Raw genomic sequence first — 115,343 nt, 5'->3', positions numbered from 1 at the left:
CTTTCACTTTATCTGATAATACGTCCGTCATATCGGTTTGAATAAATCCAGGTGCAATCGCGTTACACGTAATCCCACGCGGTGCTACTTCTCTGGCAACGGATTTTGTAAACCCAACCACTCCTGCTTTACTTGCCGCATAATTTGCTTGACCGACATTGCCAATTAAGCCTGACACGCTCGATAAATTAATGATGGCCCCTTCACGTTGTTTCAACATTTTTTTCAAGACTTGTTGCGTCATGTTAAAGGTTCCCACTAAATTAATTTTCAAGACTTGATCAAATTCTTCTGGTTTCATTCGTAGCATCAATTTATCATTCGTAATCCCTGCATTATTGATTAAAATCGTAATAGGTCCGAGCTTTTCTTGGGTTTCTTGAATCATTCTGCCCGCTTCTTCAAAGTCAGAAATATCACCTGATACCCCAATACACTTCACGCCAAATGCTTCAATTTCCGCAATGAGTTCCGCTGAAATCGCACTACGACCATTTAAAACAATATTCGCGCCTGCTTGCGCAAAAGCTTTTGCGATTGCTAAACCAATTCCACGCGTACTTCCTGTGATGAAAGTTACTTTTCCTTTTAAATCCATCATAGCCTCCTAAGCCAAAACCTTTAACGTATCAGCCAGTGTTTGACTGTCTTCTAAACGAGTAACCGTCATGGTTTTATCAATTTTTTTCATAAAGCCGCTCAACACTTTTCCAGGTCCAATTTCTACGACTTGTTCCACCCCTAAATCTTTTAAGGTGGCAATACTTTCATAAAAACGAACCGGTGACATGACTTGCTTTTCTAACAATTCTTTTACTTGATCCTCTTGCATGACTTGCGCCGTTGTATTGCTAATAACCGGTATCGTCATTGGTTGAAAGGAAACAGTGTCCAACTCGCGCTTTAATTTTTCTGCAGCGGGTTTTAAAAGAGCCGTGTGAAAGGGACCACTGACATTCAATGGAATCATCCGTTTCGCTCCTGCTTCGGTCAAATAAGCCATCGCTTGCTCAACTGCCGCCACTTCACCGCCAATCACGATTTGTTGTGGCGTATTATAATTTGCTGGTGACACAATTCCGATAGCACTGGCTTTTTGACAAGCTTCTTCGATAACCTCAATCGGCGTATTCATAACGGCAACCATCTTTCCCGTTCCTTGTGGCGCAGCAGTCGCCATAAAAGCGCCACGTTTGGCTACGAGTGTTACTGCCGTTTTAAAATCAAGGGCACCGCTGGCTACTAGTGCAGAATATTCTCCTAAGCTGAGACCCGCGACAACATCGGCTTGATACCCTTTTTCTTGTAACAAACGCCAAAAAGCAATACTAACCGTTAAAATCACCGGTTGCGTATATTCTGTTTGATTTAAACGTTCATTTTCAGTAAAACAGAGTTCGGCAACATCATACCCTAAAGCGTGACTTGCTTCTTCAAAAGTCGCACGGACAATTGGTTCTTGTTCATAAAGCTCTTGCCCCATCCCAACGTACTGTGCGCCTTGACCACTAAATAAAAAAGCTCTTTTCATTTCAATCTCCTTTAGGATTTCTGAAGACTTCGTTGATTTTTAAATATGTATTCGAATGGATTCAACGTTTCTTCATTGATTATGGCTAAAAGGAAAGGCCAGGCTTTTGGCCCAGCCTTTACGATTATGCTTGTTGTTTTTCTACGTATTTAACTAAATCTTCAACAGTTGTAATACCGTCTTCTGTTTCGATTTTCACATCGAATTCATCTTCAATTTCGTTGATGATTTGGAATAAATCTAAGCTATCTGCTTCTAAATCCTCTTGGATGTTTGTTGTTAATTTTACTTCTTCCACTTCTTTACCTAATTCTTCTGCAATAATTCCTTGAATTTTTTCGAATACCATTTAAAATTCCTCCAATATTATATGTTTTTATTTTTTTAAATTTATATGTCTACAAGTTTAGAGTGTCAGTAACACGGATGCCCATGTTAAGCCGCCACCAAAACCTGAAAGAACCACTGTTTGATTGTCTCCCAATACGATTGTTCCTGCTGCGACTGCTTCATCTAATAAAATCGGAATCGTAGCTGCAGAAGTATTGCCGTATTTTTCAACGTTTTGTAAAAATTTTGAGCGATCGATTTGCAACTTGCGCGCAATCTTATCTAAGATCCGTGAATTTGCTTGATGCAAAAGAAAGTAATCAATCTGCTCTTTTTCACCTTCGATTAATGCTGCGAGGCTTTGAACCACATCTCTTGTCGCAAAGTCAAAAATATCACGACCGATCATGGATAAGCAGGCATTTTGCGGAGGTTGAGCGTGACCGTACGGATTGTTATGAGAATTCACATAGCCTGATGTCAATGACATCGCGCGTGACCCATCTGCGTGAATGCTTTCTTTTAGCAAGTGTTGTTGCTCAACAGGCTCGAGTAACACGCCTCCTGCCCCATCACCGAATAAAACGGCAGTTGAACGATCTTGCCAATCTAAGACTTTGGAAATCACTTCGCCGCCAATCACAAGTCCTTTACCGGAACCGGTCCGAATCAATTTTTCACCCATCGATAACGCGTAAACAAATCCCGCACAAGCAGCACTAAGATCAAATGCCAAGGCGTTTGTTGCCCCGATTGCACCTTGAACAAGACAAGCAACTGACGGTGAATGATAATCCGGTGACATCGTAGCAACGATAATAAACGAAATTTCTTCTGGTTTCGTTTGACTCTTCGCTAGTAAACGATTGGCAACTTCAATACATAAATCTGACGTATTTTCCGTTGTGACAATATGGCGTTCTTTGATGCCTGTTCGCGAATAAATCCATTCATCGCTTGTATCCATAATTTGTGCTAATTGATCGTTTGTGACGATTTGTTCAGGCACATAACTCGCTGTTGCTGTAATTTTACCAAATTTCATCATTCGTATACTCTCACTTATATTCTTGTAAGAAATGATGAAGATTCCCTAATGCTTTTAACAAAGCAGCAGCTTCATCTTTCTCCATATCTACCAAGATTGCTTCAATCATTTGACGATGAAAGCTTTGATGGACACGATACAATAATTTTCCTTTTTTCGTCAATGATAATTTGACAACTCGTCGATCGTCTTCACTACGAATGCGTTCAACATAGTCTTTTTTCACCAAACGGTTAACAGCAGTGGTTAAAGTGCCGACAGTTATTGAAAGTTCTTTCGCAACTTCAGAAGTGGTTTTCTTACGATACATCCCAATCGCTTCGAGTGTATGCATTTCAGTAATCGTTAAATCATTAAAACGGGATTTCCTTAGTTCTGATTCTTCAATAACCAAAATATCATTAAAAACCTCTACTAATAAATCGTTGATCCTTTCAAAATCAGGTCGCATGTTTACCATCACCATCCAATTAGTTTGATAGTCAAATCGTTTGACAATCAAACTATAATTTAAAATCATGTTAATTGCAAGTATATTTTTAAAATTGTCTCTTTTTTTTAGAATTTATTTCGTTTTTTTTACTTTTTTATTTTGAAAATCAAACCATTCAACAACCTCATTTGCCCATCATTTGATGTCTTTCATTAACCAAAATATTCGCTCAAAGTATATCACAACATTAGGTACAGCGCTTATCGATTCGACGATGAGTCAAGCTCGTAGTTAAGAGACAACAGGCTGCCTGATGAACCCTTAAACCGCTGTCTCTTACTCTACTAGTCTCTTGGTTTCTTTTGAAAAAAGCTCAACGAAAGATTCGTCGAGGTCTCAACCACTTTTAGTAGTTCAAAGCCTTGCTTTAAATAAAAGCGAACGGCTGGTTGATTTTGACTTCCTGTCATCACCACCACTTTGCGGTGGACATGGCGCTCTACCTCTTGAAGAAGCGCTCGAGCAATCTGTTGACCAAAAAATGCAGGGTGAACAAATAAACGATGAATATCAATAACCTCATCTTTTATGCAATACCCTAAGACACCAACTAGGACACCCTCTTTTTCATATCCAATAAACACTTCGTCGCACGTTTGAAACGCCTCAAAGGTCTCTTGTAAAGGCGGAATGTCACGCGTACCTAAATAAGTTGCTTCCACGCTATAAGCGAGCTGTTGGAGCTCGTAAACAGCTTTCGCTTGAGCGATATTGTTTAAATCAATTTGGCGAATCAAATCCAGCCCCTCCTCTATTAAAAAAAACTGAAAAGAAATGAATGAATCATTTCCTTTCAGTTTTTCTTATTGAATTAAATCGTAAATTTCAATCGCTACCATGTCGATGTTATCGAACTGGTAAGGTTGTTTTGTTTGGCTATCCGTTAATTCGAATGTTTCAGTTGAATGATCATAACTTACGATACATTGTTCTACGCCTTCTTTTTCAAAACGTCGAATTTGTACCTCATTATCTTGTGCTTCAATCATCGCTTCTAAGCGTTTGATGATTGCTACTAGCTGAGAATGTTTCATCACTAGACCTCCTTTTCTCACTTCTGTTACATTGTAACAAAAGAGGAGCTTTCTTGTATAGATTTTTAACCAATTTTTCGCACTTTTTTAGCTATTCTTCATTTTCAGCGATAAAAAAAAGGCGTTTTTTAACGGAAATTCTCTTTTTATGACGATTTATAAAATGCGAAGGTAGCTTTTCTGTAAATAATCGATAACATTTTTTTACATCTGTTTTTTTTGATTCAAAAAACACTTAATTGAAAAGCGTTTACTTCAATTAAGTGTTTGACTATTTTATTTCCACCAAAGTTTAATTAGCGCTTGGGTACCGTCATTTTCGTAGCCTTCATTTGCGAGTTTTTCGTATAATTCTTTCGCAAGTGCCGTACCGGGTAACGCAATCTGTTGTTTTTCAGCTTCATCCAAAGCTATTTTTAAATCTTTGATAAAATGTTTAACGAAAAAACCTGGACTAAAATCGTTTTGTAAAATTCTTGGAGAATAGTTACTCATCGACCAGTTCGCTGCGGCGCCACCAGAGAGTGTTTCCAGAACTTTTTCTAGCTCTAAGCCGGTCGCTTTCGCATATACGAGCATTTCTGTCATACCAGTCATTGTTCCAGCAATCATAATCTGATTGGCCATTTTTGTGTGCTGCCCTTTACCAGCTGAGCCATGAAGCATACAGACTTTCGCAAAGTGTTTAAAAAGCGGGAGTACTTGTTGATACGTCGCTTCTTCTCCACCAACCATGACCGTTAACGTTCCATTCCTCGCTCCTAAGTCACCACCAGAAACCGGCGCATCTAGGCTATTCGCATTATTAGTACGAGCAGTCGCATAAATTGCCTCAGCCAGTGTTGGTGTACTTGTCGTCAGATCAACGAACGTTTTACCTGCGATGTCTGCTGCAAATAATCCAGTATGCTCGTCAAAGTACGTCATTTCGACGTCAGACGGATAGCCGACCATCGTAAAAACGACTTCACTCGCCGCCGCAACCTCTTTTGGGGTATCCACCCAATCCGCTCCACGCGCCATTAAATCGGTTGCTTTACTCTTCGTCCGCGTATAAAGCGTGACATGATGACCCGCATCTAGCAAGTGTCCCACGATTGAATGCCCCATCACACCAATACCGATAAATCCAATCTTCAAAGTAATTCCTCCTCCGCATACGTCTTCTTACTTCGTTTTGGCGATAATTTAAACGTCCGCAATTTAGTTTTTATTTTACTTTCATTGATTTTTTTGTTTTCTGCCGCAGTGACATAATAAACCATCATTTCTTGATAAAATTTCAACATCGAATGACCAAAACATTCTGCTGAAATTTCGTACATTTTTTGCTCTAAAACCGCTTCATCTACCGGAATCGCACTTTCGATATAGTGCAGTAAACAAGGAACGAAATCCTCTTCTTGCTGATACGTTACACCTAGTGAAGGGTCGCTAATCAAATGATCCAAATAGGCATTCCCCGCAACGACCATCTGCAAACGCGAAGCCATGGCCTCCGTATACGTTAATCCTTGTGTTTCCGAAGTAGAGGCACTCACAAAGTAATCAGCGGTGTGATAATAATCAGCCACTTTATTACTTGCGATTTCGCCGACAAATACCACATAAGTAGTGAGATTTTTTTCTTTCACGATTGTTTCGAGCATCTCACGGTAAGGTCCATCGCCGACAATCATTAATCGCACTTCCGGTCGAGCAGCAATAATTTCAGGTAAAGCCTCCAAAATCAGATGAATTTTCTTTTCATAAGATAAGCGACTCAAAGAAAGTAAGACGATATTTTCTTCGGTTAACGCCCATTTTTCGCGCAATTCTTGTCTGATTTGTGGCGCCAAATCGGTCTGTTGGAAATTTTCAAATTTGATCCCAGTAGGTATGATGCGCATCGGTGCGATCGCGCCATACCCCCTTAAAGTATCGACCACTCGTTGACTCGGACAGACAACACCCGTGCTATGATCCACAAATTGACGAGAAAGGTATTTGACATGCCCGGGACGCACGACCTTTCCTTTTGCGATGTAATGGATATAATCTTCGTACATCGTGTGATACGTGTGAATCACGGGGATTTCTAGCCGTTTACCGACCCATTTCCCTAATAAACCCGCCCCGAATTCTGTATGCGTATGAATTAAATCCAGTTCTAATTCTTTTGCGGTTAAATACGCAAACCACATACCTCGAACGACAATCCTTCGTTCTTTAAACGAAATAAAAGGCACACTTGGCATCCGGATAATATTGACTTCTTCTTTTGACGCCTTAGGATCGGTCGTCGTAAAGATATACACTTCATGTCCATAATGTTCTAACTGCTCTTTCAACGTTTGAATTGAGGTTGCTACGCCGCTTACTTGAGGTAAGTAGGTATCTGTAAAAAAACCAATTTTCATTTTTTTCCTCCAAACTCCCTTGTTAGTTTCCAAGAACTTTTTCATAAACTGATTTTAGTTGTTGACCAATTGCTTGAATACTCTTCCCCTGAGCTGTTTGCCAGCCGTTTTCACGCAAATCAATGGCTTTTTTTTCAATAATCTGCTCAATTTGATTGCAAAAATCTTCATTCGTCCGTCCCATATAGGCATTCTCACCTGGCACTAACCATCCATCATAAACGGGAATTTCGCGGACTAAGACGTGTTGTCGACTCGCTAAGGCTTCTAACACCACAATCCCTTCCGTTTCTTCATAAGAAGGAAAAAAGAATAAATCCGCGTTTGTATACGCCCCTTCAATAATATCACCTTTAATATATCCAGGAAAAATGACATTATCCGGGTGATCTCCTTGGATAATCGCACGAATCTTCTTAGGAATAGTATAAAGCGGCGTATGACCGAACCAGATGAACGTATATTCTGGGAACCGGCGCGCCACTTCAACAAAATCAACGAGCCCTTTTCGTTCAAAGTACAGCCCTACTGAAATAATCACTTTTTTATCGAGCGGTAATTGAAAATAATCCCGGAATTGTTTTTCTTTTTCGACGTTTCGGTTAAATCTCGTTAAATCAATCCCGTTTGAGATTGCCTCGATTGGCTGCTCAATCCCATAACCTTCGATGACTTTTTTAGAATACAACGTTGGTGTGATGATAAAATCCGCGGAAGAATAGAGTCGAACTAAATGTTTTTTATAAATTGCTGAAACTTGATTGGACCCGATAAAAGAGTTCCGAAAATCTTCTTCCGTCGAATGCGCGTGATAGATGACTTGTTTATCGGCTCTTTTAGCTCTACGAACCATCCGCTGACTGTTTAAGCCATATGTATTAATATGAAGAATATCATAATCCAACTCATTTTCATCGGTGCTATATGGCACGCCAGCACTCTCTAACGCTTTTTTTTGATGATCAAAAGCGCGACCGATTCCTGATTTAGATAATAACTGTTGACCTTCGAAATAAATAAGGACTTTCATGGAAGACTCCTTCCTTTCTTTTTTTACCCCTTCAGTATAGCATAGCTAATTCAAATGAAAACCATCCCCGAGTCTGATTTTAACTACTTTGACGATAAAAATGTAGCGTAAAGCAAATAACAAAAATCGATACTATTTCATTTTTTAAACATATTTACATCTGCAGTGTTATTTTATCACATAAAAAAATAAGTTAGAACCTTAACCTCTTCAGATTAAGATTCTAACTTATCATCTAGTAGGATTATCCTACGTATTCTTGCATTAATTCAAGAACTTCTTCCATTGTGTCACATTCTGTTAACGCGCGATCTGCTAATTCTTTCATTTTACTTGTGTCTAATGTTTTCATTGTTTTTTACTATAATATCCTATTTCATAATGTTAATATATCAGCTTTTTTACAGAAAAAAAGCTTAGGTCTTTCAACTAAATTAAATAGAATTAACATCAAATGGCATTTAGTATGGCGTAAAATACTTATATTATAATAGAAAATAAAACGTGTGGGGCATTTTTATCTTAAGTAATTTAAAACAAAAAAAGAATCCTGGGGTTACAGGATTCTTTTTTTGGGCTCTTTAACAGTAATTGTTAAAAACAAATAATTGTGTACACCAACATTAATTAAGCTCAAATTAACACCTAGTTGCTCAAGGCTACTAGAGTGCAAAGAGTATTACCTCTTTTTTACTCATACTATGGATATCACTTAAATTTGTAGTAGTCAATTAGTAACTCCAAATTTCTGTATAATTCTTTAACATGTCTAGTATAATCTCCTACCGATCCGCCTATAGATGCCTTCATTTAGTAACTCCTTGATAACAATATGACATCTTTAGTATATCATCTTTAAGCTTTCTTTCTATAATATCAGTCTAAAGACCAGTTTATAATCATTTCATCTTATTTTGAAAAGGAATAACTTATTCCAAATGATATACAAATTCGAGTGATTCTTTTCCATAAATGAGTGTTAGCTTTATTTATTAGTATATGTATTTTTTGAAAAATTACACATAAAAAGGATGACGTTCAGGCATGAATTTACGACGTTTAGGACAAAAGTAGTTCTATCATACTTTTTTATGGTATAATTTTTTATCAATTTAGGGAGGTTTTTTATTTTGAAGAAATTATTAATTTTAAGTGTATCTTTACTAACATTAGGCAGCACAATTCTCCCAGGAACATTAGAGGCTGTAGCTTATAATGAAATCTAATTTTTTAAAAGAACTAATGAAGTTAATTTTAATACTAGCTGCGGGTTTATTAATTTCTTTTACATTGTCGAAGATTACAGGAATGCAATTTCGATGGTGGATAACTGTGGGAATTTTCACAGGCGGCTATATTGGGAGCCAATTAGTTAAGAAAAGAAAAATAAGATAATAAAAATGGAGTAGTCGACAATTTGATTACTCCATTTTTCTCTACTTAATCCAACCAAATGGTTTTCCTAAGTCAATATACCCTTTCTTGCCACCATCACATAGAGTGCTAGCATTCACAGGAATTCGTGGTGGCGAAGCTCTTGCACTCGATTGCGAAACAGATATCGATTTCAACCAACAAAAACTTAGTATTTCCAAGACTGTCACCCGTACAAAAGATGGATTTGAAATTGGTCCACCAAAGACGAAAAGTTCCTATCGCACAATTCGTTTAGATAATAAGACATGTCAAATATTTAAAAAATCGCAATTGCATCAGAAAGAATTCTTTTTCCAATCAAATATTAAAAATAAAAACATCGTCTTCGCTAGTTTTGAAGGCGAACATGCCACACGCCAATCATTTTGTATATGCACTCTAAAAGGCCCTCCGAAGCAGTGGCATTGCGACACACGGTTGGAGACATTCGCATGCTTCTATGTTGTATCAAGCTGGCTTAGATATGAAAGAAGCTCAGGAAATCCTTGGGCAGGCTTCTATCGAAATCACCAATAATATCTACACGCATGTTAGTCAAAAACAAAAAATTGCCACAGCGGATAAGCTAGCAAATTTCGCTAGTTTCTAAAAAAAAGAATCAAATGGCATTTAATTTGGTATTTAGTTGCTTTTTTAGAACAGAAAAAGGCTCTACCTCCCGCTGAAAAATAGAGAGGTAGAGCCTTTTTAATTTTTGAGAATAAAAGCTTAAAAAGCCTTATTTAGTAACGTATTCTTGCATTAATTCAAGTACTTCTTCCATTGTGTCACATTCTGTTAACGCGCGATCTGCTAATTCTTTCATTTTACTTGTGTCTAATGTTTTCATTAAGCTACGCGTTTTAAGAATTGAAGTGGCACTCATTGAGAACTCATCAAGACCGATTCCCATTAACAATGGTACTGCTGTTTGATCGCCTGCCATTTCGCCACACATTCCAGCCCATTTACCCTCAGCATGCGCTGCATCAACAACGTTTTTAACTAAACGTAAAATTGATGGGTTATATGGTTGGTATAGGTAAGAAACTTGTTCGTTCATTCGGTCAGCGGCCATCGTATATTGAATCAAGTCGTTGGTTCCAATACTGAAGAAGTCAACTTCTTTTGCAAAACGATCGGCTAAAATAGCAGCTGCAGGAATTTCAATCATGATCCCAACTTGAATGGTTTCTGATACTGCAACGCCTTCAGCGATTAATTTTGCTTTTTCTTCGTCATACATTTTCTTAGCTGCACGGAATTCTTTTAATGTTGCCACCATTGGGAACATAATACGTAAGTTTCCATGAACAGATGCACGTAGTAATGCACGTAATTGCGTACGGAACATTCCTTCTCCTAATGTTGAAAGACTGATACGTAAAGCACGATAACCTAAGAATGGATTCATTTCATGTGGAAGTTTCAAGTATGGTAACTCTTTATCCCCACCAATATCCATTGTACGAACGACAACTGGTTTCCCAGCCATACCTTCTAGGACTTCTTTATAAGCTTCAAATTGAGCGTCTTCTGTTGGGAAATCGGATGAATCCATGTATAAGAATTCAGTACGATATAAACCAACGCCTTCGCCACCATTATTATGAACACCCGTTAAATCTTTTGGTGTTCCAATGTTTGCAGCTAACTCAAAGTGTTTGCCATCAGCAGTCACTGTTTCAGCATGTTTTAATTTTTCCCACTCTGCTTTTTGGGCAGCGTAAGCTTCACCAGCTTGAATGAAGTTTGCTTTTTGTTCTTCTGTTGGATGAACAATCACATCACCTTCAATTCCGTTAACAGCTAAGATATCGCCTGCTTTCACTTTAGCAGTGATTTCACCAGTTCCAACAATTGCTGGAATTTCCAATGAACGAGCCATAATCGCAGAATGTGAAGTACGTCCACCAATATCCGTTACAAAAGCTTTAACGAAGTTACGGTCTAATTGTGCAGTATCACTCGGAGTTAAATCGTGAGCAACCACAATTACTTCTTCGTTAATCATTGCTGGGTTAGGTAACGTTACTTGCAATAAGTGAGCTAAAACGCGTTTTGCGACGTCGCGGATATCCGCTGCTCTTTCTTGCATGTAGGCGTTATCTTCCATTGATTCGAACATACCGATATACATATCAGTCACTTCTTTTAATGCATGTTCTGCATTAACTTGGTTGTCTGAAATGCTTTGTTTAATTTGACCGACCATTTCTGGATCGCTTAAGACCATTAAGTGCGCATCAAATACTTGTGCCTCTTCTTCGCCTAAGTTTTCAGCTGCTTTGTTACGAATTAATTGTAATTCATCAGATGATTTGCTTAACGCATCATCCAAACGAGCAGTTTCAGCAGAAACGTCTTCGATTGTTACTTTTGTAAAGGATAAGTCAGGTTGGACTAATAGATATGCTTTTGCAACAGCTACTCCATCACTCGCAGCAATTCCTTTTAGCATTTCAACCATTAATTAGACAATCCTTCCTTTTGCATTGTTTCTGCAATAGCAACGATTGCTTCTGCTTCGTCAGTTCCTTCAGCAGTGATTGTTACGTCAGATCCTTGACCAACGCCTAAAGACATTACGCCCATGATTGATTTAAGGTTTACTGATTTACCTTTGTACTCTAAGTTAATATCAGAGTTAAATTTGCTCGCTGTTTGTACTAATAATGTTGCAGGACGTGCGTGAATTCCAGTCTCTGCGATTACATTGAAATCTTTCTTTTCCATATGTATCAATCTCCTTCATGTTTTGAATTGTTTTTTGAGAGTTGCTTTTAGTCCTTCTGTTATAGTCGACGACTAAAAATACCCTTTCAATTGTTAAGGTTACCATTTTTTTAGAAGTTAGACAACTACTTTTGAAACAATTACTAAGAAATAACGACTTTATTTGGTCAACTTGACAAAGCGATAGATAATTTGGCCATTCAATCCAGCTTCACCCACGATTTCTACCCGATTTTCTGTTTGCATCCAGGCTTCACGAAAGGTCATAAAATCTTCCCGTTTGACAATAATTTCCTCAAGTTCTCCTGTTTTTAGTAAGTTGATTGCTTCTATATAATGATTGATTTCCATCATACACCCATTCCCTCTCTTATTTCTACTTTCGCGCCTATCTATTTTACCATGACACTTACAAAAATGTGTGAATAAACAAAATACTTGCAGATATTTTGAAACATTGTATAATAAAAACACGAAGGTCAACAAAGGTCAGAGTTACCATTTGTCTTTTGTTCCTTGTTTAAAAATTCAACGATAACAGAAAGGTCGTGGACAATCATGCGCTGTCAAAATTGTGATCAAAACGAAGCTACCATTCATTTGTACGCTAACGTTGGTGGACATAGAAAACAAATTGACTATTGTCAAAATTGTTACCAAAAAATGAAAAATCAAATGTCCAACACAGTCAATAACGGACCAAAAGATCCTTTTGGTTTTAATAACTTAGATGAACTATTCAAACAACTTTCACAACAAATGCAACAAGCGAATAACCAAGAACCACAATCACCGCCTAGCCAGTCTGGTGGTGGAAATAACTTCTTTAATGGAGGCAATCGTCCAAATCATCCGCAACAAGGAGGATTGTTAGCCGAGTTTGGTACCAACATCACCCAACAAGCACGAGACGGTAAGATTGATCCTGTGATCGGTCGCGATGATGAAGTCATTCGCTTAATCGAAATATTGAATCGTCGAACAAAAAATAATCCGGTGCTGATTGGCGAACCAGGCGTTGGTAAAACAGCAGTAGTCGAAGGATTTGCCCAACAAATTGTGGATGGTGCTGTTCCACAAAAATTAAGAAATAAAGAAGTCATTCGTTTAGACGTCGCTTCCCTTGTTCAAGGAACAGGAATTCGCGGACAATTTGAGGAACGGATGCAAAAATTAATCGAGGAAGTCAAAGCACAAGATAATATTATCTTATTTATTGACGAGGTTCATGAAATTGTGGGTGCTGGAAATGCGGGAGATGGTAACTTAGATGCCGGTAATATTCTAAAACCAGCACTAGCAAGAGGCGAACTTCAAATGGTCGGGGCAACGACGTTAAATGAGTATCGCATTATCGAAAAAGATCCTGCACTTGAGCGTCGGATGCAGCCTGTAAGAGTTGACGAGCCAACAGTAGAAGAAACGATTGCCATCTTAAAAGGACTGCAATCACGTTATGAAGATTACCATCACGTAAAATATACGGATGAAGCCATTGAAGCTGCTGCTACGCTCTCCCATCGCTACATTCAAGATCGTTTTTTACCCGACAAAGCCATTGATTTACTGGATGAATCCGGCTCTAAGAAAAATTTAACGATTCAAACAGTCGATCCACATGTCATCGAAAAACGCTTAGCAGATGCACAAGAGCAAAAAATAAAAGCTTCTCAGGAAGAAGATTTTGAAAAAGCAGCCTATTACCGTGATCAAATTGTGAAGCTCGAAAAAATGAAAGAACACCAAATGACCGATGAAGAAACACCGGTCATCACGGAAAAAACGATGGAAGAAATCGTTGAAGCTCGGACTGGAATCCCAGTGGGTGAACTAAAAGAAAAAGAGCAAACGCAATTAAAAAATCTTGCTGCCGATCTAAAAAAACAAGTCATTGGCCAAGACGAAGCCATTGATAAAGTTGCTAAAGCTATTCGTCGTAATCGTGTGGGCCTTGGCAATCAAAATCGACCAATTGGTTCTTTCCTCTTTGTGGGACCTACAGGTGTCGGTAAAACAGAGTTAGCGAAGCAATTAGCCAATGAAATGTTCGGTTCACCAGATGCCATGATTCGCTTTGATATGTCTGAGTACATGGAAAAACATAGTACATCAAAATTAATCGGTTCGCCCCCAGGTTATGTGGGTTATGAAGAAGCAGGTCAGTTAACAGAACAAGTCCGTCGCAATCCTTATAGCTTGATTTTATTAGATGAAGTCGAAAAAGCGCATCCAGATGTATTACACATGTTCCTGCAAATTCTAGAAGACGGACGACTAACCGATGCGAAAGGTCGCACAGTCAGCTTCAAGGATTCGTTAATTATCATGACAAGTAACGCAGGTACCCGCAATGTCGAAGCGAGCGTCGGTTTTGCTGCGACACGCGAAGGAATCACTCGTTCGATCATGAATCAATTACACCATTATTTTGCGCCAGAATTTTTAAATCGCTTTGATGGGATTATTGAATTCAAAGCACTTAAAAAAGAAGAGCTCCTTTCAATTGTTTCGTTAATGATTCGCGATGTCAATGATCAAATCAACCATCAGAAACTTTCAATTGACGTCTCACATGAAGTATTAGAAAAACTCGTAGAATTAGGATATGATCCTGCAATGGGTGCTCGGCCACTTCGTCGAACGATTCAAGAACAAATTGAAGACGGCATTGCCGAATATTTCTTAGATCATCCTGAAACGCATGAACTAAAAGCCACTTTAAATGATGAAGCAGAAATTGTCATTTTACCAGTGACGGTCGAAGAAAACTCAATTGAAGTCACACCTTAATTCACGCGCCATCGCAACCATTATTCTTTCAATAGGAAGGAATAATGGTTGTTTTTTGTTTCATTCCCACCATTTCAAAAGTTTTTTGACTTTTCAGTGTTTTTTCCTTTCTTTATTGGGCAAAAATAATTATACTTAACTAAACAAAGGAAAATGAGGTGATTCAAATGCGACTTATCAATGTAACCAATAGTTATTCACGTCTGGTTCTTCAGCAATTAGAAAATACGGATGCCGAATTAGTAAAAGTGTATACCTCAGGAAGTATCACGATTATTTATACAGCAGCCCCTTTACACAATGAAATTGTGATGGTGAGTAAAAAACGTGCGATTAAACCAGAAGAAATTAATGAAGTAAAGGCGTATTTTTTAGATAAACTGTCTGAAAGTGAATATATCGAAGAAAACATTTCGATAATTGAAAGTCCGAGTTTAGTTGAAATTTCCATTCCTAAACATCCAAAAGAAAGAAAAAACCGAGCATACGGCTAATTTGACGTTGTTGGTAAGAAATTGACGTTAGGCCCTCATGCATTCGTGAGTGTTTAACGTCAGTTTTTTTAACCAAAAATCCATCTTAGGGCGGATTTTTGGTTAGCGTATTCCTGTTATACTTAACGTACCCAAAATAAGTAAAAAAGGAATTGTGAAAATAATGAAGAAAAAAACATGGATCACGCTCGGATTAATGAGTCTATCAGCAGCTGTTTTAGTCGGCTGTACGACAACGACAGATAATACAACCAATCAAAGCTCTACCACGATAACGAGCACAACAACGAGCGAAGGAAACACCAGTCTCGATTCGACAGAAAATGCGATGACGACGATGTCTTGGCAAGACGCTGTTGCTGTTTTTCAAGAAAAATTTCCAGAGACTTCGATTACAAGTATTTCATTCGATACGTCTTTTGGAAAATGGTATTATGACATCGAAGGGATTAACGACACAACCGAATTCGAGTTACGTATCGACCCGGCAACGGGGGAGACGAGTCGTGAAGAACAACAAACACTCGACAAAGATGAGCAAAACGCCGCTTACCGCGAAAGTGAAGCCTTAGATTTAGAGGGTGTCATTTCGATTGAGGAAGCTTCACAAATTGCTTTAGATGCTGTCGGTTCAGGTGAAGTAACTGATTTGGATTTAGAAAGAGAATTATCAGTCACTTACTGGAAAGTCACCATAGAAGATGGCCGTAAAGAGTTTGAAGTTTCCATTGATGCACGGACAAAAGAAGTATTAACGACTGAACGAGACGACTAACAAAAGAAACCCTCAGGAAAAATAAAATTCCTAAGGGTTTCTTTTTCTATTCTACGATCAAAATAGCTAATAGCTAATTCATCGTCTTTTTACTTCGACGAAAATACTTTTTGGAGAAATGAACTAAACATTTTTTTGTTCAATTAATACGCCATCTTCCATTTTATAAACGCGATCACTCCATTTTAACATTCGAGGATCATGCGTGACCATGACTGTTGCCTTTTCTTTCTCGTGAGCTTCTTTCGCAAGTAACTCCACCACATTATACGCATGTTCCGTATCAAGACTTGCTGTTGGTTCATCTGCTAACATGAGGCTTGGTTGGTTGAAAAGCGCACGCCCGATAGCCACCCGTTGACGCTCACCGCCCGATAAATCACTTGGAAAACTTTTCTTTAAATGATCAATCCCTAAAGAAGTTAACAAAGTATCGATATCTTTTTTCGATACGGCTTCTTTTTTAACTTGACCGACTAAATAAAATTGGTCTTCAATCGTTAAAAACGGAATTAAATTTGAACTTTGTAAAATAAAACCAATTTCTTGAAAGCGTAGTTTAGCTCTTTCTTTTTCGGATACATTGGTAAAATCAATTCCATTAATGTGGATTGTCCCACTACTTGGTGATTGTAATCCGCCAGCTAGCGTTAAAAAGGTACTTTTTCCTGAACCAGAAGGACCAATAATACTAATAAATTCCCCTGGCGAAGCAGTAAAGTTCAATTGATTGAGCGCTGTGACTTGCTTGCTTCCTGTCCCAAAGGTCTTGGTGATATTTGTCATATTTAAACTATACGTCATGCTTTCTATCCTCCTATTGCTTGAATGGGGTCAACTTTTGTGACTGTCAAGGTCGAAAATAGACCTCCGATAATCGCGACAAAAACGAGTACGGTCCCATAGATTGCCCAAAGACCTAAATCAACGGCAAATGGCATCCCGCTTGGCAAGACAAAACTTAATCCATAACTGACAAGTCCTGCTAATGTCGCGCCAATAATTCCCACAAAAAATGATTGGGCAATAATTGACTTCGCGATAAACCATGTGCTAATCCCTTGAACTTTCATTACGCCAAAAAGAGCTGTCTTTTGAAGCGTAATGACATACATAAAAATCCCAATGACTGCCGCAGCAATCACAAATAAGAAATAAATCATCGCGTTTAACGTCAAGTTTTGTTCGGCATAGCCTGGTAATTGTGCAATAAACGCTTCCGTACTTAATGATTGAAAAGCCATATTTTCAATAACAGGATCCGTTTCTTCCGTTAAAATAGCGTTTATTGGATAATTCGTTTGAGCAGCTAAAAAATCAGCTCCGAACTTCGTTTCCACTACTGCTTCAATCGAGCCATACATCACAGGTGTGACAACATAAGACGTTTTGGGGAATATTCCTGTCACGATGACTTCGACCCCTTGGCTACCAATGGTAATCGTATCGCCAATCGCCAGACCCGCATCTGCGAGTGCTTGCGAAATAATCACTTCATTTTTTTCGTTAAATGATTTTCCTTCTGTTAGTTCTGGTAAGAAAAATGCCTCCGGTTGGGTGCCGAAAAAGGAAAGATTCTCTTTCTCCCCTCCAATTTCAACCGAACCACTGTACAAAGCCAAAGGTGCTTTTTCAGAAGTTTTCACTTCAGAAAGATCATCAATGGTCAATTGCGATGCCGCTAAAACACCGTTACTCTCCTCTGAAAGAACAATCCGTCCGGCATCCCAACGATCAATTACCTCACTGAATTCAGTGGCTAACCCATTGGCTAAACCGGATAGTAAAAACACGACAAAACTAATTAAAAACATAATACCAATAATTAACGAGTAACGTAATTTGGCATATTTCATTTCCTTGATTGCTAAAAACAAATCAATCTCCTCCTACTATTATTACAAAGTGACATTTTGTCACTTTGTTACAATTAAAAAAGAAACGAATAGATATCGCGGTGAGCCCTGAGACTCCCTCTTTCGCTTCTTATTAAATGTCTAAAAAATGTTTGATGACGCATGATAGGAGGCCGTTAATTTCTGCAGGAGACTCTGTTAACGAGCAACAACTCCGTGGACTAACCACTTCACTTTATAATGGTAATCTTCGAGTAATGCTTCACTCGTCCAATCATTCACGATAAAATCACTTAACGAACCCATGACTAATTCCATCATAAAATACAAAAAACTACTCGCTTCATTTGTCGATATAATCTGAAACTGATTGTATCGTAAGATGGTCAACCATTGTGTCATCATCGAATTCGTTTCGTCCATTTCAATTCGTTTCATTGTCCGACCGTACTCAGAAGATGTCAATAATTTCAATGCTTTCCAATAAGTATCCGACGTATCGAGCGCACTACACCAGAGAAGATAACGTTCAATCCCTTTAAAAAAATCTGATTGAAATTCTTGGATATACGCCAAAATGTCTTGATGAATAATCAACGAATGCTTCTTGATAATGTAACGATAAGCATCTTCTAAATCATCAAAATACTTATAAAAAGCACCCCGAGACATTCCCATTTGATCAACAATTTGCGAAACTTTCACTTGGCTAATTGACTGTGCATAAAATGTTTGAAGCAAAATATCATCAATTACCGCTTGTTTACTCTTAGGTAAATTAAGAAATGTTTCTTTCGGCATCCAATCTCCTCCTATCAACCAATGAAGCACTTGATTATAGTAGCACACGAGTGACATTTTGTCACTTTATTTCGATTAACACTTATTAAAAATGGTGACATCGATAGATAAAATAAATGATTTTTTAGAATTTAGACAGGAAGAATGCTGTAACTATTTTTCGGCAAACATCAAAAGACTATTCATAGATTAAGCCCCTTTCTAACTGAGTCAAGGAAAAATATCGCATTATTTTTGAATAAGCGTTCTCCTTCAAATTAAGTTTGTTAAAAAGAATAACGAATCGTGTCATCATCTACATAAAATCACTAAAATTATTTTATTTTCATTCTACTGCCAACCATCATCTGGACGTGTTGGTTCATTCACTTTTAAGTCGTCCTCATTCAAATTCACAATATTTTTTGCGACGAAACAATTACCTAATCTAAAATCACGACTTTTCAAACGTGTTTCCTGTATAATTAGAATGAAAATAAAAACTAAGGAGGTTATTTATGGAAGCTTTTATTTCAAATCAACATTCATTTGTTTTGTTTCTCTTGTTTATCATTTTCCTAGTGATTTTATCGAAGTCAACCGATATCCTCATTGACCGTGCCGTTGATATTTCTCACGAATTCGGCATCTCTCAAATCATCATTGGTGCGACCATCGTTTCAATTGGAACGTCTCTTCCAGAATTATCGACCTCTATTGTCGCTGTTCTTAAAGGAACTTCTGATTTTGCTCTTGGAAATGCGTTGGGATCTGTGATTACCAATACGGCTCTCGTATTAGGGGTAGGCGCATTAGCGGGTTCAATCCCCGTCCCACGTTCGATTGCTAGCCGCTTATTTTTCTTAATCGCATCCTTATTCATTTTAATATTCGCCAGTATTGAGACCTTTAATCTCCAGTTCTTGAGTTCATACGGACAACTCCAACCAATGATTGGAATTTTCTTTCTTGTGACCGTTCCATTTTTTCTATTATCTTCTTTTATTCAAAAAGGCAAGCGGACCAAATCGAAAGCTCCACAGGAAAAACAGCCAATAAACAAAGAAGTTCTTATGATCCAAATCACCGTTATTTTGCTTAGTGCGATTGCTGTTGCACTAAGCGCTACGTCTTTGGTCACAACCGTTTCTGAAATAGCCTTGCGTTTGGGAATTTCTGAAGCTATTATCGCAGGAACCATTGTCGCACTCGGCACAAGTTTACCAGAATTATCAACTACGTATACTGCCGCCAAAAAAGGACACGGTAGTTTGGCGATGGGCAATGTCCTTGGGGCAAATGTCCTGAATATTCTATTAGTATTAGGTGTGTCCATTGCGATGAGCCCAAATGGAATTTCGGTCCCTCCAATTTTTTACCAAATTCATTTTCCAGTCGCGCTAGCGCTAATTGGTTTACTTACCTACTTTATTTTTAATACAAAAAAACATGAAATTAGTAAAAACGAAGGAAAAGTACTGATCAGTATTTATTTACTATACATGGGGATCAGTTTCATTCTTTAATAATGCTATATTTTGATACAAAAAACGGCGCTAAGAAATGCCATTTGCGTTGAAAAAAACAACAAACAATTAAGCTGAGCCCTTATTGTTTGTTGTTTTTCATTTTGTATCATTATTCTTAATTTAAGTTTGTCAATTGAACCCCTCTAGGAATCTCATAAATGGTCGGTTCTTTTCTTGATAACACCTCTTCTGTAAGCGTTATCGAAATTAATCGATTTGAATCGTGATTCATTAAGTAATAGACCTTCTCTGTTGTATTCAAAATAGAACGATATTGGGTATAATCATCGCCTTCATCATCTAAAATTGTCCCTTTCGGAACCGACACGTTTCCTAAAATATGCAAGATACTCATAACGCCTTCTTCGGTCGTTTTTGCTTGACTCGTAAACTGCAATAAATAAGCCGCTCTCACAAAACGTTCAGGACTCGTGTAACCTCCTGGTAAGCCGAATGTTCCAGATCCTTGTCCAAATGGTATCGCTGCATATTTCCCAATTGATTTTTGCTTAAAGTTGCTCGGCTGTAATCCAATATAATTATTCAAATTTTTAATGTGCCACTCAATTTCTGGGCTATTCGTCATGACATGAATTGGGTTTTCTTTAATTTTTAATGCTTGTCCATCTGGTTCGATAACAATCGATTCACCCGTTTCGTCTGTTATCATATAATGAAGAGGGATGACATTTCCTAGTAAAGGATTCTCTTTTGCAACAATCACTAGTTCCGAAATCCGTTCTTTTAACTCTGCTAAATTAGAAATTTCACCTAAAACCCAAGAGAGTAACTCATGAGGAGCTAAATTGATTTTCCCCTCAACTGGCTGAGATTCATATTTCGCTTCATTTGGAAAGTACAATTCGACCATCGCTAAACCACACTCATTAACACCATCGGGAAACATAAATTTCTCCATCCGCCGTCCCGTGCCAACATAGCCATACTTTGTTGGAGTATCACCGCCAAATTCAAGTTCCCAGTGATAGTTCCGTGGAATTATTATTGGTTGTCCTTCTATCTCATATCCAAAATCCATTGTTCGTGCTAAAAAATTAATCCCATTTTCTGTTTGATACCGAATGCTTGTACACATTTTATCAACCCCTCAATTAGTTTGTTAGTAACACGATTATTAATCTCTCATTGTTTATTCATACTATTTTAATCTTAACAAACTCAATGATTGAAAGCAAACTTATCTCACAAATTATACTCTCGATTAACCTATTCTTGTTCAGCAATCTTCCCTGTACCATTTCTTTTATTTCTAAAGCTATTTAATTTCTGATAGATTGAAATTTTTGACTTTTACCAAACGTTATTGATAAATTGATTCGAAATTTCTTGTGGCTACATAATTTTTGATGCGGCTGAATAAAGTTATTCACTTCTATTAATAAATAATTAAACGCCACTCTCGAAAAATAACAGGATATAGATAATTCGACAGTGATCTGTTATTACTTAAATTCGATTAATATTAGCGTTCAAAAAAACAACAAACAATTAAGCTGAGCCCTTATTGTTTGTTGTTTTTCATTTTGTATCATTATTCTTAATTTAAATTTGTCAGTTGAATTCCTTTTGGAAGGTGATAGATCGTTGGCTCTTGGCTAGTTAATGCGTCTTCTGTGAGTGCAATATTGTTTCTTCATACTAGTTAAATCATAACAAAATCAATTATTGAAATCAATTTTCTTTCTCGAGCCTTTTTGTAACTTCTCATCTCTTGTCCAGCGCATCAACCATTCTCTTTGCTGTGTTTCTGGATCGATTTGGCATCGGACACGTCGAAAGCCTTGCCTTTCATAAAATAGTAATGCTGCTTGATTGTTTTCATAAACGGTTAAAGTAAGGATTTTTTTCTCATCTTTCACGCGCTGAATCAACGCTTCACCAATTCCTTGTTTTTGAAATTGCTCTTTGACAAATAATCCTGCAATCGCTTCTTCTACTAACCCTAAAAAGCCGACCGCTTTCCCATCCGTTTCTTTCACGAAGATTCGTGCTTGGGCCAGACCTTCTCGCACACCCACTTGATTGTCCAACCAATAGTTCTTTGAAATAAAGGAATGCGCTTGTAAATTACCTTCTAACCAGATGGACATCAAGGAATCAAGCGTTTTTTCATCAATTTCGTTCAATTCAAAAATCATTTGTTCACCTCTTACATTCAATGTATTTACCTAGAAATGTTGATTTGTCGCTATGATACAAATTGTAGCATGCAAATTCTAGCCATTCCAGTAATCGCTTCTTTCTTTTTTGCTTCTTTTTAAGCATAATGAAATGGAGGTGAGAAAATGACTATTGGAAAACGAATCAAAGAAGAACGATTAGCAAAGAAATGGACTCAAGAGCAGTTAGCCGTCAAACTTAACGTTTCTCGTTCGACGGTTTCTAGTTGGGAAGTTGAACGAAATTATCCGGACTTAGAAACCATTATTGCGATTAGCGACTTATTTGGCCAATCACTCGATCAACTATTAAGAGAGGATCCTGAAATGATTACGAAGAAAGATCGAAAAGTAAAAAATGAAAAAATTTATTTTAGATTATTAGGACTTATTGGAATCTGTTTCCTCATTTTTATTGGAAACTACGTTATCAAAATCGCAGAAAACAGCCACTATCAGGAAAATCTGAAAGACGCCGGTTGGACAAAAATACAAGATGCTTATATTTTGGAAGAGGACGATCGCTATTACTGGGCAACACTCCCACCTGTAGGGTCCTTTCAACCAAATGATTCCATCGCACTTTTGGCCGCAACCAACCCGGAAGATTATTCAGAATGCACGTTACAGTTAGAATTTGATCAATCGCTCGGTCTATCCTTTACAACAACAGACGAAATGGATCTCCCGCATTCTTTTTTTGTGACGATCGATGAAAAAGGACAGCTAACAGGTGACTATTCGATATGGTCAAGTGAAGAACTTACGCTCATCAATGATTATCTAACTGACAATCAACACGCGGTCCAAGAATTAATCGACGATATTTTTACAAAAAAACAACAAATACAAGCATCATAAAAAAACGTGACTTACACAAGTCACGTTTTTTTAATCATCGCTAATCTGGACGCCTAAGAATTGAATAAAAACACTTGCTTGTAACGGACTAATGATCGCACCTTTTAATTGTTCGATGGAAACGCGCAAAGAATCAAAATAACTTTTCGAAAAATCGACATCTTTTAATCGCGTATCTAAAAAATCAGCGTCATTCATGTCACAACGAACAAACTTCAATCCTTTTTTAATTTTGACACTTTGAAAAGACGATTCGATTAAATTCGTATCTGTAAAGGTGCACGTTTCAATCGTTGAATCATTGATATTTACATAATTTGCTTTAGAATCAATCACTTGCGTATTTTTCCAATGATTATGATAAAAATTCGTCCCTGTCAGCTGGCAAGTATTAAAGGTGCAGCGATAAAACACGCTGTGGTCAAAGGTCACATTTGCGAAATGAATATTCACAAAATGGCAATCCAACCACTCACTATCTTCAAAGACTTGTTGTTGAAATTCACATCGTTCAAAGGTCACATCTGAAAATCGCAAAGAATCTTCATCTGCGCCAGCCATTAAGTGGCAATTCTTATAGTAGCCACCCGTTTCGACTTCATCCATTGTCAATGTCTTGTGTTCAATCATCCTGACTTTCTTCCCTTCTATCAACGTATTTTGTGTGGGGTAATGCATGATTTGAGAAGACAACTTCTAGCAAAGAACACCCTCAAAAAGAGCTTTCCTCTATCCTTTATTCAAAAACCCTTCCTAAGAATGACGATTCTCAGGAAGGGTTTAGCAAGGAATCACGATTGAACCAGTTTGTTTAAGCCTCGTTCAATCGTTTCCTTCAATGCTCTTACATCAAACTCTTCAATTCAACTTCTGGATATTTATCCGCAAACCAACGCATCGCAAATTGATTTTCGAATAAGAATAGTGGTTGGTCGAAGCGATCACGTGCCAAGATGTTGCGACTTGAGCTCATTTTTTCGTCCAAATCTTTTGGATCAATCCAGCGAGCAATCTTGCTTCCCATCGGTGTCATGACGACTTCTGAATTGTATTCATTTAACATCCGGTGTTGGAATACTTCAAATTGTAATTGTCCAACAGCACCCAGGATATATTCTTCCGTTAAGTAGGTTTTATATAACTGAATAGCCCCTTCTTGCACGAGTTGATAAATCCCTTTGTGGAAAGATTTTTGCTTCATGACGTTTTTCGCCGAAACTTTCATAAACAATTCTGGCGTAAACGACGGTAAATCTTCAAAAGAAACGTTTAATTTTCCTTCAAAAATGGTATCGCCAATTTGGTAATTCCCGGTATCGTAAACCCCAATAATATCACCTGCGACAGCTTCTTGGATATTTTCACGGGCATCGGCCATAAATTGCGTGACGTTACTTAATTTCATTTTTTTCTTCGTACGCTCTAATGTGACATCCATTCCACGTTCAAATGTTCCAGAACAAACTCGGACAAACGCGATACGATCACGATGGGCCGGATTCATATTGGCTTGAATTTTAAAGACAAAACCAGAAAAGTTCTCTTCGTAAGGACTTAACGTTTCACCATTTTCCAACTCATGAGCGTAAGGCGCATGGGCAAATTGTAAAAAGGTTTCTAAAAAGGTTTGAACACCAAAGTTTGTCAAGGCTGAGCCAAAAAAGACAGGTGTTTGTTCGCCACGATCGACTTTTGCCGGATCAAATTCATCGCCAGCTTCCGTCAAGAGTTCGACTTCATCTAACACTTGGCGATAAATACTATTTTTCGTTAAGGGATGATCACTTGGGATTTCACCGTTTTCATCTAACGGTAAATACGCTTCGCCACCATAATTTTCAGGACGATAAAATTCAATGCGCTTATTGTAAATATCATATAAGCCTTCCAGTCCTTTACCCATTCCAAGCGGCCAGTTCATTGGATAAGATTCAATATCTAAGAGCTCTTCTAACTCTTCTAATAGTTCAAGCGGATCGCGGCCATCACGATCGAGTTTGTTAATAAACGTAAAAATCGGAATGCCACGACGTTTGACAACTTGGAATAATTTCTTTGTTTGAGCCTCAATCCCTTTGGCACTATCAATCACCATGACGGCACTATCGACAGCCATTAACGTACGATACGTATCTTCCGAGAAATCCTCATGTCCCGGAGTATCCAAAATGTTAACACGTTTCCCCTCGTAATCAAATTGCATCACCGAACTGGTAACAGAAATTCCACGTTGTTTTTCAATTTCCATCCAGTCAGAAGTCGCAAAGTTCCCTGTTTTTTTCCCTTTAACCGTTCCTGCTTGGCGAATGGCGCCACCAAAGTATAATAATTTTTCAGTAATTGTTGTTTTTCCCGCATCCGGGTGAGAAATAATCGCAAATGTTCGGCGACTATCAACCTGTTGTTTTAAATTTGGGTTTTTCATATAGTATTAATAATCCTTTCTATCCTTCACAAGCGTTCATTCTTGAACGCTTCCTTCGCTACACATTTCAACTCAATTAGTTTACCATGAATTTGACTTCTGAAAAAGAGCACGTCTTAAAAAAAAAGCTTATGAAGGGCTTCATAAGCTTTTGGTTTATCTTCTAGGCTCATCGTCATCAAAATCTTTTCGGAAGAATCGTCTTTCTTCTTCCGGTTCTACTTCAGTGTTTTCTGGATTTCGAACCTCCACGTGAATTCTTAGGACACGTGAACCTTCCACTTCTTCGGTCGTTAAAATAAAATTATCGACTTCAAAAGGAATCTTTTTGTTCTCATCAGGAATGACGCCGAGTGCCGTAATTAAATAACCAGCCATGGTATCAACATCTGACATATGTAAATTCGCATTAAAGACAGTATTGAATTCATCAATCAACATTCTACCTTGAATAATGTATTCATTCTCGTTAATGACTTCATACAAGGTTTCCACTTCATCCGATTCATCGTCGATTTCACCGACAATTTCTTCTAACAAATCTTCTAACGTAACGAGACCGACGACACCGCCGTATTCGTCTAGTAAAACAGCCATTTGATTTTGTGTTTTCTTTAATTCGTAAAGCAAATCGTCAATAAAGACGGTTTCTGGAACAAATAAAGGCTCTTGCATCAAAGGTAATAATTGCAAATTATCAAAGCCCACTTCATAAGCGGCTTTTAATAACGTTTTTGTATGTAAAATACCAATAATTTTATCTTTATCCTCGTTATATACCGGAATTCGTGAATAACTTTCGGATAGAATACGTTGTAAGTTCTCTTTGACATCGCTGTGGATATCAATCATAAAGGCATCCGTTCTTGGGACCATGACTTCCCGTGCGACTTTCGTGTCTAAAGAGAAAATTCCTTGTAACATCTCGAGTTCGTCTTCTTCAAACACGCCTTCGTTGGCTAACATGTAGCGCATTTCATCGCGGGTCATTTTAGAATCTTCGTCATCGAAGGTCATTGGGGTAATTCTAGACAACAAATTCGTCGAAGCCGACAATAACCAGACGAAAGGTTTCGTAATCACTTCAAGCACACGAATCACACCAGAAGTAAACATCGCCACTTCTTCGGATTTATTCATGGCAATTCGTTTGGGATAAAGCTCACCAAAAACAATTGACACATAGGTTAAGATAGCTAAAACGATAAACGTCGCCATACTTCTTGCAGCGGTACTCGTTCCAATATAAGGTGCCAAGCGTGCCGCTAAGCTATCAGCTAAGGATGCTCCGGATAGGATGTTCACTAACGTAATTCCAACTTGAATGGTTGATAAAAAATTAGTTGGGTTCTCTAAGATTTTTAAGATTTTTTTGGCTTTTTTGTCACCATCTTCTGCCTTTTGTTCGATTCGATTTTTGTTAATCGAAACAACCGCAATTTCTGATGCAGCTAAAAAGGCGTTGATTAGTGTTAAAACCACTAGTAATATAATTTGCGCGAGTAGCGACTGACTATCGGGGTCAGGATTCATAGTTTGTTTCTCTCCTTGTTCTTCTCATTATTAATAAAAAAGTGTGGAAATATCCACGAGAGAATCGTATCATAAAGCGCGTTTCTTTGCAATCAAAAAACGTGAACGTTTGCTATATGAAAAGGATAACGACATTCATTTATTTACGCTTAATAATTTAACAGGTATAATTGAGGGTAGAGGTGAAATAAATGGAAATTAAGACGACAACCGATTTGACCAACCAAGTGTATCTTGACGCACTCAGCATTCGCTATACGGTCTTTGTTGATGAGCAACAGGTCCCAAAAGCGTTAGAAGTTGACGAAGATGAGGCTGCAGCGATTCACTTTATTCTTTATGAAGAGGATCAACCCTTGGCTACTTTGCGATTATTACCGCTCAGTCCTTCTCAAGTCAAGCTTCAGCGGATGGCCGTTCAACAAGATGCGCGTCAAAAGAGTTTAGGGAAACAGTTGATATTATTTGCAGAAAATTATGCTAACGAACAGGGATATCAGACGATTACTTTAGGTGCCCAACAAACTGCGATTCCTTTCTACGAGAAAATCGGCTACCAACCACAAGGTGAGCCGTTTATGGATGCTGGTATTCCCCACATCACGATGCACAAAACGATTTAACGCAGATTTTCTTCATGGATAAAAATCAAAAAGACTGGACGATTTGGTCCAGTCTTTTTTCCTATTTTTGTGACAATTGCTTGTAGCGCTCGTACCATATATCGATGTATCCTTGGGAAAATGGGCCTTTTCCATTATTGATCCAATCGACTAAAATTTTGACATTTTCTTTTAAGATATAATCAATGTCATCGGGATAACCCATGATTTTGCTATGCAATTCATACTCATCCACATCTAACAAACGCTTCTCTCCATCAGGGAAAACCTTAATATCCAAATCGTAGTCAATGTACTTTAGTGCTTCTTCATCCAGTAAATAGGGTGAACCGAGATTACAATAATAAGAAACGCCTTTTTCTCGAATCATTGCGATGACATTAAACCAATATTTTTTGTGGAAATACACAATCGCGGGTTCACGTGTAACCCAGCGTCTGCCATCTGACTCCGTTACTAATGTATGATCATTAACGCCAATCATCGAATATTCACTGGTTTTTAAGACCATGGTATCACGCCACGTGCGATGCAATTTGCCATCATGTTTGTAGCTTTGAATGCTGACAAACTCTCCTTCTTTTGGAACGCGCATAGCAACCCTTCCCTCAGCGAACAAACGCAATTGTTTGGGTGTTAATCACACCGACCTCGTAAACATTATAGCAATAAAAAACGCTCTTGCCTAGAAATCTTTCGGAACTTTCTCATTTTCAGACCATTGTTGGACTAATTTTTGTTGAATCTTAGGAAAGACAAGGCTCGAAAAGGCCTCTTTTGCTAACCAACGACTGTTTTCAACTTGTAATAGTCGTTGTGTTCTGCCATAAAAAAGTAAAAGATGCCAACGTAACAGAAAATGACTGAGTTGCCTCGCACATCACACTTTTTTTTTAAGCACATCAAACCTATTATCAAATGCTACACACTTATTTTTTAACCGGACAATTCGATGAGGAACAAATGAATCAAACAATCGCTGTTTTCAATCAAATCGGATACGATACACACGCGGACCTCTTACAAACACTTGTGTATAAGACGATACCTTGCCAAAACACGTCGACTTATTTAATTGAAATCATTTCGCATAAGATAAACCAACGAGCCTTCATTCGGGAGACTCGTTGGTTTTTAGTATTTATTCTATTTCTTATTCTTTTGGAAACTTCAAAATTTTCGTAAATCCTGCTGCTTCATCTGCGGATATTTTATGAGCAACTTCAATTAAGATATCCGACGAGCTTAAAAGATTTGCATGAATGACTTTTGACAGTTCCGGATCTAACGCACTCGTTGGCTCATCCGCTAATAAAACAGGACGTTTACGAATCAGCGCACGTGCTATTTCAATTCTTTGAAGCTGCCCACCTGATAAATTCTCACCATTTTCACCAACGATATAATCGCTTGTTTTTTCTTCGACTAATTCTGTCAGACAAGCATTCATAAGTGCCTCATTGAATTCAGCGTCAGAAAAGGACTTACCTAAAGTGACATTGTAGTGAATCGTATCATTGAATATTAAGGGTTTTTGCTTAATCAGCGAAAAACTTGATAAATAATCAAATGTCTTTTCGTTTAAAACTTTTTCATCATTGATTACATACTCACCATCGTCAAGCTGATATTTCCCCCACAAAGTATTAAGCAACGTTGTTTTCCCAAAACCCGATGGCCCACTGATTAAAAGCTTATCGCCATTTCGAATCGTCATATCTAAATTTTCAATTAAATTTTTCTCGCCGACACGAATCAAAGCATTCTGCAAGGAAATCGTATCGATTTTTTGTTTCCTCATTTGTGTAGGGATATCGACAGTATTTGCTTCTGCTTCGGTTAAGCGCGTACTTATTTGCTTCACCGTTTTAAGCTCCGTCAAACATTCAATGATTTCTACCAACGGATTCGAAATCGAACCATTTAATTGGAAAATCACAAAAAACAACGTCAATGAAAGATGTCCTGTTAATACTCGATAGCCTCCTACCGAAATGGGTAAAATCACACCCAAAAAAATAAATGCTAAGATAGAAAGCTCATTTGTAATTTTTAGGTGATTGCTCAACTGATTCGATGATTTTTCCATGTGGTAAAGTGATTTGCTAAAACGATTTTTAGCCTCCTCGATTGCTTGATAGATGATCAGTGTATCTTTACCTAACAAAAGATTCTTTAAATTTGTCGTGTATTTTTCATTCGCATTTGATAAAGCTTTTGACGCTACTTCAATTTTTTTATTTTGCATTTGTCCAATCGCAACGGGTGCTAAAGCTCCCAGAAAGAAAACAATTGTTGTGAGCCAATCCAAACTAACCGCATAACTAAACGACAAGAGAATCAGACAAATATTTTCAATAATTGTCAATTCTCCTTTGATGCCATTTTCTTCTAGCAATTTCAAATCGTTTGTTAAATACGATAAATGACCGTCTATTTCTTGCCCCACATTTTTACCACTTAGAAAAAATTGCATATAATTCATTTTTATTTTACTATTAATTGTTAATATAATACCATTTGCAAATATACTACTGATAATACCTATTAAGGTCAGGACTACATAACTGGCACCCAATCCAATTGCACTCGTTACGAAAACTTGCCACTTACCGTCTGACACACCACCAATTAATCGTCCAAAAAACTCTGCAGTAAAAACAACTGCTGCCGCTTTCAAAATAAATAAAAACACAAGCAAAATGAGTTTCTTGTAACTCACGTACTTAGTTAAATGGCTCTTCCTTTTTAATGTTCTCATAATCTATCCTCCATAAAAAAATGTTAGTATTAATCAAATTTAAAACGCAACCTATAGAATTCCCTGCTCTAAAATCTAGTTACCAAAGTATTAAACATCTGCTCCGATACGTTATTATTTTCTAGCCAGAATATTACCAACGGATGAGTTAGTTTGTATCCGTACTGATCAGCTAATAAAAAACTAGATAATAATTTCATATCTCTATATCGGATAGATTTTAATTTCCCGTCATAATAGATATTTTTCGTGTTATTATCTACCAACCTCAAAGAAATTGATCTTTTTAAACGAATTATAAATAACCTCCTTGATAATCATACATTCACATTTTTTCAAATTACTAGCATGTCACCTATGAACACCATTCAACAGCTAAAACAACTAAAACATTCTCTAACATTTATTCACCAACTTTTATTTTTATACACATATTGTATACCCTTCGTTATATTTTCATTACAAACGTTTCAAAACTGAAACGTTTTATTTTGGAAAATAAATTCATGTGTATAATAATCATTAAAATAGAGGTAGCTACAGTTTTTATATGGTACTATCTTCTTATCAAATACTGTAATGAAACATATTGGCAAAGGACATCACGCATCGTTTAGGGAGACAAAATTATGATTGGAATAAAGATTAAAAAAATACGAGTCAGCAAAAATATCAGTCCAATAAACGTGTACTCTGGCATCATGTCACGTAGCAACTATTGGAAATTAGAAGAGGGCTTAATTTCTCCATCGTTTGAAACAGTGATTCAACTCTTGCAGCGCATCAATTTAGACGTAGAGGAATTTCTCATGCTTTTACAGCACGACACCTTGCTCTTTTATAACCAAACAAAGGATCAAAGAAATTTCTTTTTTAAGAAGAAAGACGCTGAGGGACTACTAAATCTAGCACAACAACTTCAGCAACAGTATAAACAAACCAAAGCTCTCCAACTCAGACACCTTGCACTAACTTGTAATCTCTATCATTCTCGATTGACCGAAAAACCTCCAAACCCCCAAATTATGACCGAATTAAAACAATACCTTTTTGGATGCAATGATTGGTCACTTTATGAATTGCGCCTATTTAACAGTATTTTCTTTATTTTTGATTACGAAACATCAAAAGTACTTCTCAAGCGGGCCTTAAAAACGATACAACATAATCAGCAGCGCATCGATGAAAAAATAAGTTTTCTAGTTAATTTTCTTTCTCTTGCCGTTCAAAATAACGACCTTAAACAAATAAAAATAATCGATGAGACGCTTCAAAATGATGTTGAGCTCCCCCATAAAAGTACCTATAATCGTATCCTCCTCGCATGGGCAAAGCAAATTATTCAAGCATACATGACTCGCAATCGACAATATATTCATAAAGCCTTCGAAATTATTGCGATTTTTGATACCCTTGATATGGATGGCCCTTACAATATGTACAACGCATGGACCAACGATTATCAATCATTCATTTTCGGATCTGACTAGATACAAATGATTTTGATTATGCCAAAAATGACGAACCTACAATTTTGCAAGTTCGTCATTTTTTAGAAAAAAACTATATGATTGCTTCGCAATCTAAGCCCTGACAGAAGAGAGAGAGTATCCTATAATTAATATAGGGACCGTTAATCCGATTCTTTAATGGGTTTTGCCGAATCTGTACAAAAAACTGGATGAACATTTTATCTTTTGCGATAAGCCGAATACATCTTTAAATGTGAAAATAAAATTACAATAGTTTATAGAATGTTCTGTTTCCTAAATTATTTGATGGAGGTTTTCATCATGGAAGTTATGATTGAGACATGTTGTGGAATCGACGTTCATCAAAAAACAATTATATGTTGTGGATTAAATGGCCCGTTAGACATCTATAAACCCAAAAAATCATATAAGATATTTGGTACTTGAACTAGTGAACTACGGAAAGCACTTGAATGGTTAGAGAAAAATACGTTCAAGACCGGTCTATGCAAGAAATTTCGAACAGACTTTGAAATCAACACCATAAAAATAATTTAAAAATTTCTAAAAACGAAAAATAGTACTCACTTTTCTATAAAGACAAAGACTCTCTAACCCCTTAATATTAAAGGATTTAGAGAGTCTTTGTCTTTATTAAGTGTCAAACTCGAGAAAAACGCTCTTGCCTAGAAATCTTTCGGAACTTTATCATTTTCAGACCATTGTTGGACTAATTTTTGTTGAATCTTAGGAAAGACAAGGCTCGAAAAGGCCTCTTTTGCTAACCAACGACTGTTTTCAACTTGTAATGGTCGTTGTGTTCTGCCATAAAAAAGTAAAAGATGCCAACGTAAATGACTAAAGACATGTTTGACTTCCCCTAAATGACGTTTTTGCCAAGTCACGGGATACGTGTCAAAAATAGCTAACATCGTATCTTCGGCCACTAAATCCAACGTGCCTTGAATGGTTTCTTTAGCATACTGCGTTTTATAGGCGAGATACGTTTCCTTGGAGACTTCTTCTAACGGGAAATGCCACATTTTTGCGAGCAAACCTTTTTCCGGTCGTTGCATCAATAGAAATTCTTTTTGGTCATTTTCGATAACAGCCGCGACGTAATAAACATCTTTCGGCGGTTCTTTTTTTGTTTTAACCGGATAGGCGAGCTGCGTGCCTGTTTGATAGGCCTGACAAAAGTCTTTTAAAGGACAGTTTAAACAATCTGGACTCGTTGGCGTACAAATGCTCGAGCCTAAATCCATAAAGGCTTGATTCATATCCCCCGGCGCTTCTTCCGAGATCACCTTACGAAAGGCTTGTTCAAAAATAGTACGACTACTTGGTTTGGCGATATCAGCATCAATTCCAAAAAGCCGGCTTCCCACACGCATTAAATTGCCATCAATTGCCGGTTCAGGTAGTTGAAAAGCAATACTGCCAATCGCTGCGGCTGTGTATGGACCAATGCCTTTTAACGTACGGATGGCTTCCATCGTTTCGGGAAACTGCCCGTCGTAATCATTCATTACTTGTTGTGCGGCAACTTTCAAATTTCGCGCGCGTGAATAATACCCTAGTCCTTCCCAGACTTTTAAAAGACTTTGTTCGTCCGCTTCCGCCAACGCCTCAATCGTGGGATATTGCTCAATAAAGCGGTAATAATACCCAATCACTGTATCAACGCGTGTTTGTTGGAGCATAATTTCTGAAATCCAAATGTAATAAGGATTATTCGTCCCACGCCATGGTAGTGTTCGCTTATGTTGGTAGTACCAGTTCAAAAACGTTTCTTTAAATGCCGTAACTTCTAACGTTTCCCACTGTTTTAAGTATTCATTCTTCATCCTTAACTTCCTCATCAATAAACTGTTGGATTTGATCCATCGCAAATCCTTTTTGATATAACTGATTTTTTATTTTTTGAACACGTGGTCGATAGGCTAATCGTTGATGGCGACGTAATGCTTTGTGACCTTCTTTGACCAGATTATCCCACTCAGATTCTTCGTCTTTTTCTTGGGGGAGTTCACCCAAAACAAATTGAATCACTTCAGCACCGAAACCTTTTTGCATCAACGTCGAGCGAACTTTATTGAGGTTCTCACGATGACTTCGGCTATGGTTTTTGTTCCAGATTTTCTCAGCAGCTTTGAGCGCGACGTCATTTTGCGTCTCTTCTGAATACAAGTCTAATGCTTGTAAAATAAAGTCTTCAGGGATCCCCTTTTGCTTTAGCTGTTGGGTTAAATGAAAGGGTCCCTTATCACTCATCCGAATTTGCGTGCGAACATAGCTTTGAGCAAAGACCAAATCATCAATCAAGCGGAGTTCTTTTAGACGCTCAATCACGCGCTGTGCATCTTGCGCCGAAATTTCTTTCTTCTTTAAATATTGCAACATTTCAAGTTCGCTGCGCAACTGATAACTGACATAGTTATAGGCCATTTGTAACCCCATATCAAATCCCGCACTGCTTTTTAATTCCTCAAAAAGTTCTGGTGTAATCTCGGTTCCTTTTAATAAACGGTAGCGAACAAGTAAATCTTCTGAGACCTTCACTTTTTCACCCGTTTCAAACGTTACCGTATAAAAATTATTTTTTCCGACTTTAATTTGTTTAATAATCATCTTATTCACTCCTTAAATAGCCATCTTCTAGTCTAACATACTTTTACAAAAGTACTTAAAACTATGCTAAAATAAAGAAAAAAAGAAAACAGATTGAGGCAAAAAAATGAACAACCCCGTACAACTCAAAATCGATCAAACATTACAAATTAAAATTAAACGCTTAGGTATTAACGGTGAAGGCATTGGGTATCACAAACGACTCATTATCTTTGTCCCACGTGTCTTACCTGGTGAAGAAGTACAAGTGCGTGTCACCAAGGCTTCTCCACGTTATGCCGAAGCTGAACTAATCAAAATCATCAAACAAAGTCCCGATCGCATCACGCCACCGTGCGAGGTTTACGATCGTTGTGGTGGTTGCCAGCTTCAACATTTAGCCTATCCGAAACAACTTGATTTCAAAAAAGATTTGTTGAAACAAGCACTAGAAAAATTTAAACCCTTGGATTATAAAAATTACGCCTTGAAAGAAACGATTGGCATGGAAGATCCTTGGCATTACCGGAACAAAGCACAGTTCCAGTTTCAATTTAATCCAACAAGCCAAAAAGCGGAAGCTGGGCTTTACGAAATGAATTCTCATCGCCTCGTAGCGATTGATAACTGTCTTGTGCAAGAAGAAATCACACAAAGCGTCATGAATGCGGTGGTCGAACTAGTTAATGCTTATGAGATTCCCATTTATAATGAACAGCAAAATAGTGGGATTTTACGAACAGTGATGGTGCGCGTCGGAATTGAAACAAAACAAGTGCAAGTCGTTTTCATTACGTCAACGCCAAAATTCCCACGAAAAAATGCGATTATTCGTGAACTCAATGAGCGTTTCCCACAAGTTGTTTCAATCATGCAAAACGTCCAAAACAAAAAAACGTCTCTTGTGATGGGCGATGAGACGATTCATCTTTGGGGTAAAACAGCTATTGAGGAAACGATGAATGACTTAACCTTTGAATTATCCGCAAGAGCCTTCTTCCAACTGAATCCAAAACAAACAAAAGTCTTATATGACGAAGCACGCAAAGCGCTGGATTTAAGTCAGAACGAAACCGTTGTGGATGCTTATTGTGGTGTAGGAACCATTGGACTGAGTCTTGCACATCTTGCAAAAGAAGTGCGTGGTATGGATATCATCCCGCAAGCCATTGACGATGCACGGGCGAACGCCTTGCGTAAAGGATTTACCAATACCCATTATGAAGTTGGAACAGCCGAGGAATTACTACCGACTTGGTTAAAGCAAGGCTTTAAACCCGATGCGATTGTCGTCGATCCGCCAAGAACGGGCTTAGGCGAGCCTTTGTTAAAGGCACTCACTCAGTTCCCAGCAAAAAAACTAGTCTATGTTTCTTGTAACGTTTCGACTTTAGCCCGTGATTTGCAAGTGTTAGCCAAAACGTATCAGATCGATTACTTACAGTCGGTAGATATGTTCCCACAAACGGCTCGCTGTGAAGTCGTTGTGAAATTAACGAAAAAATAATTCAATTAGCCGAGCCCCCAAATGATCGAAATCATTTGGGGGCTCTTTAACAGTATCGGGCACGTTATGCGACTGCATGGAATGAAAAACGAATGCCATTTAAAAAACATTTCGGATGATAGACAATGATTCATGGCTTCTCCTAAAGAAGTATGATCCCCTGCAATCACCATAGAAGCGCGAGTAAGATAAAAAATCAATCTTACTCGCGCTTGTATGATGATTGTGATGTGCTCAAAAATAAGGCTTAAATAAGAAGAGACAGCTGCTTTTAATCATTTATGGAACATAATCGAGTGCATCCATTAATTGTTCATGCGTAAAACCATACATATACGCATCATTATAATCATTTGCTTGATAAATAACTGCAGCGTCATAAACATTCACGACATCACCAGCTTCATCATAGACGCCATTGGCTTGCTGTTTTTCGTTCTTCTCTTTTTCAAACATAACCACCAACTCCATTTCTTGTCTATTTGTTACTTTCATTATACCAGAAAAACGCGTACATTTGAAAGCGTTTCACTTGCCGACCTCTCGCATTATCCTTATCAGCGATTTTTTTTGAAAAAATGAACATAAATATTGTGACCAGTCCTATGTCCATGTATAATTTAAATGAATGGCATGATGTTGATGGTCGGACTCGTTATGTTTTGCCTGTTTGCCACAGAAGTAGTCCGTTACATTTTTTTATTTGTGTTATCACTTTAAGATTGGGGGTCACTTATGCAACAACAAGAAAAGCATACTATTAGTAGCGAAAGAGAGCTCTCGGAGCATTCTAAATATGGTTTATTAATCGGATTTGCCTTATTTATGGGTGGTATCGGCTTTTTATTTAACACTCCGCAAGAAATATGGGAAGGAAATGTAACCATCTTAACCTCCCCGGCAAACTTACTAACCGATTATATGGCTCTGACAAGTGTCGGTGCGACGTTAGTGAACGTATCGCTAATGACACTGCAGTCACTTTGGATTGTCCGAATGGCGGATGCTAAAATCAATGGTCCGGTCATCGCCGGTATTTTAACGATTGCAGGCTTTGCTTTTTTCGGTAAGAACTTATTTAATTCCATTCCTATTAGCATTGGCGCTTTTGCATATGCAAAAGTCACACACGCTCCGATTCACAAGTCTTTACTAGCCGCACTTTTTGGAACAGCCTTAGCCCCTTTAGTGAGCGAGTTATCTTTTAACTTAGGCATCGCTCAACCATACGGCATCCTACTAGGGATCGCTGCCGGCTTTATCTCTGGCTTTTCAATTCCTCCTTTAGCCAATCACTTCGTCACCTTCACAAGAGGATTCAGCCTCTATAATGTCGGTTTCACATGCGGTATCATCGGGACTGTCTTTATTTCCTTAATCCGTAACTTTGGGTACGGTATCGAAAACGTCAATATTCTGGCTAGTGGTTATAACCGACCATTTATCATCATCTTGAGTATATTATTTAGTGTGATGCTATTACTTGGACTCTGGTTAAACCGTTGGACATTCCATGGTTTGAATCGCATTTTACGTCATTCAGGTCAATTGTCAACCGATTATTTAGAACTTGGTGGCTTAGGGGCAACCTTGATTAATATGGGTTTCCTCGGTTTTATGGCACTCGGATATATTCTTTTGATGGGTGGCGAAATCAACGGTCCTGTCCTTGGGGGCATTTTTACGGTTATCGGTTTTGGCGCATTTGGTAAAAATATCAAAAACGTTCTGCCGATTTTAATTGGTGTCACGCTGATGGGCCGAATCAATTATCACGATAGTCAGTCAACGTTAGTCTTAATTTCAGCGTTATTTGGTACGACCTTAGCACCACTGGCGGGTCGTTACGGAACGGCTGCGGGTATCTTAGCTGGTGCGATGCACTTAACGCTCGTGATGAATATCGGTTATTTACACGGAGGCGTCAATCTTTATAATAATGGGTTTTCTGGAGGTCTTGTCGCGGCCATTTTAGTGCCAATTCTAGAAGCCCTTCATCTGCACCGGACAAATCAACGTGCGTTACGTGGCGCTGTCAACCCAGCAGATGAGGTTGAAATCGATTCAGGAAAATAGCTGAATCAACTTTAACCTCTAAAGAAGGAGACGTTATGAGAGTAAGCGTAGTGATTCTTGATAAGAGTCGAAAGTATCTGATTTTAATTAAACGAGTCAAAGAAAATAGACAGCCGGAAAATGACCATTTTTCCCGAATTTGATTTCGATTTAGTCAATCAAGTGATTAACCCAATCGCGACACGAAAGCTTTCATAATGATAAATTACTTTGTTCGTCAACGATTGAAGCAACCAAAAAAGCCGCCAGAAGATGCGTTCTTCTGACGGCTTTTTAGTGTACCTGATACTTTGGTTGTCTAGGCGACGGTGCGTTTAAAACATGTCAAACAATGACAGCTGATTTTCATCAGGCAGGTCTTTTAAGACGCCGTTTTCGGTCATGTAATCGATCAGTGTTTTCGAAACTTTTCCGCGATTGGCTAAATCTTCTTTTGATAAAAACGGTCCGTCTTTGCGGGCTTTAACGATTTGGTGCGCCACATTGGCCCCAAGACTCGGAACAGCACGAAAAGGCGCAATCAATTTGTTGCCTTCAATAATAAAGTTTTCGGCATCTGATTTGTACAAATCGATCATGCCAAATTCATAGCCACGCTCCAACATTTCATTCGCTAATTCAAGCACCGTTAATAAGTTTTTCTCTTTCGTAGAGGCATCCATTCCTTTTTGATTAATCTCATTGATGGCCTCTTTCACGGCATCTTTACCTTTTGACATCGCGACTAAATCAAAATCAGAAGCACGCACTGAAAAGTAAGCACAGTAATATAAAATTGGGAAATAGACTTTGAAATAAGCCACTCGTAACGCCATGAGGACATACGCTGCCGCATGGGCTTTCGGGAACATGTATTTGATTTTCAAACAAGAATCGATGTACCATTCCGGCACATTGTGTTTGCGCATTTCCGCTTGCCACTCTTCCGGTATCCCTTTTCCTTTACGAACACCTTCCATAATATTAAAGGCAATTCCATCGTCCAGACCGGCATGCATTAAGTAAACCATAATATCATCCCGACAACCAATCACATTGGCTAAATCGGCTGTTCCGTTACGAATCAATTCTTCCGCATTTCCAAGCCACACATCCGTTCCATGTGACAGACCCGAAATTTGTAACAATTCCGCAAACGTTGACGGATGGGTTTGATCAAGCATCCCACGAACGAAACGTGTCCCAAACTCGGGAATTCCAAGCGTACCGGTTTTGGAGAAGATCTGTTCAGGCGTCACTCCTAAAACGTCCGTCCCTTCAAAAATACGCATCACTTCAGGATCATCGGTCGGAATCGTAATGGGATCAATTCCGGATAAGTCTTGTAACATGCGGATGACGGTCGGGTCATCATGTCCTAAAATATCAAGTTTTAAAATATTATCATGAATCGAATGGAAATCAAAATGGGTCGTCTTCCATTCTGACTGTAGGTCATCCGCTGGGTATTGGATTGGCGTAAAGTCATAGACATCCATATAGTCCGGAATAACGATAATTCCACCTGGATGCTGTCCAGTCGTTCGCCGTACGCCTGTCGAACCTTTGGCGAGTCGATCGATTTCAGCCGAACGTAGATGTAAATTATTATCACGCTCGTACCCTTTCACATAGCCATAAGCCGTCTTATCAGCGACCGTACCAATGGTTCCAGCCCGAAACACATAGTCTTCTCCAAACAGTTCCTTCGTGTAGTTATGAGCCTGAGGTTGATACTCACCCGAAAAGTTTAAATCGATATCGGGTACTTTATCCCCATGGAACCCTAAAAAGGTTTCAAACGGAATATCATGACCGTCTTTCGTTAGGCGTGTGCCACACTCCGGACACGCTTTTTCGGGCATATCAAAGCCAGAACCATACGAGCCATCTTCATAAAACTCGGAATACTGGCATTTTGGACAATGGTAATGCGGCGCTAGTGGATTCACCTCCGTAATTCCCGTCATCGTTGCCACGAAACTGGAACCAACCGAACCCCGTGAGCCGACCAAATATCCATCCGCATTGCTTTTATGGACGAGTTTTTGCGAGATTAAATAAATCACCGAGAATCCATTACCGATAATCGAATTCAATTCTTTTTCCAAACGTTTTTCAACGATATCTGGCAACGGATCGCCGTAAAGTTCTTTCGCTCGATTATAACTTAAATCCGTAATCTCTTGTTCAGAACCAGGAATTTTTGGCGTATATAAGTCATCTTTCACTGGAACAACGTTGTCACAGCGATCCGCAATTAAATTGGGATTGGTCACGACAATTTCTTCTGCTAAGTCGCTTCCTAAAAATTGAAAGGCTGTTAACATTTCATCAGTCGTTCGAAAATGGACTTTTGGTAAGGAATGACGATTTAACGCATTGGCATGCCCCATCGAATTGACGAGTATTTTACGATAAATCGCATCTTCTTCATTTAAGTAATGCACATTTCCAGTCGCAACTACGGGTTTATCTAGCTCTTTTCCAATGCGGACAAGATTTGCGATAATCTCTTCCAAATCTTTTTCACTATCGACCAATTCTTGTTCAATTAGTGGCGCATAGACTTCTTTAGGCATGACTTCGATATAGTCATAGAAATAGGCTTTTTCTTTGGCTGCTTCATACCCTTTTTGCATCATCGCAACGAAGACTTCGCCTTTATCACACGCTGTTCCAATTAAAAGACCTTCTCTAAGTTTCGTCAATTCCGTCCGAGGGATACGCGGCACTTTTCCGTGAAAATACGTAATATTGGATAATGAGATCAGTTTGAATAAGTTTTTAAGCCCCGTTTGTGTTTGAGCTAAAATCGTCGCATGAAACGGTCGCGCTGCTTTGATTGATTCTGCGCTCCCAACATGACGATTCAAATCCTCGTGTAAATACATTTGATGCGACTCCATCGCTTCTTTGACAAAAATCCAGGCTAAATGCCCGGTCGCTTCCGCATCATAAATCGCACGGTGATGTTGGGTTAACCCGACACCAAAACGTTTGGTTAAGACACCGAGTCCAAAACGTTTAAAATCAGGATATAAAAAACGTGCCAATTCTAACGTATCAATGACTGGATTCTCCGCTTCTGGTAATCCGTGACGCTTATAGGCCATATTTAAAAAGGCCATATCAAAAGAGGCATTATGCGCCACTAAAATACAATCTTTTGAGAACTCACGAAAAGCGCGCAAGACTTCTGCTTCACTTTTTGATCCTCGAACCATTTCGTCGGTAATCCCCGTTAGTTCAATCGTTGTTTTCGATAACGCATGTCCTGGATCCAGAAACTCTTCAAAGGTTTGTTCCACATTTCCTTTATTCATTTTGACAGCGGCTAGTTCAATGATTTTGTTGTAAACGGCGGATAATCCTGTCGTCTCCACGTCAAAAACGACATAATTGGCATCGGTCAACGTGACTGGTTGAGGATTGTAAGCAACCTCTACCCCATCATCGACAATATTCGCTTCCACGCCATAGAGAATTTTGACGCCAGCTTTTTTACCTGCTTGATGGGCGTCCGGGAATGCCTGTGCTCCTCCATGATCGGTAATCGCAATCGCTTTATGCCCCCATTTACCCGCTTGTGCCACCAAATCACCAATATGATTCGTCGCATCCATTGTACTCATATTCGAATGCAAATGCAGCTCGACTCTTTTTTGACCTTCTGGCGCATAATCTTTACGACTTTCATGTGTAACTTCCATTAAATCTTGGGCGTTCATGACCAAATCACGCATAAACGTGTCTTCTTGAACACTGCCTCGAACTTTTAGCCAAGAACCTTTCTTAATCGCTTCAAAGACTTGTTCATCCTTTTCGCCATTCGAAAACTTCTTCACGATAAAGGAGGACGTATAGTCGGTCATCTTAATAATTAAGATTTTACGTTTCGAACGTAACTCACGGACCTCTACGTCAAAGACATACCCTTGAATCGTGACCCGTCGTTCTTCTTCTAAAATATTGGCCATTGGCATCACCAATTCATCGGCCGGAATAGTGCGTCCTAACATAATCGGGCCACTTAATGCAGGTGTTTCTTTTTTCCGTTTTTCATTCGACGCAATGGCTTGTGCGGCTTGTTCCATGTATTGTGCTTCTTGTTGTTGTTGACGCTCCGCTAATTCTTTTAAATCGACCTCAACTTGGGCTTCATTGACTTGCGGCACAATACGAAACTTTTGAAAGCCGAAATCTTGGTAGTTTTCTTCAATTGATGGCAAGTATTGCTGTTGTAAAATACTACTAACCGCTTCATTTGTCACCGATAACAAAACTTTTTTATTGTTTAACACAGGTAACTGCGTTTTTAATACTTGTTGAACGAGTGGCGTATCACAGGATTCATTGGCTAATGCGAATAACCAATATTCTTGTAATAACGCTTCTGACCATTCATCTTCTCGCGTTTGAATTTTCATCGAGACTTCCGCGATTTCCTTAAACGCCATCATCAAATGTTGCTGAAAGGTTTGATATAAGGCGGCTGGTAAAATTCGATCAAATTCTAAGGTAAAGTCCCATTTTTTTGATTTTTTATGGACCAACACTTGAACAATTTCGCCAGTCTGAATCAACGGATGATTCTTAACATCCTCAGTGACGTTCATTTGATCTAGCAAGATTTTAAACTTCTCTTTATTTTTCGACAAGATGTTTTCACCCTTTTCTTTTCGCTTAAAACAGTATACAATCTTTTGCATGAAAAAGTCTAGGAAGCCTTATTAAGAGGTTTCCCAGACTGCTCCTTTATTCCGCTGAATAAAATAAAATATTTAAGGTATCGACCAATTCTTCTTTCCGAACTTCGATTACCGCTTCTGTCGCTCGGATTTTGACTTCGAGAATCCCTTCAACGGCTTTCTTTCCAATCGTAATTTCAATCGGACAACCAATAAAGGCTGCTTCATTTTGTTTTTCTTCTAAAGGTAAGTTTCGATCATCGATTAAAATTTGAAACTCCTCTGCCATCATCGCATTGACGGCTTCCACCAACTCCTGTTGATAAGAATCTGTTAAATCTGTTGGAATCAGGTGCAAGTCAAATGGTGCGACCTCTTCTGGCCAAATAATCCCTGATTCTGTGCGATGTTGCTGCGCAATCATCAAAAATAAGCGGCTTAAATCGAGTTGATAGTGCCCAATATGAAAAGGAATCGTCGCTTTTTCCTCTTCCGGAAGAGTTTGATTCTTTTTATACAATTGACCGATTTTTACCCCTTTTTTGAAAGTCAGAACTCCTTGACCATCTGGTGAGGGATCCCCTTCTTTAACAAAACAAAAGTCAGCAAATGCAACATTGGGAAAATCTCTTAGCGGATTGATATTCTCGTAGTATTCTTGTTCAGAATGTGGCGCAATCATTTTCGTATTCGTCAAAAATTCGACTTCTAAATCACCTAAATACGTCACTTCTTGCGGCAAATTCCAAACATCGAGCATTTCACGCGCTTGTCCAAAGTATTTTTCAATTTCTTTTGGTTTCACTTGAACAACCTTTTGTTTAAAGAAATTGGTTACTTTTGCCAAATTCAACTGATCTTCTTGCCGTAAAAATAAGACAATCGGTTGCTTTCCTGCGCGTAAAAAATAAGATTTGAGCCATTGTCCCTGTGCTTCTTCTATATTTTCAGCGAACGTTTTTTTGACTAATGGTAAATAGGAAGCATGCGATTTTTTACCTGAGCATAAACGAGTTGCCACTTCTATCTTTGCACGATAGTCACTTTCAGAAGAAGCACAATATTGTTCATCCCCCTCAAGACTATCGGCGATGATTTCTTTTGTATCTTGTTGATTCGTTTCTTTATTTAGCGCAATCACACTTTGAAATTGGAGATCACAACGCGCTAAAATTCGTCCAAATAATTGTTCGTAGCGATGATAATTTTCGCTTAAACTCACGCTCGTTTCGTGAAATGAGAATGCGTCTAAGTAGGTTGACTCAAAATTCGTCAAAAAATGCCCCGCCTTTTTTTGATTGGCAATCAGAGCGGTCTGAATCTGATACAGTTGCATGGATGTATTATTTTGTAAATTTTCAGGTTCCTTCAATAAAAGAGTACTTAAATATTCCTCCGCATGAAGCGAAGATTGAACCGGTAACTGAAATTCAACGGCGGATAGTTTTTCCAATTCTTCGGTGACGATGTTCTTAATATTTTCAATGACGCGCATCGCTAATGGTAAAAACACATATTGGTTATCTTGAAAAGAACCGAGAAAACCAGATTTGACTAGAAATCGCTGACTTGCCTCAGTAATTTCCTCCCCTAACATCCGTTGTAAATCAGGTATTAACAGATTTGACTGTTTCATTTTTTTCTCCTTTACCAACTACCCTCTACTTTTAAAAGAAAAAGCGTTGGATATCATTCCAAGTAACAAACACCATCAATAACATTAAAAATCCAAAACCAATGATGGAAATTAACCCTTCTTTTTCTTGACTTAACGGTTTCCCCCGAACACCTTCAATCAAGTTTAACAATAATTTACCACCGTCGAGCCCTGGGATTGGAATTAAATTAAAGATCCCTAAGTTCATTGAAATCATCGCCATCAATGAAATTACTGTCATCACACCACGGCTCGCCGCTTGAGAAGATAACTCGAAAATCAAGACTGGACCTCCAAGTTGATTCACGTCAAAATTAAAAATAATATTACGTAAAGCGACTAGGATTTGAGTGAAGCTCGAAATACTTTGATTAAATGCCCCTACTACTTTATCGACAAAACCTGTTTTCATCGGCGCTTCGATACCAACTTGTCCGTAGGTCTGACCGTCTTCTTCAATGATAATAGGCTGCACTTGAAATTCTTTTGCTTGCCCTTCTCGCTCAACAACCATCGTTAGTTCTTCTGTCGCATGACTTTGAATATAGGCGCGCACGTCAGTCCACGTTGCGACTGATTCTTCGTTAATCGATACAATCTTATCGCCGCCTTGCATGCCTGCCACAGCAGCCGGTGCATCTGGCACAACGCCACTAATCACAGTGGAATTCATATCCACGACACCACCTTGGGCAAACACAATCACTAAAAATAAGACAAAAGCTAAGATGAAATTGTTCATTGGACCCGCAAAATTGGTTAACGCCCGCTGCCATAATTTCGCTGACTGGAATTGCACATTTCTTGGCGCAATTCGAATTTCCGTGCCGTCTTCTTCAATGATAAAGGCCTTAGGATCGACGGAATACGTGATTGTTTCACTTTCATCCCCATTAATAAAGCCAGTAATCGTTAAATCATCGACTAAATCATGTCTTGCCACTTCCATTGGTATGGCATTCGCTAGTTGTACTTTTTTACTTGTATTAATTTTTGTCACGACGCCATTTTCATCTAACAACAATGAGATCGGTGTCCCTGGTTTCATTTCCTCTTCTTCTTCATAACCAGCCATTCGAACATAGCCACCAATTGGTAACGCGCGAATCGTGTAGGCTGTCCCATCTTTGCCTTGATGACTAAAGATTTTTGGCCCCATTCCAATCGCAAACTCGCGGACTAAAATCCCAGCTCTTTTTGCAAAATAAAAATGTCCTAACTCATGGATAACTACGACCACAGAGAAGACAATGATGAACGTTAAAATCGTCTTCATTTATTTTCCTCGCTTTCTATTCCATTCTTATTATCTGTCTCAAAAAATATAGAAGTATCCTTATTATTTTATCACATCTGACTAATTACACAATTGTTCTAGCAGTTTGTAACGAGAACGTAACGTTTAGGGCCAAAAAAATAAATATAATTCGTTATTTTTACTATTTGACATCCTTCAGTATACCGTTCATGATTGCAAATACCTCAAAAACGTCTCTTCGTTGCACCAAAAAAAGAACCCTAAACGCATAACGTCTCTGATTCTCTTTATTTTGAATATGAATGATTAAAAAATACCAAAAAGATGCATCATTGGAAAAACAAATAACATGCTGTCAAAGCGATCTAAAATACCGCCATGTCCTGGTAAGATAATGCCGGAATCTTTCACGCCGTAATGACGTTTAAAGGCTGACTCGACTAAATCGCCGAATTGACCAATAATTGAAAAAATCACAGTCATTAAAATTAACGTTAGTGAAGGATAACCAAAATACGTGATGGCAGGAAAGGCAATTAAGTAGATAATCGCAATGACTACTGCACTTAAGATTCCTCCTAAGGCACCTTCAACAGTTTTATTCGGGGAAATTTCTGGCCATAATTTTCGTTTGCCATATTCTCGTCCAACCATGTAAGCGCCAATATCTGTCGCCCAAACGATCAGAAGACCAAAGAACAATACAACCAGGCTTTCCGCACGGGCACTCGCAAAGCTGCCAAATCCCATCCCGACGTATAAACTTGTAATGACAGGAAACGCCGCTTCGTCAATCGTATACATATTCTTCGATAATACCGATATTCCTAAGAGGATTAATACAACAAAATAATACAAAGCAAATTTATCGGTTTTCTCTGGTAAAAAAGTAAACCAAGGATCTCTTGGGAGCGCCAAAATTATCGCGCCAATGATTGCCAGCACCCCTTCAAAGCTAATGACTGTCAATCCTTTCATCCGGAAAAGTTCGTAGACCCCTACCCCAGCTAACGCTGCCGAAAGTAATCCTACTGAAATACCAAAGAAATCAAAGTAGATAATCGGGATAAAAAAAGCTAAAGCAACTACGGCTGTTATCACACGTTGTCTCATTTATTTGCCTCCTTTTTGTTTGATGCCGCCAAAGCGACGATCACGATTTTGAAAACTGGCAATGGCTGATTCGAGCGCTTGTTCATCGAAATCTGGCCACAATGCCTTCGTAAACACTAATTCACTATAAGCAATTTGCCATAGTAAAAAGTTACTGATACGTTCTTCACCACTCGTGCGAATCATTAATGAAGGATCGCGTAATTCTTCGGATAGAAAACCTGTCATTAAATGTTTTTCAAACATTTTCTCATCCAGTGATTCAATGGGAAGATTCTTTTCAGCTAGTTCTTCATACAAGGATTTCATCGCCGTCACCATCTCGGCACGGCTCCCATAATTAAGGGCAAAGTTCAAAATCAATCCCGTATTTTCTTTTGTCTCTTCCATCGCACGGCGTACCGCTTCTTGCGTATGCTCCGGCAAAAACTCTTGATAGCCCATCACATTGACTTGAACATTTTCTTTTTTCAACTCTGGAACAAACGTATCGAAAAAATCAACCGGTAGTTGCATTAAAAAATCGACTTCTTCGGTTGGTCGTTTCCAATTTTCAGTTGAAAACGCATATAACGTCAAAACTTTGACCCCGATTTTTGAGGCATGCATCGTTATTTTCTTAACGACCTCCATCCCTTCTTTGTGTCCTGCAACGCGAGGTAAGCGTCTATTTTGCGCCCAGCGTCCATTGCCATCCATAATGATTGCGATGTGTTTGGGAATGGGTAATTCGGTCGAGAATGTATACTCATTTTCTTCCGGAACATATTTCTTTTTCTGCGGTAAAAAACGCAACATACTACGCCCTCCTTTTTATTATTTCAGAAAGTCATCTAGGTTATTATAGCAATAATTCACTTCATTGCCTACGAAAAATGCAAAGTTCCTATGGATTTTACTTTTTCGCTTACCTTTTAGAAGGCGATTTTGCACAATTTTAATGAATCATGTGACAAAAAAAGAGTTGATAACAAGCACAAATGCCGTTCATCAACTCTTTTATTCATCTTTTTGCTTAGATATCTAATAGCTCTTTTTCTTTTTCAGCAGCAATCGCATCTAATTTTTTCACAAATTCATCTGTCAACGCTTGTACATCTTTTTCGTATACTTTTAATTCGTCTTCAGAAATTTCACTTGCTTTTTCTTGTTTTTTGAAAGCATCAATGGCATCACGACGGGCACTACGAACACCGACTTTTGCATTTTCAGCAATTTTTTTCACTTCTTTAGCTAATTCTTTCCGACGTTCTTCTGTTAATTGCGGAAGCACTAAACGGATAACGGAACCATCATTTGATGGATTGATTCCTAAGTCTGACGCAAGAATTGCTTTTTCAATTTCACCTAAAATTGTTTTGTCAAATGGTGTAATCATTAACACACGCGCTTCTGGAATAGTGATAGAAGCCATTTGATTTAATGGTGTTGGTGCACCATAGTAAACAACAGAGATACGATCTAATAAACTAGCATTCGCACGACCTGCACGAATTTGACCAAGTTCGCGTTGTAAACCGTCTGCTGATTTTTGCATTTTTGCTTTTGTTTCAGTTAAAATTGCATTTGCCATGATTATTTCCCCCTTACGGTTGTTCCAATATTTTCTCCCATAATTGCTCGTTGAATGTTTCCTGGTTCGTTTAAGTTGAAGACAACTAACGGAATGTCGTTATCCATACTTAATGAACTTGCCGTTGAATCCATGACTTGTAAGCCTTTAGCAATCACATCTAAATGAGTTAACTCATCAAATTTCACTGCTTTTGCATCGAGTTTTGGATCAGCAGAGTAAACGCCATCGACATTATTTTTAGCCATTAGGATGACATCAGCATTAATTTCAGCAGCTCTTAAGGCTGCCGTTGTATCTGTTGAGAAGTACGGATTCCCTGTTCCACCTGCGAAGATAACAACGCGACCTTTTTCAAGATGGCGTTCAGCACGGCGACGAATATAAGGTTCAGCAATTTGACGCATTTCGATTGATGTTTGAACACGCGTTGGAACGCCTGCATTTTCTAAGGTATCTTGAAGTGCTAAAGCATTCATCACGGTTGCTAACATGCCCATATAATCGGCTTGTGCACGTTCCATCCCCATTTGAGCACCGATTTGTCCACGCCAAATGTTACCACCACCGACAACAATCGCCAACTCTACACCTAAATCATGAACTGCTTTTAATTCTTTGACAAATTCTTGAATGGTTGGCGGGTTGATGCCAAATCCTTCGTTTCCAGCTAAAGCTTCACCGCTTAATTTTAAAATAACGCGTTGGTATTTTGGTTTTGACATAATAATTCCTCCGTAAATTCTCTAGTCCTATTGTAGCACAATCGCCCGTAGATATCAGTTATTTTGTAAATTTCCCTAAAAAAAGGGAGCGCATAAATATGCGTTCCCAATCTATTCAAATTCAAAAACTATTTTTTGATTTGGCTCATTACTTCTTCCGCAAAGTTTTCTTCACGTTTTTCGATACCTTCGCCAACTTCAAAACGGACAAATGATTTAACCGTTGCGCCTTTAGCTGCAACATATTTTGCCACTGTTGTATCTGGATCTTTAACGAATGGTTGGTCAACTAATGAAATTTCAGCTTTAAATTTGCTTAAGCGGCCGATAACCATTTTTTCAACGATATTTGCTGGTTTGCCTTCGTTTAATGCTTGTTCTGTTAAGATATTTTTTTCGTGCTCTAATTCAGCAGCAGGAATTTGAGATTCGTCAACATAACGAGGGTTGATCGCTGCCACGTGCATTGCAACGTCTTTTGCGACTGCTTCGTCGTTTGTTCCTTCTAAAACAGCTAATACTGCAATACGTCCGCCCATATGTAAGTAGCCACCAAATGCATCTGCATCTGTTTTTTCGATTACTTCAAAGCGACGGAAGTTAATTCTTTCGCCGATAACTTGGTTTGCTTCGATTAATGTTTCAGCAACTGTTCCTTTTGATGCTGGTAAAGCCATCGCTGCATCCATATCAGCAGGTTTGTGCTCTGCCACGATTGTTGCTAATTCTTGAACTAAATCTTGGAACATTTCGTTTTTCGCAACGAAGTCTGTTTCTGAGTTTACTTCAACGATTGCTGCAGTGTTACCGTTAGTTGCCACAGCTGCTAATCCTTCAGCTGCAATACGGTCGCTCTTGCTACCAGCTTTTGCCATGCCTTTTTCACGTAAAAAGTCGATTGCTTTTTCCATGTCGCCTTCTACGGCTACTAATGCTTTTTTCGCGTCCATCATACCAACGCCTGTTTTATCACGTAATTCTTTTACTAATTTAGCTGCAATTTGAGTCATGTTCTCATTTCCTCCTGAATGGTTAGTATTATATTATTAGCGCTTGTTTAAAAAAAGCTGTTTCAAAGGTTTTTAAAGGCTGGACGCCTAGCCTCTGAAACAGCTCGCTTCGTTACGAATTACTCAGCTGAAGCGTTGTTTCCTTCAACTACATCAACAATTTCTTCAATTGAAGTTGCAGTTTCAACAGTTGCTTCAGTTGCAAAATCTTCTGCAACCACTTCGTCTTGACCTTGGTTTGCTTCGATAAATGCATCAGCCATTTTTGCAGTGATTAATTTAACTGCACGAATTGCATCGTCATTTGAAGGGATAACTACGTCGATCTCATCTGGATCACAGTTAGTATCAACCATCGCTACGATTGGGATATTAAGTTTGCGCGCTTCTTGAATTGCAATACGCTCTTTACGGGGGTCAACCACGTACATTACGTCTGGAATTCTAGGCATATCAGCGATTCCACCTAAGAATTTTTCTAAGCGGTCACGTTCTTTGTTTAAGCCAGCAACTTCTTTTTTAGGAAGTAATTCGAAAGTTCCGTCTTCTTCCATTTTGTTGATTGATTTTAAGCGTGAAATACGTTTTTGGATTGTTTCCCAGTTAGTCAACGTTCCGCCTAACCAACGGTGGTTAACGAAGTATTGACCTGAACGGATTGCTTCTTCTTTGATTGCTTCTTGAGCTTGTTTTTTAGTACCTACGAAAAGCGCGATTCCGCCTTCGTCTGCAACGTTTTTCATGTATTCGTAAGCTGCATCAACTAATTTAACTGTTTTTTGTAAATCGATGATGTAGATTCCGTTTCTTTCTGTGAAGATATATTTCTTCATTTTTGGGTTCCAGCGACGAGTTTGGTGACCAAAGTGTACACCAGCTTCTAGTAACTGTTTCATTGAGATTACTGCCATTGTTTGTTGCCTCCATTTGGTTTTTGTATTTCCTCTTAGCTGTTTCAACTCTCAATAGAACTGAAAAATTCAGCACCACTATTGAAATCACAGATAATGTGGATTCAGTCAAGGCTCTTGATGAGCACTCAACCTTTAATAGTATAACTACTTTCATTGAAAATTACAAGTGATTTACTTATTTTTTTAATGCGTATTCCATTTTCGGGATTTTTCAGCTGTCGTTTCCCTTGATGTTCGTTAATAAATCACTTGTAGTAACACCAAAATCACAAAAAGATAGCCCACGATCGAATAAACTAAACTACTTGTCACAAATGTTTCATCTGCCCCATAACCTTTTGCCAAAATCGGCATCGAGTTTTGTACAGGCATCGCGGATTGTAAAATAAAGACGTTGAGCATAAGTGTTGGCACGGGGATTACTTTGGATAATAAAATAATCACGAGTGGACTAACGAGGTAACGACCAACCAGAACGCCTATCGTATCTTTGTCTAACGTTAAATTTTTAAGGCCGGTTTGATAAATAATAATGCCGATCACAAATAACGATAAGGGCGTTGTGAGCTGACTTAGATAATGCGCAAAGTCGCGCAGTGGCGCCGCTAAAGGGATTTCTAACAACATCCAACATAAGCCAATAAAAAAACCAAGTAACGCCGGAGAGAGTAACTTTCGAACGATAAAACGAAACGAAAATGACGGGGGCGTGTGATGTGCAGTTAAATTATCGCGCTGAATCAAGTAGATTCCGATTGTAAAAAAGAACGTCGTATTACAAATATAATAAAGGAGTGCATAGGGAATCGCTTTTTCCCCAAAGACGGCAATATTCACGGGCAATCCCATAAAAATCGTATTGGAAGCTGTAAACATCACCTTAAAAGCCCCTTGTCGCCCGATTGGGACTCTGATGAGTTTCGCATAACCAATACTGATCAAATAGGTAATCACAATTGATAATGCCGGTAATAAAATCCCGCGAAATAATTCTAAAAATTCGGCTTTCGTAAACCGTTCTGTCATATTCAAAAACATGTTCAATGGTAAGGCAATATTCAAAACCAATTTGGAAAAAACGTCGGCAATATGGTTGTCAAACCATTTTCGCCACGTGAGCACATAACCCACGAGCATCACCGCAAAAATCACTAAAATATTTAAGTATGCTTCTAACAAACCCTGCCTCCTCTTCCTTTTTGTTCTATTCTATCATGCTTTTACGGGTGTTACCACGACTTGGGTCATCAAAAATACGCCTTTATTCCTTCAACGAATTATTTCTAGGAATTATGAATCATTTTTGATATGATAGAGGCGAATCTAACCGAAGGAGGAACCCACTTGAAAAAAAGTGAACGCCACGCCATTATTGAACATTTAATTCGTACCCATGTGATTCATACGCAAGAAGAGTTACTCGCACTTTTAAAAGAAAATGGCGTAACTGCGACCCAAGCCACGATTTCGCGCGATATTCGTGATCTTAAAATCGTCAAATCCATTGACGCGTCAGGTCGAGCTTCTTTTCAACAACTTCAATCAGAATCACCTGACGTCCAATCCGAAACGCAACATCTCAGTCAATTAACCCAAGATGTGGTGACTAAGATCGACCGGGTACAATTCATGACCATTTTACATACGATTCCCAATAACGCGCCGATCTTAGCTGCGGCCATCGACGAAGTGACGATGAAAGAAAAAGTCTGTACCTTAGCAGGATTTGATACTGTCGCTGTTATCTCGCCGGATGAAGCATCCGCAATTATTCTCGAAACATTTTTTAAACAGAATCTTAACTAAAAATGCGCCACCACAAAGACCGCTCAAAGATTCTTGACATACTAAAACAGCTCGTCTCTTTCAATTTGATCGAGGCGAGCTGTTTTGGTGATTAGTAAGAGAAGTCCGCTAGTACATTTTGATGTTTGAGTATGCGACTACTACGTATATGTCGATAATCGGTGGCATAACACAACGCCTCACGATACGTCCGAAACTGTTTTTGTTTCGTCCCATCTGCAATTGTCATCGCAATCACTAAATAAATCATCCGCTCCCCACATTCCCTTCTGACAACCTTACGTTTAACATCGATTCATAGGCTGTTACTCTCCTTATCGTCCGAATGCAGTCGGATTCAAGAGACGAAGCAAAAAAAACGCCCCACTTCTTGCATCTTGTGCAAGAAATGGAACGAATGCGAATTACTTGGGTGCTTACATTTTTTCTGGTGCGTGTAAACCAAGAAGACGTAAATCTTCTTTTAATAAGACCGTCACCGCATAAACTAACGCTAGACGTGCTTCTTTTTCTTGGTCATCGACTAAGATTTTGGTATTTGCATAGTATTTATTAAAGACTTGTGCCAATTTAATCGCATGTTTGGCAATGACAGAGGGTTCGTATTTTTCAGCCGCTTGTAAAATAACTTCTGGATAACGTTGAATGTGTTTCAAGACTTCCCAGCTACCTTCATCGTTTAAGCGATAGTCTTTCGCTTCATCCAATTGGAAGTCCGCTTTCGTTAAAATACTCATCGCCCGTGCATGTGCGTATTGAACGTATGGTCCGGTTTCGCCTTCAAAACGAACGACTTCTTCTAAGGTAAAGTCAAAGCTATTCAAACGATCATTTTTCAAGTCGTGGAAAATAACGGCACCAACACCAACTTGTCTTGCGACTTCTTCTTTGTTTTCTAAATCAGGATTTTTTTCACTGATTTGTTTATTCGCTAACGCAATCGCTTCATTCAAGACTTCTTCTAATAAGACAATTTTTCCTTGACGCGTAGACAATTTCTTGCCGTCTTTTGTGATTAAGCCAAATGGGATGTGGTGCATGTCGTTTGACCAGTCAAAGCCCATCTCAAGTAAAACGGCTTTTAGTTGTTTAAAGTGATAGCTTTGCTCATTTCCTACTACATAAAGTGATTTGGCAAATTGATACGTGCGCTTACGGTATAACGCCGCTGCCATATCACGCGTAATGTATAACGTTGCCCCATCGGATTTACGGATTAATGCTGGATTTAAATCATAACTTGTTAAATCAACAATTTCCGCTCCTTGACTCATCGATAATAAGTGTTTTTCTTCTAATAGTTCCACCACTTCATCCATTTTGTCGTTATAAAAAGCTTCGCCATTCAATGAATCAAACGAGACTTCTAACATATCGTAGATTTTATTAAACTCTTTCATAGACTCGTCACGGAACCATTTCCATAAACGCATCGCTTCGGCTTCGCCTTCTTCAAGTTGTTTGAACCAAGCACGTGCTTCGTCATTTAACGCGTCATTTTCTTCCGCTTCTTCATGGAAACGCACGTATAATTTCAATAATTCGGCAATCGGTTCTTGTTGGAGCGCTTCTTCACTACCCCATTTTTTGTACGCCACAATCAGTTTTCCAAATTGGGTACCCCAGTCGCCTAAGTGGTTGATGCGAATCGGTTGGTAGCCAATTTTTTCTAAAATAAAACCAATCGAGTTCCCAATCACAGTCGAACGTAAATGCCCCATTGAAATCGGTTTGGCAATGTTGGGTGAAGACATATCAATTGGTACAGCGCCTTGATTGCCAATTGAAGCATCGCCATAATGATTTTTTTCTTTAATCACTTGTCCTAAAACGGCTTGTGTCACGGCGCCTTTATCCATAAAGAAGTTTAAGTACGGACCGACCACTTCAATTTTCTCAAAATTCGCACCGTCGATTTTTTCCGCTAAGTCTTGGGCAATTTGTTGTGGTGCTTTGCGATACGCTTTTGCTAAACCAAATGCCGGAAAAGCGACGTCCCCATGGTCAACTGATTTTGGTGTTTCTAAAAATCGTAAAATTTGTTCAAGTGTTAGATCCTCTTTTACAACGTCATAGATTGCTTTTGCAACAATGTTTTGATTATTCATTTATCTTCCTCCTATAAAATAATAATAAAAAAATCCCTAGTGTTAAAAAACACTAGAGACGAGATTTCCCGCGGTACCACTCTGTTTGTTCGACAATCGAACCGACTTTATCTGATAACGGTAGATACCGTTTGCTAAGCAAATATTCTCAAGTGCGCTTCGCTTTTTCTTCTTTATTCGGCTTCCACCTTCCCGAACTCGCTTGAAAATCGTAAAAAGTTACTCTTCTTGATTAGACAATCATTCATTTAATTTTTTAATCAGATGAATTATAACAAATTTCTCCTGATTTAGCTAGTGAATATCCACTAAGCCTGTACTTTATTTGGAAAGACTAAACTCGGATTGGCATTTAAATCCATTTGAGCGAAGTGTTTTTTCCTTAATTCCACGTGAGCTGCCGCACCAATCATCGCGGCATTGTCTCCACATAACGCAAATGGCGGAAAAATTAATTGAACGTCGGGCAAAGATTTTGCCACCGCTTCGTGTAATCCACTGCGCAGTCCTTGATTAGCTGCGACGCCTCCTGCCACAATCAATTGTTTCACCGGATAATTTTTGCACGCGCGAATGGTTTTAGCGACTAATACATCCACCACACTCGCTTGAAAACTCGCGGCTAAATTTTCTAACACGAGTTCTTCCTCTCGTTGTTGCGCGTTATGCACTAAATTAATGAACGAACTCTTCAAACCACTAAAACTAAAATCGAAATTGTCTTCATGGATCATCGCACGAGGAAACGCATACGTGTCTTCTCCTTGATGCGCCAATTGGTCGATTTCTTTCCCACTTGGATAACGCAACCCGAGCACACGTCCGACTTTATCGTACGCTTCACCCGCCGCATCATCACGTGTTTCACCGATAATTTCAAAAGAGCCGTCTTCTGCCATGTAGACAAGTTCCGTGTGACCGCCACTGACTAACAGTGCCATTAACGGGAAGGTCAACGGTTCGACAAAACGCGCGGCATAAATATGACCCGCCATATGATTCACAGGAATTAACGGCAATTGGTGCGCCCAAGCAAAGGCTTTAGCCGCGGCCACGCCAATGAGTAACGCCCCCACGAGTCCTGGTCCTTGTGTCACCGCAACAGCTGTTAATTCAGCGGGCACAACTTGAGCTGTTTTCAACGCTTCTTCAATACATAACGTCATTTCTTCCACGTGATGACGACTCGCCACTTCCGGTACTACACCGCCAAAACGCTGGTGACTCTTAATTTGCGAGGCTACAATGTTACTTAAAATAATCGATCCTTCTTCAATGACCGCCACACTTGTTTCGTCACAACTACTTTCAATTGCTAAAATTAATTCTCTCATTTAGTTTTTATTTCCCTCAATTCTTTCCGCATGATTAGCGCATCTTCAACCGGATGATGATAGTAGTCTTTCCGGCGATGAATCGTTACAAATCCATTTTTTTCATATAATCGCTTGGCTGCTTGATTCGACTGGCGCACTTCTAAAAAAACCGCTTCAACTTCTGTGCGTTGTCCTTCTTCAAGTAGCCCTATCAGTAACTGCTGGCCGATTCCTTGCCCTTTTCTATCAGGTGCGACAACGATGTGCATGATCTCGATTTCATCAAAGAGTTGATGAAATCCCACAAAACCAGCTAGGCGATCGTCCTCTAATGTGAAAATCAAATACTGACTCCATTCATTTTGCAAATCGGCTAAAAATTGCCCGACCTGCCAAGGTGAACCATTGGGGTAACTTTGCTCGGCAAGCTCATACAACGCTTGGGCCAATTCTTCCAAACGATAATCTGTTTTTCTTTTTAACATAAATATTTCACCATATCAATCGCATCTTCATTGTTTTCATTATAATAATTTGGCAAGACCCGGCGCGAAACATAGCCTAAACGCCGATACAACCGTTGCGCATCGCTATTACTTTTACGCACTTCTAGCGACATTGTTTGACAGCGATGGCTTTTTGCGAATATTTCCGCCTCTTGTAATAAAAAGGCGCCAAGTCCCCAACCTTGAAATTTCGGGATAATGGCAATATTCGTAATGTGTCCATCTTCTAAAAAAAGTCGAACTCCCATAAAGCCAATCACTTTTTCCTCGTGAACGACTCCTAAATACAGGTGCGTATAACGCGAATAAAGTTCGGATAAGAACCCACTACGCGTCCATGGCGTTTGACCATCATACGTCAAACGTTGCACTGCTAGTAACTCTTTAATATCCCCTAATTCAAGTTCGCGAATCAAGAACCGTTCTTGCTTAATTTCCAGCCATTGCGGGGTATATTGTAAAGGGGCGTTTGGTAAAAAGAGTGAGCGAAACCAATTACATTTTTTCCACATACCTTTCGTCTCCTACTTCGTTGGTTTCCAACCACTTCTCCTCTGCTTCCACGAGTTTCAAATAAGCAGGTGAAAAACCATGACTATTTTCGACTTTCTTTTCGGTGGCACCTAATAAAGCTAAGACAATCCCATTTGGATAATTCCATTCAACAACCGAGTTAATCGCTGTTTCGCCAAAGGCATTGGCAATTTCGGTTTGAAAAACTTTGGTATCTTCTCCGACAAAATAGACAGCTTGACCGTTTAATTTTTCGAATAAGTCGACTAGCGAGAGATGTTGATCTGGTAACACGTTGATTAACTCTCCAGCTTGCCACTGATACGCTCCAGCATAAACGTTTTGGCGACGCGCATTAAAGATTGGGACAATCCACTCTTTGCGTCCGCGGCAATTCGCTGCGAGCACTTTTAAACTCGAGACGCCGACAAGCTCGCATGCTAAAGTGGCGGCTAACGTTTTGGCAGTCGTCACGCCAATGCGCAATCCGGTATAAGATCCTGGACCTTGCGCGACCACAATCCGGTCAAAATCACTTGGTTGCAGTCCGACTTGTTCGACGAGCGAGACGACTGCAGGCATCAAGGTGACGCTATGATTTTTATTAATCGTGGTTTGTAGTTGTCCGAGTACTTGTTGGTCTTCTGTCACTCCAATAGCTAATGTTTGATTGGAGGTGTCCATTGCTAATATTTTCATGTATTTATTCCCTACCTTCACAGATTCCAATCTATTTTACCACAAAACAAAAAAGAGCAACAGTTTGGATGTATTGGCTTTTTTGAATCAATTCAAACCTACCTGAGCATTTCCCTGAATCAGACGACTATCAAGCATCCATCCTTGAAATAGTCCAACCAAAAAATAGGTTGCATCACTTTTATTCGGATAGATTATTGTTTGTGATGATAGGCTCATCGCTGAACTATTTCCTTTTATCATTTCTTTTATTTTTTGATAAAATAAACTTCAAAAAGAGAATCGAAACTAGCGGACCGGAGAAAAATGCCTTGTGTCAGCTGCGTCAAAAGACGAAATGTGAATGACTCTAGGTTTGTGCTTTAGCACTTACCTAGAGTTTGAAGCTTTCGAGCTGAGAGATTTTAGCTCGAAGCGGTCTCGTAGCTCTCACACAAGGCGATTTTTCGTAGGGTAGTGCGATATTCCCTCAACACTATTTGCCAAAGAGCAAAAAAACAGGAGCTACCACTTCGCAACACCCAACTTTGCGTGGGCATCGCCAAATAGAAGACTCCTCAATTATTTTATGAATCACGGGTCGATTCACGTAGGATTAATTCTGTTCCGACGGTAATTTTGCGAGGAACAGGGGCTTTTTCTTGAATCAACTCTAAAATCGTTGACACCGCCAGTTCACCCATCCATTCAGTATAGACTTTCACCGTCGTGAGCGCAGGTGTGACATATTTGGCCACACTGACATCATTAAAGCCAATCACGGAAATATCTTCCGGAATCCGTAAGCCGTGACCTTGAATCGCACGCATCGCCCCGATTGCCAAGGCATCACTTGAAGCAAAGAACGCAGTCGGATAATCCGTATGGCTTTCCAAATACGTCTTCATCGCGGTATAACCACCCTCAATCGTAAAAGCGCCTTGCAGATGATCTGCTTCGTTGTATAACTTCAAGCGCGTCAGGTATTCCCGAAAAACTAAAAAGCGTGGATCATCAATTTCATGGCGACTCCCCTTCGTGTACTCCATCCCCGAAAGAATCCCAATCCGTTCGTGCTTTTCCTTAATGAACTGATCGATAATCAATTGAACCCCTTGCGAAAAATCAACGACTAAGGAATTAATCCCAAGTGCTAAGCCGTCAAAGTCGACAAAAAGCAATTCTTCATTTAACTTTTTAAGCTGTTTCATTTGTGCTTGATCGAATTTCCCAACGGCAATCGTCCCTTGGGTTTCCGTATCAGAGAGTTCGCTCAGTTGTTCTTTGATTAAACGGATATTTAATTCTTCCGCGCGTTTTTCGATCCCCAAGCGAATCGCTAAATAATACAAATCCGCCAACTCTTCTTCACTGTCATACCACTGGACGAGTCGCAACACCGCTGACTCTCGGCGTTTATTTTTATGTTTCGTATAATTTAACGCTTCAGCAATCTCAAACACTTTTTGTTCCGTTTCTTTACTCACAGAGAGATCAGGATCATAATTTAAGACACGAGAAACGGTTGCGGGCGACACCCCCGCTTTTTGTGCAATATCTTTAATTGTTGCCATGGTCTCTCCTTTCTTTGTTTTCTATAACTGCGTCACAAATGCATTAAAGGCTGCTTGCCCTTTTTCGTCGCGTTTAAAGACACCCGCATGCTCTAAGACTTGTTTGAAAATCAAACCAACTTCTTGTTGGACAATCGCTTGGACATTTTCAGCCGTTACGTGATGCGCAGCTTTCATGTTCTCCGCCCACGGCAAGTGATAGTCAGCAATTTCGTTTGCTTCATTGATTAAATATTTTTCGACTTCAACTAATTCTTTTTCAAGTCGTGGCGGTAAAACAGCCAAGCCCATGACTTCGATTAAGCCGATGTTTTCTTTTTTAATATGTTGCACTTCTTGATGCGGATGGAAAATCCCATCTGGATGTTCTGCTGAAACATTATTGTCCCGTAACACCAAATCGATTTCAAATAACTCGCCGCGACGTCGTGCAATCGGTGTAACCGTGTGATGCGGCGTCCCGTCTGGGCTAAAAGCAACAATTTCTAGTTCTGGAACCGAGTACGTTTGCCAGCTTGCTAAAATCCGTTCAGAGGCATCGACAATCGCTTTTTTATCGGCACTTTGCAAGCGGATAACCGACATTGGCCATTTGACAATCCCGGCTGAAACTTGAGGGAAATCAGCCATGTCAAAGGTCGTTTCAATCGGTGCTTTTGCCATCGCAAATTCATACCGTCCACCTTGATAGTGATCGTGGGATAAAATCGATCCACCGACTATCGGTAAATCCGCATTTGACCCTGCAAAATAATGCGGTAAGACATCGACAATTTTAACCAAGCGTTCAAAACTGCTCCGTTCAATTTTCATTGGACGGTGTTCTTCTGATAAGAAAATACAATGCTCATTGTAATACGCATAAGGAGAATACTGGAAGCCCCATGACTCACCATCTAAATTCATGCGAATAATGCGATGATTCGTACGCGCTGGATAATTCGAACGCCCGAGGTACCCTTCATTTTCCATACATAGCATACATTTTGGATAGTCAACCGCCACGACTTGTTTTTGAGCCGCAATTTCTTTTGGATCTTTTTCGGGTTTGGACAAATTAATCGTAATGTCTAACGCGCCATACTCCGTGTCAATTGGAAAGACAATATTTTTGGCGATACCCCGTGTTTTGATGTAGTCATTGCGCTGACATAATTCAAAAAAGTAATCCGTTGCAGTCGCAGGACTCGTCTCATAGTGTTGTGCAAAAAAAGCATTCACAACTGAAGGCGGTGGCGTTAAGAAATCCATTAATTGCCCTTCTAAAATCTCGGTTTCCGCTAAAGTTTCCCCAATCACTTGATTGGCTTTTGCTTTGGCTACGAGCTGATCCATCAACGTAATCGGTTTTTCAGTAACCGGGCGCACTTCAGTTTCCGTCAGGGCGACTTCCCCGATTAATCCTAAGATGCGATTTTGTAAATAAAGACGATCCATTTCCATCCAGCCACCAGACTGAATCGCGCAAGTGGTAAAATCAACAATCATTTGACTGACATTCATTGCATACTCTCCTAGTCTTGATAACCATTTGGATGGCTCACATGCCAATTCCACGCAGTTTCAATAATTTTTTTGACGTCTGTATATTCTGGTTCCCAACCTAAGACTGTCTTCGCTTTTTCACTTGAGGCAACTAAAGAAGCCGGATCTCCCGCACGTCTTGGTGCTACTTTTGCCGCGATTTCTTTGCCAGTCACTTCACGGGCAGCATCTAACATTTCTTTCACCGAATAGCCATTGTTACTTCCAAGGTTAAAGACATTACTGTCATTCCCCGCTTTTAAGTATTCCAATGCTAGAATATGCGCTGCAATTAAATCTTCGACATGGACATAATCACGAATACACGTCCCATCTGGCGTCGCGTAGTCGTCACCAAAAATCGCTAACGATTCTCGTTGCCCTAATGCAACTTGTAAAATAATCGGCACTAAATGACTTTCTGGCGTATGATCTTCACCGATTGAAGCATCGCGTTTTGCTCCTGCAACGTTAAAGTAACGCAGAGCCACATACTTCATTCCGTACGCGCCATCACACCACTTCATCATTTTTTCCATTGCTAACTTGCTCTCGCCATACGGATTTTTAGGATTCGTTGGCGTTTGTTCCGTAATCGGACTTTCTTTTGGCTCGCCGTATGTGGCAGCTGTAGAAGAAAAGACGATATGTTTCACGTCATGTTCTTGCATCACTTCTAGTAAAATTTGCATACCATACACATTATTATTAAAGTACATTAACGGTTTTTCAACGGATTCTCCCACTAAAGAACTCGCCGCAAAATGCATCACACCGTCAATGTCCTCTTTATCAAAAACCGTTGTTAAAAATTCTTTATCCCGCACATCACCTTTATAAAAAACAGCTTTCGGATGAATCGCTTGCTCATGACCGGTTAATAAATTATCAACCACGACCACCTCGTACCCTTTATTCACTAATTGATCGACTGCATGAGAACCGATATAACCGGCTCCTCCTAAGACTAAAATTGACATCTTATTCATCCTTCCTATCTCTTATAATTTTTTTGCGCCATCGCCAATACTTGCTTGATAGATTGCCGTTTCGTAACCAATTTTTTCAACATACTCTTTTGAAACAGTTGCGACGAAATCATCCCAAGCACTCGCTTTTACGAGCGCAATCGCACAGCCACCAAAACCAGCACCTGTCATGCGCGCACCTAAAACACTCGGATGTGCTTGTGCCGCTGCGACTAACGTATCTAATTCAATCCCTGTTACCTCATAATCTTCTTTTAGTGACAAGTGAGACGCATTCAGTAATTGGCCAAACGCTGCTAAATCGCCCGCTTGTAACGCTTTTTTCGCTTTTAAAGTTCGTTGATTTTCTGTTACTGCATGTTTGGCACGTTTAATCAGTGTTTCATCTTCAATCAAGGCCGTATTCGCAAAGAATGTTTCTTCGTCTAGCGCACCAAGCGCATCAATCGCCAATTCACTTTGTAAACGACGTAACGCTTCTTCACACTCACTCCGACGCTCGTTATATTTCGAATCCGCTAATTCACGACGTTTATTCGTGTTCATAATCGCCACGACATATTCGCCAAACTCAGCCGGAACCACTTCATATTCTAACGTATTCGTATCTAATAATAAAGCATGGTCTTTTTTACCCATTCCAATCGCAAATTGGTCCATGATACCGGAATTCACACCAATAAACTCATTTTCCACTTGTTTGCCAATTTTCACTAGATCTAACATCTCAATCTTTAAGTCAAATAAATCTTTTAAAATGACGCCTGTTAGTAATTCGATAGAAGCAGAGGAAGAAAGACCCGCACCATTTGGAATCGTGCCGTAATACACCACTTCAAAACCTGAATCAATCACATAACCTGCTTCTTGTAAGAAATGCGTCACGCCTTTTGGATAGTTCGTCCAGTCATGTGCCTTGTCATAAGTTAAATCATCTAGCGAAAACGTGATGATTCCTTTTTCTGGGAAGTTTTCAGAGTAGAGACGAATTTCACGGTCGTCACGTTTTTTGGCTAAACCATAAGTGCCTAACGTAATACTCGCCGGGAAAACATACCCTCCATTATAGTCCGTGTGTTCCCCAATTAAATTAATCCGACCTGGCGCAAAATATTCTCCTGTTGCTGCTTCACTAAATTTTTCTTTAAAAACGGCTTGCAAATCTTTTTCCATTCCCACTACCTCTTTTCTATTTTTATTAGTAAAACTATTATAAAACATTTAGTAAATAAATTCAAATATTTTTATTTTTAATTTTTTAATCATTTTTACTTTGCAAATACGCGACAATAGTTCATAATAAAAAGAGAAAGAAACGAGGTGATAGAACAATGAAAAAATTCGTTACTGGTTTTGTAGTTGGTTCTTTAGTCACAACTGCAGCAACGGTTTGCCTAGTCGCAACCCTTAAAAAAACGGTCATCGATCCAATCGAAGAAAAAGAAGCAAAAATCGATGAAAGCCGCCGCAAAGCACATCGCAAAAGCTTTGCCCGTTAATTCGTTAACGTTAAAAGAAGCCCTGACCTCGCGTCACGGCTTTTTTTGTGTTTTCATTGCGCGAAAAAAAAGAAAAAGCTCTCAGGAAAAATTTCCCAAGAGCTGTTGAGTAATTATTTACACTACTTTTTTCTTTTTCGTTTTACCAGACCATTCTTGATAGCCTTTTTTCAAAATGAAAATATCTTGATAGCCATTTTTACGTAATTTATTTGCTGCACGAACACTTAACGTTGTCGTATTGTCATACAAATAAATCGGCACATCTTTACGAATCCCAGCCATTGATTGCACGAAGGTTGTATAAGGAATATTACGCGCTCCTAAAATGTGACCCGCGTCAAATTCATTTTTTTCACGAACGTCAATGACTTGTGCCTTGCGCATGCCTTCTTTAAATTCTTCTTCGGTAATAATCGTTGCTGAGCGTTTACCCATGAAGTAATAAAACAACCAGTTCACTCCAAAGAACAATAAGATTGCTACTAAAATTACGTTTAACCAAATTAAAAATCCTGACATATTAAATCGACCTTTCTAGTCTTGAAATTGTAATGCAAGAGACCCCGCCCCAATAACACCAGCATCATTGCCTAATTCGGCTAATTTGATAACGGTACTTTCGTTTACTTGCGGGAACGTAAATTGACGGAAGTATTTTTCTACGCGACTACGTAAAAATTCACCCGCTGCACTCACGCCACCACCTAAAACAATACTTGAAGGATTCAAGGTATTCCCTAAGTTTCCACAAGCTAGTCCTAAATAAAAACAAACTTTGTCGACAACCATTAACGCAAAGACATCGCCTTTTGCTGCCAACTCAAACACATCTTTACTCGTAACCGCTTGACCGTCATCAAGATTTGCTTTCAGCTGCGATTCGCCTGCAAATTCTTCTGCTAAGTGACGGGCGACACGCACAACCCCTGTTGCACTAGAAACCGTTTCTAAACAGCCTACTTTGCCACACGTACAAGCAAACCCTTCAGGATCAACCGTAATGTGACCAATTTCACCTGCACAGCCAGCAACACCGTGTAACAACATGTTTTCCATAATAATGCCGCCACCGACACCCGTGCCTAACGTAATAAAGATTACATCTGGATTGTTTTCACCGGCACCTTTCCAACGCTCACCAAGAGCCGCCACGTTGGCATCATTATCTAATGCAAAACGAATGCCGGTTCCTTCTTCGATTTGTTGACGAATCGGTTGTAGCGTTTTCCAGTTCAAGTTGTAAGCGCCAATAACGGTTCCTTCCGCTCGATCAACACTTCCTGGTGTCCCCATTCCGATACCGATAAAATCATCCGCCGTTAAATCGTATAAATCAAGGTGATGATTAATCGACGCAATAATGTCCGGTACAATATGGGTACCCTCATCTAAAATATTTGTTTCAATACTCCATTTTTGTTGAATTTCTCCATCAACTGTTAAAATGGCAAATTTTGCCGTTGTCCCACCTAAATCAATTCCAATTACTTTCTTTGTTGACATTTACAAGTCCTCCCTGCTCAATTCAATCTGGTGTTCTCTTTTTAATATTGCCCATGCTTTTAAGTAAGTTTGTTGTTCAATTAAATGGCTGTCGTATAAATTTTTGATTTCCTGAGACATCAGTTCAATATCATATACACGTTTCCCAACATAAATAATGATCCCAAATCGCTTTAATAATTGCTGGACATCATATAAACTTTCCATTTAAAAACACTTCCTATCATTATACTAATATTTGACTTTTTTTCAATCGCTTTCGTAAAAATAGACAAGGAAGCCACGCGAAAAATTCATTAAATGACTTGATATCTTTTTAAGCCATAAACAATACAAAAGAAAAGTAAAAATAGCAAGATCATCGCAGAAATAATCCGCACATGAATCGAATACGTTTTACCCACTCTCATTGGTAACGCCACAATATTCCCCATCAAAATCCCGCCGATTAAACCACCTAGGTGCCCGTACATATCGATCGTTTGATCAAAGAGACCAAACACGAGATTTAACACGATAAAAAGTGAAAATTGACGGACCATCGCTTGAATTCCGGGATTGTTTTTGAAATGAATGCCTAACACAATAAACGCCCCAAAAATCCCAAAGAGCGATGTACTTGCGCCAGCTGCTTGAACATTCATATCATTAAACGCAAAGCCTAAAACATTCCCCAGCACCCCACTAAGCAAATAAATGAGGAAAAAACGTCCATGGCCATAAATCGCTTCGACTTGTTGCCCCATGTAATACAAAATCACCGAGTTAATCGCAAAATGCATTAAACCATAATGAATAAAAATCGGTGTGACAAAACGCCAGTACTCATGATTAAGTGCAATCAGCGGGCCAAACATTGAGCCACGAAACTCAATCAGTAAACCTGGCAATAAATACGCTAACAAGAAAACCGCTGTTTGAATCGATAAAAAGCCTATCGTCACAAATGGTTGATTTTTTAATTTATTCCAGTTCATTGCGTCGCCTCCTTCATCTTATAAGAATCCGTATAAATCCGCTCCACCGCAACATCTAATGGCTCGTTCGTCCATTCATTATTCAATTGTTCCGCAAAGACCAAACTACACGTCCGCCCTTGATAATCAGCCAAATAACGATCGTAATAACCGCCACCAAACCCAATCCGATAACCCTTAGAAGAAAACACCAAACCAGGCACAACGATCAACTCAATTTCTTCTTTTGTGACAATTAAGTTACTGATCGGTTCTTCCACCCCAAACTGGGTACGTTGATAGACCGTGTCCTCATCGACTTCATAAAAAGCTAATTTTCTTTCAGGAAGCGACTTTGGAACCACGACTTTCTTGCCTTGCAAAAGCGCCCGTTGAATGACTTTTTCAGTATCAAATTCAAATGCTAACGCCTTTGTGACCGCAATGGTGTTACTCGTTTTCCATTGTTGCGAAGCAAATAACAACGCCAAGATTTGCTGTTCTTTCTTCGCTTTTAGCGCCGGATGATTCGCTAGTTTCTTCAAGGCTCGAATGCCTTGTTCACGTAATTGTTTTTTACTCAACATCTTCACACTCCTACTAGGAAATAGTACCGAAAAATCGATTGAATAGCAAACTGATTTCACCATTCTTCCAAAATTTATGACTCAATCCTCGTCAAGTAAAACTACTTAACAAAATTCATAAAAAGACTAGCTTTTTTGCGAAAGTCATGCTATTATATTCAAGTCTGAGAATTGTCTTAGAGAATTCTTTAAGTATGGGAGGGAAAATCATGCGTATTAACATCACTTTAGAATGTACTTCTTGTAAAGAACGTAACTACCTAACAAGCAAAAGCAAACGTAACACTCCGGACCGTTTAGAAAAACAAAAATACTGTCCACGTGAAAGAAAAGTTACTTTACACCGTGAAACAAAATAATCTTTTTAAAATGAGCACCGAATCCTTTGGCAACAATGGGTTTGGTGCTTTTTTTTGTTTTTGGGAATGGATTTCTGCACGGTTTTCCACACGGTTAGATTTTGTTTTTGTCGAAGTAATCTTCCTACTGATTATTAAAATAACAGTAACCTTAATCACTGGTGTCCGGATAATCACCTCGTCAAGTATAAGTGCTTGCGGAATTAATGTGTTCTCGCTTCGAATTCAATACTGATAAATAAACTGAATTGCAAAACTACGATTCCTAAAATAATCATTGGAACAACCTTGATTAAATCTCTTATGATTTCAGGTTTGTCCATATAAAGGTCTTTGCTTGGAACAATCCAGCAAGCAATATCTTGCCATAAATTCGCAAAATTCAATACAAAAAGTTGTTTCTTTTTTTTTGTGCCTTATAATTAAAGGTGTTAGATTGCGTCATAACTCAACGCCATAAACACATACCTTTTTTTCTGTAAAAGCACAAAATTTGCTATCTAAATCAGATTGGAGACATAATATGAAATATTTACCACTAACAAAATCTGCTGAACTCACGAAAAATTACAGGCGCGGAGGATGGATTACTTTAATAATTGGATTACTTATTTTTTCATTAGTTAGTAGTTTAGTCATTCAAATAGGTTCCTTTTTTTCTGATAGTTTTGGAATCCTCATTCAACTTTATTTCTATTCATTAGTAATTTTAGCAATTATTCTATACTCTAAATTTGTAGAAAAAAGAGATATTCAATCGTTAGGGATAAGTTCTAAAAATTTCACAAAAAATTATTCTTTTGGTGCAATTTTGGGTTTCGTAATGATAGGAGCAACTATTATAGGCAATTTGATTATGCAAAGTATTTCAATCAGCATAAATAATAACGTTAATATATTATATTTAATGTTACTTCTGTTTGGCTTTTGTATTCAAGGCTTTGCAGAAGAGCTTCTCTTTAAAGGATATATTATGAATACTATAGCTAGCATGAGCAATATGACTATAGGAATAGTTATAAATTCTGTTATTTTCTCATTAAATCATGCAATTAATCCTAATGTTACGAGTATTGGATTAATAAACATATTTTTACTTGGTTTCTTACTATCGTTAATATTTTTTTACAGTGATAATTTGTATTTAGTAGGAGCTTTGCATAGTAGTTGGAATTTTTTTATTGCTATTTTAGGGTTACCAGTTAGTGGAAAGATAGTTAATGAAACCATATTTAGAATTAAAACAACTGATAGCCTTTCGATCTTAAATGGTGGCAATTTTGGATTAGAAGGTGGATTATTAGCAACTATAATACTGATAGTTGGCGTTGGAACATGTCTATCTTTTATAAAACGCCGATTGATAAAAAGAGACTAACAAATATATCAATCATCATATTTAATATTTAGAAAAAAATGTTATAATAATTTCGGTGCTATAGATAGCATAAAGGAACTTGTAGGCGTCGTAAAAGTAATATTTTGCGACTTTGCAGTGGTTGTTTGACAACAAAACCACGAGATGTCAGCTTATTTTTATATGCAAGTTCCTTGAGGGTTCTCTTGTTTTCAAGAGAACTTTTTTTATTAGGAGGAAAATAAATGTTAGAACAAAATTTATTAACAGAAATCGAAAAAATAAGTAAGAGGAAAATAAGTGCTTTTGAAAAGTACCATAATGGACAACAAGTATCTTGAATGTAACTGCTAGACTGTATTGTGCAGTTATTGCTAAATAAGAATGTGCACTTTTACCCTATTACTTCGTTCCATTTGATAAACTAGAAACGTTAGTTTATTGACTGGAAGGAGAAAAAGAAGGTGGATTTTGAAAAAGTGAACAGAATTGCGAAAGTGCATCATTACAAAAAGAAAGGATTTTCAAATGCGAAAATTAGTCGAATGCTTGGCATTCACCGTAACACAGTAATTAGTGATTTGAAGAAAGAACCAAACGAAGCAGTTGTGTGGGTAGAATCCTTAGCGAATCGGAAAAGAAAATTAGATCCATATAAAGAAACTATTTTAAGCTGGCTGAGTGATGAGCCAGAACTGTCCGCAGCTCAAATTGAAGACTGGCTAGAGGAACAGTTTAATTACAGAGAAGCAGCACCCAGTACTATTCGTTCTTATGTCAGAGAGTTAAGGGAAACCTACGGTATTCCTAAAAGATTAACTTATCGCAATTACGAGGCTGTTCCTGAGCTTCCAGCTGGCAGACAGATCCAAGTCGATTTTGGTGAGATTACAGTTAAACGTGCACTTACCGAAGGACGAATAAAGCTTTACTGCATCGGCTTCGTACTCTCCCACTCCCGATATAAATATGTCGAGTGGCAAGAGAGACCCTTTACGACAAAAGATGTCGTTCGCGCACATGAGAATGCTTTTGACTACTTCGGAGGTCGGACAGAAGAAATCGTATATGATCAGGACAAATTAATGATTGTTAGTGAGAACCACGGCGATATATTATTTACCAAACAGTTCCAGGCCTATGTACTTGAGAGAGGGTTTATCGTCCATGTATGTCGAGCGGCTGATCCGGAGTCCAAGGGAAAAGTCGAAGCAGTCGTAAAATTTGTGAAGTATAACTTCGCTCGTGGTCGACGCTTTTATTCAATCACTTCTTGGCAGGAAAGCTGTGAAGCCTGGTTAGAACGTAGAGGCAACTATAAGACACATGAAAAAACAAAAAAGAGACCGATAGACGTGTTCACTCTGGAAAAGTCACACCTCATCTCGATCTCTAACAAACTCATTCTCTCGAACAAAGAAAGTATAACAAAGACCGTTCTGAAAGACAATACGATTCAATATAAATCCAATTACTATTCGGTTCCACTAGGAACCTACCAGCCACAGAAGAAAATCAAAGTACGTGTTGTCGTTAATGATACTAGTTTATCTGTGTTCGAATTGAAAAGTGACCAACAAATCGCTACTCACCTCTTAGCTAAAGGGAAAGGCAAACTGACTAAAGATCCTGATCATGGACGCGAAGATGCGAAAAAGCAGAAACTAGATAGTCATATTAGCCGTGTCCTTGGACTTTTTCAAAACGAGGAAAAGGCAATGATCTTCATTGACCAACTGAAGGTCAACTACCCAAGGCATACAAGAGACCAGTTACGTGTCATTGAAGCAGTCAGTGAACGAAACAGTGATTTTTTAGAGAAAGCTTTAAATGAATGTATATCTCTGAATTTATTTAGTGCCGTTACATTAAGAGATGTGGCCAATGACATCGCCCGTCGAGATGTCCAGACAGATTCCGAGTCTACAAGGAATAATAGTTTATCAAAAAATATCAGACAATTACCGCTGTAGAACGTTCCTTTGAATCATATCTACAGGTGTTAGGAGGGGAACAATCATAAGTACCACAGAAGATCTCCAATCACAATTCAAGCAATTACGTATGACTGAAACAGCTCAAGCGCTCCCGGGCTTTCTCCGTGAAGCTGAACAGCAGTCCTGGACCTACCAGGAGCTGCTTGTCGCTATATGCGACCATGAAGAACAGCGTCGCGAAGAGAAAACACGACAGAAACATTTAAAATGGGCGCAATTTCCCTTCGAAAAGTCCTTAGAGGACTTTGACACGACCGAATCAGTTTCGATTAGTAAACGTCAGATTTCTCAATTAAGAGCATGCGACTGGTTGGATCAAACATTCAACCTGGTCCTCTTAGGTCCACCAGGCGTCGGTAAAACTCATTTAGCTATTGGCCTTGGACTGGAAGCTATCGACCAAGGGAAACAAGTGGCATTCGTTTCAATGGGTGAGTTGATTACCTTACTTAAAACTGAAGAATACGTCCGAAAATCAGCCATTCGATTGAGGCGTATAAGACAAGCAGATTTAGTTGTGATTGATGACATGATGTTTATGGCAATGGAAACAAGAGAAGCCAACCTCTTTTTCCAGCTAGTCAGTGACTTGTATGAAAAAAGTTCGATCATTTTAACTTCAAACAAAGGACCTGACAGCTGGGGCAAGATGCTTGGTGATCAAGGAATAGCGACAGCTATTCTGGATCGACTTCTTCATCGCTGTGAAGTTATTCATATTAATGGAGAGAGTCATAGAATGAAACATCGAGAATCAGTCTTCACGTAACAAAAGTGCACAATTCTACTTGACAGTTACACAAAACTATTGATTATTAGTATAGCATCTCTTCGATACATAAAATTACATAAAGTCGTGTATCAAGAACCTTTTTAAAATAAGGTATATTTTTAACTCATTTTTATTATTTTAAATAAACGTTAAGGAGTAATTTAATATGGATTTAACTTTAGATACAGATTCAGGAAAATTAAATATTAGGGTAGCAGCATGGATAGAAAGCCAAAATAGTCTACTAGTTTCTAAATACCCTGATGGAATAATTTCTTTACCAGGTGGTAGAGTAAAATTTTCAGAGACTACTAGTGAAGCAGTAAAACGTGAAGTTTTAGAAGAAACTGGAGAAAATTTTTATGATGTAGAATTATTTTCAGTAATTGAAAATTTTTTCTTAGAAAAACAATCAAAAAAGGATTTTCATGAATTTCTTTTTGTTTATAAAGGTAAAATAAAAGAGAAAAAAGAATATCATGGTGTAGATAAAGATGATCAAGATATTACATGGGAATCTTTAAAAATTATAAATGAATTAAAACCTAGTATCTTTAGTGAGCTAGCTGGTTTCAAGAATAAAAATCATATAATTCACTTAGTGAATACTGATTAATGAATGTATCCAAAACAATCACTATTAAGACAATTTTCAAAGTTTTATTCATACATGAAATTAGATAAAATAGTGTGCTTAGAACCCTTTTAAAACGGGATTCTTTTTTTTATTAATTGGACGCAATGCTCTTGCAACCAGTATAGTTTTTAGCAATGATACGAGCGTTGCGCCGTCGTTGCTTTGCTTAAATGATAATTTATATCTGAGGAGGTCATTATGGATATTTCTAATCAATTAAAAGCAAAAAGAAAAGAATTAAATCTTACCCAACAACAAGTTGCAGATAAAGTTTTTGTTACTAGACAAACTATTTCTAAATGGGAGCTAGGAAAAAGCCAACCTGATTTAGTCAGTTTAAAACTTTTAGATAATGCATTAAACCTATCTGAACTTGAAGAGAAAGAGAAAAAAACAGTCAAAAGGAGTTTTTACAATGAATCAAAAACTATCGTTGAAAGATCTCATTTTTACACTAGTATTTGGAGTGCTATTCTTACCCATCCGATTTTTATATACTCTAAATCAACAGTATAAAACCTCAAAGCTCTCGAAGTTCGTAATCAAACCCATTCTGATCCTACTATTTTTACTATACGTTGGTAGTTTAAAATTACAGCCACTTATCTTTGTTATAGTAACAACGCTACTTTTCTATTATATTTTAAGCATTTATTATTCAGAAGATTAGCAGGTTGTTTCTAATTTTTTATGATACATATTTTTGGAGAGTATCATGTATCGAATTGTAGCAGGGCTCTATCGCTTAAAAAGCAGTAGAGTCTTTTTTAATACTACTTATATAGTAACTTTTGTTTAAAAACCTCATCTCTTTTTTCAATTGGAGTTTCTAAAATTTCTTTATATATTTTATCAGACTCGATTAAATGTAGTTGCATAATATTTTCTCCTTTTATTAATTTTAGGTTATTTTTGAATTAAATAGATGAATTGATAAAACATTTGTTGTACACGATTATCTGACGAGCTTCTGAGTGCCTGTTCAAATTAATTACCGTATCATAGTAGCTAAAGTTCGCTTAAATCCATTTGAATTAGATAAATCCCTAAAATGCTGATACCAGTAAATTCTATGAATGGCTAAATAAAAAATGATTTTCAAGCAGATTTACATTATTTTCTAAATCTTGAACACTATAAAATTCCTTTGAAGTCAAATTAAATTTTTGAGTTTCTTTCTGTATTTTGGCTGCAAATAAAGCATCTCTTTTCATCCATTTATCAAAAGCAACAGCTGGATTGCTAGTCTTATTCAAAATTGAATGGATCCATGTTCTTTTTAAATATAATTCTGTCTGTAATTTTTCATTAGAAATCAACCAAATAGCACTATTTTTATGACTGATGTATGGTTGCACTAAAGACGGCATGAGCTGATTTCCTTCAATAACTAGTGGTTTATCGGGTAAACTTAGAATGTCTTCAATAACAAACTCAAAATCTTCTTTAAAAACATTAACATATAATTGCAATTGTTCAGCTACAGGTCTTAAGTAAAATATCTCATTGGGTGTCATACCAGACATAGAGATCATCGCTGGTTGTATTGATCCAGATGTTTTTTTTAAGTGTTTTTCGAAATGGTCATCACAAGAATAAAGAGTAAAACCATATTTTACAGCAAACTGCCTGGCAAATGTACTTTTTCCAGCACAAGAAGACCCACCAATCCAGTAAATCGGTTCTTTTCTATCGGAAAACTTACTATATGTACTTTTCTTAGAGTGCATACTAACTCTTCCCTTCCTCTCCTCCCCTATTCAGATTAAGGGGTGCTGTTTTTAGCTCTTATTTTTTCTAGTTTATTTTTAAAGCGCTTGTCAACATCCCCGTCAACCAATTCGTCTTTTATTGTGTAACCTGAGTAAGCCCACTCTGGTAGGGATTCCTTACGAGGTGATGGTTTGGTGTAGTTTTGTTGTTTATGCTTAAATGATTCATCATATTCTTTGATATCTTTAATAGTCTTAACTTCTTTTTGCTTGAAATCGGTTAGTATGGCATTTAAATACACAAAGGATTTGCCTTTTGATTGAGTACGATTCATTGCTTCTAAAATGACATCTGAATCGAAAACAGTTAACCAGGTTTTTAAGTTCTGTTTGACTTGTTCTGTCGGGATTTCAATAGTTAATCACTCTTTCTTATTATAATATGTAATTTTTTTATTATATCACAATATAAATTAGAGAATAACAATAAAATAAGTATTCGAGAGGAAATCATTGATCCGTTTTTCTTCTTTTTTCCTTTTCTGTAGTCGTATGACATTTGGGCACCCTTTGTTAGATTGTATTTTTTCAATACATGAAATTTTATAAAATCATGTGTTCCAAACCTTGTGTAATCAAGGTTATTTTTCATCTTAAAAAGAAAAAAGATAGAGCATAAAATCTACTCTATCTTAATCTTGTCAGTACTTCTAGCACTTTTTCTGAGTTTGTCTTAATTGAGATTTTGACAAACTCAACAAAAATACCTTATCTATCTTGTATCTTTAAATATCCAAGCTGTTCCATAAGAAATAAAACCTACACATATCACAATTGTAAATAGTATTATTCCTGAAATAAATAAATCAAATGTATTATTAAAAGGTGGATTAGTCGTAATCTCTATAAAGACAAATATAAACAAAGAAATAATTAAACTCGTAATTATAGCTTTATAAGAAACAACAGAAGCAAAATAAGCATTATTTTTTTCTCTCTCATCAGAGGCACTAAATTCACCATCTTTTAAAGAATAATCTTTATTCCTTTTACTGATCCCCCATCGAATCAATCCAAATAAAACAAGATAAACAACAAATACAATCGATATATTACCCGTTGTAGATTCAAACCCATTATCGGTATATTGAGCATTCATTGAGAAAAACTCAACCAATGATGCGGCAAATAAACTAACCATAATTGAGTTTCCAACAGTTTCAACTATAATCTTTTTCATTTTTACATTCCTCCTTAAAAAATAGATCTTCAATTCTAATGTTTAGCACCTGAGCGATATCGATAGCTAGCAATAGCGATGGAATATAACTCCCTTTTTCCAAAGAAATGATGGTTCTTCTAGTAACCCCAACTTTATTTGCAAGTTCTTCTTGTGTGAGTTTTTTTTCAGTCCTTTTTTCTTTCACTTTATTTATTATAGTTGCCAATAATGATCACCCTCTATCTATTTACTTCATTTAATAAATAAATTATACCAGTCTTTCGAAGTGAAGTCAACTTCACTTTAAAAGACTGGTATTCTCTTGTCGTATATTGTGTTTTCAATTATCCTTCTTCCCTAGTTTGTCACAATTCTTAATGTGACAAACTCAGTTTCTGCTTTATAAATACATGAAATTGCTTAAAATAGTGTATTGAGAATCGTATTTAATTAATGATTAATATAATTAAAATATCTAATACCATCTGCACCAATCTCAATATCAAAGGATAATTTTTTTTTTGAATTGAAGGTTATGTATTCACTTTCATATTCGCCAAAATTATAGCTGGAATTGGTATTTTCAGGATATCCATATAGATAACAGACGACTTTTCCGTCTTTAACAAATACAATTTGATTCATATTGTCATTCACAGTTTCACTTATATTGTCCCATTTATATCCAACAACTTCGTAGATAGTTTCTTTTGTAGTATAGGGTGCAAAGCTATAAAGCGTGTCCCATTCAAAAGGAGTCCATTTTGAAAAGTCATTAATAACCATAGGATTGCTCAAACTATCAGTTAAATCTTCTAATTTACTAGCATTCGTATCCCATATATCTTTTTTTAAAGGACCAAAAATAAGAATTATTGTAATAACTATACCTGTCAAAATAGTCCATAAAAATACATTCTTTTTTTTCATAACAATCCCCATTCTAGTATGAATTTTTTTGTTATAACGTACTTCTATCATAAACTTTATTTTCTTTTAATTCTATAATCCCTATAACTATTAAATTATTCTAGATACATGAAATTACATAGAATCGTGTATCAATAAACTCATTGTATCAAGATTATTTTTGTTTTTTAATCACTTTGATTTTGTTTGATATTAAGAGAATTGCTGAAGAAATAAGTCCGGAAAAACCAGTGTATAACAAAAATCTGCCTAAATCATAATTTAAGGATAGTTCTTTCTGCATTCTTATTGTTTCCTGTTTGTCCATTGGACTAAAATCTTGAATAGGAATAAGAATGGCCCATAAAAAGTAACCAATAATAATAATTACTAAAGATATGATTAAAAATGAAAATATAATTTTATTTGATTTAGATTTCATTGTTTTTACCACCTTTCTGTTAGTTAGTATCACTTACACAATACATGAAATTGGATAAAATAGTGTATTCTGAATCCTTTAACCAAAGGGATCTTTTTTATCTTAAAAGTACGGAGTGTGAAGTATAACTATCCTTTTTTTACTAGTCCTTTAATATTCTCTTGGATTGGTCATACTTAGCATTGTGACAAACTCAAGAAATTATAGTTCACTTAAAAATTCTGCTAGTATTGCATTAAATTCGTCGTAATTATCTACATTTGAGTTATGAGCAGCATTAGTGATTTCCCGTAACGGATATCCCATCTGCTTACTCCACATCTTATTATATTTTTTAACATATCCAGTATTATCACTGTCTCCAACTATTAAAAGTACTGGAAAGTCGAATTCAACTATTTCTTTTCTCTCTAAAAACCCACCATATGCCATATCCATGATAAATATAATTTCTTTTTTACTTAATTTAGAAATTGACGTATATAAATTATTATAGGCATATTCTGTTTTCGTTGATCCTTTGGCAATACTTTTAGCAAGAATATTGTAAGGAAACCATGAAGACATACTACCAACCTTAGTTAAAAGAAATCTCTCCCACTTAGCATAATAAAAATGTCCAAACGGATTTGTATCTACAGCAATAAAAGATTTAACCTTTTCTGGATAATGTATAGCAAATTCCTGACATATGTAACCACCCATAGATTGACCAACTAATATTACTTTATTTATTTCTTCATTTTTCAAAATATTATTCAATTCTTTAGCAACATTGACATATGAGAAGCTTTCATATGGACGTGATTCGCCATGGAGAGGAATATCCCAAGTAAGTATTTTATATTCTTCACTAAAAAATTCTATTTGCTTATCAAACATCGTATGATCAGCAGTCATTCCATGAGTAAAGACAATACAACTTGCATCTTTTTTTTTGCTTCCACCTATCCAATAATATATTGTGCTATTCTTTGACTTTATGTTCTTTTGCTTCATGAAATCACTCCTTTAAAACATAAGTTTTGACAAATGTTTTTATTCTTACGAGTTTTATTTAATTCATATTGTGACAACCCCATCTATTACTTTAGGATACACTATTTTCTATAAAATCATGTGTTCCAAACCTTGTGTAATCAAGGTTATTTTTCATCTTAAAAAGAAAAAAGATAGAGCATAAAATCTACTCTATCTTAATCTTGTCAGTCCTTCTAGCACTTTTTCTGAGTTTGTCTTAATTACCTTTAAGACAAACTCATTCATGAAAATATTAAGTCAATTAGTTGAACACTCCAAGGAGTAAACATAAATAAGGAGAATAAAATAAGCAAAATACTTATAAAAATGGTTACTTTGCTGTCTTGATTGTTTCTATAAGCAGATATCGATCGGATTAAAAGATAAATACCTATAATTAATGTTAGAAAGTACCAAAAACCCATATGAAACACTCCTTTTTAATTTTTTCAATTATGTGATTAATTCCTTAAATTAGGCCTTTAAAAAAAAGTAGAGCAGTTTTATACTTTCTTCCGTGTCAAAAAAATCCCAAAGATAACTCCAATAAGGGCAATTGGAGCTATTCTCATGAACAACCACTCAAATCCGTGTAAAACCACTCCGACAACTGCGATTTCAGGGTCACTATAATCCCAACCCAAGTAAGGACTATTTGACACTATTAAAACGGTGAAAATAGCAGCTATAACCACGAACAGTAAAATAAGAAGCCAGTGAAACGTTTTGCTCCTTGTTGCTTTCCTTTGTGCGAGTTGCAAGTTGATGACCTCAAGTTTTTCAGAAATCACTTTTACGTCATCAACCTTCGACTCAATTATAGTTTCTCCAAGCAAATTGCTTACGGATGTTTCAAACACTTCCGATATAGAAATAAGCATATCAGAATCAGGAACCGACAAACCTTTTTCCCATTTAGATATTGTTTGTCGCACTACATTTAGTTTGATCGCAAGTTCTTATTGCGAAAGCCCTATCGATTTTCGAATTGCTTTAATATTTTCCCCTAGCATTAGTGATAACCTCTTTTCTACTGCTATTATATAATTAATTACTTGTTGCTATAAGCAACGCAAATTAACATTTTACTATTTATTATCCTTACACTAATAATGTTGAGTTTTATTTAGTTCTTATTGTGACAAACTCACCTTGCCAGTTGCAAGTTATTCCATTATTCTGATACACGAAATTAGATAAAGTCATGTATCTAGAACCTCGACTTAATAAAATGTTTTATTTATGTTTTTCCTTACGAACCTCAAAATAAAGCGAAAGGAATGCAACCATGGTCAATATATAAAAAATTATAAATATTTTTTTTATATTCTCATTTACGAGTATAGGTGTAAATAAGGTTGTCAGTATAAGTATCCAGGTAACAAAGCTATTTTTTAAACTATTTTTCACTGTCTTCACTCCTATTAAGAATTTGAATAATCGATGAACTAATTTATTTTATAAAAAATACATGAAATTGCTTATAACAGTGTATTGGAATTAAGGTAGATTGACTAACGAGTGATCAAATAGATATACTTCATTCAAACAATCGTTTGAATGTGAGGTGAGATGAATGAAAAAAGTTTGCCAAGTGACTGTCGTACATAAAGAAAAAGTAAATGGAATAAAAAATAAATTGGATCAAAAAGATTTTTCAAACTTACTTGTGTTAGGGAAATGTTTCAGCGATTTTTCTAGAATTAAAATTTTCTATGCTTTAGAAACCTATAGGGAAATGTGTGTCTGTGATTTAGCAGAAATACTTACTGCTAGTGTCGATACAACGTCACACCATTTACGTTTTTTAAAAAAACATGGAATGGCAAAATCACGTCAAGATGGAAAAGTAGTTTATTACTCTTTAGCGAATGAAGACATCCTTTCCGCTATTCATTTTTTTTTAAAGTTATCAGAAAATCTATCTATGAAATCTTAGTTTGGAGGAAGTTATTTTGTTACAAAGTATTTTTTCAGCTATCGCTGTTTACATTTCTACGAGCATTGATTATTTGTTTATCTTGCTCATTATCTTTTCTCAAAGTCACACACAAAAAGGTATTCGACACATTTTTTGGGGTCAATATCTTGGAACAGGCATTTTGGTAGCTGTAAGTTTGTTTGCTGCTTATGTGCTGAATTTTATTCCGCAAGATTGGATCATTGGACTTCTTGGATTAATTCCAATTTATTTAGGTATCCGTGTCGCTGTGATAGGCGAAGAGGAGGAAGAAGAAGAGGAAGTCGTTGAAAAACTAGAATCTAGAGGAACCAGTCGGTTATTCTGGACTGTCGCCTTAATAACCATTGCGTCAGGTGGAGACAATTTAGGGATTTATATTCCCTACTTTACTTCGTTAGCTTTTTCAGAAATTTTAATTGCCTTAGTAGTATTCGTTATCTCGATTGCGATTCTTTGCTTTATCAGTTATAAGTTGGCAAAAATTTCCTTTGTTTCCGAAACGTTAGAAAAGTATGAACGAATCATTATTCCAATCGTGTTTATTGGATTAGGAATCTTTATCTTGGTAGAGAACGGGACGATACAAACGCTACTAGGTTTTTAAAAATCATAATCACGAAAGATAAAAAGAGAGGCAGCGATTTGTTTAGTCGCTGCCTTTTTTGCTTTTCAAATAATGAGGTATTTTTAGTGTAGGACTATCCTAAGTGTTGTGGGAGTATCCTTTCTCAAGTTCTTCTTTACTTGTTGTTATTTCTATTGTGATATGATTTTTCACACTGGATTCATGTGCGATTTCTGCAATTTCTTCTTTTATTTCCCTAGCCTTGTCTATGTCTGAAGGGTCTATAAGAACCGTGACGATAAGGGCGTTTTCTTCCCCGTCCAGTGACCAAATGTGAAAATGTGAGAGGTCTTTTACAGCAGGAACATTTTTAATGGAGTCCGCCAAGCTCTTTACGTTTACATTTTCAGGCGAACCATTCAATAAAATTTTCATTGTGGTGAAAAATTCAGGAACGGTTTTGTAGAGGATATAAAGTGCAATCAAAATCGATAAGATAGGATCCAGACGATATGCCTCGGTAAAGTTCATTAGAATACTCACAATCAAGACTCCAATCCACCCTAATACGTCTTCCAGCATATGGAGGTTCAACATGCTCTCGTTTTTGGATGTGCCTTTGCTTAAAATCCACGCAGCATATCCATTCAATGCAATAGCTACGAGAGAAAGCCAGAACATGCCACTATAATTTACGGGTTGTGGGTCAAGCAAACGCGGCACACTACGATAGATCATAAAGAACGAGCCACTAATTAGCACAACGCCAGTTATCAGCGCGCCCAGTAAAGAAAATCGGTTATAGCCAAAGGTGAACCGTTCATCTTGTTTTTTCTCTGAATAACCTTGAAAAAACCAAGCGAATCCAATTGAAATAGAGTCCCCTAAATCATGAACTGCGTCAGACATAATAGACACACTATTGAAAAGAAACCCAAAGAAAAATTCACTTATGGAGAAAATAAAATTTATGAAGAAAGCAATTTTAATATTCTTTTTCGGTTGATTTTGATTCGAGTGATTATGGTCTTTATCTGATTTTGACATTTTAAAAACCTCCTAAGTTTGTATGCTACATAACTAATTGGTTTTATTTTTCTAATTCATTGACATGAGTTAAGACTTGTTCGAGAATACTAAAAACATGAAGGTCATCTAAACTGTAAAGCATACTTTTTCCTTCTCTTCTTGATTTTACTAAGCGTGCGTCTTTCAACGTTTTTAATTGATGAGAAATAGCGGACTGTTCCATGTCCAGAGAAATAGCGATATTTCCAACACTACACTCTTTTTTCTGTAAAAGAAAGAGAACCGACAATCGTGTAGGATCACTAATCACCTTAAATAGTTTGCTTATTGACAGAATAGATTCTTTATCGATTGGAGAAGTTGTTTTTATATCCATAGTGTTTTTATTCCTTTCATATGACCTTTCGTTCATATCTATATTACCATATGAGCGAAACAATGCTAATCTTTTGTTTATAAAAGAGAAGTTGCGTTCTCTTTATCTTGACAAAACGTATATAGCGATATAAAATGAGAATACAAACATATGATTATTTAGTCATATGTAAAGCAGATTCATTACGATTTACTTTTGGAATAGACGAAAGGATCCAGAAATAGCGGAAATTTTTGTGATTCAAGAAGTAAATGATGGAAACAAAGGACTTATAAATTATATAGGGAGGCAATAGAAATGGAAACTGTCCAAAAACAACAGTCTCAAGAAAAGCATAATCACAACCACGGTCACGATCATGATCATGGGAAAATGCCAGTCGTTTTGTACTTTGTTGGTTTAGCATTAGCAGTGATTGCTCTATTTTTGAATGAAGATTATCAGTTGCTACAAAATGTTTTGTTCTCAATCGCTACAATCAGCGCTGGGTATCATGTCATTGTTCTTGAAGGCCTTGGAGAAACAATTGAGAACTCAAAAAACCAAAAAAAGTTCATGCCTAATTCTCATGTTTTAATGGGATTAGCGGCAATCGGAGCTTCTTTAATGGGGAATTTTTGGGAAGGAACATTATTGATTCTTATTTTTTCTGGAGCACATTTTTTGGAAGATTATGCAGAAGGAAGAAGCAAACGAGAAATAACGAAATTACTCGAAATGAATCCAACGACTGCCCGGTTAATCCTACCTGATGGCAGTACAAAAAATGTAGATGTCAGTGAATTAAAAGTGGGAGATCAACTTCAAGTTTTGAATGGCGATCAAGTACCTATTGATGGCGTCATTTTGTCTGGATCTACATCCATTGATGAGTCGTCTATTAATGGAGAAAGTATCCCGAAAGAGAAATACAAAGGAGATGGCGTCTTCGGGAGTACAATTAATGGAACAGGTAGCTTCACGATGAAAGTCACCAAAGAAAACGAAGATACAGTATTTTCAAAAATTTTACAATTAGTGAACCAGAACCAAGATAACCAAACAAAAGCTGCGAGTATTATCCAAAAATTTGAACCCAAATACGTCACAGTTGTTTTAATTGCCATTCCGTTATTCATGTTATTGGCACCTTTTCTACTTGATTGGACATGGTCACAAAGTGTCTATAGAGGATTAGTCCTTTTAGTTGCAGCTTCACCGTGTGCTTTAGCAGCAGCTACTGTCTCGGCAACGCTATCGACGACTTCTAATTTAGCCAAAAAAGGAGTCCTTTCAAAAGGTAGTTCTTACCTGTCTCAATTAGCCGATATTAAAGCAATTGCATTTGATAAGACGGGCACCTTGACCAAAGGAAAACCTGAAGTAACCAATTATTATTTTGCTGATTCCGTGAACGAAGAAAACATGATTGATATCGTAGTAGCTCTTGAAAAAGAATCCAATCACCCTTTAGCAGATGCTATTCTAAGAAAGTTTGAGCAAAAAAACAAACTAACTATTGATGTAGAAAACCAGATTGGTAAAGGATTGACAGGAGATTACAAAGGGAGAAATTATCGTATAGGAAAACCGACTTCGTTTGATGATGTTTCAGATGAGTATAGTCGTTTAAATAATGAATGGGCTTCAGAAGGTAAGACAGTCGTGTACGTAGCAGTAGATGAAGAGGTTCTAGGCCTTATTGCCCTCATGGACATTCCAAGTGAACATGCAAAAGCAACCATTGAGTATTTCAGAAAACAAGGTATACACACCACATTAATTACTGGTGACTCAGAAATGACGGGAAAAGCGGTTGCTAAACAATTGGGAATAGATGAAGTGATTGCAAATGTCATGCCGGAAGACAAATCCAGAATAATAGACGAACAAAAAGAAAAATACGGTGTGACCGCCATGGTTGGAGACGGTGTAAATGATGCTCCTGCTCTTGTTAATGCAGATGTGGGAATCGCTATGGGAGATGGGACTGATGTGGCAGTAGAGGTATCTGATTTAGTTTTAATGCAAAACAATTTATCAAAATTGGTACAATCTCATAATATTTCTTCGAAAATGAACCGTGTTATTTGGCAGAATATTATTTTTTCAATGGCCGTTGTTGCTTTTTTAATTGTCGTTAGTTTCTTGGGCTTAACGGATATTGCCATCAGTGTCATTATTCATGAAGGAAGTACATTGGTTGTTATTTTGAATGGACTTCGATTGCTAAGGGCAGTCTAAAGAATGATTGCACACCTTCAAATTAATCGAGTAATAGAGATAATTAAGGATTACACTACATTTTTTATCTCTATTATTTATTTATATTTATCTAGATGTTCAAAGTCAAAATGATATGTCAACCATACTCTTGTGGCGTGACTTGAATACAAGACACATAAAATTGTATAAAAGCGTGTATCATGAACCCGTTAACCAAAGGGTTCATTTTAGCCTAATAAGTAATTTATTGAGTATAGTAAGCCCAACCTTTTCCAGTTGCATGTCCAGCTAAATAAAAGAAAGCTATGATGAGTAAGCCATAACAAATTATCTTTAAAATCTCTTTTATATTTTGATATTTTTTTAAATCATTTGTATCTTTTTTGATTTTTTTCATAAGATTGACATCCCCCTTTAACATATAATCTAAAGATAATTGATAAAAATCACTGATTTTAATTAATGTTGAAATATCAGGGAAACTTTTCCCGACTTCCCAACTTGACACTGTTTGTCGTGTGACATTCAAATGATCAGCAACATTCTGTTGAGTTAGATCAAGTTCTTTTCTTTTTTCTTTTAAAATCTCATTTAGCATTGTATTTATCTCCCAAATTTAGAATAATGTGTTTTGAAAAGGTCTCCTAGCAATTAAAAATTGCAAGCTCACATATCTTTAGCAAATCTCAATTGCAACGTTATTATATCAGTCTTTGCGACTTAATAAAAAAAAGGGTTTGTCATAATAAGACAAACCCTTTTTTTTATTTTAGGATACACTATTTTACATATATTCATGTATCAGAAACTTTGATTTAATAAGGTTATTTCTCACATTTATTCTTTAGTGTTTAATGAGTTATAGAGAGTATAGATCCATTAGTTTATCTACAGAATCCTGATTATGAGTACTCATGTCAACAAAATAAGGTGCTTGCCATTTTTGAGTGTTCAGTGCTTGTTTACCAGTGGGTGTATCCCAACTAGGATAGACTCGTATAGCCATTTTTCCTGTAGTGGAGGTAGTTCGAAGTATATTTTTTTTAACGAGAATGTCTTTTGGAAAAACAAATTGTCCAAATTCGTTATTATTTTTAAAAGTTGTAACAACTAATAGCTCAGGTGCTTCTTCAAATAAAAAGGGACGGTTTTTATTGTTGTTATCCTTTTCCCAAAAAGCAACAAACTGTCCTATTTTTGTTGGCGTAATTTTTGCGACTCTAAATCGAACCGTTTTAGAAGATAATCGAAACACACCTGCACCATATTCAGCATTTTGTTTTTCTTCTTGAATGGATTCTACTGTTATTTGTTTCGGTTCATAAATGGTTTGATTCATATATCGTAAAGCTTCTTGAAAATTATTCATTTTATCGCTCCTTAATAATTTATTTCGCCGATTGTAAAATTAAGCGAGACAAATAAAAAAATCATTTATGTTACACTCAAATTGTAATTCCGTCGAAAGAATACAGGGAGAGTGAACATAAATGACCTATACCCATCTTACACCAAATGAACTCGTAATTATAGAATGGACACTAAAAAAAGTGCCCTCTGGTGGCGACCCCTAAAATAAAATACTATTCAGAATAATAAACTACAAAAGTTATTTTCGGTTCTGAAAAAAAAGCCTCTGTAACATAACTTTTTATTTCTATAACTTTTTTGTCAGAAATAAACTCGTTTAACCGAGTTTCAATATTTTCAAAATCCTTTTGTTTTTTATCATAGTGTTTTTTCAAATTTTTTACTGTACTATCATTTTGCAAATCATCACTAAAAATTTTAACTTTCATTTTATTTCTCCTATCTATTTGTTAATATCCAAATCGATTTCTATGTTGTTATAAATACAGTAGAGAATAAGGAAAAAAGTATACGAGGAGAATAACAGACTATCTAGAGCTCGCCTCTCTTACTTTATATTCCGTTTGTATCTCGTTAATGTACTCTTACTAATTCCAGTCATTCTTTCAACTTCAGAATAGGAGTTTTTTTCTAACAAATTCATTGCTAATTGGATTTGTTCCTGTGTGAATTTTCTGGGTCTACCTTCGCGAAAACCTGGTTTTCGCTTCGCGATTTCTTTTCCTTCTTGAGTGCGTTCTACAATCAAATCTCTTTCAAAATCTGCAAAGGCGCTAAAAATGGTAAAAATCAATCTTCCTGTAGAAGTATTCTCTATAATTCCTAAATTAAGAACATTGATCCGGACTCCTTTTTCAAATAAAAATTTAATGATATTTAAAGCATCTTGAGTGCTTCGAGCAAATCGATCCAGCTTTGTTACAACCAATGTATCTCCCTCTGCTATTTCTTTAATCAGTTTCTGAAATTCCGGTCGATCACTTTTGGTACCAGTAATTTTTTCCGAATAAATCTTATCACAATTTTCTTCTTTTAATTGATTCAATTGTCCCTTCAGATCTTGCTGTCGAGTACTTACTCTTGCATAACCATACTTCATATTTTCACCTACTTTTCTCTCATGCTTTTGACTATTAGTTATGACACCTTTGTATGTATTGATTTTACTAGAATTAAAAACCATAGTCAATACTCTTGAGTACTGACTCTGATACACTGTTCCATCAAAATCAAGGTATCGTTTTTAATACGACAGAAAGCATAAAATTGTCGCCAAATAAACAATACGTCGACTTTATCTCTGTATAGCTTACTGAATCATTCTCGTTTACTACAGGGATAGCGCCCATTTCGAGCAGTGTATTAAATGTGTTCGTTAAGTCTTCTTTCTTTTCTGTGATATTGTTGAGTTTGCAATTTTTGAGATGTATGCACGAATGGTTAGTTGCGAGATCCTAGATGAGGAATAGAAGTTTGACTACTATCACAACCCTTGCTTTACTTTATTTAGTATTCTACGAGAATGGTAAAGAAGAATAGTATATAAATGAATCCAACGAATGATTCTAATTGGCATTTTCCAGTTGTATCAATAACACGTATTAACAAATTAGCAGTAGGGATGTAACCACTATGAAATCCCCCGATTAAGTGAATTCTCACCCAGAAAAAAATAGAAACTATAGAAATATGCAAAATCTCCTAGTGAAATCACTCTTCTCATGCGAAACGTCTTCAAAATAAACAATATCGGATATTCTTCTCCTCTTACATCTCCCCCATCATATAAGGTATAATAACCCCAGACAAATAGAGAAGAGGGTAATGGTGATGGGATTATTTGATGGATTACTAGGCAATGCAACAGAGGCGAATCATGAGGAAGTGAAGCAAGAATTGGCGAGTGTGCTGATGCCTGAAGAAAAAATTAACTTAGCGTTTAAGTTAGTTCGAGATTTGGTTGTCTTTACGGACTATCGCTTGATTGTAGTCGACAAACAAGGTTTTACAGGTAAAAAAGTCGATTACAAAACATTTCCGTATAAAAGCATCTCGCGTTTTAGTGTCGAGACGGCTGGTCATTTTGATTTGGATGCGGAATTAAAGATTTGGGTATCCGGTGCTGCGGAACCGGCACAATATTTACAATTTAAAAAAGATAAGAGTATTACCGAGATTCAACAAGCTTTGGCACTTGCGATTTTAAAATAAAATAAGCTGAGCAACTCTCGATTTGTACTAGTACGAGAGTTGTTCAGCTTTTTTTTATAACGGATTAGTCGACTAATGCAACGTCGTAAATGGTATAGTCACAGCGGTAAATAAACAAGTACTGGCCATCAATTAATAACCCGGTACTTTTTGGCACATCGGTTTTATATAGAGAAACGTTATTACCGGCATAAGTAGCCAGCGGTGTGCCGTTTTGACTACGGATAAGGATGACTTTTTCTTTCCCATCGAAGGATTGACGGAAATCGTTGACCATCGAATTAATGACGGGAATGCCGCGTTGCGTACTTTCGGCTTCGACTGTTTTTGCATATTCTTCAAAGACATTTTCTAACTGACTTTCTGCAATAATCATCGATGATCCTACGTGGTGAATTTCATTTGACCCAACTGAAATCTTAATAACCGAGGAATCCTTGCTTTCGGTATCGCTATCAAAGGTAGCATCGCGCTCGATCATCACCGAACGCCCCGTGATTTGATCAATCACTTGGCTATCTTCATCATATGTTTGGATTGTCATCTCTAATCCTTTAAAACTTTCTTCAAATCCTTTGAAATACAATCGAATATCTTGGCAGCCCGCTAAGCCGATGGTTACGGCAACTAAGACGGATGCGAAGATGATTTTTCGAGATATTTTTTTCATTAGAATCCTCCCCTTCTGTTGTTATTCTAGCACGAAATCCGTAAAGTATGACGGGACTTCAGACGGATATTGCGCATTTTTTTGAGAAATAATTTCGGCGTCTTAAGAATTTATTAAGCTACAAAACGTTGATTTATCAATAAATACAGAAGTTATCGCTTTCCTTCTAGCATCTCAATGAGTCAAAATTGACATTCTTTCAAAAAACGTGCTATACTTACAAAGGAATTTCGTTATTAACCTGTTAAGGGTACCTTTCGTGAAACAAATTGAGAAAGGAGAATGCCATATGACATTCTATAACAACAAATTGGAGTACCGCGTAACACTTGATACTGAATTAAACCTATTCATCGTCTTTGATAAACATGACGAAAATCATTTTGCTACCGGCCGCACCATTGAACAAGCAGTACAAGAATTATCAAAACAAGTATAAGGAGAGCGAGTCTTCCATGGACGAACATTCGAGTACAACAAAATAGCACCTACTGAAATCAAACAGTAGGTGCTATTTTTGTATTGTTTTTTTAATTTTTAGCCTCGAGATCAGACTTGTTTTTAGCAAGCGCTTGGTCAATTGGATATTTCCGAGCATTTTTAACTAACTTTTTGTTAATAAATTCTTCCACATCAAAGTTAAGATTATCGGCCATCATCAACGAATAAACGCTTCTTTTAATCATTCGCGCTTCGTCACGAAACTTGTTAATATCTTGAATAATTCTCTCCTTATTTAACTTATTTTTGTATCGATTGGTTTAGAAAGATCCAATTTTAATCGTTCTCTTTCTTGTTGAATAATATTTTTCACCATTGCAGTATCAGAAATATCGACAGATTGCACTGATTGATCTGAAATATAAGAATGTTTAGCAAAGTTATCAAAAACATTCTGCTTTGTATTTAACATATTCATCATCTGTTCATCAATACTCTTTTCGGTTAATAAACGATAAACAAAAACCGGTCTTGTTTGGCCCATGCGATGCGCTCTAGCAATTGCTTGGGTTTCCAACGAAGGTTTAATTTGTGGTTCACAAAAAACAATAATACTAGCAGATTGAATATTTAAACCAAAGCCGCCTGCCACAATTTGAGATAATAAAACCGTCCCAGCAGGTGCCTTCTCAAAATCGTCTAAGATTTCTTGCCGCTGTTTAGAACTCACACTTCCCGTAATTGGTAAAAGTGTCTGCTCTCCTAGAAAATCAGAGAGTTGTGAAATAACGTTTCGGAAAAAAGAAAAGACAATGATTTTTTCGCCACTTTCTTTTGCGCCCTCACAAATTTCTATTAAGCGTTCTAATTTAGGAGACTTTTCTGGACTGCCACCTAACCAAGCACACCTTCTCATCCGCATAAATTTCCCATCTTCAACTGCCTGTTCATAAGCAATACGTTCTTCTGGACCAAACGTTTCCCATTCTTCATTTTGCGTCAGTGGTGGTAATTCACTTAGCACGTCCTCTTTTTTCCTTCTTAGATAAACCGGCGCAATCGCTTCTCGGTATTTTCCAGGCGATACAAAATAATCTTTACTTTGAATATCCTCTGATATTTTCGGTTGTAGCGTTTTAATTAAAGCAGTCATTTCATCAACGTTATTTTCAATCGCAGTCCCGGTCATGTACATGACATAGGGTGTTTTATCCGCCCACTTATGAACAACAATGGAACGTTTGGCCGATGGATTTTTTACGTAATGAGCTTCATCGACAACTAAACCCGAGAGCTCAAAACCATCAGCGATTGGTAAACGTTGTAGCGTTTCAAAGGTCGTCACTCCAACTCCCTCATTTTGAATCCAAGTTCTGGTCTCTGCATTTCTTGACGAGCCGTGCAGACGATAAACAGGCAAATCGCTATGTTTTTCAATTTCTCGCTCCCAATTTATGATAATACTCGCTGGACAAACAACTAAAAAATGCGTTTTTCCACGAGCATATAAATCAGCCATAACGCCAATCGATTCAATTGTCTTTCCTAGACCCATCTCATCTCCAATGAGCACCTTCTTTTGAACAAGCGTGTATTTGACAGCAAATGTTTGCCAACCACGTAAAGAAGCTTTTAATTTAGAATAATTAATCTCTTGCTTATTAATTTTTTCTAGAATTTCTTTCGCAATTCCCGAATCGCTGGTAACCTGCGACTTCTTAATTCCACCAAACTTTTCAACTAACGCATAAAAACTAGCCGCATTTGATTGAAACCATTCCTTGATTTCATTATCATGTAGTTCTCCTAAGGCAATTTTTGCCATTCTAATTTCATCTGTTAATACGGGAATTTTCTCTGACATTACTTCTATTGAGTGTTGAATCGCACTAAAATTCTCGCTATTTTTCGACTCAAAATAGCACCATAACAATTCTAAATTCTTTTCAGCATTTTGATATCGAAGAGGAATACGTTTCATTCCTTCCTTAAATTCAAATAACTGGTTAAAGATCGTCTGATTTTCAGTTACCGTATGAATGACTTGAATCAGTTTTTTCTGATCTTGCGAGAGATTGGTGATATCGATTTTAAAAACTGGATTCTCATAAACTTTGATTTTAAAAGCGTCGTAGGCATTTTGTATTAATTGACTCTTTTTAGGCCCAATTCCATCAATCCGTTCAAAACGACCGGAATATCGACTCAGTTCTTTCAAATTTAAAAAGTTGGCGGTTAAGACCTTGCCAGGTAATCCCGGATAAGCAAGCACAAAATCATCAATCGAAAAATGATTGAATTGATTGTCCATGTCATTTTTCATAATCTGACTGCTTAATCTTTGAATATCATGAACAAGTAAATCATATGTTTTTGAAATGGGCTCAAGCTTGTGATTCAAATCAACCACTTGATCAAGTGACTTTGCCAGTGATTGCATATTCGGTAATTTTTCTGGCGCAATGACCGTGACACCTAGTATTTCCTGGTAGATCTCTTGAACCTCATCAAAATGATTTTCAAGCCAGTGATTAACACTTGTCGTGTCCACCTTCACATCAAAGGAGGTTTCATTTATTCTCTCAGATAATTTCTCATCACGGATTTTCTGATTGATTTCAATTAAATTGTAGACTGATTCTATATAGACAGCTTTTTTTGAAGAACTTAAAAAACTTGAACGAATCTTACCCAATGCGCGATTGGGTATCCGCTGTTCTAAATATTTAAATGTCGCAACTTCTTCCAACAACTGCTTACATGCCTCTTGATTCAAGTGGAGCCAATAAGCTTGTTGGATATTTTCGAGTAATTCGGAACTTTCCTCTACTCGAAAAAAATTAAATATTCCAGCTCGATACGGTACGCGATAAGAATTTGTTTGTTTTTCCGGAGTTACTCCAAACGCTTCAGGAATATCATAATCAAACTGATTTAATTGATTGACTAGGCTTTTCATTGTAACAAGAAAATCATTTTTCACATTATCAAAATGATTCTTGTAATCCCTAGCATCTTTTTTAAATTGATGATACTTAGTTAATTCAAGATTCACTGCGACCTTATCAGGGAAATGAGAGCGATTAATCATAGTAACCCTCCTAACTTATTTATTTTTATGATTTCAAAACCATTTCTTATAAAATGTTTATTCGTCGGATTACCACCTATCAGTTTACTCGTGTCAATTCCTTGGCCTGTAGCAAGATGAACAGTTTAAATACATCGAACTATCTGACATAAAACAATTACACCTGTATTTCTTTATCTAGACTACTCAACGTTTTCCCTTCAACGGTCTTCCAATCAGTTTTCCCATTTGTATTCATTCCTAAAATAAAAGAAGCGGCATATGAAGGACTTTTGAAAAGTACTTCCTCTTGTAAGATACCATTCTCGTTGATGTCCGCTTTTTGTCGCATCATTTTTATACTAGCTGGAATCGCAATTGAATCAATCACTTCAACTTGACTCCCTCTTAACACAACAAATCCTTCGGCCGTTTGCTTACACTGAGCTTCAATTAATTGGTTACTCTTACGGCTCTTTCTTTTCAAGAATAGTAATAGTTCATCCGGTGCCTTTTCAGGTTCCTCTACAGCTCGACTAGAGGGTAATAACGGTTCAAAAAGATTATATCCGAGCGTTCCGATTATAATTTTTGCATAATCAATAAACTCTTCAAGTTCACTTTCTTTTTCTTCAGTTACATTTCCAGGTGTTGGTTCCATGTTATTTTTTACTTGTAAACGATTATTTTTACAAGCTAATGCATAAAATCGATTTTCCAAGTAGCTTATCTCTGTTGGACCAAAAGAGTTATTGGCTGTTGTAAAAATTACAGCCTCGGTCCAATAATCTTTCTCTGAAGATCTCTTATGTTCGGCTATTCGGTTTAATACACCTTCATTATTCTTTCTAGCCCCCGCTTGCCCAATATAAACAATATCTTCATCCGATTCTTCTGCTTTCCCAAACAAAAAATAAACACCAGTCTGAGATAGCAATTTTATATCTTTTGATTGTTCTACTCTTGTACGAGGGATTTTATACGCTACTCCTGTCCAGTTTGCGAGTGTACATTTGATCCGCCCTTTTGGTTCGCCATCAATTAAAAAAACTTGAATGGTCTTTCCTCTTTTAGCCAATGTCCCACCTCTACTCATTATCTTTCTCTCAATGGTAAAATATTTTCTTTCATCATCTCATCTAAATTATTTCGAACTTCTTTCCAATAGCGTAATTTAGAAACGGGTTGTTCCGTATTTTCACGGTAATTCTGATAATCTGAAGTATTTTTTAATTCACTTTCACCGCTTTGCTTATCTTTCTGTAAATTATAGTTAGCGACAACATATGCCAGTGTTTCCTCTTCTACAAACCATTGATTCGAAAATGATGCGACCTTTTCCCGCTCTGCTTCATCTGATAATTGTTCCATCAGCATAGATACATTTTGGTCACGGTATTTTTCGGGATTAAGATGAATATCATCCCATAACGATTTCATTAACGTTGCCAGTATTAAATTATCCTTGGATAGATTTTCAATATAACGATTGACCTCGGTTGCTGCCTTTTCATTTTCTCTTGCAATCAATTCATATTCATCATCACCACTTGGAATGAAGGCTTGGATTAACATCAAAATATATTCATAATTGATTTTTTCTGTTTTGATTGACTCTAATTCATATGCGATATTAATATCAAAATCTGGTCCTGGACCCGGGTATGGATCAGGTCTAATAGCAATTAATGCATTTTTATATTTTCCATGGTAATGTTCAATTTCTTTCTTATCAAAAGCAAATACATCCCCTATCATTGAATCTTCATATTCCCCATAAACTTGAACATTAGAAAAAGTACGGTCAAATTGTTGAAATGCATTGATTTACTTCTCCCTGTTTTATTTCAAATATAGATTACCCACGAATCTCCGCTTCATCAGAAACCTGCTTAAATTTAATATCTGTATCAACTGCTTTAAAGTGTTTCTCACCAGCCAGAATCTTAGCCCGTTCATGAGGACGTAACTGTTCAAAGCTTGTATCACCTTTCGTTTCAACGATGAAGTATAGGTGTTGCTCATCATCTTCTTCATACAGCAATGCCCAGTCTGGATTGTAAGGCCCAAGCGGTGTGCGAATCTTGAACCAATCTAGCGGCTTAATGTAGAACTTAACATTGTCATCCATTTCAGCCTTACGAGCAAAATCCTTTTCAATGCTCGAATCAGTTACAACATAGTCATAAACAGTCTTTTGTTTACTTTCATCAACTTTAACCGAATTCCCTTTTTCACCGAGGTAAGCATTCAAGGTTTCAGTGCTAAACAGCGTCTGTTCATATTCATCATTTGTACGAGTATATTCAATACCATTCACAATCAATTGATTCTTGATTGCGTTGATAATCTTCGCAGCCTGATTCATATATGACAATGGATTGTTCTTAAAACTATCCAGATTGTTGACTGACTGCAAAATTGCGACGATTGTCTTGCGAGTCAAACTTGTTTCATTTTGCAAGAAAGTAATGATATCTGGCAATTTGTATGTACCACTCGTTGTTGCACGAACACTGCTTTCGCTAGATTCATCAGCCTTCACACCGGCTTGACTCATCTCAACCATCCCCTTCTTGTAAAGGTAGGTCCCCTTGCGAGTCTGGATGGAATCAACTCCGTCAAATGATTCATTTCCTTTTGCAGCAAATTCGATTAATTTGTTTGAATCAAAATGAATCTTATAAGTCGTCTTGTATTTGATTTTGTTCCAAAGTTCTAAAAAGTCATCTGCTAAGGCTTCTTTTACAACCTTGACTTCGACTTTATCCTTGGCATCTTTGATATCAAGACTCTTAACTTTAGATTTAGCAACAACCAAGATCTGTGGCACAACATCAATAAATTCTTCCGGTACTTCAATTTCCTGATCAGTAATCGCTTGTTTCAACTTATCGGTTGCTCGCCCGGATGAATTAATAAATTCTTCCTGTTTGAGGTAGTTGAACAATTGCTCAGATTTTTCTTTACCAAGAATTTCCATTTCTTCCGTAACTTCATCGTAATGCGTAATAATCGTCGCAAAGCTATCTTTATTAAATACACCAAAGATAACACCATCTTCTTCGTATTCTTTTTGAAGACCTTCAGCAAAATCCTTATAACTTTCATTTGCCATAACAGTCAGCGTGTTAACAGCAAATCCAGGGACACGTTCACCATCTTTACTCCCTGACTCTTTACATAATCCATTTCTTAGCCTGTTACACTTGAGGCAAAAAAACGTTGAACATGTTCATTGCCATTATCAATTTTTTTAGACAATCACCGATCAATCATCCTCATAAAAAAACGCAGTTGACTTCAATGCCTTGAGTCTGATACATCGCATTTAATATTTTTCCAATATTCTCTTGCGCAATTTCAATGAATTCTTCTTTGCCAAGAATTTCTTCTTCTATATTTTCCATTACTTTTTTCTGGATGTTTAATCCCTTCATGTTATCATCTTGAATCCAGACAGAGTTTTTGGCTACGTAGTACTCAAAATCCAAACTATAATCGGAATCTTTCATTAATAATTTCACACCTGGTGCTGGCATCGTAATTTCTAATATTTTATTCTCTTCGTCGTAGGTATTAGTCGCGTGTGTAAGATCATAAAAAATTTGAGCTTTAAAGTGAAACACATACAACGATCGTTCTTTTCCGACGGTCAATCCAAATACTCGATGACTCTCTTCTTCATTTAAAATCTTATCGTAATAAATACTGGCGACGTCCAGTTCCCCAATTTTTTCGACATTATAGCTTCCAGCTGAAGTCGTGATTTTTGATTTGGCATCAACAAAATAAAGTGTGCCAAAAAATATCACTCCTGCAAATACCACGAGTCCGACTATCGACAGAATCAATTTTGTCTTCTTTTTCATATTCTTTTTCACATCCGCTCCTCCTTTTCTTTAACCCCTATTATTCTTAAGGTAATTTTAACATATCCGACCTTAAATGACATCGGTCTTCTCAAATTCTTCCTAACCAAAAAAGAAGCAACCCAAAGGCGCTTCTTCGTATAGACTATTCTTTTGTCGCTTGTCCTGTCACATAATCAATCGTATAGCCTTCTTGGACGTTATACAAAAAGACGTTGAAGGAAATGTCGTTGTCTTCGATGCTCTGGGCTTCCATTTGGACACCACGCGCGACGAGTTCATTGTCTTTGAAATACGGCGTGATGCGATAACGGACGTGATGATTGGTTGTTTTGAGATAGGCCGCGACTTCTTGTTCGTATTTTTTCATCAGCACTTGGTTCATGTACTGGGTACCGGTCATGAGATTTTGCCAGTTATCGTTTTCCCCGGTGAATTGGTAGCCGATGAGGTGTGAGCGATTGTAGAGCATCTCGCCGGAAGTCATTTTCTTTTGTTTCCAACCAGTCGGATAGACGTTCGAAATATTGCCACGTTCCTCGGTCGGCATAAAATCACGATGCAGCATGGCATTAGCTTGACCAACACGGTTTAAGGTGTCTAGATTCGTAAAGGTTTGCCAGTAGCCATCTTCTAATGACAATTCGGCTTGGGTAAACGTTGGTTGATTGTCGTTAATGAATAGGACTGCATTTTCCCCATCAAATGGTGGGACGTTTGACAGTTCTTCCGTTAAGATTGATTGGCCTGGTGTTTCTTGAAAGATATCCCCAATCGTTTCTAAACGATCTGGATCAAATTTACTAAGATCGATTTGGCCGGCTGTTGCGGTAAAAATGAGTAAGGCAACGAGACCAAATAAGAATCCTTTATTTTTTTTACTGAGTTTATTCTTTTTCATTTAAATTATTCTACTTTCTATATTTGCGTTCAGGCGTTCAAAAAAGAAAAAGCCACCCCTCGTAGCGCCTATCTGATGCCTCGCTTGAAAAATCGACTTTCCTTTTGCTTCAAACCAAAACGTTGAGGCAAAGCAAAAGGATCGCGACTCTTAGCGTTTCACAAGATAGGAGCTTGAACGATGGATAGCCCCTTAATGATTTAGACGGGTTGCTTAAAAGAATTCACCGTATACGTCATCGACTGTTTGTTTAGGATCGATTACGATATAAAGGCTCTTCGTTTTTTCACTGACACGAGTAGATTGGTATTCATTGTCTAATCCTTCAGTTGTTTTATCTTTGTATGGGAAGTAAACCAAATCAGGTGTTCCTGTTTGATAAATGATTTCCATGCGTTCGATATCTTCATATTTTAACGCACGTGAAAACATTCCTAGCTCTAAGCCGCCAAGGTTGATATCGTGTGTTTTAACATGATCGCCTTCTGCATAAATTTCAATTTTGAATCCTTCACAAGGATGAATTTCAACGAATTCGCTTCCTTTGATTCGTCCGAAGCTTGTTGTGATTTGTTTGATCCATAAATCACCAATGTAACGACGGTCAATTGTCCATGTTTCGCCATTACGGAATAAAATTTTTAAAGCTTTCATTTCTCTTGCCATATTGAACGCTCCTCACTGATTTTGTTTATTAAATGTTTACATCTCTAGTTTAACATAACAATCTTTAAGCGTAAACTCGATAACCGTTTAATTCTTTTTTCACAAAGAAACAAGGTGTGACTGGGTCTCTTGCAAGAATTCTAAGAGGGCCGCTTGTTCGTTTACGACCTCCTGATTAATAACAGCTGTTTCGCATGCGAGTAACGCTTCTTTCAACCAGATGCCGCCTTTTTTGTTGAAGGTTTCCATCAAAATCGTGCCATTCACAGCCAAATCGGTTAAGGCTTTGATTGGTAATGCTTCATACGCGGCGATGAAGTGCAGTGCTTGATTTTCCAAGCCATAATACGGCAAAAGACTTTCCACAATCGCAATCGTTTCGACTTGTAATTCGTACAATAACACGTGCGTATAAGCTTGCGTTTTGCGCCACTGGAGTCCTTTAAACGCTTGTTGGACACTGCGGATGAGCTGATTAGAACATTTCCAGCCTTTTAAGAAAGAACGAATGGCGTCTGATGGTAAGCCTAATTGGTCAATCAATAAGGTCCACGCTTGAATCTCATTTGTTAACGGTATGCTTGGCAGTTCCGCAAAGCGTTGTAACCCTGCTTTGTGCTCGGCTAATCCGGGACAATAGTGGTAACAATTTGTTTCAACGAGCATTTCGACCCCTAGACGACGATTTTTTCCTAAGAGTAATTTTACGAACTCGACGGTGATTCGTTCCACCGAAATCTTAGCCAGTAATGCATGATTTTCGATAATCGAGGCTTTCGTCTTTTCTTCTAACGTAAATCCTAGTTGACTGACAAAACGTAAGCCACGGATCATCCGCAACGCATCTTCATGGAAGCGTTCGTAAGGATTTCCGACTGCTCGTAAAACCTGATTGTCTAAATCGTTTAGCCCACCAAATAAATCAACGATGGCACCATCTTCTTTTAAAGCAAAGGCATTGATCGTAAAATCACGGCGCTGCAAATCTTCTTCTAAGGAGCGCACGAACGCAACCTGATCGGGTCTGCGAAAATCTTGATACGTCGATTCTGTTCGAAACGTCGTGATTTCATAACTTTCGTCGCCGTCTAAGACTAGTACCGTCCCGTGTTCAATCCCGATATCAATCGTCCGAGGGAAAATTTGTTTAATCTCAGCTGGAAAGGCACTCGTCGCAATATCCACGTCATGAATGGGTTGACCAAGGAGCACATCCCGCACACTTCCGCCAACGAAGTATCCTTCAAATCCCGCTTCTTCGATTTTTTTAAGCAGAGGAAGTGCTTTTTGATATTCTAATGGTAATTGAGTTAATTTCAAATTGTCACTCCTCATCTTTCGTGCGGCCATCGATTCGTTCAAAACGGTAGTGATCGCGACGCTGAAATTTTGTCATATTTTGTTCAAAGACCGACGTTAAATCAATCTCTAAGGCATTGGCCATAATGATTGTATTAATCAAGACATCCCCTAATTCTTCCGCGACACTATTGGGCGCTTCTGTCGCTTTTTTTTGTTTTTCGCCGTACGTATGGTTGACCTCGCGCGCCAACTCCCCGACTTCTTCGGTGATACGAGCCATTAAGGCTAAGGGCGAAAAATACCCGGCTTTAAATTGTTGGATATAATCGTCGACTTCTTGTTGCATCGCAGCCAACGTTTGTTGTTCTTCTTGCACTTTCCTCACCTCATTTTCTATAGTATCAAAAGAAGCCTCCCTTGCCTAGAAAAAGTCGATTGCTTAAGCCATTTTCAGCAAAAAGAAAAAGCAACCGTCATTAGGTCGCTTCTTCTTTTTGCCGTAGTAACTCTTTGACTTTCTTCGTTAAGTAATTAAATTGGAGTTGATCGGCTTTTTCAAGTGACTCGTCGATTTTTTGATACAGCCCTTGAAGCTCGTTCTCGATTTCCATTTGATGGAAGAAGCGATCGACACGTTCCACAACCGTTGGATCCATGGAATCATTCCATTTGTGGTACGGATTGTCTTCTAAAACGGCTAAGTATAATTCGTTATTCCACGATTCGGGGAAGATACACTCTAAGTAGAGTGGTTTTTGCCAGTTAAAGCGAATTTCATGAAAAATTTGATCACTATCTTGGTATTGTCGCTCGCCTAAAAATAAGGTAATCGATTGGTCAGAAACGGAAGAACTCTTGATTGAGATTCCACGAGGCGTACTTTGTGCTGATTCCACAAAATGCACTTGTTTTAAAATCGTCTCGTGTAAGACTAAATAATTTAAAATCCAGGACACTTCACGACGGGTAAAAAACTCATGGGTAATCAACCACGTTAAAAAACGCTTTTTATCTTGAATATCGATTGCCATCCTTAACGCCTACCTTTCTAGTAAGTCTTCTAAAATGGAGAGAGCTTCTAAATCTCCTGGTTCAAATTGAAGATACGTGGTTAAAATTGTTTTGGCTTCGCGTAAACGGCCTTCTTCTCGTAAGAACAAGCCATATTCTTTTAAGAATTCCGCGTCTTCACTTAATAAATCACTCGCTTCGTCGTAGTATTTTGCAGCAAGGTGATAATCTTCTAAATGATAATGGGCTTGTGCTAAGTTCCATAACGCATACGGATGATCCGGATTTTCTAAGCCTTCAATCACTTCGATTGCTTCTTCGTACATTTCTTCATTCAGATACAAGTTACTTAAGATCAGTCGTGTTTCATCTTCTTTTTCACCGGTTTCAAGTGCGTCAATTAAGAAACGTTCCGCTTTCTCACTATCATGCAGGCGGTAACTATTTTCAGAGGCAAAGTGATAAAATTCCACTTGATAAGGATTTTGGGCAATTCCTGCTTCAATCACTTCTTGCGCTTCTTCAATGCGTTCTTCTTTTTGCAACGCTTCGGCTAAGTATAAATAAACACCTTGGTATTGTGGATCAAGTTGACGAATCGTTTCGAGTAACGGAATTGCTTTTTCATTTTCGTCGATTTGCAAATAGACGAATGCTAGTTGGAATAAAGAATCCGGTGTCTCTTTTTCTTGAATGGCCGACTCTAAATACGGAATGGCTGCTTCAAACTGCCCTTGCATACTCAGTAACGTGCCGATGCGTTCAATCATTGAAATACCGAGTACTTCTGGAATTTTCGCATCGAGTAACGCTTGATAATAGCCGTGCGCTTCGCCATATTGTTGGTTTGAAAAATACAATTCTGCAAAGGCAAAATCAATCATCGGCTCGTCAGGAAGAAGGGTCTTCGCTTCTTGTAATTTTGCTTCACTGACTTCAGGAATCCCTAAGATTTGATACAAATCCGCGGTTACCAGTAGCGACTGCGGATAATAAGGGTTGTCTTTGTCAATTTTTTCTAACTGTTCAAAAGCTTCTTCGATTTCGTTGTTTTCAATCGCGATTTCCGCTAACGGGATCAAGAAAGCCGCCGCTTCTTCGGGTAATCGTTTGATTAACGTCTCGTAGACACTGGTTGCTTCTTCCAAAAAGCCAATCGAGAGTAAGACTTCCCCAAGCTCAATCAGCGTCTCAGAATCATCTGTTTTGATTGCTTCGTTCAATTCAATTTGCGCTTGAACCAAATCTTCGTTTTGGATAGCGGCCATCATTTGTTCACTGTGTGTCATCGTTCATAGCTCCTTATAGTTGTTCACATATTTTTTGATAGTTTTCAAACGCTTCGATTAAGCGCTGTTGCGTGACGACTTTTGCCTCTCCTCGTTCCCCAACTTTGCGTAACGTGAGGAGCGTCCCTGCTTCTCCGACTAATGTTAGCACGTTCTCCAAATATTCCGCCATCGAAATTTGCGTCGGGAATTGAATGGGAAAGCCTAAATGTTGGAGCCAGATGAGAAAATTATCGCAGCGAAAGTCCCAAGATTCTTCCACGGCATTCCAGAAAAAATGCATCAAAAACCCTAAAAAACGTTTCATGTTTTCGGAAAGAAAATGGCCATTGGTCGTGAGATAGAACGCTTCTTCAAAGACGCGACCGTAGGATTCGATTTCCTCGGAAGCCTCTTGATAATAATCGGTCAGTTCTTCGATTAACGCCGTAAAATTGGTGACTTGCAGTTGTTTTTGATTCGGATATTCTTTAAACAACCGCTGCAGTAACGGATAATCACAGACAACAGCCGTCCGAATGAAAACTTGTAAATCAATCAACCGTCCATCTTTTTGTGGCGAGAGCATCGTTTGATCAAGGAAAATATTTTCGGGTAAATTGAGTTGTTTTAAAATCGCCAAACTCGGTTGCCGGCAAATCGTGCGCGCCGCAACGAGTGCTTGAGCGTAACTTTGAAAGGAAACGGGAATCACCCAAAACGTACTCTTCAACAAACTCACTTTTTGTAAAAAACCGGTTAATTCGACGACGCCAACATTTCCGATGGCAATGATTAAATACTCTTTTTGAGTCGAAAAACGTTCTAAATAATCTAATAATCCCATCCATTCATCCAAGGTATTGGCATACAGTTGGTTGCGACAAATATACCAATCGACCGTTGTTTCAGCAAAGACGCCTTGAATTTTCTCAAAAAAGTGATCATAATAGCGCTGGTTGGTGATGACAATCACCGCCTTGTCCTGATACATTGCTGGTTGGATACTGCTGGTCAAAATTTCGCCATACGTAATCGTTGTCGCAAGGCCTGCTTGTTGATAGGTCATCTGCATCTTATCACCACCTCGAATCTTGATTGAAAGTCGAACAATCCTTTCGTCGTTCTTTCTCTTCTTAATGATTATAACATAGCGCCTTTCAGAGACCAAAACATGTACGAGCATTTTATGTTGGGTTCATAAAAAAACGGGCTCTTCGACAAATTGTGTTGATGAAATCTCGCGCTCCCCTACGAAAAATTGCCTTGTGTGTGAGGCTGCGAGACCGCTTCGAGTCTAGGTTGCTGAAGCCGTTCGAGCAAAGCGAGTTACGGATACAGTATCAGGCCTCCGCGTGACTCTCAGCTCGAAAGCTTCAAACTCTAGGTAAGTGCTCAAGCACAAACCTAGAGTAATTCACATTTCGTCTTTTACTGCAGCTGACACAAGGCATTTTTCTCCGGTTCGCTAGTGTCGCTTCTCTTTTTGATGCTTTTTTTTTCAAAAAAATGAAAGAAGTAATCAAAGAAAATAGTTGAGCGATGTATGCATCGACACTAAAATAATATACCTAAGAAAAAGTGTGGAAGAATAATTCGAATATCAGTCATCAACACTAAAATTTATACAATCAAAAAACGCAATCCCATCAGCTTGGATTGCGTTTTTGGTTCAAGCGTTGTCTCAGACCACTTCATGTTAAAAGGTGACGACTATTTTACTCGGCCGCTCGTTCGTTGTGATAAAAGACTTCAAAGGCAAAACTGCCGCTATAATCTGTCTCGCCAGCTTTGGTAAACGTAAAGTTTGTGACATTCCAAATTCGTTCAAACGTGCGCACGCCTTCAAGCAATGCTTGCATGTTTTCAGGTTGGGCACTCGTCATTTCGACTTGGTATCGGCTCTTGAAGTAATTGCCATCAATCTCTTCGACAGGCAACGCCGCTTCGACGCGCGAAACACTTGAAATCGTCACGTTTTCCACCGTCGCCAACGCTTCTAAGCGCAACAACTCCGCATTCATTTGTTCGCCTTCTGGTAAGAACTGTTGGGTTTCTTCATACAAACTCTGATACGTCGCCAATTCCGTTTCGTCTGGTGGATAAGTCGCTAACAAGTCTTTTTGCTTGTCGACCACTTGACTCACTTGTTGGGCTTGTTCTCGGACGCCGGTTAAGAAAAAATAATTGCCGTAAAATGCCACTAGAACCAACACTGACGTTAGGCCAAATACAAGGATAACTGCGAGGCGATTCCATTTTAACATCATGGCTGCACCTCCGCTTTCAGTTGTGCTTCGTTTAATTCGACACTGACTTCTGCTCCAAAGGCACTCTCTTCTGCCCGGTCAAGACGAATGAAGTTTGTATTCGTCACAAAATCCAAGGCTTGCAAGCGCGTAATGGTCGTTGAAACGTCATCAACCGCTACGTCTTCGAGGACAATCGTCGCTTGTTTGACACCGTCTAGCGCAAACGTGGTAATCCCTTGATTGGCATCCGGCAATTGCGCAATCAAATCACTCGACACTTGGGCAATCGGAATTTGCAAGGCTTGAAACTGCGGATAATCGGCCGTCAATTGGTCCGTCAAGCGATCGTATTCTTCCATTTGCCGTGAGATGCTAATCGCCTCGGCTTCTTGGACGAGCCACTCGCGGTTTGAACGGGCTTGACTGACATAGACATTATACGAAACGGTCAGATACCCCGCCAATAAAAGTAACAGTGCCAGAAAAATTCCGACAATGAGATGGGGCAAGTAATTCGTTTGTTTTTTTTCAAAAAAATTGATTTCAAACATCGGCTCTTACGCCCCTTTCCTTTTTTTCTTTTTGCGAGTAGGTGCTTTCTTTTCTTTCATCGTCAAACCATACAAAGTTAAATACGGCTCTTCAAGCGATTCTACTGGTGAAAAGCGATGGATTGGAAGCGCAAAGCGTTCGTTCAGTCGCTGTTCAACCTGTTCTAAGTGTGGAAAGGTTCCGGTTAGGTAAATCTCTGTAATCCCTGCTTCCCCATTCATCACGGAGTAGCGATAAAAGTCCATAAACCGTTCCAAACTATCGATCCGGATCTCCGTCGCATTCGCCACCGTCTCGGTTTCACCGGTCCAGATAAAACGTCCTTCATGGTCGATATCCCATAATTCTGTGAGACGTGAAGCCTTCGAGTAACGAATGAATTTCGGGCGATGTTCATGAAAAACCGTCATAATATTGTGCGTCGGATGCCATTGTAACACCATGCGATGCGATGTTTCATCAAGCTCCGATACTTGTTGGTGTAACAAAATACGATACAAGCACAACGACGATAAATCCGCAACCTGCGGCGTTAAGCCAACATTTTCAAGCAATTCTTGATACTGATGAATAACCTCACTTGAATACATTAATAACAAAATCGTCTGCGTCGCGTCACCCGGCTCCAAGACTTCAAAATGAAAACTCGTTTGTTTAAACGGGGAGCGAATCAATTGATTCATATGTAAGGCGAGGTAATCTTTGACTTCCGCTTCCGTCAGTTGTCCTGGAACTTGCTCTTCACGTACGATAACAAAGTCTTCGGGTAAAACAACCGACGTCTTCGCCCCGCGCCACTTCCGTTCATTCATCAAAATCTTCAGCCGACTTTCGACTAACGATGGATTGGTGATTTTTCCTTCCGTGACGATTTGAGCATCAAAAATCAGTACGTCTTTTTCAATGATTTGCTGCGACGAAGGATCAACCGCTAGATAGCGAATCATTTTTTCCCAAAATTCAATATAAATATGTGGTTTTTTTCTTAATCTCATGGTTCACCTCCGATAGTTCTCTCTAGTGCTTTTATAAAAAATAAGATAGGTACCACTGAATAATTGCTTCACCGTAATAAAACACGGTAAACGTCGCTAAACCAATCGAGGGCGCAAACGGAATCTTCGTTTTTCTGCCTGTTTTTTTGACTTGTAACACGATCACACCAATCAGCGCCCCGTATAACGTCGCCAAGAAAAAGAGCAACAAAAATGCGAGCGGACCAAATGCAAATCCGAGTAAGGTGAAGTATTTGACATCTCCTAGCCCCATGCCACCTTTTGACAACACGACAATTAGCATCAGCAAGCCAAACGCGACAAGCGCTCCAAGCAGTGCATCGCCAAGTGCATCAAGGCGTAACACGAAAAATATTGGACTAAAAAAGAGCAAGATTGCATTCGGAATTTTGCGATACGCGATATCAGAAACCGTGATCGGCATGACCAGACTGATTAGCACCAAGCCAAACAGCAACTCGCGACTCCATCCATAGCGGTAAAAGGTATACGCTGCCAAAATCCCCGTCGCAAGCTCCATCGTCGGATAAATCAGCGAGATCGACTCGCCGCACTTGCGACACTTGCCGCGCTGCAAGACATACGACACCACCGGAATCAATTCCGACCACGTCAACGTTCGCTGACACGTGTCACAATACGACCGATTTTGCGCAAACAACGTCTTTAGCGGCAACCGCAACCCAACGACATTGAAGAACGAACCAAACACTAACCCATAAATAAAAAATATCAAGATGATTGATAATGCCATACGCACACTCCTATGCAAGAAGAAAGACCCCAGATGGAGTCTTTCAGGGTATTAGTTGGATGGGTTATTCGACTTCGACTTCGGCACCGGCACCGGCGTCATATTTTATATTCTTTCCATCTTTTGTTATTTTTACAGTGTATACTTTCTTTGGTGCTTTTTCTAAATATCCTGCTGTTACTAACTCTGTAGATGTTATTTCTCCACTAGTAGGTATAGTATTTCCATTATCAAGAACATACATTTTAGCTGCATCAACAACTAATTCCGCTTGATTTTTTTCAGTATTAGTAGTAGCATTATCCACAATATTCCCAATCGCTGGAATGGCAATCGCTAAAATAATCCCCAAAATCACAATTACACCTAGTAGCTCCACCAATGTAAAGCCGTCTTCTTTGTTCCAAATCTTTTTCAGTTTATTTCTCATTTCTATTTCCTTCTTTCTTCTATTTTTTTTAGATTTTCACTCGCTGCAATGGTTATTGTCGCGAAATTATCTACTTCAAGTTGGGTGGTACTATTGAATTTGTTCGAACAAGCCGAACATTGGGATGACAATCGATAATACGATGAATCCTACGATAACCGATAAAAAGACGATCAGTAGGGGTTCGATTAACGATTGTAACTTTTCAGAAGCTTCTTCAACTTCTTGTTCATAGATGTCGGATGCTTTTTTCAGCATCTCATCTAAGGATCCACTTGCTTCACCGACTTTAATCATTTGAATGATCAAGTTCGGGAAAAACCAGTGTGCTTCCATCGGTTTGGCGAGCGATTCGCCTTGTTCGACGTCTTTTTTAGCGGCGATTAAGACTTCTTCGACGACTCGATTGTCGACGACTTGACTCGTTACGTCAAGTGCTTGCAAGATGGGCACCGAACTATTGAGTAAGGAACTCAAGGTTTGGGTCATTCGGGCTAAGATCGTTTTTTGCAGGAACATCCCAATAATCGGGATTTTCAGCTGCAAGTAATCAAAAGAATACGCCATTTTATCACGCTGACTTAAATAGCGTAATAAAAAGATAGTCGCTAACAAAAATACGAGAATCAGTACCCAATATTTTTGAAACCATTGACTGAGTCCAAGCACCATTTGCGTAATTGCCGGTAATTCCGAGCCAAAGGAGGCAAACATTTCACCAAAGATTGGCACGATAAAAATCAGTAAAAAGGCGGTGATGACTAAGGCTAGGACCCCCACGACGATTGGGTACGTCATCGCTGTCGTGACTTTTTGTTTATTGCGGTATTGTTTTTCGTAGTAGTTGGCCATTTGCTCTAAGACTTCTTCTAAGCGACCACTGACTTCGGCGGATTGAATCATTTGGATGAGTAAATTCGGGAATACTGCCGGATGTTTACTCATGGAAACCGAAAGCGGTGAGCCTTCTTGCACTTCTGTCGACAAATCCTCTAAAATGGCTTTAAGCCGAGGATTCGTCGTTTGTTCCGCTAACAAGTCGAGCGACTCCACTAGTAAAATACCGGCACTAATCAGTGTCGCAAATTGCCGCAAGAAAATAATGAAGTCTTTTGGTTTTAAGCCGGAGCGTAAATTAATTTCGGTATTTAAGAAACTGTTCAACGGCTCGACTTCAAAGACAATCAAATCCATCATACCAAGCTCCGCTAAAGCTTCTTTTTTACTCATTGCTTCGATCTTGCCACGCGTGACTTTTCCTTCTTCGGTCTTCGCTTTATAAGCAAATACGGCCAATGCAAGCCCCCCTTTCTCAACTTTTTGCTTTATTCATACGCGAGACGACTGATTTTTTCTTCCAGTATCAAACGTTGAATGCTCATTTCCATCGTATGCATCCCTTGACTCGCAGACGTTTGCAAGACATTTTTAATCTGATGCATTTTTTCATTGCGAATCAAATTTTTGACCGCACTATTGTTAATCAACATTTCAGTCGCTGCCACCCGTCCCTTTTCGTGAATCGTCGGCAATAAGCGTTGCGACAATATTCCGAGCAAGACGTTCGCCAACATCATGCGAATTTGATTGCGTTGTTCCGGCGGGAAAACATCAATCATCCGCTCAATACTACCGGCTGCATCAGACGTGTGTAGCGTCCCGAGCACGAGATGCCCTGTTTCAGAAGCGGTAATCGCCGTCGAAATCGTCTCCCAATCGCGTAACTCGCCGACTAAAATGACATCCGGGTCTTGCCGGAGACTGGCACGCAAGCCATTTTTAAAGGAGAGCGTGTCAAAGCCGACTTCACGTTGTTCGATAATAGATTGTTTATGCGTATGCAAATATTCAATCGGATCTTCTAGCGTAATAATGTGGCGATTCATCGTTTGATTCATATAATCAAGCAAAGCCGCAAGCGTTGTTGACTTTCCGCTTCCTGTAGGTCCCGTGACTAAAAATAAGCCGTGGGGTTTTTCCATCAACGATTTCGTAATTTCTGGAATACCCAAACTTTCGACACTGGGAATCTTTGTCGTAATAATCCGAAAGGCCAAGGACAACGAATTGCGTTGATAAAACACATTAACTCGAAACCGAGAGATCCCTGAAATCCCATACGAAAAATCTAGTTCGCGATTTTTCTCAAGTGTCTCCCACATTGTTGGCGTTAAAACCTCTTTCACGTAGGCTTTTGTGGTTTCAAACGTTAAAACCTCGCTTTTTTGCGGTAACAGCACGCCGTCAATTCGATAAATTGGTGGCGCTCCTGTTACGAGGTGAACATCAGAAGCCTTTTGGTGATAGGCTTCCGTTAATATCTCATCTAATACTCGCATGCTATCCCTCTACCTTATTCATCCGCAGCCGCGACTCGAAGGACTTCTTCCAGTGTCGTTTTGCCTGCTTTGACTTTAATTAAGCCATCATCAATCAAAAAGCGTGTTCCTTTTTGTCGAATATGCGCTTTTAATTCTTGAATTGTTGCTTTATTCATCATCAGTTGTTTCAATTCTTCATTCATGACAATCAACTCGTGAATCGCCATGCGTCCACGGTACCCCGTTTGACGACAAGCATCGCACCCTTTGCCATAGGTGATGTGTTCGATCGTTTGGTGACGTCGTGCAAAAATGTCTTTTTCCACTAAGGTTGCCGGTCGCGTCGTCGCACAGTCCTTGCAGACTTTTTTGACCAGGCGTTGCGCCATCACACCACTTAAGGAAGAGACAATCAAATACGACTCGACACCCATGTCTAATAGACGCGGAACGGCTTCAATCGCACTATTCGTATGAAGCGTACTAAAGACTAAGTGACCTGTCAAGGCCGCCCGCACACTATTTTCAGCGGTTTCGCGGTCTCGAATTTCGCCGACCATGATAATATTCGGGTCTTGACGTAAAATCGAACGCAAGCCAGCCGCAAACGTCAAACCAATCGGACTATTTACTTGAACTTGGTTGATTCCTTCCAGTTGATACTCCACCGGATCTTCAATTGTAATAATATTACTATCGACGGTATTTAATTCATTGATTGACCCATAAAGCGTTGAGGTTTTCCCCGAACCTGTCGGACCCGTTAATAAAATCAAGCCTGAAGGTTGCTTAATCAGTGCTTGATAATCCTTCAACGTATCGTCTTCTAAGCCAATATCGGACACTTTATTAAAGACATTCGAGCGATCCAAAATCCGAATCACGACTTTTTCGCCATGCACCGTCGGCAAAGTCGAAACCCGTAAATTGACTTTTTTGCCTAAAATATTCGTACTAATCCGCCCATCTTGCGGCAAACGAGATTCCGTCACGTTCACACCCGCCATGATTTTAATCCGAGCCACTAACGAATTCATCAGCAACTTCGGCAACGGCCGCTCACTACGAAGCACCCCGTCAATCCGGTAACGCACTAACACGTGATGTTCCGTTTGATCCAGATGGATATCGGACGCCTTTAGTGAGACCCCGGTTTCCAGTAACTGATTGAAGACTTTCACCGCTGGGGCATCTTCCCCCTCAATGTATTCAATCGAAACCTCTTCCGAATCATAGAGCCGGTTAATCGTCTGTAATAAGTCATCGCGCGTCGCAATCACCGGTATTACCACATAACCCGTCGAGAATTCTAACTCTTCAATCGCATAAAAGTCAAGCGGATCGTTCATCGCCACAATCAGACGCGAATCTTCCTTTTTAATTGGGAGTAATAACTTGCTACGAGCGAAATCTTTTTGAATTAAATTCGTCAACGAAATATCAATCGGATACTGATACAAGGAGACACTATCCAATTTCAATTGGATTTCTAAGACATCTAGCAATTGCTTTTCGGTAATAAACCCTTGTTCCACCAACGCATCGCCTAATTTTTGGTCCCGTTTCTTTTGTGCCAGCACGTCCTGAATTTGAACTTCCGTCACTAGACCCGCTTCTTTTAATAAATCTCCGAGCTTTTTCTTTCCTGTCGTTTCCATGTATTCACATCCTTTACTGTTCTAAAATTGGTCCACTTTTAAGTAAGTCTTCTAGTGTTGGTGTCGTTGACGGACCACCTGATCCGACTGGGAAGCCGGAAGTGTCGATGGGGGCGTAGTTTAATTTTCCCCAATTTAATGTAAAATTATTAGCAATCACAGTTCCTAGCATATCGTTAGAACCAGAAATGAAGACTTCTGCTTTAGGAGCAATCAACATAATTTTAGAACCACTTGCTGATCCATCTAATGAAACCTTAGATCCCCCAGAATAAATTATTCCATTAATTTTCGTCGTATTGGCACTAAGAGTTGCTTTTTCAATAATAATATTGGCATTAATTAATCCCCCACCTCCACCAGGCAAGGTAACATGATTGTTCCCTAGATAAATTAAATTAAGTTGATTTGGTGATCCTATCTTATTTTTATCAGCGTTAAAGTATAGCGTTCCTCCTATTTGCAAATCATTTTTAACAACAATCGTTACTTTTTTATCACCTTTTATCTCAACTCTAATTGCTGATGTATTCCAATCATCAACAAATATGACCGTATCTTCATATGTTGGTTCTAGAATAAAAGGTATGTAACCACCAATCATTAATTGCGGAATATAAATTTCTTTTGTCGTTATTTCTAAAGTATAGGGGTCGCTGCCACCTGCATTGATATTTCCTAGTGATTTTGTATTACTTGTTTGTTTGGGAATCTTTATTTTACTAAATAAAGCATCATAATCTGACCATTTAATTTTTTTAGAATCAAATGGTTCACGTTCTGGCAGATGACCTTCATTTTCATACCAATCAGGGTATGAAAATAGCTTTTTCTTGTCAACGTCTATCGGAAAAAATATTTTCGTATTTTTAAAACTTGGATTTCCAATTATAAAACTACCATCTCCAGTAGATGTTGTATAAATATTACCAGTTAATGACGCCCCTTTAATATCTGTCTTACCCTTCGTCATCAACGCCGCATTCTCTGGCAAAGCCGGCAACCCACCTGATCCGCCTTTATCGACCCAAGCGACGTCGAATTGTTTTTGAACGGTTCGGGTTTTCCCCCCGACAGAGCCGGTAGAGGTTAGCGTGTACTTCCCGGGATTGCTACTGCTTCCGGTGAAGGTTACGTTGGCCTTTGCATCATCGCCGAATTGTTTGTCGAATGAAATTTCTTCATTTAGTTCATTTAGAAAGAGGGCATCTAGTGCCGCATAGAAGTCGCTGCTAGTCGTTGTCGTTGTCGCTTCATATGTTTTCATCACCTCTTGACTGGCTTTTTCATACGCTTTTTTGGCGCCGGCTTCGGCGATATAAAAGGCGGAAGTGCCGTCTCGGTTAATGTCACTTAAGCGAAAACTGCCGACGGTTAAAAAACTAATGGACGTGGCTAAAACGGTTAAGACTAAAAAAATCATTAATGTTAAGACGAGAGCGCTACCTTCTTCGTTAGCCCATTCGCTTCTTTTTTTATTCATCGGACTTAACCACCCCTAAAAGAAATCATCGTTTCATATTTTGTACCGTTTTTGCCGATTAAGACAATGGTGAGACTTGGTTTGTCTGTTGATTTTGTGGCAGTGAACGTTTGAATATCCTGCGCGATGACGCTGGCTTCTTTCGATCGAAGTTCTTCGTCAATCAGTGAAAACGTCACGACACCATCAATTAGAATCGCACCCTCTTTGACTTCAACTTGGTTGGCTTTTAAGTTGCGTAACTCGCGGGTCATTGTCGCAAGGCCGATTGTCAGTTCGTTCGATTGACTCGCAATGGCCGCTTGCTTACGGTATTGCTTTTGGCCAAACATATGCGCGGAACCGACTAATGCGATGATAATCGACAACAACGCAAGGACAGCCAGGAGTTCGACCAAGGTAATGCCTGCTTCACTTTTGAAATCAACTCGCCACCATTTATTTTGGGGGCGTGGTGAGCGTGAGGTAGGTTTGCATTTCAGCATAGGCTTTTCCTCCCTTTGTGACTGTGACCTTTGTCAGATAAAGCATTGTTGTGTTATCTTCCGGCTTGTCCATTGTCGTCTTAATGAAAAATCCTTGTTCTTCTTGATCGTCAAGCAACTTCGCTTCCTCAATTTCCGAATAAGACGTGTATTGATTGAGTGTTTCTAAGTGTGCTTGTGCGATGAACGTCGCACGATTGATATCACTGGTTCGATTATTTGTTTTGGCCGCTTGAATAAAAAAAGAAAGAAAGGTCGTGACAATCATCGAAATCAGCGCGATCGCGACGAGGACTTCGACTAACGTCATACCCGATTCATCGGACCATCTAATTTTGTTATTTTTTCGTTTCATCACTTTCATTGTCCTTTTCATCTTTTATAAAAACGTCTTTTTGTTCAAATATTAACAATTCATGACTGTTTTCATTGTCATTACGCCTGGATTAGAATCTTTCTCTTATTTAGAATATTTATAAATGAATTATAAGCTTGGGGTTCAATGATGTCAATGGATGTTGCTTTGTTCTAGCACGTTTATCAAACATTACTTTCGTTATCGATAATATTCTTATTGTTTGTGATACTACGCACCAAAAATAACAGCATAAATTTCCGATATTAACTAAATATTCCTATTTTCCCCCCTCTCATTCAGACAAAAAGATCACTTCCTAATTAGAAAGAATTTTCTAATTGAGAAGTGATTTTCATGAATTTTAGTCTTGCATACCTTTACACTAACAAGGTGAATAATGATGGATGTTCATTTAATTTAATGTAATTCGGATCAAAAGCGAGCATCCGTGCAAACAAATCGGGTAAATCCGCTGTTTGTTTCGATAACACACCCAGAATTACCGGCCCGGTACCGCGATTGATTTTCTTCGTGTATTCAAAGCGCGTGATGTCATCATTGGGACCGAGAACGTCATTAACGAATTCTTTTAACGCGCCTGGTCTTTGCGGGAAATGAATCACAAAATAATTCATTAAACCTTGATAAATCAGGGCCCGTTCTTCAATTTCAGCCATGCGACTGCTGTCATTGTTTCCGCCACTAATAATGCAAACAATGGTCTTGCCTTTGATCGCCTCGCGCATTTCTTCTAACGCAGCGACACTGAGTGCACCGGCAGGCTCTGCCACAATGGCTTGTTTACTATAGAGTTCCAAAATCGTCACACAAACTTGCCCTTCATCAATGGCGATGAGTTGATCGACAAATGCTTTGGCGTGAACATAATTATGATTCCCGACTTCTTTGACAGCTGCACCATCGACAAACTTATCAATTTGATCAAGTGCCACCGGATGGCCCGCCTCAAAGGCTGCTTGCATTGACGTTGCCCCTTTTGGCTCGACACCGACGACTTTCGTTTGAGGGCTGACGGCTTTGACATAGCGACTCACGCCACTAATTAAGCCTCCGCCACCAATCGCAGACACCACCAAATCAGGCGTCACTTGCAATTTCTGCAAGTCTTCCATGATTTCAAGGGCCACCGTTCCTTGACCGGCGATAATCGCTGGATCATTGAACGGATCGATGAAGGGCATCCCTTGTATGGTTGCGTATTCTTTCGCTGCTTGAGCCGATAGATCAAAATTATCACCAACAAGACGAATATCCACCCAATCACCGCCAAAAAAGGCGACTTGAGACACTTTTTGTTGCGGAGTCGTTGTCGGCATAAAAATCGTTGCTTGAATTTGTTTTTCACGACACGTATACGCCACGCCTTGCGCATGGTTGCCTGCACTCGCACAAACAACCCCTCGACTTAACTCGAGGGTTGTTCGTTGTTGAATGGCATGATACGCACCACGTAATTTAAACGAGCGCACTTTTTGTAAATCTTCTCTTTTCAAGTACACATTGGCTTGATATTTTTGGGACAAATAAGCATCGTATTGCAAAGGAGTATGCGTGACTGCTCCTTTAAAACTTTCATAAGCTGCTTCAATCTGTTCTTTCGTCACATACTCCAAAAGGTCCACCTCGCTTTACTTACTCTGCTGATTTAACAAACGGCATCATTTTACGTAGTTCTTCGCCAACTGTTTCAATTTGGTGTTCTTTACGTGTTTGACGCATTTGTTTGAAGTTCGCAAAGCCATTCGCATTATCATCGACAAAACCTTTCGCGAAGTTCCCATTTTGGATATCCGTTAAGACATCTTTCATGCGATCTTTCACATCGGAAGTAATCACACGTGGCCCAGAAACATAGTCGCCATACTCCGCTGTATTCGAGATTGAATCACGCATTTTGCCGAATCCACCTTCATAAATAAGGTCGATGATTAATTTTAATTCATGACACACTTCAAAATATGCAAGCTCTGGTTGGTAGCCCCCTTCGACTAATGTTTCAAATCCAGCTTCGATTAAACTTGTTAACCCGCCACAAAGTACCGCTTGTTCTCCGAATAAATCCGTTTCTGTTTCTTCCTTGAAAGTTGTTTCTAACACGCCCACACGAGTCGCTCCGATTCCTTTTGCATACGCTAAAGCTGTTTCTTGCGCTTTACCTGTTGCATCTTGGTAGACCGCATATAACGCTGGTACCGCAAAGCCTTCTGTAAAGGTACGACGCACTAAATGTCCTGGGCCTTTTGGTGCCACTAAGAAGACATCCACATCCGCTGGGGGTGTAATCACGTCAAAATGAACGTTAAATCCATGGGCAAAGACGAGAGAATTCCCTGCTTCTAAACTTGGAGCAATTTCGTTTTCGTAAAGTGTGCCTTGGATTTCGTCAGGTGCTAAAATCATGATTAAATCGGCTTTCGCTGCAGCTTCTTTCACTGGGAAAACGTCAAAGCCGTCTTCTTTCGCTGCTTGTGCTGATTTTCCTTCACGTAATCCAATGATGACATTGTGGCCATTATCGCGTAAGTTTTGCGCATGCGCATGTCCTTGTGAACCGTAACCCACGATCGCGATTGTTTTCCCTTTTAATTCATCTGTTGCCACGTTCTCATCATAATATACTTTAACCATTGTCAATTCCTCCAATATGTTTTTGTTTTTATTTTTTCATCTATCCTCGAACGAGTCCGGTAATTCCGGTACGAGCGAGTTGTTTTAACCCATAGGGGCGTAACACTTCAATACAGGCATCAATCTTCTCATGCGTTCCCACAACTTGAATCATAATGCTTTTTTGCGCCACATCGACGATATCTGCTCGAAACGGGGCAATCACCGCCTGAATCTCTGAGCGAATCGCTGTGGGAGCATTGACTTTAATTAACGCCAATTCTCTTTCAATATGAGGGTCTCCTGTAATATCAAGAACTTTTAATACCTCAATTTGTTTATTCAATTGCTTAATGACCCGCTCAGCTTCCGCTAAATCAGAGACATTCACGACAATTGTCATGCGGGACAACTCGAACTGTTCTGTCGCCCCAACGGAAATACTTTCAATATTTACTTGGCGGCGATTTAACACACTCGTCACCCGACTGAGGACACCCGATTTATTCGCCACTAAGGCAACAATCACTCTTCTCATTGGCCCTTCACTCCAATCATTTTATGATTTGGCATCCCAGATGGAATCATCGGTAGCACATGTTCACTACTCGAAACCACCACTTCAATTAATTGCGGACCTTTGTAGGTGAATGCTTCTTCCAGCTCAGCTTCAAACGTCGCCGGATTGCTTAACTTCGTCCCTTTAATGCCATACGCTTCCGCTAATTTAATGAAGTCAGGATGATTCGTAAAGACCGACGCCGAACGACGATTGCCGTGGAAACTTTCTTGCCACTGACGAACCATTCCCAAGGATGAATTATTAATCAAAATAAATTTCACATTCAATTGAAACTCATTCAAAATCGCTAACTCTTGATTCGTCATCTGGAAGCCGCCATCGCCAACAAACACAATTACTTCTTTGTCCGGATGTGCAAACTGCACGCCAATCCCAGCTGGAATTCCGTACCCCATCGTTCCTAAGCCACCACTTGTAATGATTTGGCGTCCAAAGCTAAAGGGATAATACTGCGCCACCCACATTTGATGTTGACCCACATCTGTCGCAACATACGCTTGGCCTTTCGTCATTTCACCGATTTTTTCAATCAAACGTTGTGGCTTAATTTCGTCCGTGTTCTCACGATCAAACGTAAACGGATAACTCTTCTTGCGTTGTTGACAAAGCTCTTGCCAAAGCGTCATCTGAATCGGTTGATACGGATACGCCAAAAGTTTTTCTAACGCTACCTTTGCATCGCCAACAATCGGAATATCCGTATC

General features: G+C 38.3%; 117 protein-coding genes and 1 other annotated feature (2 of these 118 cut by a window edge). Of the genes, 23 read left to right on the top strand and 94 right to left on the bottom strand.

Annotated features, from left to right (window positions below):
- The 10 genes from fabG to IGI68_RS09400 all read right to left on the bottom strand — a co-directional run.
- Positions 1-598, bottom strand: partial view of a 3-oxoacyl-[acyl-carrier-protein] reductase gene (gene fabG, locus IGI68_RS09445; RefSeq protein ID WP_438732437.1) — the 5' portion only. Its footprint begins 140 nt before the window's first position; 598 of the gene's 738 nt are visible here — the first part of the coding sequence; the start codon lies at positions 596-598; the stop codon falls past the left edge of the window.
- Between the two features lie 9 nt (positions 599-607).
- Entirely contained in the window at positions 608-1,531 is a 924-nt protein-coding gene (fabD, locus tag IGI68_RS09440) for an ACP S-malonyltransferase (protein WP_438732435.1), read from the bottom strand.
- Between the two features lie 124 nt (positions 1,532-1,655).
- Complete coding sequence (locus tag IGI68_RS09435; RefSeq protein WP_071873693.1) at positions 1,656-1,880, bottom strand: acyl carrier protein; 225 nt, start codon at positions 1,878-1,880, stop codon at positions 1,656-1,658.
- Positions 1,881-1,937: 57 nt separating this feature from the next.
- Entirely contained in the window at positions 1,938-2,909 is a 972-nt protein-coding gene (locus IGI68_RS09430) for a beta-ketoacyl-ACP synthase III (RefSeq protein WP_438732433.1), read from the bottom strand.
- Positions 2,910-2,919: 10 nt separating this feature from the next.
- Positions 2,920-3,360, bottom strand: a complete 441-nt coding sequence (gene fabT, locus IGI68_RS09425) for a fatty acid biosynthesis transcriptional regulator FabT (protein WP_071873870.1) — start codon at positions 3,358-3,360, stop codon at positions 2,920-2,922.
- Between the two features lie 326 nt (positions 3,361-3,686).
- A complete protein-coding gene (locus IGI68_RS09420; RefSeq protein ID WP_071873691.1) occupies positions 3,687-4,139 on the bottom strand; it encodes a GNAT family N-acetyltransferase in 453 nt (150 codons plus the stop codon).
- 66 nt (positions 4,140-4,205) lie between these two features.
- Positions 4,206-4,436 (bottom strand): YkuJ family protein, encoded by a 231-nt coding sequence (locus tag IGI68_RS09415; protein WP_071873690.1) that lies wholly within the window; start codon positions 4,434-4,436, stop codon positions 4,206-4,208.
- A 276-nt stretch (positions 4,437-4,712) separates the two neighbouring features.
- On the bottom strand, positions 4,713-5,576 hold the full coding sequence (locus IGI68_RS09410; protein ID WP_273230514.1) for an NAD(P)-dependent oxidoreductase: 864 nt from the start codon (positions 5,574-5,576) through the stop codon (positions 4,713-4,715).
- Positions 5,573-6,835, bottom strand: coding sequence for a glycosyltransferase family 4 protein (locus tag IGI68_RS09405; protein ID WP_438732429.1), 1,263 nt, complete (start codon positions 6,833-6,835; stop codon positions 5,573-5,575). Before IGI68_RS09405 ends, IGI68_RS09410 begins: the two co-directional genes overlap by 4 nt.
- Before the next feature lie 22 nt (positions 6,836-6,857).
- Positions 6,858-7,865, bottom strand: a complete 1,008-nt coding sequence (locus IGI68_RS09400) for a glycosyltransferase family 4 protein (protein WP_438732427.1) — start codon at positions 7,863-7,865, stop codon at positions 6,858-6,860.
- 1,840 nt (positions 7,866-9,705) lie between these two features.
- Here IGI68_RS09400 and IGI68_RS09395 point away from each other — a divergent pair.
- Positions 9,706-9,891 carry a tyrosine-type recombinase/integrase gene (locus tag IGI68_RS09395; RefSeq protein ID WP_438733267.1) on the top strand — a complete coding sequence of 62 codons (186 nt, stop codon included), beginning with the start codon at positions 9,706-9,708 and terminating at the stop codon, positions 9,889-9,891.
- A 129-nt stretch (positions 9,892-10,020) separates the two neighbouring features.
- Here the strand turns inward: IGI68_RS09395 and ptsP are convergent, their stop codons facing one another.
- From ptsP to IGI68_RS09380, 3 genes are all read right to left on the bottom strand, one after another.
- Entirely contained in the window at positions 10,021-11,751 is a 1,731-nt protein-coding gene (gene ptsP, locus IGI68_RS09390; protein WP_438732425.1) for a phosphoenolpyruvate--protein phosphotransferase, read from the bottom strand.
- Positions 11,751-12,017 (bottom strand): phosphocarrier protein HPr, encoded by a 267-nt coding sequence (locus IGI68_RS09385; protein WP_273230002.1) that lies wholly within the window; start codon positions 12,015-12,017, stop codon positions 11,751-11,753. Before IGI68_RS09385 ends, ptsP begins: the two co-directional genes overlap by 1 nt.
- A gap of 159 nt (positions 12,018-12,176) precedes the next feature.
- The gene (locus tag IGI68_RS09380) at positions 12,177-12,368 is read right to left on the bottom strand and encodes a hypothetical protein (RefSeq protein ID WP_071873869.1); all 192 of its coding nucleotides are present in this window, start codon (positions 12,366-12,368) and stop codon (positions 12,177-12,179) included.
- Positions 12,369-12,575: 207 nt separating this feature from the next.
- On the opposite strand from IGI68_RS09380, the gene IGI68_RS09375 reads away from it, so the two are divergent.
- From IGI68_RS09375 to IGI68_RS09365, 3 genes are all read left to right on the top strand, one after another.
- Positions 12,576-14,807, top strand: a complete 2,232-nt coding sequence (locus IGI68_RS09375; RefSeq protein WP_438732423.1) for an AAA family ATPase — start codon at positions 12,576-12,578, stop codon at positions 14,805-14,807.
- Positions 14,808-14,974: 167 nt separating this feature from the next.
- Complete coding sequence (locus IGI68_RS09370; protein ID WP_071873683.1) at positions 14,975-15,301, top strand: DUF1827 family protein; 327 nt, start codon at positions 14,975-14,977, stop codon at positions 15,299-15,301.
- Positions 15,302-15,464: 163 nt separating this feature from the next.
- Positions 15,465-16,076, top strand: coding sequence for a PepSY domain-containing protein (locus IGI68_RS09365; RefSeq protein ID WP_071873682.1), 612 nt, complete (start codon positions 15,465-15,467; stop codon positions 16,074-16,076).
- 123 nt (positions 16,077-16,199) lie between these two features.
- Here the strand turns inward: IGI68_RS09365 and IGI68_RS09360 are convergent, their stop codons facing one another.
- The 3 genes from IGI68_RS09360 to IGI68_RS09350 all read right to left on the bottom strand — a co-directional run bounded on the left by IGI68_RS09360 (position 16,200) and on the right by IGI68_RS09350 (position 18,733).
- On the bottom strand, positions 16,200-16,880 hold the full coding sequence (locus tag IGI68_RS09360) for an ABC transporter ATP-binding protein (protein WP_438732420.1): 681 nt from the start codon (positions 16,878-16,880) through the stop codon (positions 16,200-16,202).
- Between the two features lie 5 nt (positions 16,881-16,885).
- Positions 16,886-17,953, bottom strand: coding sequence for an ABC transporter permease (locus IGI68_RS09355; RefSeq protein ID WP_438732418.1), 1,068 nt, complete (start codon positions 17,951-17,953; stop codon positions 16,886-16,888).
- Between the two features lie 177 nt (positions 17,954-18,130).
- Positions 18,131-18,733: a TetR/AcrR family transcriptional regulator gene (locus IGI68_RS09350; RefSeq protein WP_071873679.1), complete on the bottom strand. Its 603-nt coding sequence runs from the start codon at positions 18,731-18,733 to the stop codon at positions 18,131-18,133.
- Positions 18,734-19,230: 497 nt separating this feature from the next.
- Between IGI68_RS09350 and IGI68_RS09345 the strand changes: the two genes are divergently transcribed.
- The gene (locus IGI68_RS09345; RefSeq protein WP_438732416.1) at positions 19,231-20,238 is read left to right on the top strand and encodes a calcium/sodium antiporter; all 1,008 of its coding nucleotides are present in this window, start codon (positions 19,231-19,233) and stop codon (positions 20,236-20,238) included.
- Positions 20,239-20,356: 118 nt separating this feature from the next.
- Here IGI68_RS09345 and IGI68_RS09340 read toward each other — a convergent pair whose 3' ends face one another.
- Both IGI68_RS09340 and IGI68_RS09335 read right to left on the bottom strand, forming a co-directional pair.
- Entirely contained in the window at positions 20,357-21,337 is a 981-nt protein-coding gene (locus IGI68_RS09340) for a choloylglycine hydrolase family protein (protein ID WP_438732414.1), read from the bottom strand.
- 583 nt (positions 21,338-21,920) lie between these two features.
- Positions 21,921-22,400: an N-acetyltransferase gene (locus tag IGI68_RS09335; protein ID WP_438732412.1), complete on the bottom strand. Its 480-nt coding sequence runs from the start codon at positions 22,398-22,400 to the stop codon at positions 21,921-21,923.
- A 147-nt stretch (positions 22,401-22,547) separates the two neighbouring features.
- On the opposite strand from IGI68_RS09335, the gene IGI68_RS09330 reads away from it, so the two are divergent.
- A complete protein-coding gene (locus tag IGI68_RS09330; RefSeq protein ID WP_438732410.1) occupies positions 22,548-23,282 on the top strand; it encodes a helix-turn-helix domain-containing protein in 735 nt (244 codons plus the stop codon).
- Positions 23,283-23,312: 30 nt separating this feature from the next.
- Here IGI68_RS09330 and IGI68_RS09325 read toward each other — a convergent pair whose 3' ends face one another.
- The 3 genes from IGI68_RS09325 to IGI68_RS09315 form a co-directional block, all read right to left on the bottom strand.
- The gene (locus IGI68_RS09325; protein WP_438732408.1) at positions 23,313-23,912 is read right to left on the bottom strand and encodes a pentapeptide repeat-containing protein; all 600 of its coding nucleotides are present in this window, start codon (positions 23,910-23,912) and stop codon (positions 23,313-23,315) included.
- Positions 23,913-24,126: 214 nt separating this feature from the next.
- Positions 24,127-25,707, bottom strand: coding sequence for a peptide chain release factor 3 (locus IGI68_RS09320; protein WP_071873674.1), 1,581 nt, complete (start codon positions 25,705-25,707; stop codon positions 24,127-24,129).
- 156 nt (positions 25,708-25,863) lie between these two features.
- Complete coding sequence (locus IGI68_RS09315) at positions 25,864-27,240, bottom strand: hemolysin family protein (RefSeq protein ID WP_438732406.1); 1,377 nt, start codon at positions 27,238-27,240, stop codon at positions 25,864-25,866.
- 191 nt (positions 27,241-27,431) lie between these two features.
- Here IGI68_RS09315 and IGI68_RS09310 point away from each other — a divergent pair, with 191 nt between their 5' ends.
- The gene (locus tag IGI68_RS09310) at positions 27,432-27,863 is read left to right on the top strand and encodes a GNAT family N-acetyltransferase (protein WP_438732404.1); all 432 of its coding nucleotides are present in this window, start codon (positions 27,432-27,434) and stop codon (positions 27,861-27,863) included.
- Between the two features lie 61 nt (positions 27,864-27,924).
- On the opposite strand, the gene ntdP is transcribed toward IGI68_RS09310, so the two are convergent.
- Together ntdP and IGI68_RS09300 are read right to left on the bottom strand one after the other, a co-directional pair.
- A complete protein-coding gene (gene ntdP / locus IGI68_RS09305; RefSeq protein ID WP_071873671.1) occupies positions 27,925-28,458 on the bottom strand; it encodes a nucleoside tri-diphosphate phosphatase in 534 nt (177 codons plus the stop codon).
- Between the two features lie 558 nt (positions 28,459-29,016).
- Positions 29,017-30,624, bottom strand: coding sequence for an ATP-binding cassette domain-containing protein (locus tag IGI68_RS09300; RefSeq protein ID WP_438732402.1), 1,608 nt, complete (start codon positions 30,622-30,624; stop codon positions 29,017-29,019).
- Between the two features lie 629 nt (positions 30,625-31,253).
- Between IGI68_RS09300 and IGI68_RS09295 the strand changes: the two genes are divergently transcribed.
- A complete protein-coding gene (locus IGI68_RS09295; RefSeq protein WP_438732400.1) occupies positions 31,254-32,114 on the top strand; it encodes a hypothetical protein in 861 nt (286 codons plus the stop codon).
- A 668-nt stretch (positions 32,115-32,782) separates the two neighbouring features.
- Here the strand turns inward: IGI68_RS09295 and mutY are convergent.
- Both mutY and recX read right to left on the bottom strand, forming a co-directional pair.
- Positions 32,783-33,943, bottom strand: a complete 1,161-nt coding sequence (gene mutY, locus IGI68_RS09290) for an A/G-specific adenine glycosylase (protein WP_438732398.1) — start codon at positions 33,941-33,943, stop codon at positions 32,783-32,785.
- A complete protein-coding gene (recX, locus tag IGI68_RS09285) occupies positions 33,933-34,727 on the bottom strand; it encodes a recombination regulator RecX (protein ID WP_438732396.1) in 795 nt (264 codons plus the stop codon). Before recX ends, mutY begins: the two co-directional genes overlap by 11 nt.
- Before the next feature lie 106 nt (positions 34,728-34,833).
- Between recX and rlmD the strand changes: the two genes are divergently transcribed.
- Positions 34,834-36,213 (top strand): 23S rRNA (uracil(1939)-C(5))-methyltransferase RlmD, encoded by a 1,380-nt coding sequence (gene rlmD, locus IGI68_RS09280; protein ID WP_438732394.1) that lies wholly within the window; start codon positions 34,834-34,836, stop codon positions 36,211-36,213.
- Between the two features lie 279 nt (positions 36,214-36,492).
- Here rlmD and IGI68_RS09275 read toward each other — a convergent pair whose 3' ends face one another.
- Positions 36,493-36,669 (bottom strand): hypothetical protein, encoded by a 177-nt coding sequence (locus tag IGI68_RS09275; RefSeq protein ID WP_169818070.1) that lies wholly within the window; start codon positions 36,667-36,669, stop codon positions 36,493-36,495.
- Between the two features lie 279 nt (positions 36,670-36,948).
- Between IGI68_RS09275 and IGI68_RS09270 the strand changes: the two genes are divergently transcribed.
- Positions 36,949-38,289, top strand: a complete 1,341-nt coding sequence (locus IGI68_RS09270) for a DUF1576 domain-containing protein (protein WP_438732392.1) — start codon at positions 36,949-36,951, stop codon at positions 38,287-38,289.
- Between the two features lie 314 nt (positions 38,290-38,603).
- Here the strand turns inward: IGI68_RS09270 and IGI68_RS09265 are convergent, their stop codons facing one another.
- The 10 genes from IGI68_RS09265 to IGI68_RS09220 all read right to left on the bottom strand — a co-directional run bounded on the left by IGI68_RS09265 (position 38,604) and on the right by IGI68_RS09220 (position 52,388).
- The gene (locus tag IGI68_RS09265) at positions 38,604-42,929 is read right to left on the bottom strand and encodes a PolC-type DNA polymerase III (protein ID WP_438732390.1); all 4,326 of its coding nucleotides are present in this window, start codon (positions 42,927-42,929) and stop codon (positions 38,604-38,606) included.
- 97 nt (positions 42,930-43,026) lie between these two features.
- Positions 43,027-44,595 carry a His/Gly/Thr/Pro-type tRNA ligase C-terminal domain-containing protein gene (locus tag IGI68_RS09260; RefSeq protein ID WP_071873665.1) on the bottom strand — a complete coding sequence of 523 codons (1,569 nt, stop codon included), beginning with the start codon at positions 44,593-44,595 and terminating at the stop codon, positions 43,027-43,029.
- Positions 44,596-44,626: 31 nt separating this feature from the next.
- Positions 44,627-45,892: an RIP metalloprotease RseP gene (gene rseP, locus IGI68_RS09255; protein WP_438732388.1), complete on the bottom strand. Its 1,266-nt coding sequence runs from the start codon at positions 45,890-45,892 to the stop codon at positions 44,627-44,629.
- A gap of 288 nt (positions 45,893-46,180) precedes the next feature.
- Positions 46,181-46,987 (bottom strand): phosphatidate cytidylyltransferase, encoded by an 807-nt coding sequence (locus IGI68_RS09250; RefSeq protein WP_071873663.1) that lies wholly within the window; start codon positions 46,985-46,987, stop codon positions 46,181-46,183.
- Entirely contained in the window at positions 46,988-47,785 is a 798-nt protein-coding gene (locus tag IGI68_RS09245; protein ID WP_071873662.1) for an isoprenyl transferase, read from the bottom strand.
- Between the two features lie 217 nt (positions 47,786-48,002).
- Positions 48,003-48,560 (bottom strand): ribosome recycling factor, encoded by a 558-nt coding sequence (frr, locus tag IGI68_RS09240; protein ID WP_071873661.1) that lies wholly within the window; start codon positions 48,558-48,560, stop codon positions 48,003-48,005.
- 2 nt (positions 48,561-48,562) lie between these two features.
- Positions 48,563-49,285: a UMP kinase gene (pyrH, locus tag IGI68_RS09235; RefSeq protein WP_071873660.1), complete on the bottom strand. Its 723-nt coding sequence runs from the start codon at positions 49,283-49,285 to the stop codon at positions 48,563-48,565.
- A 128-nt stretch (positions 49,286-49,413) separates the two neighbouring features.
- The gene (gene tsf, locus IGI68_RS09230; RefSeq protein WP_071873659.1) at positions 49,414-50,295 is read right to left on the bottom strand and encodes a translation elongation factor Ts; all 882 of its coding nucleotides are present in this window, start codon (positions 50,293-50,295) and stop codon (positions 49,414-49,416) included.
- A 119-nt stretch (positions 50,296-50,414) separates the two neighbouring features.
- Positions 50,415-51,206: a 30S ribosomal protein S2 gene (gene rpsB, locus IGI68_RS09225; protein WP_071873658.1), complete on the bottom strand. Its 792-nt coding sequence runs from the start codon at positions 51,204-51,206 to the stop codon at positions 50,415-50,417.
- A 240-nt stretch (positions 51,207-51,446) separates the two neighbouring features.
- Positions 51,447-52,388 carry an AEC family transporter gene (locus IGI68_RS09220; protein WP_438732384.1) on the bottom strand — a complete coding sequence of 314 codons (942 nt, stop codon included), beginning with the start codon at positions 52,386-52,388 and terminating at the stop codon, positions 51,447-51,449.
- A gap of 165 nt (positions 52,389-52,553) precedes the next feature.
- Here IGI68_RS09220 and IGI68_RS09215 point away from each other — a divergent pair, with 165 nt between their 5' ends.
- Complete coding sequence (locus IGI68_RS09215; RefSeq protein WP_071873656.1) at positions 52,554-53,015, top strand: arginine repressor; 462 nt, start codon at positions 52,554-52,556, stop codon at positions 53,013-53,015.
- 91 nt (positions 53,016-53,106) lie between these two features.
- Here the strand turns inward: IGI68_RS09215 and IGI68_RS09210 are convergent, their stop codons facing one another.
- The 10 genes from IGI68_RS09210 to IGI68_RS09165 all read right to left on the bottom strand — a co-directional run bounded on the left by IGI68_RS09210 (position 53,107) and on the right by IGI68_RS09165 (position 63,396).
- Entirely contained in the window at positions 53,107-53,265 is a 159-nt protein-coding gene (locus tag IGI68_RS09210; RefSeq protein ID WP_169818069.1) for a hypothetical protein, read from the bottom strand.
- 166 nt (positions 53,266-53,431) lie between these two features.
- Positions 53,432-55,123, bottom strand: a complete 1,692-nt coding sequence (gene argS / locus IGI68_RS09205; protein WP_438732382.1) for an arginine--tRNA ligase — start codon at positions 55,121-55,123, stop codon at positions 53,432-53,434.
- A gap of 51 nt (positions 55,124-55,174) precedes the next feature.
- Positions 55,175-55,367: a binding site (T-box leader), on the bottom strand.
- Positions 55,368-55,431: 64 nt separating this feature from the next.
- Complete coding sequence (gene tsaD / locus IGI68_RS09200; RefSeq protein ID WP_071873654.1) at positions 55,432-56,457, bottom strand: tRNA (adenosine(37)-N6)-threonylcarbamoyltransferase complex transferase subunit TsaD; 1,026 nt, start codon at positions 56,455-56,457, stop codon at positions 55,432-55,434.
- Complete coding sequence (rimI, locus tag IGI68_RS09195; protein WP_438732380.1) at positions 56,454-56,924, bottom strand: ribosomal protein S18-alanine N-acetyltransferase; 471 nt, start codon at positions 56,922-56,924, stop codon at positions 56,454-56,456. The genes tsaD and rimI (IGI68_RS09195) overlap by 4 nt, the downstream gene beginning before the upstream one ends.
- Positions 56,918-57,457, bottom strand: a complete 540-nt coding sequence (gene rimI / locus IGI68_RS09190; RefSeq protein ID WP_071873652.1) for a ribosomal protein S18-alanine N-acetyltransferase — start codon at positions 57,455-57,457, stop codon at positions 56,918-56,920. Before rimI (IGI68_RS09190) ends, rimI (IGI68_RS09195) begins: the two co-directional genes overlap by 7 nt.
- Entirely contained in the window at positions 57,441-58,157 is a 717-nt protein-coding gene (tsaB, locus tag IGI68_RS09185; protein ID WP_273231769.1) for a tRNA (adenosine(37)-N6)-threonylcarbamoyltransferase complex dimerization subunit type 1 TsaB, read from the bottom strand. The genes rimI (IGI68_RS09190) and tsaB overlap by 17 nt, the downstream gene beginning before the upstream one ends.
- A gap of 566 nt (positions 58,158-58,723) precedes the next feature.
- Entirely contained in the window at positions 58,724-59,710 is a 987-nt protein-coding gene (locus IGI68_RS09180) for a LacI family DNA-binding transcriptional regulator (RefSeq protein ID WP_438732377.1), read from the bottom strand.
- A 21-nt stretch (positions 59,711-59,731) separates the two neighbouring features.
- Complete coding sequence (gene galT, locus IGI68_RS09175) at positions 59,732-61,213, bottom strand: UDP-glucose--hexose-1-phosphate uridylyltransferase (protein WP_373757590.1); 1,482 nt, start codon at positions 61,211-61,213, stop codon at positions 59,732-59,734.
- A gap of 11 nt (positions 61,214-61,224) precedes the next feature.
- Positions 61,225-62,214 carry a UDP-glucose 4-epimerase GalE gene (galE, locus tag IGI68_RS09170; protein ID WP_071873648.1) on the bottom strand — a complete coding sequence of 330 codons (990 nt, stop codon included), beginning with the start codon at positions 62,212-62,214 and terminating at the stop codon, positions 61,225-61,227.
- A 21-nt stretch (positions 62,215-62,235) separates the two neighbouring features.
- Positions 62,236-63,396: a galactokinase gene (locus IGI68_RS09165; RefSeq protein ID WP_438732375.1), complete on the bottom strand. Its 1,161-nt coding sequence runs from the start codon at positions 63,394-63,396 to the stop codon at positions 62,236-62,238.
- A 158-nt stretch (positions 63,397-63,554) separates the two neighbouring features.
- On the opposite strand from IGI68_RS09165, the gene IGI68_RS09160 reads away from it, so the two are divergent.
- Complete coding sequence (locus tag IGI68_RS09160) at positions 63,555-63,722, top strand: DUF3042 family protein (RefSeq protein WP_071873646.1); 168 nt, start codon at positions 63,555-63,557, stop codon at positions 63,720-63,722.
- A 117-nt stretch (positions 63,723-63,839) separates the two neighbouring features.
- On the opposite strand, the gene IGI68_RS09155 is transcribed toward IGI68_RS09160, so the two are convergent.
- The 5 genes from IGI68_RS09155 to IGI68_RS09135 form a co-directional block, all read right to left on the bottom strand.
- Positions 63,840-64,244, bottom strand: a complete 405-nt coding sequence (locus tag IGI68_RS09155; protein ID WP_071873645.1) for a rhodanese-like domain-containing protein — start codon at positions 64,242-64,244, stop codon at positions 63,840-63,842.
- Between the two features lie 15 nt (positions 64,245-64,259).
- Positions 64,260-65,228, bottom strand: a complete 969-nt coding sequence (locus IGI68_RS09150; RefSeq protein ID WP_071873644.1) for an ROK family glucokinase — start codon at positions 65,226-65,228, stop codon at positions 64,260-64,262.
- Complete coding sequence (locus IGI68_RS09145; RefSeq protein WP_071873643.1) at positions 65,229-65,435, bottom strand: YqgQ family protein; 207 nt, start codon at positions 65,433-65,435, stop codon at positions 65,229-65,231.
- 89 nt (positions 65,436-65,524) lie between these two features.
- Positions 65,525-66,205, bottom strand: a complete 681-nt coding sequence (locus IGI68_RS09140; RefSeq protein ID WP_071873642.1) for a rhomboid family intramembrane serine protease — start codon at positions 66,203-66,205, stop codon at positions 65,525-65,527.
- On the bottom strand, positions 66,202-66,771 hold the full coding sequence (locus tag IGI68_RS09135; protein ID WP_438732371.1) for a 5-formyltetrahydrofolate cyclo-ligase: 570 nt from the start codon (positions 66,769-66,771) through the stop codon (positions 66,202-66,204). The genes IGI68_RS09140 and IGI68_RS09135 overlap by 4 nt, the downstream gene beginning before the upstream one ends.
- 209 nt (positions 66,772-66,980) lie before the next feature.
- Between IGI68_RS09135 and rpmG the strand changes: the two genes are divergently transcribed.
- The 6 genes from rpmG to IGI68_RS09105 all read left to right on the top strand — a co-directional run bounded on the left by rpmG (position 66,981) and on the right by IGI68_RS09105 (position 72,409).
- Positions 66,981-67,130 (top strand): 50S ribosomal protein L33, encoded by a 150-nt coding sequence (gene rpmG / locus IGI68_RS09130; RefSeq protein ID WP_071873641.1) that lies wholly within the window; start codon positions 66,981-66,983, stop codon positions 67,128-67,130.
- Between the two features lie 523 nt (positions 67,131-67,653).
- Positions 67,654-68,508: a lysostaphin resistance A-like protein gene (locus tag IGI68_RS09125; protein ID WP_438732369.1), complete on the top strand. Its 855-nt coding sequence runs from the start codon at positions 67,654-67,656 to the stop codon at positions 68,506-68,508.
- Between the two features lie 443 nt (positions 68,509-68,951).
- A complete protein-coding gene (gene istA, locus IGI68_RS09120) occupies positions 68,952-70,460 on the top strand; it encodes an IS21 family transposase (RefSeq protein WP_438732367.1) in 1,509 nt (502 codons plus the stop codon).
- 13 nt (positions 70,461-70,473) lie between these two features.
- A complete protein-coding gene (istB, locus tag IGI68_RS09115) occupies positions 70,474-71,253 on the top strand; it encodes an IS21-like element helper ATPase IstB (RefSeq protein WP_438733265.1) in 780 nt (259 codons plus the stop codon).
- Between the two features lie 169 nt (positions 71,254-71,422).
- Complete coding sequence (locus IGI68_RS09110) at positions 71,423-71,872, top strand: NUDIX domain-containing protein (RefSeq protein ID WP_438732365.1); 450 nt, start codon at positions 71,423-71,425, stop codon at positions 71,870-71,872.
- Positions 71,873-72,091: 219 nt separating this feature from the next.
- A complete protein-coding gene (locus IGI68_RS09105) occupies positions 72,092-72,409 on the top strand; it encodes a helix-turn-helix transcriptional regulator (RefSeq protein WP_438732363.1) in 318 nt (105 codons plus the stop codon).
- A gap of 554 nt (positions 72,410-72,963) precedes the next feature.
- Here IGI68_RS09105 and IGI68_RS09100 read toward each other — a convergent pair.
- From IGI68_RS09100 to IGI68_RS09065, 8 genes are all read right to left on the bottom strand, one after another.
- A complete protein-coding gene (locus IGI68_RS09100) occupies positions 72,964-73,623 on the bottom strand; it encodes a hypothetical protein (RefSeq protein ID WP_338486740.1) in 660 nt (219 codons plus the stop codon).
- Between the two features lie 35 nt (positions 73,624-73,658).
- On the bottom strand, positions 73,659-74,015 hold the full coding sequence (locus IGI68_RS09095; RefSeq protein ID WP_227004695.1) for a DnaD domain protein: 357 nt from the start codon (positions 74,013-74,015) through the stop codon (positions 73,659-73,661).
- Between the two features lie 362 nt (positions 74,016-74,377).
- A complete protein-coding gene (locus IGI68_RS09090; RefSeq protein WP_166162149.1) occupies positions 74,378-74,845 on the bottom strand; it encodes a hypothetical protein in 468 nt (155 codons plus the stop codon).
- A complete protein-coding gene (locus IGI68_RS09085) occupies positions 74,826-75,053 on the bottom strand; it encodes a helix-turn-helix transcriptional regulator (protein WP_373821140.1) in 228 nt (75 codons plus the stop codon). Before IGI68_RS09085 ends, IGI68_RS09090 begins: the two co-directional genes overlap by 20 nt.
- 224 nt (positions 75,054-75,277) lie before the next feature.
- Positions 75,278-75,808 carry a hypothetical protein gene (locus tag IGI68_RS09080; RefSeq protein WP_271027459.1) on the bottom strand — a complete coding sequence of 177 codons (531 nt, stop codon included), beginning with the start codon at positions 75,806-75,808 and terminating at the stop codon, positions 75,278-75,280.
- Between the two features lie 103 nt (positions 75,809-75,911).
- Positions 75,912-76,178 carry a hypothetical protein gene (locus IGI68_RS09075; RefSeq protein WP_192987176.1) on the bottom strand — a complete coding sequence of 89 codons (267 nt, stop codon included), beginning with the start codon at positions 76,176-76,178 and terminating at the stop codon, positions 75,912-75,914.
- Between the two features lie 201 nt (positions 76,179-76,379).
- Entirely contained in the window at positions 76,380-77,177 is a 798-nt protein-coding gene (locus IGI68_RS09070; protein WP_438732359.1) for an alpha/beta fold hydrolase, read from the bottom strand.
- Positions 77,178-77,701: 524 nt separating this feature from the next.
- Positions 77,702-78,148 (bottom strand): helix-turn-helix domain-containing protein, encoded by a 447-nt coding sequence (locus IGI68_RS09065; protein ID WP_438733263.1) that lies wholly within the window; start codon positions 78,146-78,148, stop codon positions 77,702-77,704.
- A gap of 626 nt (positions 78,149-78,774) precedes the next feature.
- Between IGI68_RS09065 and IGI68_RS09060 the strand changes: the two genes are divergently transcribed.
- Positions 78,775-79,137, top strand: a complete 363-nt coding sequence (locus IGI68_RS09060; RefSeq protein ID WP_438732357.1) for an ArsR/SmtB family transcription factor — start codon at positions 78,775-78,777, stop codon at positions 79,135-79,137.
- Between the two features lie 16 nt (positions 79,138-79,153).
- Positions 79,154-79,765 (top strand): CadD family cadmium resistance transporter, encoded by a 612-nt coding sequence (locus IGI68_RS09055; protein WP_002342452.1) that lies wholly within the window; start codon positions 79,154-79,156, stop codon positions 79,763-79,765.
- 99 nt (positions 79,766-79,864) lie between these two features.
- Here IGI68_RS09055 and IGI68_RS09050 read toward each other — a convergent pair whose 3' ends face one another.
- Together IGI68_RS09050 and IGI68_RS09045 are read right to left on the bottom strand one after the other, a co-directional pair.
- Positions 79,865-80,773: a cation diffusion facilitator family transporter gene (locus tag IGI68_RS09050; RefSeq protein ID WP_438732355.1), complete on the bottom strand. Its 909-nt coding sequence runs from the start codon at positions 80,771-80,773 to the stop codon at positions 79,865-79,867.
- A 43-nt stretch (positions 80,774-80,816) separates the two neighbouring features.
- Positions 80,817-81,131, bottom strand: coding sequence for an ArsR/SmtB family transcription factor (locus tag IGI68_RS09045; RefSeq protein ID WP_034536054.1), 315 nt, complete (start codon positions 81,129-81,131; stop codon positions 80,817-80,819).
- A gap of 297 nt (positions 81,132-81,428) precedes the next feature.
- Between IGI68_RS09045 and IGI68_RS09040 the strand changes: the two genes are divergently transcribed.
- A complete protein-coding gene (locus IGI68_RS09040; protein WP_438732352.1) occupies positions 81,429-83,354 on the top strand; it encodes a heavy metal translocating P-type ATPase in 1,926 nt (641 codons plus the stop codon).
- Positions 83,355-83,580: 226 nt separating this feature from the next.
- On the opposite strand, the gene IGI68_RS09035 is transcribed toward IGI68_RS09040, so the two are convergent.
- The 4 genes from IGI68_RS09035 to IGI68_RS09020 form a co-directional block, all read right to left on the bottom strand.
- On the bottom strand, positions 83,581-83,934 hold the full coding sequence (locus tag IGI68_RS09035) for a helix-turn-helix transcriptional regulator (RefSeq protein WP_438732350.1): 354 nt from the start codon (positions 83,932-83,934) through the stop codon (positions 83,581-83,583).
- 261 nt (positions 83,935-84,195) lie between these two features.
- Entirely contained in the window at positions 84,196-84,705 is a 510-nt protein-coding gene (locus IGI68_RS09030; RefSeq protein ID WP_175613886.1) for a MepB family protein, read from the bottom strand.
- Positions 84,706-84,919: 214 nt separating this feature from the next.
- Entirely contained in the window at positions 84,920-85,135 is a 216-nt protein-coding gene (locus IGI68_RS09025; protein ID WP_175613887.1) for a hypothetical protein, read from the bottom strand.
- Between the two features lie 119 nt (positions 85,136-85,254).
- Positions 85,255-85,806: a recombinase family protein gene (locus IGI68_RS09020; protein WP_138471334.1), complete on the bottom strand. Its 552-nt coding sequence runs from the start codon at positions 85,804-85,806 to the stop codon at positions 85,255-85,257.
- 731 nt (positions 85,807-86,537) lie between these two features.
- Here IGI68_RS09020 and IGI68_RS09015 point away from each other — a divergent pair.
- Positions 86,538-86,918, top strand: a complete 381-nt coding sequence (locus IGI68_RS09015; RefSeq protein ID WP_373757517.1) for a PH domain-containing protein — start codon at positions 86,538-86,540, stop codon at positions 86,916-86,918.
- Positions 86,919-86,982: 64 nt separating this feature from the next.
- Here IGI68_RS09015 and IGI68_RS09010 read toward each other — a convergent pair whose 3' ends face one another.
- Entirely contained in the window at positions 86,983-87,588 is a 606-nt protein-coding gene (locus IGI68_RS09010; RefSeq protein WP_438732347.1) for a DUF5052 family protein, read from the bottom strand.
- A gap of 289 nt (positions 87,589-87,877) precedes the next feature.
- On the opposite strand from IGI68_RS09010, the gene IGI68_RS09005 reads away from it, so the two are divergent.
- Positions 87,878-88,027, top strand: a complete 150-nt coding sequence (locus tag IGI68_RS09005; RefSeq protein ID WP_169818068.1) for a hypothetical protein — start codon at positions 87,878-87,880, stop codon at positions 88,025-88,027.
- A gap of 91 nt (positions 88,028-88,118) precedes the next feature.
- Here the strand turns inward: IGI68_RS09005 and IGI68_RS09000 are convergent, their stop codons facing one another.
- From IGI68_RS09000 to ilvB, 28 genes are all read right to left on the bottom strand, one after another.
- Positions 88,119-88,274 (bottom strand): MazG-like family protein, encoded by a 156-nt coding sequence (locus tag IGI68_RS09000; RefSeq protein WP_379952626.1) that lies wholly within the window; start codon positions 88,272-88,274, stop codon positions 88,119-88,121.
- A 50-nt stretch (positions 88,275-88,324) separates the two neighbouring features.
- Positions 88,325-91,120, bottom strand: a complete 2,796-nt coding sequence (locus IGI68_RS08995) for a DEAD/DEAH box helicase (RefSeq protein WP_438732344.1) — start codon at positions 91,118-91,120, stop codon at positions 88,325-88,327.
- Between the two features lie 157 nt (positions 91,121-91,277).
- Positions 91,278-92,195: a GIY-YIG nuclease family protein gene (locus IGI68_RS08990; RefSeq protein WP_438732342.1), complete on the bottom strand. Its 918-nt coding sequence runs from the start codon at positions 92,193-92,195 to the stop codon at positions 91,278-91,280.
- Positions 92,195-92,926 (bottom strand): type I restriction endonuclease subunit R, EcoR124 family, encoded by a 732-nt coding sequence (locus IGI68_RS08985; RefSeq protein WP_084131074.1) that lies wholly within the window; start codon positions 92,924-92,926, stop codon positions 92,195-92,197. The genes IGI68_RS08990 and IGI68_RS08985 overlap by 1 nt, the downstream gene beginning before the upstream one ends.
- Positions 92,927-92,957: 31 nt before the next feature.
- The gene (locus tag IGI68_RS08980; protein WP_438732340.1) at positions 92,958-94,217 is read right to left on the bottom strand and encodes a hypothetical protein; all 1,260 of its coding nucleotides are present in this window, start codon (positions 94,215-94,217) and stop codon (positions 92,958-92,960) included.
- A 163-nt stretch (positions 94,218-94,380) separates the two neighbouring features.
- Positions 94,381-94,983 (bottom strand): DUF4230 domain-containing protein, encoded by a 603-nt coding sequence (locus tag IGI68_RS08975; RefSeq protein ID WP_438732338.1) that lies wholly within the window; start codon positions 94,981-94,983, stop codon positions 94,381-94,383.
- Between the two features lie 133 nt (positions 94,984-95,116).
- Positions 95,117-95,872 carry a DNA/RNA non-specific endonuclease gene (locus IGI68_RS08970; RefSeq protein ID WP_438732336.1) on the bottom strand — a complete coding sequence of 252 codons (756 nt, stop codon included), beginning with the start codon at positions 95,870-95,872 and terminating at the stop codon, positions 95,117-95,119.
- A 213-nt stretch (positions 95,873-96,085) separates the two neighbouring features.
- Positions 96,086-96,538 (bottom strand): hypothetical protein, encoded by a 453-nt coding sequence (locus IGI68_RS08965; protein ID WP_071873626.1) that lies wholly within the window; start codon positions 96,536-96,538, stop codon positions 96,086-96,088.
- A 99-nt stretch (positions 96,539-96,637) separates the two neighbouring features.
- Positions 96,638-97,858, bottom strand: a complete 1,221-nt coding sequence (locus IGI68_RS08960; RefSeq protein WP_438732334.1) for a CCA tRNA nucleotidyltransferase — start codon at positions 97,856-97,858, stop codon at positions 96,638-96,640.
- Between the two features lie 4 nt (positions 97,859-97,862).
- Positions 97,863-98,186, bottom strand: coding sequence for a nucleotide pyrophosphohydrolase (locus IGI68_RS08955; RefSeq protein ID WP_071873867.1), 324 nt, complete (start codon positions 98,184-98,186; stop codon positions 97,863-97,865).
- A gap of 130 nt (positions 98,187-98,316) precedes the next feature.
- Positions 98,317-98,871 (bottom strand): YpiB family protein, encoded by a 555-nt coding sequence (locus IGI68_RS08950; RefSeq protein WP_438732332.1) that lies wholly within the window; start codon positions 98,869-98,871, stop codon positions 98,317-98,319.
- 9 nt (positions 98,872-98,880) lie between these two features.
- The gene (locus tag IGI68_RS08945) at positions 98,881-100,140 is read right to left on the bottom strand and encodes a tetratricopeptide repeat protein (protein WP_438732330.1); all 1,260 of its coding nucleotides are present in this window, start codon (positions 100,138-100,140) and stop codon (positions 98,881-98,883) included.
- A gap of 13 nt (positions 100,141-100,153) precedes the next feature.
- Positions 100,154-101,194, bottom strand: coding sequence for a hypothetical protein (locus tag IGI68_RS08940; RefSeq protein ID WP_438732328.1), 1,041 nt, complete (start codon positions 101,192-101,194; stop codon positions 100,154-100,156).
- 643 nt (positions 101,195-101,837) lie between these two features.
- Complete coding sequence (locus tag IGI68_RS08935; RefSeq protein ID WP_438732327.1) at positions 101,838-102,389, bottom strand: hypothetical protein; 552 nt, start codon at positions 102,387-102,389, stop codon at positions 101,838-101,840.
- Complete coding sequence (locus IGI68_RS08930) at positions 102,386-102,922, bottom strand: hypothetical protein (RefSeq protein ID WP_438732325.1); 537 nt, start codon at positions 102,920-102,922, stop codon at positions 102,386-102,388. Before IGI68_RS08930 ends, IGI68_RS08935 begins: the two co-directional genes overlap by 4 nt.
- A gap of 6 nt (positions 102,923-102,928) precedes the next feature.
- Entirely contained in the window at positions 102,929-103,918 is a 990-nt protein-coding gene (gene pilM / locus IGI68_RS08925) for a type IV pilus biogenesis protein PilM (RefSeq protein WP_438732323.1), read from the bottom strand.
- Between the two features lie 31 nt (positions 103,919-103,949).
- Positions 103,950-104,693, bottom strand: coding sequence for a prepilin peptidase (locus IGI68_RS08920; protein ID WP_438732321.1), 744 nt, complete (start codon positions 104,691-104,693; stop codon positions 103,950-103,952).
- 64 nt (positions 104,694-104,757) lie between these two features.
- A complete protein-coding gene (locus tag IGI68_RS08915; RefSeq protein WP_438732319.1) occupies positions 104,758-105,123 on the bottom strand; it encodes a type II secretion system protein in 366 nt (121 codons plus the stop codon).
- Between the two features lie 90 nt (positions 105,124-105,213).
- A complete protein-coding gene (locus tag IGI68_RS08910) occupies positions 105,214-106,419 on the bottom strand; it encodes a type II secretion system F family protein (RefSeq protein WP_438732317.1) in 1,206 nt (401 codons plus the stop codon).
- Positions 106,420-106,448: 29 nt separating this feature from the next.
- Positions 106,449-107,462, bottom strand: a complete 1,014-nt coding sequence (locus tag IGI68_RS08905) for a type IV pilus twitching motility protein PilT (protein ID WP_438732315.1) — start codon at positions 107,460-107,462, stop codon at positions 106,449-106,451.
- Positions 107,463-107,476: 14 nt separating this feature from the next.
- Complete coding sequence (locus tag IGI68_RS08900) at positions 107,477-109,102, bottom strand: GspE/PulE family protein (protein WP_438732313.1); 1,626 nt, start codon at positions 109,100-109,102, stop codon at positions 107,477-107,479.
- Positions 109,103-109,115: 13 nt separating this feature from the next.
- Entirely contained in the window at positions 109,116-110,585 is a 1,470-nt protein-coding gene (locus IGI68_RS08895; protein ID WP_438732311.1) for a pilus assembly PilX N-terminal domain-containing protein, read from the bottom strand.
- A gap of 5 nt (positions 110,586-110,590) precedes the next feature.
- Complete coding sequence (locus IGI68_RS08890; protein ID WP_438732310.1) at positions 110,591-111,070, bottom strand: prepilin-type N-terminal cleavage/methylation domain-containing protein; 480 nt, start codon at positions 111,068-111,070, stop codon at positions 110,591-110,593.
- Entirely contained in the window at positions 111,024-111,425 is a 402-nt protein-coding gene (locus tag IGI68_RS08885) for a type IV pilus modification PilV family protein (RefSeq protein WP_438732308.1), read from the bottom strand. Before IGI68_RS08885 ends, IGI68_RS08890 begins: the two co-directional genes overlap by 47 nt.
- Before the next feature lie 380 nt (positions 111,426-111,805).
- The gene (gene ilvA, locus IGI68_RS08880) at positions 111,806-113,062 is read right to left on the bottom strand and encodes a threonine ammonia-lyase IlvA (protein WP_438732306.1); all 1,257 of its coding nucleotides are present in this window, start codon (positions 113,060-113,062) and stop codon (positions 111,806-111,808) included.
- A 19-nt stretch (positions 113,063-113,081) separates the two neighbouring features.
- Positions 113,082-114,077, bottom strand: coding sequence for a ketol-acid reductoisomerase (ilvC, locus tag IGI68_RS08875; protein WP_438732304.1), 996 nt, complete (start codon positions 114,075-114,077; stop codon positions 113,082-113,084).
- Between the two features lie 40 nt (positions 114,078-114,117).
- Positions 114,118-114,594, bottom strand: coding sequence for an acetolactate synthase small subunit (gene ilvN / locus IGI68_RS08870; RefSeq protein ID WP_071873608.1), 477 nt, complete (start codon positions 114,592-114,594; stop codon positions 114,118-114,120).
- Positions 114,591-115,343, bottom strand: partial view of a biosynthetic-type acetolactate synthase large subunit gene (gene ilvB / locus IGI68_RS08865; protein ID WP_438732301.1) — the 3' end only. Its footprint extends 966 nt past the window's final position; only the last 753 of its 1,719 coding nucleotides appear in the window; its start codon lies beyond the right edge, outside the window; it ends in the stop codon at positions 114,591-114,593. Before ilvB ends, ilvN begins: the two co-directional genes overlap by 4 nt.

The sequence above is a fragment of the Enterococcus sp. DIV1314a genome, assembly GCF_051713805.1.
Taxonomy (GTDB): Bacteria; Bacillota; Bacilli; order Lactobacillales; family Enterococcaceae; genus Enterococcus_I; species Enterococcus_I aquimarinus.
The sequence above is the reverse complement of the archived record's forward strand: the minus strand, read 5'-3'. Positions and strand labels throughout refer to the sequence as shown.

Bases quoted from the DNA above. Each gene is read 5' to 3' on its own strand.
- fabD (WP_438732435.1), bottom strand. From the start codon at position 1,531: ATGAAAAGAGCTTTTTTATTTAGTGGTCAAGGCGCACAGTACGTTGGG.
- IGI68_RS09435 (WP_071873693.1), bottom strand. From the start codon at position 1,880: ATGGTATTCGAAAAAATTCAAGGAATTATTGCAGAAGAATTAGGTAAA.
- IGI68_RS09430 (WP_438732433.1), bottom strand. From the start codon at position 2,909: ATGATGAAATTTGGTAAAATTACAGCAACAGCGAGTTATGTGCCTGAA.
- fabT (WP_071873870.1), bottom strand. From the start codon at position 3,360: ATGCGACCTGATTTTGAAAGGATCAACGATTTATTAGTAGAGGTTTTT.
- IGI68_RS09415 (WP_071873690.1), bottom strand. From the start codon at position 4,436: ATGAAACATTCTCAGCTAGTAGCAATCATCAAACGCTTAGAAGCGATG.
- IGI68_RS09405 (WP_438732429.1), bottom strand. From the start codon at position 6,835: ATGAAAATTGGTTTTTTTACAGATACCTACTTACCTCAAGTAAGCGGC.
- IGI68_RS09400 (WP_438732427.1), bottom strand. From the start codon at position 7,865: ATGAAAGTCCTTATTTATTTCGAAGGTCAACAGTTATTATCTAAATCA.
- ptsP (WP_438732425.1), bottom strand. From the start codon at position 11,751: ATGGTTGAAATGCTAAAAGGAATTGCTGCGAGTGATGGAGTAGCTGTT.
- IGI68_RS09385 (WP_273230002.1), bottom strand. From the start codon at position 12,017: ATGGAAAAGAAAGATTTCAATGTAATCGCAGAGACTGGAATTCACGCA.
- IGI68_RS09380 (WP_071873869.1), bottom strand. From the start codon at position 12,368: ATGGAAATCAATCATTATATAGAAGCAATCAACTTACTAAAAACAGGA.
- IGI68_RS09375 (WP_438732423.1), top strand. From the start codon at position 12,576: ATGCGCTGTCAAAATTGTGATCAAAACGAAGCTACCATTCATTTGTAC.
- IGI68_RS09370 (WP_071873683.1), top strand. From the start codon at position 14,975: ATGCGACTTATCAATGTAACCAATAGTTATTCACGTCTGGTTCTTCAG.
- IGI68_RS09365 (WP_071873682.1), top strand. From the start codon at position 15,465: ATGAAGAAAAAAACATGGATCACGCTCGGATTAATGAGTCTATCAGCA.
- IGI68_RS09360 (WP_438732420.1), bottom strand. From the start codon at position 16,880: ATGACGTATAGTTTAAATATGACAAATATCACCAAGACCTTTGGGACA.
- IGI68_RS09350 (WP_071873679.1), bottom strand. From the start codon at position 18,733: ATGCCGAAAGAAACATTTCTTAATTTACCTAAGAGTAAACAAGCGGTA.
- IGI68_RS09345 (WP_438732416.1), top strand. From the start codon at position 19,231: ATGGAAGCTTTTATTTCAAATCAACATTCATTTGTTTTGTTTCTCTTG.
- IGI68_RS09340 (WP_438732414.1), bottom strand. From the start codon at position 21,337: ATGTGTACAAGCATTCGGTATCAAACAGAAAATGGGATTAATTTTTTA.
- IGI68_RS09335 (WP_438732412.1), bottom strand. From the start codon at position 22,400: ATGATTTTTGAATTGAACGAAATTGATGAAAAAACGCTTGATTCCTTG.
- IGI68_RS09330 (WP_438732410.1), top strand. From the start codon at position 22,548: ATGACTATTGGAAAACGAATCAAAGAAGAACGATTAGCAAAGAAATGG.
- IGI68_RS09325 (WP_438732408.1), bottom strand. From the start codon at position 23,912: ATGATTGAACACAAGACATTGACAATGGATGAAGTCGAAACGGGTGGC.
- IGI68_RS09320 (WP_071873674.1), bottom strand. From the start codon at position 25,707: ATGAAAAACCCAAATTTAAAACAACAGGTTGATAGTCGCCGAACATTT.
- IGI68_RS09315 (WP_438732406.1), bottom strand. From the start codon at position 27,240: ATGAATCCTGACCCCGATAGTCAGTCGCTACTCGCGCAAATTATATTA.
- IGI68_RS09310 (WP_438732404.1), top strand. From the start codon at position 27,432: ATGGAAATTAAGACGACAACCGATTTGACCAACCAAGTGTATCTTGAC.
- ntdP (WP_071873671.1), bottom strand. From the start codon at position 28,458: ATGCGCGTTCCAAAAGAAGGAGAGTTTGTCAGCATTCAAAGCTACAAA.
- IGI68_RS09300 (WP_438732402.1), bottom strand. From the start codon at position 30,624: ATGAGAACATTAAAAAGGAAGAGCCATTTAACTAAGTACGTGAGTTAC.
- IGI68_RS09295 (WP_438732400.1), top strand. From the start codon at position 31,254: ATGATTGGAATAAAGATTAAAAAAATACGAGTCAGCAAAAATATCAGT.
- mutY (WP_438732398.1), bottom strand. From the start codon at position 33,943: ATGAAGAATGAATACTTAAAACAGTGGGAAACGTTAGAAGTTACGGCA.
- recX (WP_438732396.1), bottom strand. From the start codon at position 34,727: ATGATTATTAAACAAATTAAAGTCGGAAAAAATAATTTTTATACGGTA.
- rlmD (WP_438732394.1), top strand. From the start codon at position 34,834: ATGAACAACCCCGTACAACTCAAAATCGATCAAACATTACAAATTAAA.
- IGI68_RS09275 (WP_169818070.1), bottom strand. From the start codon at position 36,669: ATGTTTGAAAAAGAGAAGAACGAAAAACAGCAAGCCAATGGCGTCTAT.
- IGI68_RS09270 (WP_438732392.1), top strand. From the start codon at position 36,949: ATGCAACAACAAGAAAAGCATACTATTAGTAGCGAAAGAGAGCTCTCG.
- IGI68_RS09260 (WP_071873665.1), bottom strand. From the start codon at position 44,595: ATGAAACAGTCAAATCTGTTAATACCTGATTTACAACGGATGTTAGGG.
- rseP (WP_438732388.1), bottom strand. From the start codon at position 45,892: ATGAAGACGATTTTAACGTTCATCATTGTCTTCTCTGTGGTCGTAGTT.
- IGI68_RS09250 (WP_071873663.1), bottom strand. From the start codon at position 46,987: ATGAGACAACGTGTGATAACAGCCGTAGTTGCTTTAGCTTTTTTTATC.
- IGI68_RS09245 (WP_071873662.1), bottom strand. From the start codon at position 47,785: ATGTTGCGTTTTTTACCGCAGAAAAAGAAATATGTTCCGGAAGAAAAT.
- frr (WP_071873661.1), bottom strand. From the start codon at position 48,560: ATGGCAAATGCAATTTTAACTGAAACAAAAGCAAAAATGCAAAAATCA.
- pyrH (WP_071873660.1), bottom strand. From the start codon at position 49,285: ATGTCAAAACCAAAATACCAACGCGTTATTTTAAAATTAAGCGGTGAA.
- tsf (WP_071873659.1), bottom strand. From the start codon at position 50,295: ATGACTCAAATTGCAGCTAAATTAGTAAAAGAATTACGTGATAAAACA.
- rpsB (WP_071873658.1), bottom strand. From the start codon at position 51,206: ATGGCAGTAATCTCAATGAAACAGTTACTAGAAGCTGGTGTACACTTT.
- IGI68_RS09210 (WP_169818069.1), bottom strand. From the start codon at position 53,265: ATGATTTATTTAGTGATTGCGATGACAATTGCAGATGGGACGAAACAA.
- argS (WP_438732382.1), bottom strand. From the start codon at position 55,123: ATGAATAATCAAAACATTGTTGCAAAAGCAATCTATGACGTTGTAAAA.
- tsaD (WP_071873654.1), bottom strand. From the start codon at position 56,457: ATGAGAGAATTAATTTTAGCAATTGAAAGTAGTTGTGACGAAACAAGT.
- rimI (WP_438732380.1), bottom strand. From the start codon at position 56,924: ATGTTAAAAAGAAAAACAGATTATCGTTTGGAAGAATTGGCCCAAGCG.
- rimI (WP_071873652.1), bottom strand. From the start codon at position 57,457: ATGTGGAAAAAATGTAATTGGTTTCGCTCACTCTTTTTACCAAACGCC.
- tsaB (WP_273231769.1), bottom strand. From the start codon at position 58,157: ATGAAAATATTAGCAATGGACACCTCCAATCAAACATTAGCTATTGGA.
- IGI68_RS09180 (WP_438732377.1), bottom strand. From the start codon at position 59,710: ATGGCAACAATTAAAGATATTGCACAAAAAGCGGGGGTGTCGCCCGCA.
- galT (WP_373757590.1), bottom strand. From the start codon at position 61,213: ATGAATGTCAGTCAAATGATTGTTGATTTTACCACTTGCGCGATTCAG.
- galE (WP_071873648.1), bottom strand. From the start codon at position 62,214: ATGTCAATTTTAGTCTTAGGAGGAGCCGGTTATATCGGTTCTCATGCA.
- IGI68_RS09165 (WP_438732375.1), bottom strand. From the start codon at position 63,396: ATGGAAAAAGATTTGCAAGCCGTTTTTAAAGAAAAATTTAGTGAAGCA.
- IGI68_RS09160 (WP_071873646.1), top strand. From the start codon at position 63,555: ATGAAAAAATTCGTTACTGGTTTTGTAGTTGGTTCTTTAGTCACAACT.
- IGI68_RS09155 (WP_071873645.1), bottom strand. From the start codon at position 64,244: ATGTCAGGATTTTTAATTTGGTTAAACGTAATTTTAGTAGCAATCTTA.
- IGI68_RS09150 (WP_071873644.1), bottom strand. From the start codon at position 65,228: ATGTCAACAAAGAAAGTAATTGGAATTGATTTAGGTGGGACAACGGCA.
- IGI68_RS09145 (WP_071873643.1), bottom strand. From the start codon at position 65,435: ATGGAAAGTTTATATGATGTCCAGCAATTATTAAAGCGATTTGGGATC.
- IGI68_RS09140 (WP_071873642.1), bottom strand. From the start codon at position 66,205: ATGAACTGGAATAAATTAAAAAATCAACCATTTGTGACGATAGGCTTT.
- IGI68_RS09135 (WP_438732371.1), bottom strand. From the start codon at position 66,771: ATGTTGAGTAAAAAACAATTACGTGAACAAGGCATTCGAGCCTTGAAG.
- rpmG (WP_071873641.1), top strand. From the start codon at position 66,981: ATGCGTATTAACATCACTTTAGAATGTACTTCTTGTAAAGAACGTAAC.
- IGI68_RS09125 (WP_438732369.1), top strand. From the start codon at position 67,654: ATGAAATATTTACCACTAACAAAATCTGCTGAACTCACGAAAAATTAC.
- IGI68_RS09110 (WP_438732365.1), top strand. From the start codon at position 71,423: ATGGATTTAACTTTAGATACAGATTCAGGAAAATTAAATATTAGGGTA.
- IGI68_RS09105 (WP_438732363.1), top strand. From the start codon at position 72,092: ATGGATATTTCTAATCAATTAAAAGCAAAAAGAAAAGAATTAAATCTT.
- IGI68_RS09100 (WP_338486740.1), bottom strand. From the start codon at position 73,623: ATGCACTCTAAGAAAAGTACATATAGTAAGTTTTCCGATAGAAAAGAA.
- IGI68_RS09090 (WP_166162149.1), bottom strand. From the start codon at position 74,845: ATGAAAAAGATTATAGTTGAAACTGTTGGAAACTCAATTATGGTTAGT.
- IGI68_RS09080 (WP_271027459.1), bottom strand. From the start codon at position 75,808: ATGATAGAAGTACGTTATAACAAAAAAATTCATACTAGAATGGGGATT.
- IGI68_RS09075 (WP_192987176.1), bottom strand. From the start codon at position 76,178: ATGAAATCTAAATCAAATAAAATTATATTTTCATTTTTAATCATATCT.
- IGI68_RS09070 (WP_438732359.1), bottom strand. From the start codon at position 77,177: ATGAAGCAAAAGAACATAAAGTCAAAGAATAGCACAATATATTATTGG.
- IGI68_RS09060 (WP_438732357.1), top strand. From the start codon at position 78,775: ATGAAAAAAGTTTGCCAAGTGACTGTCGTACATAAAGAAAAAGTAAAT.
- IGI68_RS09050 (WP_438732355.1), bottom strand. From the start codon at position 80,773: ATGTCAAAATCAGATAAAGACCATAATCACTCGAATCAAAATCAACCG.
- IGI68_RS09045 (WP_034536054.1), bottom strand. From the start codon at position 81,131: ATGGATATAAAAACAACTTCTCCAATCGATAAAGAATCTATTCTGTCA.
- IGI68_RS09040 (WP_438732352.1), top strand. From the start codon at position 81,429: ATGGAAACTGTCCAAAAACAACAGTCTCAAGAAAAGCATAATCACAAC.
- IGI68_RS09035 (WP_438732350.1), bottom strand. From the start codon at position 83,934: ATGCTAAATGAGATTTTAAAAGAAAAAAGAAAAGAACTTGATCTAACT.
- IGI68_RS09030 (WP_175613886.1), bottom strand. From the start codon at position 84,705: ATGAATAATTTTCAAGAAGCTTTACGATATATGAATCAAACCATTTAT.
- IGI68_RS09025 (WP_175613887.1), bottom strand. From the start codon at position 85,135: ATGAAAGTTAAAATTTTTAGTGATGATTTGCAAAATGATAGTACAGTA.
- IGI68_RS09020 (WP_138471334.1), bottom strand. From the start codon at position 85,806: ATGAAGTATGGTTATGCAAGAGTAAGTACTCGACAGCAAGATCTGAAG.
- IGI68_RS09015 (WP_373757517.1), top strand. From the start codon at position 86,538: ATGGGATTATTTGATGGATTACTAGGCAATGCAACAGAGGCGAATCAT.
- IGI68_RS09010 (WP_438732347.1), bottom strand. From the start codon at position 87,588: ATGAAAAAAATATCTCGAAAAATCATCTTCGCATCCGTCTTAGTTGCC.
- IGI68_RS09005 (WP_169818068.1), top strand. From the start codon at position 87,878: ATGACATTCTATAACAACAAATTGGAGTACCGCGTAACACTTGATACT.
- IGI68_RS09000 (WP_379952626.1), bottom strand. From the start codon at position 88,274: ATGATTAAAAGAAGCGTTTATTCGTTGATGATGGCCGATAATCTTAAC.
- IGI68_RS08995 (WP_438732344.1), bottom strand. From the start codon at position 91,120: ATGATTAATCGCTCTCATTTCCCTGATAAGGTCGCAGTGAATCTTGAA.
- IGI68_RS08990 (WP_438732342.1), bottom strand. From the start codon at position 92,195: ATGAGTAGAGGTGGGACATTGGCTAAAAGAGGAAAGACCATTCAAGTT.
- IGI68_RS08980 (WP_438732340.1), bottom strand. From the start codon at position 94,217: ATGGCAAATGAAAGTTATAAGGATTTTGCTGAAGGTCTTCAAAAAGAA.
- IGI68_RS08970 (WP_438732336.1), bottom strand. From the start codon at position 95,872: ATGAAAAAGAATAAACTCAGTAAAAAAAATAAAGGATTCTTATTTGGT.
- IGI68_RS08965 (WP_071873626.1), bottom strand. From the start codon at position 96,538: ATGGCAAGAGAAATGAAAGCTTTAAAAATTTTATTCCGTAATGGCGAA.
- IGI68_RS08955 (WP_071873867.1), bottom strand. From the start codon at position 98,186: ATGCAACAAGAAGTCGACGATTATATCCAACAATTTAAAGCCGGGTAT.
- IGI68_RS08950 (WP_438732332.1), bottom strand. From the start codon at position 98,871: ATGGCAATCGATATTCAAGATAAAAAGCGTTTTTTAACGTGGTTGATT.
- IGI68_RS08945 (WP_438732330.1), bottom strand. From the start codon at position 100,140: ATGACACACAGTGAACAAATGATGGCCGCTATCCAAAACGAAGATTTG.
- IGI68_RS08940 (WP_438732328.1), bottom strand. From the start codon at position 101,194: ATGCAGATGACCTATCAACAAGCAGGCCTTGCGACAACGATTACGTAT.
- IGI68_RS08935 (WP_438732327.1), bottom strand. From the start codon at position 102,389: ATGATGTTAAAATGGAATCGCCTCGCAGTTATCCTTGTATTTGGCCTA.
- IGI68_RS08930 (WP_438732325.1), bottom strand. From the start codon at position 102,922: ATGTTTGAAATCAATTTTTTTGAAAAAAAACAAACGAATTACTTGCCC.
- pilM (WP_438732323.1), bottom strand. From the start codon at position 103,918: ATGAGATTAAGAAAAAAACCACATATTTATATTGAATTTTGGGAAAAA.
- IGI68_RS08920 (WP_438732321.1), bottom strand. From the start codon at position 104,693: ATGGCATTATCAATCATCTTGATATTTTTTATTTATGGGTTAGTGTTT.
- IGI68_RS08915 (WP_438732319.1), bottom strand. From the start codon at position 105,123: ATGAGAAATAAACTGAAAAAGATTTGGAACAAAGAAGACGGCTTTACA.
- IGI68_RS08905 (WP_438732315.1), bottom strand. From the start codon at position 107,462: ATGCGAGTATTAGATGAGATATTAACGGAAGCCTATCACCAAAAGGCT.
- IGI68_RS08900 (WP_438732313.1), bottom strand. From the start codon at position 109,102: ATGGAAACGACAGGAAAGAAAAAGCTCGGAGATTTATTAAAAGAAGCG.
- IGI68_RS08895 (WP_438732311.1), bottom strand. From the start codon at position 110,585: ATGAATAAAAAAAGAAGCGAATGGGCTAACGAAGAAGGTAGCGCTCTC.
- IGI68_RS08890 (WP_438732310.1), bottom strand. From the start codon at position 111,070: ATGCTGAAATGCAAACCTACCTCACGCTCACCACGCCCCCAAAATAAA.
- IGI68_RS08885 (WP_438732308.1), bottom strand. From the start codon at position 111,425: ATGAAACGAAAAAATAACAAAATTAGATGGTCCGATGAATCGGGTATG.
- ilvC (WP_438732304.1), bottom strand. From the start codon at position 114,077: ATGGTTAAAGTATATTATGATGAGAACGTGGCAACAGATGAATTAAAA.
- ilvN (WP_071873608.1), bottom strand. From the start codon at position 114,594: ATGAGAAGAGTGATTGTTGCCTTAGTGGCGAATAAATCGGGTGTCCTC.